This is a genomic window from Bradyrhizobium sp. UFLA06-24, from assembly GCF_054967145.1.
On sequence record NZ_JADFUE010000007.1, the window covers coordinates 1 to 114758 of the forward strand.

The following is a 114758-nucleotide window of genomic DNA, read 5'->3' on the forward strand; positions in this document are numbered from 1 at the left end:
ACGCGGTGGTGATCTCGCGCTTCCGCGACCGCGCCACACGCCTGGAATGGCGCCACCGCATCGAGGACCATGACGGCGATGTCGGCTCCGAAGGCGGCATCGAGCGCTGGATCAAGCTGACCGAAGGCCTCGGGCTCGACACGGCCTATGTGGAATCGACCGAAGGCATCCTGCCGGCGACGCGCTTCGCGGTCGAGGCCTACGTCCACTACTGCCGCGAGAAGAGCCCGCTGGAGGCGATCGCCTCCTCGCTCACCGAGCTGTTCGCGCCGAGCATCCACGAAGAGCGTATTGCCGGCATGTTGCAGCATTACGACTTCGTCAACCCCGACACCATGAGCTACTTCAAGCGCCGCCTGACCCAGGCGCCGCGCGATGCCAATTTCGCGCTCGACTATGTCAGGACGCATGCGCGCAATCCGGAGGAGCGCGCCGCGGTCTGCAACGCGCTGATCTTCAAGACTAACGTCTTGTGGGTGCAGCTGGATGCGCTGTATTACGCCTATGTCGAGGGCAACATTCCGCCGGGCGCGTTCGTGCCCAAAGCGGGTTAAGGGATAGCGCAATGGCCGGGCCGCGGAACATCAGCGTCAGCGAGGCAAGCCGCCCGGTGCTGCCGCGGCACGCCAAGCTGAAATATGACGAGACGCGCAAGGTCTGGGTGATCCTGGCGCCGGAGCGCGTGCTCGCGCCCGACGAGATCGCGGTCGAGGTCCTGCAGCTCTGCGACGGCAAGCGCAGCGTCGGCGACGTCTCCGATCAGCTGGCTGCGAAATACGCAGCGCCCCGCGAGGCGATCCTCACCGACGTCATCGCCATGCTGCAGGATCTCGCCGACAAGGGCTTTCTCACCGAAGCGCGGGAGAAGACGTCATGACCGACGTGCTCGGCAACCCGCCCCCGCCCAGCGACGGCCTCGCAGTGCTGGAGAAGAGCCGCTCGACGGCGGAGACGTTCGGCATTCCGCTCGCCGTACTGCTCGAGATCACCCATCGCTGCCCGCTGCAATGCCCCTATTGCTCCAACCCGGTCGAGCTCGACCGCTCGGGCAAGGAACTGACCACGGACGAATGGAAGAAGGTGCTGAGCGAGCTCGCCGAGATCGGCGTGCTCCAGGTGCATTTCTCCGGCGGCGAGCCGACCGCGCGGAAAGACCTCGTCGAGCTGGTCAAGCACGCCAGCGACGTCGGGCTCTACACCAACCTCATCACCTCGGCCGTGCTGCTGACGCGCGAGAAGCTGAGCGAGCTCGCCGACGCCGGGCTCTGCCACGTGCAGATCTCGTTCCAGGGCATCGAGGAAGGCCTCGCCGACCGCGTCGCCGGCTACAAGGGCGGCCACCGCAAGAAGCTCGAGGTCGCGAAATGGACGCGCGAGCTCGATCTGCCGCTCACGGTGAACGCGGTGATGCACCGGCAGAACCTGCACCAGCTTCCCGAGATCATCCAGATGTCGGTCGATCTCGACGCCGACCGGCTCGAAGTCGCCAATGTGCAATATTACGGCTGGGCGCTGAAGAACCGCGCCGCGCTGATGCCGACCGTGGCGCAACTCGACGAGTGCACGGCCATCGTCGAGGAAGCGCGCGAGCGGCTGAAGGGCCGGCTTACGATCGACTATGTCGTGCCTGACTATTACGCGCTGCGGCCGAAGAAATGCATGGGCGGCTGGGGCCGGCAGTTCTTCAACATCTCGCCCGCCGGCAAGGTGCTGCCCTGCCACGCCGCCGAGAGCATCACCGGGCTCGACTTTGAGTCGGTGCGCTCGAACCATTCGATCGCCTGGATCTGGCAGAACTCCGAGGCCTTCAACCGCTATCGCGGCACCGGCTGGATGAAGGAGCCGTGTAAATCCTGCGAATTCCGCGAGATCGATTTCGGCGGCTGCCGCTGCCAGGCCTTCGCGCTGACGGGCGATGCCGCCAACACCGATCCCGCCTGCGCGCTGTCGCCGCTGCACGAGACCATCTTCAAGCAGGCGGAAGCCGAGGCCGAGGGCGAGACCAACCGCTTCCTCTACCGCAATTTCGCCGGCGGCACCCTGGAATCCGAGAATGGGTCCTGACGCCGACGCAGGCACAGCGGCGAGGCGCGCCGATCCCTTTGCGCCGCTGACCTCGGACATGCTCGACGTCGGCGACGGTCACGAGCTCTACGTCGAGAGCGTCGGCCGCGAAGGCGGAATCCCTGCCATCTACCTGCATGGCGGGCCCGGCAGCGGCTGCCAGCCCGATCATCGCCGGCTGTTCGATCCCGAGCGGATGCACGCGGTGCTGTTCGACCAGCGTGGTTGCGGCCGCAGCCGTCCCAAGGGATCGCGCGAGCACAACACCACGGCGCATCTGATCGCGGACATGGAAAAGATCCGCGAGAAGTACGGCATCTCACGCTGGATGGTGGTCGGCGGCTCCTGGGGCGCGACGCTGGCGCTGGCCTATGCAGAGGCCCATCCCGCGCACGTCTCCGGCATCGCGCTACGCGCGACCTTTCTCGGCACGCAAGCCGAGGTCGAGACCGCCTTCACCTCGCGCCTCGCGCAATTCTACCCGGCGCTCTCAGAGGACTTTCTCACCGTGCTGCCGCCGGAGGAGCGCGCGCGGCCCGTCGAATCCTATTATCGCCGCATCCTCGATGCCGATCCCGCCGTCCACGGCCCCGCCTCGCGCGCCTGGCACGACACGGAGCGCGCCCTGTCGGAGCACAAGGCGGCCAAGACGCGCCTCGACCTCCCCTCCCTCGACGTCTGGCGCACGCTGCCGGCGACGCCGTTCATGGAGGCGCACTATTTCGCCAACAATTCCTTCCTGGGCGCGGATCAGTTGTTGCGGAATGCGGTCAGGCTCGAAGGCATTCCCGGCATTATCGTGCAAGGCCGCTACGATCTGTTGTGCCCGCCTGAGACATCCCACGCGCTCGCGAAAGTGTGGCCGGGTTCCGAGGTCAGGATCGTGGAAGAAGCCGGCCATTCGCTCTATGATGCCGGCGTACGGGATGCGGTGATGAAGTCGATCGCCGATCTCGCGTCGAAGATCGGGCGATAAGAGGTCACAAGGAAATGCCCCTCGCCGGGAAAGGCATGCTGCTGACGTCGATGAACGTCGACGCCGCCGATGAAGCGGATTTCAACCGCTGGTACGATCGCGAGCACCTGGAAGAGCGCGTTGCGATCGAGGGCTTTCTCGAAGCGCGGCGCTATATCGCGCACGCCGCCAATCCTAAATATCTCTGCCTGTATTCGACCGAGACGCTCGCTGTGCTCGACAGTCCCGCCTACCGGGCGCGGCTTGCCAATCCGACCGACTGGTCGCGGCAGACCATGGCGCGTTTCAAGGACATGCTGCGCGTCGTCGCGCGCATCACCATCAGCAAGGGCACCGGCCGCGGCGCCGCGCTCGGGCTCGTGCGGCTGCGCCCAACAGCCGACAACGCCGGCGCATGGCGCGACGCGTTGCATGAAAAGCTGGCGCCCGAAAAGCTCGAAGGCATCGTCTCCATGCACTTGCTCGAGGGCGAGCCGGAATTGTCGGGCGCAACGCCTGAAATTCCGGCCGTGCGCAACGCGGGCGCACGCGACTGGTACGTGCTGATCGACGGCACCCAGGTCAGCGCCGTCTCGACCGCGATCGCAGAACGCTTCACCGGCCCCGCAGCAGCGCCCTTCCCGCCGCCTGTCTCGGTCGGCACGTATTGCCTGATGTGGGACCTGGCGAAGAGCGATATTGCGAGCGACTGACTGCCGCCGTCATTGCGAGCGCAGCGAAGCAATCCAGACTGCGACCGCGGCAACACTCTGGATTGCTTCGTCGCACGGGCTCCTCGCAGTGGCGGGGATGGAGTATCGCATGATGCTGCACCGCCGCATGAACGCACATAGCCGTTAATGCTGTGCGCGCTTGGCTCCCATGAAAGCCGGTGATCACCCAAAATTGCCGTTGTACTTCGGACCGGTTCTAATAAGCTAACCCAATGACGTCATTCAGAAACCACATCGAGACGCATTAAGCGTTCGCCAAGCTCAAGAAGAGGCCGCCGGGTCTTTGGGCCTGCGCGGACAGGGTAGGAATGAAACCGACCGATATCGCGGCCCCCGACTACTTTCACAAAGTGGTCGATTGCCAATGGGCCTGTCCTGCGCACACCCCCGTTCCCGAATACATCCGACTGATCGCACAAGGCCGCTACAGCGACGCCTACATGATCAATTGGAAATCGAACGTGTTTCCCGGAATCCTGGGACGCACTTGCGATCGTCCGTGCGAGCCGGCCTGTCGCCGCGGACGCGTCGAGGAGACGCCGGTCGCGATCTGCCGCCTCAAGCGCGTCGCCGCCGACTTCAAGGACGACATCAAGCAGCGCCTGCCGAAGCCCACGCCGAAGAACGGCAAGCGCGTCGCATTCGTTGGCGGCGGCCCGGCGTCGCTGACCGTGGCGCGCGATCTGGCGCCGCTCGGCTATCACTGCACGGTGTTCGACGGCGATCCCGAAGCCGGCGGCATGATGCGGACGCAGATCCCGAAATTTCGCCTGCCCAATTCCGTCATCGACGAAGAGACCGGCTATATCCTGGGTCTCGGTGTCGAGTTCAAGGGCGGGCATCGCATCGAGAGCATGAAGGCGCTCCTCGCGGAGAAATACGACGCGATCTTCGTCGGCTCCGGCGCGCCCCGTGGCCGCGAGCTCGACATTCCCGGCCGGAAAGAAGCAGCTAGCAACATCCATATCGGCATCGACTGGCTCTCCTCCGTGTCGTTCGGGCACACCGACAAGATCGGCAAGCGCGTCATCGTGCTCGGCGGCGGCAACACCGCGATGGATTGCTGCCGCACCGCGCGCCGCCTCGGCGGCGAGGACGTCAAGGTGATCGTGCGCTCCGGCTTCGAGGAGATGAAGGCCTCGCCCTGGGAAAAGGAGGACGCGATCCACGAGGACATCCCGATCCTCAACTTCCTCGTCCCCACCGCCTTCATCCACGACAACGGCAAGCTCACCGGCATCACCTTCCAGAAGGTGAAGGCCGAATACGACGCCAAGGGCCGTCGCAACCTCGTGCCGTCAGGCGAGCCGGATCAGACCTTCGAATGCGACGACGTGCTGGTCGCGGTCGGCCAGGAGAACGCCTTCCCCTGGATCGAGCAGGACTGCGGCATCGAGTTCGACAAATGGCACATGCCCAAGGTCGATCCGAAGACCTTCGTCTCGACCAACCCGAAAGTGTTCTTCGGCGGTGACGCCGCGTTCGGCCCGAAGAACATCATCTGGGCGGTGGCGCAGGGGCACGACGCGGCGCTGTCGATCCACAAGATGCTCTCGGGCGAGGACATCACCGAACGGCCGCTGCCGGAGGTGCATGTCTCCTCGCAGAAGATGGGCATCCACGAATGGAGCTATGACAACGACATCTCCATCGACAAGCGCTTCAAGGTGCCGCATCGCGACAAGGTCGTCGCGCTGAAGGACATCCGCACCGAGGTCGAGCTCGGCTACGACGTCAAGCTGGCGCTCGGCGAAGCGCATCGCTGCCTGAACTGCGACGTCCAGACCGTGTTCTCGACGTCGCTCTGCATCGAGTGCGATGCCTGCGCCGACATCTGTCCGATGGATTGCATCACCTTCACCGCCAATGGCGAGGAAGACGATCTGCGCCATCGCCTGAAGGCGCCTTCGGCGCATCCGGACCAGGATCTCTACGTCTCCTCCGATCTCAAGACCGGCCGCGTCATGGTCAAGGACGAGGACGTCTGCCTGCATTGCGGGCTGTGCGCCGAGCGTTGTCCCACCGGCGCCTGGGACATGCAGAAATACTTCATCGAGATGACCCACGCAGGTTCGACATGCCCGACAAAAAGCCGATCAGCAGCGTAAACGACTTCGTCGTTCGCTTCGCCAACGTCAACGGCTCGGGCTCGGCCAGCGCCAACGAGATGTTCGCGCGCGCGATCCTCCGCCACGGCGTGCCGGTCTCTCCGCGCAACATCTTCCCCTCCAACATCCAGGGCCTGCCGACCTGGTACGAGGTGCGGGTCACCGAAGCCGGTCATCTCGGCGCCCGCGGTGGCATCGACATGATGGTGGCGATGAACCCGCAGACCTGGGACAAGGACGTCGCCGGCATCGAGCCGGGCGGCTACCTGTTCTACGATTCGACCAAGCCGATGCCGTCGACCAAATTCCGCGACGACATCACCGTGATCGGCGTGCCCCTAACCGCGATCACCAATTCGACCTATACCGATCCGCGGCAGCGCCAGCTGTTCAAGAACATCATCTATCTCGGCGCGCTCAGTGCGCTGCTCGAGATGGACCCGAAGGTGATCGAGCAGCTGATCGGCGAGCAGTACAGGGGCAAGGAGAAGCTGCTCTCCTCCAACGTCCACGCGCTGCATCTGGGGCGCGACTGGGCGCTGCAGAACCTGAAGTGCCCGATCGGGCTCAGGGTGAAGAAGTCCGACAAGGTCGGCGATCGCATCTTCATCGAGGGCAACAGCGCCGCCGCGCTCGGCGCGGTCTATGGCGGCGCCACCGTCTGCGCCTGGTATCCCATCACGCCGTCCTCGTCGGTGGCGGAAGCCTTCACCGCGCATTGCAAGAAGTACCGGCACGATCCGGAGACCGGCAAGGCAAAGTACGCCATTGTCCAGGGCGAGGACGAACTCGCCTCCATCGGCATCGTCATCGGAGCCTCCTGGAACGGTGCGCGCGCCTTTACCGCGACGTCGGGCCCCGGCATCTCCCTGATGACCGAGTTCATCGGCCTCTCCTACTTTGCCGAGATTCCGGCCGTGATCATGAACATCCAGCGCGCCGGCCCGTCCACGGGCATGCCGACCCGCACCCAGCAATGCGACATCATCGCTTGCGCCTATGCTTCGCATGGCGACACCAAGCATGTGCTGCTGTTTCCGGAAGATCCGGCCGAGGCGTTCGAGTTCGCTGCGGCCGCCTTCGATCTCGCCGAGCGGCTGCAGACCACGATCTTCCTGATGCTCGATCTCGACATCGGCATGAACCACCGGCTCTGCCGCCCCCTGAAATGGGACGATTCGCGGCAATACGACCGCGGCAAGGTGATGACCGCGGAGATGCTGGAAGAGGGGCGCGACTTCGGCCGCTATCTCGACGTCGATGGCGACGGCATCCCCTATCGCACCTATCCCGGCACGCATCCGACCAAGGGCTCCTATTTCACCCGCGGCACCTCGCGCGACCGTTATGCGCGTTACTCCGAGGAAGGCTCGGTTTATGCCGACAACATGCAGCGTCTGGTCCGCAAGTTCGAGACCGCGCAGGACCTCGTGCCGCGCCCGCTGCAGGCCAATGCGGAACGGCCGACCAAATATGGCGTGATCTATTTCGGCTCGACCTCGCCGGCGATGGACGAGGCCATCGGGCTCCTGGAGGCGCGCGGGCATCAGCTCGATCGCCTGCGCATCCGTGCCTTCCCGTTCCACTCCAGCGTCGCGAGCTTCCTCGCCGAGCACGATTTCGTCTACGTGGTCGAGCAGAACCGCGACAGCCAGCTGCGCCAGCTCATCGTCAACGAGAACGGCATCGATCCCGTCCGCCTCGTGCCGATCGTGCATTACGACGGCACGCCGATCACCGCCCGCTTCATCGCAAAAGCCATCGGCGACCACCAGGATCACCTCAAGGTGACCCCACTCCGCAAGGCCGTGTCATGACCTACATCGCCAAACCGAAATTCCATCATCCGGGCCTGAAGAAGAACGAGCTTGGCTATACGCATCGCGACTACGAGGGAAAAATCTCGACGTTGTGCGCCGGCTGCGGTCATGATTCGATCACAGCCTCGATCATCGAGGCCTGCTACGAGCTGTCGATCGAGCCGCATCGCGTGGCGAAGATCTCCGGCATCGGCTGCTCGTCGAAGACGCCGGACTATTTCCTCGGCAATTCGCACGGCTTCAACTCCGTACACGGCCGCATGCCCTCAGTGCTCACCGGGGCCAATCTCGCCAACCGCGACCTGATCTATCTCGGTGTCTCCGGCGACGGCGATTCCGCCTCGATCGGCTTCGGCCAGTTCGCGCATTCGATCCGACGCGGCGTCAACATGACCTATATCGTCGAGAACAACGGCGTCTACGGCCTGACCAAGGGCCAGTTCTCGGCGACGGCCGACCGCGGCTCGAAGAGCAAGAAGGGCGTGACCAACACCGACAACGCCATCGACCTCGTCGCGATTGCGCTTCAGCTTGGCGCCACCTTCGTCGCGCGCTCCTTTTCCGGCGACAAGACGCAGCTGGTGCCGCTGATCGCGGCCGCGATCCGCCACAAGGGCGCGTCCTTCATCGACGTCATCAGCCCCTGCATCGCCTTCAACAACCACGCCGGCTCGACCAAGAGCTTCGATTATGTCCGCGAGCACAACGATGCCGTGAACCGGCTCGACGTGCTGGTCGGCCGCGATCCCATTGCGGTGGACTACGCGCCTGGTACGGTGCACGTGGTCGAGCAGCACGACGGCAGCAAGATCGCGCTGCGCAAGATCGACGCCGACTACGATCCGCACGACCGGCTGGGGGCCCAGACCTTCCTCGCCAAGCACGCGGCCAAGGGCCAGATCGTCACGGGTCTGCTCTATGTCGATCCGGACGCTGAAGATCTGCACGCCCATCTCAACACGGTCGAGACGCCGCTCAACACGCTGGAAGCGGACACGCTCTGCCCGGGCTCGGCGGTGCTGGACAAGATCAACGCCAGTTTGCGATGATTGGCGGCTTCGATGAAGCCGTGGGGTGGCAAAGGCGCAGCGCGCCGTACCCACCATCTCTCCGCACAGTTGATAGACATGGGTGGGCACGCTTCGCTTTGCCCACCCTACGGCGCTGAGCGCCGAGCTCGCACCGCCTCCAGATTCAGCCGACAGGCTCGGGTTGGGCCTCAGCCTCCGCCGCGGCCTCGTCCGCCTGGGCAGGTCGTCCGGCGCCCCAATATTGCTGGCAGGTCTCGAGCAACGTTTCCATGTCCACGGTCAGGCCGCCGGCATTCACGATCACGCTGTCAGTGCCAAGCGCCTTGTTCAACAGCGTCAGGGCCTGCATCGCAATACTCCTCGAGAATCGCTGGGCGATCAGGGGATCGACCTTGAGCACCACGAATTTCTGCCCGCGCTGCTCCCATGAGAAAATCTTGCGTACGGCGCTCCAGGCGATGGTCTCGCCGGCGAGCCTGGTGTCGCGAATGCCGACACGGCTGATGAAGAGCACCGGCTGCCTGGCAGTGGCCAGCCGCCAGAGCATCCTGCAGGTGGCGAGGCCGAAAAACACCGCGCCGACATAACAGATGGCCACCAGGACCTTGGTGACGTCATTGCCCTCCTGCCAGCTGAAGGCGAGGACGGTGCAAAGCAGCGTCAACAGCAGGCTGCCGCCGAACAACGTCAGCAGCCGGGCTCGGGAATAGCCGATCGCGAGATTGGGCAAGGTCGGACTTTCGGACATTTCAACCGCCTCCAGCCATTTGCAACAACCTGGGCTCTATCCGCGCCCCTCCATGTCAGGGGTTAAGCCTGGAACCTTGCGCGAGGCTGCCCGCGGGAGTGCGAGGCATTCGCAGTTGAACGCACGGCGCCGGGCTTGCGACTAACCGACAATTGGCCCCATCGCGCGCGATGCGGGCCACCAAGACCTGACGATCCCGGTGCGATCATGAAGCTTGCCCTCATCCTTCCGCTTGCCCTCGCAGCCTTCATCGGCGTCGCCCGGGCTGAGGAGGCCGACGACTTTCGCGAGGCCACCACGTCCGAAACCGAGACTTTCAACGCCCGCCTCTATGCGGGCGCGCCCGGCAAGACCGCCTATGCCTGCTTCGTCCGCCGCTACGACGCCGACCATCTGGCGCGGCATCCCAAGCAGAAGGTCGCGTCGATGAAGCTGCTGGTCTCGGCGGAGACCTTTGAAGCGGACGAGCAGTTGCACAACTCCTTCCGGCTCGGCTTTCGCTATCGCCACCGCAGCGGCGATTTCGATTCCAGCGGCTCCTGCCACCACACCGTGCTCACCAAGCAGGGCAGCGAGGTCCGGCTCGGCTGCGGCGTCGATTGCGAGGGCGGCGGCGTCGGGATCGCGCTGTCGAAGGACGACAAATCGGCCATCGTGCGGCTCGACAGCATCAGGGTCTGGCTACACAACAAGCCTGACGATGAAGCCGAGCGATCACTGGTCGCAGGCAGCGACGACGGGATTTTCCGCCTCGACCGAGTCGACAACAGCGAATGCGCCGCGCTCGTGACCGACCGCAAGGAACTCGCCGCGCTCCGCCACAAGTGATATGTCTCCGGCTGCCGTTGTTGTTTGCGCATGATCTTTTCGGAAAACCGCTTCACACTTTGCGCGAACGCGGCCCGTCGGGTCCGGATCATGCGCTAGGGAGATCATCATGAACCGCCGGAACATCTTGTGGAGCACCGTCTCGGCGCTGGGCGCGGCCTTTGCCGCCTCGCGCGCCAAAGCCGCGACCGAGGCCGCACCGTCGAGCAAGCTGAAGGTCGTCTATCACCTTGCTGACGCCGACAAGGTCAATTTCGTGCTCGGCAACATCCAGAACCACATCGACGGCGTCGGCGGCCCCGACCATGTCACGCTCGCGCTCGTGATCCACGGGCCGGCGCTGAAGGCGTTTCACGCGGCGCAGGCCAATCCCGACGTCGGCAGGCGGATCAGCGACTTCTCCAAGGACGGCGTCGAGCTCGCCGCCTGCGGCAACACCATGAAGGCGCAAAACATCACGCTGAAGGATCTGCTGCCGGGGTTCGTCAGCGCGGAAAAAGGCGGCGTCGTGCGTTTGGCCGAGCTGCAGTCGCAGGGATATCTGTACTTGCGGCCGTAGGGCGCCGTTGCCCCTTCCGTCATTGCGAGCGAAGCGAAGCAATCCAGTCCGTCCGCGCAGACAGTCTGGATTGCTTCGTCGCTCGCAATGACGGGAGAGAGGTCGGCGCGAGCCATCACCGCTTCCCCTGCCGCACTTGACACACCCATAACCCTGCAGTTATGAGTCAATCCATAACTTCCGAGTTATGGATTTCGCATGTCCGCCGCGCACGATCTTCTGTTTCGGACGCTCGCCGACCCCACCCGGCGGGCGATCTTCGAACGGCTGTGCCGCGAGGGCGAGCAGACGGTCGGGGCACTGACGGCCCGATCAGGCGTTTCCCAGCCGGCGGTGTCAAAACATCTCGGCGCGCTCAAGCAGGCGGGCCTCGTGCGCGACCGCCACGAAGGACGCCAGACCCATTACAGCGCGCAGCCCGGTGCGCTCAATCCACTGATCGACTGGACCGGCCAGATGGCGGGCTTCTGGCAGAACCGGCTCGATGCGCTCGACGATCTCCTGAAGAGGATGGACCAATGACTGAGGCTGCGACAGAAACACGTTCCGTAGTCATCGAGCGCGAGTTCGCCTATCCGCCGGAGCGGCTGTGGCGCGCGCTGACCCAGCCGCATCTGATCGAGGAATGGCTGATGAAGAACGACTTCAAGCCTGACGTGGGTCACCGCTTCAATCTGCGCGGCGAGTGGGGCGGCGTGCTGGATTGCGAGGTGCTCGCCATCGAGCCGCAGCGTACCCTCGCCTACACCTGGAATTTCACGCATGAGGACGCGGCCTACGACCTCAAGAGCGTCGTAACCTTCACGCTCACCCCGCGAGGATCGGGCACGCATCTGCGCGTCGAACAGGCGGGCTTCCGGCCCAGTCAGAAGCAGGCTTATGGCGGCGCGCATGCCGGCTGGAAGCAGTTTTTCACCAAGCTGGACGAGCTGCTGGCGCGGACGGAATAGCCCGGCCGAGCCCGTCCATCCTGAATAGTTCCAGAGGAGATTGAGATGAGCTCGAACATGTGGATCAGGCAGATCCATCGCTGGTTGTCGATTGCCTTCACGCTTGCCGTCATCGCCAACATCGTGGCGCTGACGATGCAGATACACGCCACCTGGATCGGCCTGATGGCCTTCGTGCCGCTGCTTCCGCTGCTCGCGACCGGGCTCTATCTGTTCGCGCTGCCCTATCTCAACCGTCGCAGCGAGGCGCGGTCGTGAAGAAAGCCGTGGCCGCAAAAAAGAAAGAAATGGACGGGCCGTCGCCCTCGAAACTGATCGACGGCAGGATCAAGGAACTCGGCGACTGGCGCGGCGAGACGCTGAAGCGCGTCCGCGCGCTGATCAAGGAGGCCGATCCTGAAGTGGTCGAGGAATGGAAGTGGCGCGGCGTTCCCGTCTGGGAGCACGACGGCATCATCTGCACCGGCGAAACCTACAAGGAAGTGGTGAAGCTGACCTTTGCCAAGGGCGCGGCGCTGGACGATGCGGCCGGGCTGTTCAACTCCAGCCTCGACGGCAATGTGCGGCGCGCGATCGATATTCGCGAAGGCGAGAAAATCAACGAGAAAGCGTTGAAGGCGCTGATCCGTGCGGCGGTGGAGCTGAATGCGACGAAGAAGAAGCCGGCGAAGAAGCGCTCCGCCTAAGATAGCATGAATTGATTTTCATCGCATAAGCAGCCGCGGACTCGGTGCAACCTCTCCCGCTTGCGGGGGAGGGAGCACACCTCCTCCTGAGCGCTATCCTTACGCCACCGCCGCCGGGATCGGGCGCGGGCTGACGACGTATTCGCGCAGCACCTTGTCGTTGGCGTCGACCTCGATCAGGGCGACGTCATAGGTCCAGAGATCGGCGAGATGCTGGAGCACGCGCTTGGCATCGGTCTCGTTGAGCTGCGAGCCCTTGATGACGTGGTGGTGCAGGATCAGCCGGCGGTCGCCGGAGAGATCGACGTCGACCACTTCGATGTTGGCGTCGATGAAGCCGACGTCGTGCTGCCGCGCCAGCTCGCGCCGGACGCGGCGGAAGCCGCGCTCGTCGTGGATGGCATCGACCCGGATGCCGGCGCGCTCCTCGGGATCGTCGTGGAGGTGGAACATGCGGAAGTGCCGCATCAACTTCGGACTCAGGAACTGGCCGATGAAGCTCTCGTCGCGGTAATTTGCCCAGACGTCGCGCAGCACGCCCATCACGTCGCCCTTGCCGGCGATGTCGGGGAACCACTCGCGGTCCTCGTCTTCCGGATTGGTGACGATGCGCTCGATGTCCTGCATCACCGCGAAGCCGAGCGCATAGGGATTGAAGCCCGAGAAGCGCTGATCGTCGAATTCGGGCTGGAACACCACATTGGTGTGCGAGCCCAGGAATTCGAGGAAGTTGCCGTCGGTAATGCGGCCCTGCTGGTGCAGCCTGGTCATGATGCGATAGTGGACGTAGGTCGCCGTCCCCTCGTTCATCACCTTGGTCTGGCTCTGCGGATAGAAATATTGCGCGATGTGGCGAACGATGCGCAGCAGCTCGCGCTGCCAGGGCGCCAGCCGCGGCGCGCTCTTCTCGAGGAAATAGAGCAGGTTCTCCTGCGGCAGGCCGAGCAGCTTGCGCCGGCGCTCGACCGACAGCGCCGAGCGGCTCTTGCTCTTGCCTGTCGGAACGGTGCGCCAGAGGTCGTTGAAGACTTCCTCCTCGTGCTGGCGGCGGCGCCCTGCCCGCTTCTCTTCCGCGCGCAGGTCGAGCTTCTTCTTGCCGGGATAGCGGTCGATGCCGTGCGACATCAGCGCATGTGCCGCGTCCAGCGTGCGCTCGACCTCGATGCGGCCGTAGCGCTCCTCGCACTGCATGACGTAGTTCTTGGCGAAATCGAGATAATCGAGAATGCCTTCGGCATCGGTCCACTGCTTGAACAGATAATTGTTCTTGAAGAAGTGATTGTGGCCGAACGCGGCGTGCGCGATCACCAGCGTCTGCATCGTCGCCGTGTTCTCCTCCATGAGGTAGGAGATGCAGGGCGAGGAGTTGATCACGATCTCATAGGCAAGGCCCATCAGGCCCTTGCGATAGGAGGCCTCGTGAAACGCGAAGTGCTTGCCGAACGACCAGTGCTTGTAGAACAGCGGCATGCCGACCGACGAATAGGCGTCCAGCATCTGCTCGGCGGTGATGACCTCGATCTGGTTCGGGTAGACGTCGAGCCCGAGATCCTTCAATGCCACTTCCTCGCAGGCGTCGGTGATGCGCTGCAAGGTCTGGAAATCCCAATCGGCGCCTTCGAACAAGCGTTCCGTCATGGAGCGGCTTTCTCCTGGGCAGTTTCGCGGCGCTGGAACAGATCGTGGAACACCGGAAAGATCTCGCTGCGCTCGGAGACCTTGCGCATCGAGAGCGGTGCACCGCTGTTGCGCAGGCGCTCGTAGAGGGTCCAGAGCGAGGAATCGGAGAGATCGAAGGCGCTGCCGCCTGATTCCCCGACCTCGAGATAGGCGAAGAATTGGCAGACCGGCAGGATCTTTTCGGTCAGCAGCAGGCCGGTGAGTTCGCCGTCGGAATAGGAATTGTCGCCATCGGAGGCTTGCGCGGCGTAGATATTCCAGTCCGAGGGATTGAAGCGCTCGCGCACGATCTCGTGCATCGCCTGCAGCGCGCTGGAAACCAGCGTGCCGCCGGAGGCCGGACCGTAGAAGAAGGTCTGCTCGTCCACCTCCTCGGCGCGGTCGGTATGGCGGATGAAGACGATCTCGACATGCTTGTAGCGCCGCTTCAGGAAGACGTAGAGCAGCATGTAGAAGCGCTTGGCGAGATCCTTCATGTGCTCGGACATCGAGCCGGAGACGTCCATCAGACAGAACATCACGGCCTGCGCCACCGGCCGCGGCACCTTCTCGTAGCGGCGATAGCGGATGTCGAGCGGATCGATGAACGGAATGCGTTTGGTCTTGGCCTTCAGCTTTTCGAGCCGGGCGATGAGCTCGGCGCGCTCGTCCTCGTCGGTGCAGGCCGCGATCTCGGCTTCCAGCTCCTCGACTTCATCCTTGCGGGGACGCTTGAGCGCGATGCGGCGGGCCAGCGCCAGCTTCACGGTCCGGCTGACCGAGATGTTGGCGGGCGAACCTGAAGTGGTGTAGCCGGCGCGCTGGATGCCTTCGCTCTCGGTCTGCGCAATCTTGCGCTTGGCCAAATCGGGCAGCTCGAGATCATCGAGGAAGAGATCGACGAATTCGTCGCGGGAGAGCACGAAGCGGAAGGCGTCCTCGCTGTCGCCTTCGCCGGGGCCGGAATCCTTGGCGCTGCCCTGGCCTTGGCGTTGCAGATAGTCGCCCTCGATGAACTTCTTGTTGCCGGGCAGCACCATGTCGCGCGTTCCGCCTTCACGGCGGAAGCGCGGCTCGTGCATGCCGTCCAGCGGAATCGTGACCTCACCACCCTCCAGGACGTCCTTGATGTCGCGTTCCTGCGAGGTCTTCTTGACGGCGCCCTGCACCAGGGACTTGGCCCGACGCAAGAACCGCTGACGGTTCTCAAGACTCTTGCCGCCTGGATTCAGGCGCCTGTCAATAATGTGAATGGGCACTTTACCATCCGCCTCAACCGGCCTGCTTCACGCGCATGTACCATTCGACGAGCCGGCGAACCTGGCGCTCGGTGTAGCCGCGCTCCACCATGCGTGCGACGAACTCGCCGTGCTTCTTCTCCGTCTCACCGTCCTTCTTCGATCCGAACGAGATGACCGGAAGCAGGTCCTCGACCTGGGAGAATATCCGCTTTTCGATCACATCGCGAATCTTCTCGTAGGAGGTCCAGGTCGGATTCTTGCCGCCGTTCTGGGCTCGGGACCGTAACGAGAATTTGACGACCTCGTTGCGGAAGTCCTTGGGGTTGGCGATGCCCGCCGGCTTCTCGATCTTGGTCAGCTCCTGGTTCAAAAGCTCGCGATCCAGCAGCTGGCCCGTATCGGGATCCTTGAAGTCCTGATCCTCGATCCACGCATCGGCGTAGTCGACGTAACGGTCGAACAGGTTCTGGCCGTAATCCGAGTAGGATTCGAGATAGGCCTTCTGGATCTCGTTGCCGATGAACTCGGCATAGCGCGGCGCGAGCTCGGCCTTGATGAATTCGAGATAACGCTTCTCGGTTTCCTCGGGCAGTTGCTCCCTGCGGATCGACTGCTCCAGCGCGTACATCAGATGCACGGCGTCGGCGGCGACCTCCTGCGGATCGTGGTTGAAGGTCGCGGCCAGGATCTTGAAGGCAAAGCGCGTCGAGACGCCGTCCATGCCCTCGTCGACGCCGGCGGCATCGCGATATTCCTGGACGCTGCGCGCCTTCGGATCGGACTCCTTCAGGCTCTCGCCGTCGTAGACCCGCATCTTGGCGAACAGCGTCGAATTCTCGTGCTTGCGCAGCCGCGACATCACCGAGAACCGCGCCAGCGTCTCCAGCGTCGAGGGCGCGCACGGCGCGGCCGCGAGCTCGGAGCCCTGGATCAGCTTCTCGTAGATCTTCTGCTCTTCGGTGACCCGCAGGCAGTACGGCACCTTGATGACGCAGATGCGGTCGATGAAGGCTTCATTGTTCTTGTTCGACTTGAAGCTCGCCCATTCCGCTTCGTTGGAGTGCGCGAGGATGACGCCGGTGAACGGGATCGCGCCGATATTCTCGGTGCCGATGTAGTTGCCTTCCTGCGTCGCGGTCAGCAACGGATGCAGCATCTTGATCGGCGCCTTGAACATTTCGACGAACTCGAGCACGCCCTGATTGGCGCGGTTGAGGCCGCCGGAATAGCTGTAGGCGTCGGGATCGTTCTGGGCGTAAGTTTCGAGCTTGCGGATATCGACCTTGCCGACCAGCGAGGAGATGTCCTGGTTGTTCTCGTCACCCGGTTCGGTCTTGGCGATCGCGATCTGGCGCAGCCGCGACGGCTGGATCTTTGCGACCCGGAACTGGGAAATATCGCCCCCGAAGGCTTCCAGCCGCTTGTAGCACCACGGGCTCATCAACCCGGTGAGACGCCGGCGCGGAATGCCGTATTTTTCTTCCAGCATCGGCCCGAGCTGATCGGGATCGAACAGGCTGAGCGGGCTCTCGAACACCGGCGAGAGCTCGTCGCCGGCCTTGAGCACGTAGATCGGATGCACTTCCATCAGCGACTTCAGCCGTTCGGCGAGCGAGGACTTGCCGCCGCCGACCGGCCCGAGCAGATAGAGGATCTGTTTGCGCTCCTCCAGGCCCTGCGCCGCATGGCGGAAGAAACCGACGATGCGCTCGATGGTTTCTTCCATGCCGTAGAAGCCGGCGAAGGCCGGATAGGTGCGGATGGTACGGTTCAAAAAGATACGGCCAAGGCGTGGGTCCTTGGCCGTGTCAATCGTCTGGGGCTCGCCGATCGCCGCTAGTAGTCGTTCGGCCGCATTCGCGTATTTCATGGGATCGCTTCGACACGATTCCAGATATTCCGCCATCGACATGTCGTGCTGGCTTCGCGCCTCGAACGACCGGGCGAAGGCGTTGAATAGAGAATCGTTGTACATGATCCCTCTCCGCGTGAGTTCCGCTACAAGCTGAAACGAAAGCAGTTACTAGACCGTTCCTCAGGCCGTCTTTCGAATCAGCGTGAGCACATGACCATCATTGGACACCCGGCTGCCGACGCGACGCAACGCACAAGGTAGGCACTCCGTGAATTACGAACAGGCACTTGCCCTTAATTTGTGCGAATCTCTGTCCATCTTGGCTTATTTCCAGAAATTGTCACTGGCTCGCCACATCCGGGCAAATACCGGAGCGAGGCCCTCCGGCACTGCAACATGACAATCCGCGAGCGGCAAACTTATGACGCTTGCAGGGCGACGCCTTGCGTGCCGCGTTCATCTTCCTGCTGCAATGCGGTGGCTTGGGTGCTTGCAGCGGCTTGGGTGCTTGCAGCGGCTTGGGTGCTTGCAGCATGACAATCGCGGCAAGCACACAGCAATGTATCAAAATCGGTCGCCAGCCCCCCCGAACGGATAACAATCCGATCGCGCCGCGTGCCGCGCGCCACGCTTCGGATGCCGGCGAGCTGCTGCTGCAACGCGGGCGTCGGCGTCAGCACGATCACCTTCTGCCCCCGGCAGTCGTCCGCCGAAACATCGGCAATGGAGTCCCACGGCAGAAATTCGTTGCCGATCCGCAAGTCGCGGATGCCGTACGGGGTGATGATCACGACCGGCCCGCGTTCGGCTGGCAGCTTCCAGATCAGCCAGGCGGTAATGGGGCCGAACAGCGCGACACCGAGATAGCCCATCGTCGTGTCGTAGCTGCCGATGTCGTCCCACCATTCGAAAACAAGACTTGATTTAAAAACCAGACTTGCGCTGAGCAATGTCATGGCAAAGCCCGCCGCGACCAGCAGCCGCAGGCGCGTGGCGCATCGACCGATTTCGAAATCGCGCGAGGTATCGGTGCAGACGGACGGGACGACCGATTGCCGGCTGCCCCCAATGGGTACGCCATCAGGACGTGCGTGCATGCTTCCCCCCAAGCACAACCATTCGCGACCGAACCTATGACGATCAGAGAGATCGATGATCCCCTGATGACACTCCGACGCGATAGACGCACCTCACGCAACACGCTTCGGCCAATCCATTCCGGCCAAATTATATTACGCAAATCATCACTGCCGCCTGGATCGCCATGATCGCGGCGGAGTTAGACTAAGAGTATGACGCACGTACCCTTGATTGGTTCCCTCCCGGGAGCATGTCAGCTAAAGAATAGCGCGTCAGGACCGGGGCGGAAACCCCTCGCCCGAAGGCTTGGAGATAAATATTCATCATGAATCCCGTCAAAGAACTGGAAAAGCACGGACAAGCCGTCTGGCTGGACTTTCTGGCCCGTGGCTTCATCGCCAAGGGCGACCTGAAGCGGCTGATCGATACCGACGGCGTCAAGGGCGTCACCTCCAATCCATCGATCTTCGAGAAGGCGATCGGCAGCTCGGACGAATACGACGCTCCGATCGGGAAGGCGCTGAAGCGCGGCGACCGCACCGTGGCCGATCTGTTCGAGGCCGTGGCAGTCGAGGACATCCAGGCTGCCGCCGACGTGCTTCGTCCGGTCTATGATCGCCTGAAGGGCGGCGACGGCTATGTCAGCCTCGAGGTCTCGCCCTATCTGGCGATGGACACGTCAGGCACCGTCGCCGAAGCGCGCCGCCTGTGGAAGGACGTCGGTCGCAAGAACCTGATGGTGAAGGTGCCGGCGACGCCGGAGGGCCTGCCGGCGATCGAGACGCTGATCGGCGACGGCATCAGCATCAACATCACGCTGCTGTTCTCCAGGGCCGTCTACCTCCAGGTCGCCGAAGCCTATCTGGCGGGTCTCGAAAAATACGTCGCCGGTGGCGGCGATCCCTCGCATGTCGCGAGCGTGGCGAGCTTCTTCGTCAGCCGCATCGATAGCGTCGTCGACAAGCAGCTCGACGAGAAGATTGCCCGCGCCAACGATCCATCCGAGAAGGAGCGGCTCGCCGCGCTGAAGGGCAAGGTCGCGATCGCCAACGCCAAGGTCGCCTATCAAGACTACAAGCGGCTGTTCTCGGGCCCCCGCTGGGAGAAGCTCGCCGCCAAAGGCGCCAAGCCGCAGCGCATGTTGTGGGCCTCGACCGGTACCAAGAACAAGGATTACAGCGACGTCCTCTACGTCGAGGAGCTGATCGGCCCCAACACCATCAATACCGTGCCGCCGGCAACGCTGGACGCCTTCCGCGACCATGGCAAACTGCGCGACAGCCTGGAAGAGAACGTCGACGAGGCTAACCGCGTGCTGGAAGAGCTGGAGCGCTCCGGCATCTCGCTCGACGCCATCACCGAGGAGCTGGTCAAGGACGGCGTCAAGTTGTTCGCGGACGCCGCCGACAAGCTCTACGGCGCCGTCGCGCACAAGCGCGCGACCGTGCTCGGGGCGGCGATCGACCGCCAGCAGCTCTCGCTCGGCGACGGCCTCGGCAAGGCCGTGGCCAAGAGCACCGAGGAATGGCGCGCCTCGGCCAAGATCCGCAGGCTGTGGCAGCGCGATAAATCGGTCTGGACCGGGACGGACGAGGACAAATGGCTCGGCTGGCTCGACAGCGCTGCGAAAGCCGACGTCGCCGACTACGAGGACTATGCCAACCGCGTGAAGGGTCAGAAATTCTCCGACGCCGTCGTGCTCGGCATGGGGGGATCGAGCCTCGGACCGGAGGTGCTGGCCGAGACCTTTGCAAGGAAGCCGGGCTTCCCGAAGCTGCACGTGCTTGACTCCACCGACCCGGCCGAGGTGCGGGCGATGGAAGCCAAGATCGACATCGCCAACACCGTGTTCATCGTTTCCAGCAAGTCCGGCGGCACCACCGAGCCGAACGCGATGAAGGACTATTTCCACGAACGCGTCGCAAAGGCGCTCGGCCCGAAGGCGAGGACCGGCTTCCGCTTCATCGCCGTGACTGATCCCGGCTCTTCGCTGGAGAAGGCGGCCAAGAAGTTGAACTACGCCCGCATCTTCCACGGCGAGCCGTCGATCGGCGGACGCTATTCGGTGCTGTCGCCGTTCGGCCTGGTGCCGGCGGCGACAGCCGGCATCGATGTCAAGACCTTCATCAAGCATGCGCTCGCGATGGTCCGCTCCTGCGGACCGGACGTGCCGCCGAGCGAAAACCCCGGCGTGCAGCTCGGTCTCGCCATGGGCCATGCCGGTCTGGAAGGTCGCGACAAGGTGACGATCCTGGCGTCGAAGAAGATCGCCGATTTCGGCGCCTGGGCCGAACAGCTGATCGCGGAATCGACCGGCAAGGAAGGCAAGGGCCTGATCCCGATTGCCGGCGAGCCGCCGGGCGAGTCCGCGGTTTACGGCAACGACCGCTTCTTCATCGACATCCGCACCGAAGGCGAAACGGATGCCGCCCATGACTCGGCGCTTGCCGGGATCGAGGCGGCCGGACATCCCGTGGTGCGCATCGTGATGAAGTCGATCGAACATCTCGGCCAGGAATTCTTCCGCTTCGAGATGGCAACCGCAGTTGCAGGCTCGATCCTCGGCATCAACCCGTTCGACCAGCCGGACGTGGAAGCCGCCAAGATCAAGACCCGCGAGCTGACGTCGGCATACGAGAAGAGCGGCGCGCTCCCGCCCGAGAAGCCCGTGGTCAGCACCATCGAGGCCGATCTCTACACCGACGAGGCCAATGCCACTGCGCTGCGTGCGGCGGGCGCCAATGGCGACCTCACCTCATGGCTGAAGGCGCATCTGTCGCGCTCGGGTGAGGGCGACTACGTCGCCCTGCTCGGCTACATCGCGCGCGACAAGGCCAATATCGACGCGCTCCAGGCGATGCGGCTGGATGTGCGCGAGAAGCGGCATGTGGCGACCTGCGCCGAGTTCGGCCCGCGCTTCCTGCACTCGACCGGTCAGGCCTACAAGGGCGGACCCGACAGCGGCGTATTCCTCCAGATCACCGCCGACGATGCCAAGGACCTTCCGGTGCCAGGCCAGAAGGCGAGCTTCGGGGTGATCAAGGCGGCGCAGGCCCGCGGCGATTTCGACGTGCTCACCGAGCGCGGCCGGCGCGCGCTTCGGGTGCACCTCAAGGGCGGGCTCAAGAAAGGCCTCGCGGCACTCAATGCGGCGCTGAACGACGCGTTGAACTAAAGGGAATATCGCAATGCAACTCGGCATGATCGGCCTCGGCCGGATGGGCGGCAACATCGTTCGCCGGCTGATGCGCCATGGCCATTCGACCGTGGTTTATGACAAGGACGCCAAGGCCGTTGCCGGTCTCGCCGCGGACGGTGCGGTGGGCTCGGCGAGCCTCGAAGAGTTTATCTCGAAACTGGAGCGGCCGCGCACCGCCTGGGTGATGCTGCCGGCAGGCCACATCACCGAGACGACGATCGACACCATTGCGGGGGTGATGCAGGAAGGCGACGTCATCATCGACGGCGGCAACACCTTCTGGCAGGACGATGTTCGGCGCGGCAAGGCGCTGAAGGCGCGCGGTATCCACTATGTCGACGTCGGCACCTCAGGCGGCGTCTGGGGTCTCGACCGCGGCTATTGCATGATGATCGGCGGAGAAAAGCAGGTGGTCGACGGGCTCGATCCGATCTTCGCCGCGCTGGCGCCCGGCCCCGGCGAGATTCTGCGCACCGAAGGACGCGAGGGGCGCGATCCCCGCATCGAGCAGGGCTACATCCATGCCGGCCCCGTCGGCGCCGGGCATTTCGTCAAGATGATCCACAACGGCATCGAATACGGCCTGATGCAGGCCTATGCAGAAGGCTTCGACATCCTCAAGAATGCCAATATCGAAGCCTTGCCCGCCGATCACCGTTACGATTTCGACCTCGCCGACATCGCCGAAGTGTGGCGGCGTGGCAGCGTGATCCCGTCCTGGCTGCTCGACCTCACCTCGACAGCGCTCGCCGACAGCCCTCAACTGTCGGAATATTCCGGCTTCGTGGAGGATTCCGGCGAAGGACGCTGGACCGTGAATGCGGCGATCGACGAGGCCGTGCCGGCCGAGGTGCTGACCGCGGCGCTCTACGCACGTTTCCGTTCCCGCAAGGAACACACCTTCGCCGAAAAAATTCTCTCCGCGATGCGTGCGGGATTCGGCGGCCACAAGGAGCCGACGCAGCCCGACGCCGCGAAAATCAAATAAGAAATACCATCAAGCGAAGGCCCCTCGTTCGTGACAAAAGACCCGCAAGCCAAGCGTAAGCCGGAAAACTGCGCCTTCGTCATTTTCGGTGTCACCGGCGATCTCACCCATCGCCTCGTGATGCCATCGCTCTACAATCTCGCCGCCGAAAACCTGTTGCCGGAAAAGTTCTGCGTCGTCGGCGTGGCCCGCAAGCCGCAGACCGACGACGAGCTCCGCGACAGCCTGATGCAGGGCCTGCGCGAGTTCGCGACGCGCCCGGTGGACGACGATATCGCCAGGCAACTGCTGCAATGCGTGACCTTCGTCGAAGCCGACGCGAAAGACCCGCCGTCGTTCGACCGCCTGCGCGAGCATCTCGATGGCCTGGAGTGCTCGCAAGGTACCGGCGGCAACCGCCTCTTCTATCTCGCGACCCCGCCCGCTGCCTTCGCCCCGACCGCGCGCGAGCTCGGGCGTACCGGCATGATGAAGGAGAACGGCGCCTGGCGGCGGCTGGTGATCGAAAAGCCGTTCGGCACCGATCTCGCCTCGGCCAAGGCGCTGAACGCCGAGCTGCTCAAGATCATGCAGGAGCACCAGATCTATCGGATCGATCACTATCTCGGCAAGGAGACGGTGCAGAACATCCTGGTGCTGCGCTTTGCCAACGGCATGTTCGAGCCGATCTGGAATCGCAACCATATCGACCACGTCCAGATCACGGTCGAGGAGAAGCTCGGCGTCGGCCATCGCGGCGGCTTCTACGATGCCACCGGCGCGTTGCGCGACATGGTGCCGAACCACCTGTTCCAGTTGATGTCGCTGGTAGCGATGGAGCCACCCGCGCGGTTCGACGCCCATTCCGTCCGCTCGGAGAAGGCCGAGGTGCTCACCTCCATTCAGCAGCCGAGCCTGGAGGAAGCTCTGAGGAATTCGGTGCGCGCGCAATATCTCGCAGGCCGGGTCGGCGACGAGGACATTCCGGATTACCGCAAGACCGAGGACGTCAAGCCCGGCAGCACCACCGAGACCTTTGTCGCGTTGAAGCTGATGATCGACAATTGGCGTTGGGCCGGCGTGCCCTTCTATCTGCGCACGGGCAAAGCGCTGGGCCACAAGCGCACGGAGGTGGCAATCAAGTTCAAGCAGGCGCCGCTGTCGATGTTCTCTGGCACGACCGTCGACCGCCTCTCGCAGAACTTCCTCACCATCGGCATCGCGCCGACCGAGACCATCGAGCTGCAGTTCAACGCCAAGATCCCGGGGCCGAGCATCACCATCGACGGCGTCGAGATGAAATTCCGCTACGGCGATTATTTCCGGGCCGATCCCTCCACCGGATACGAGACGCTGATCTACGACTGCATGATCGGCGACAACATCCTGTTCCAGCGCGCCGACGGCATCGAGGCCGGCTGGCAGGCGGTGCAACCGTTCCTCGACGCCTGGAAGACGGCGGGCAGCAACGGCATCGAGACCTATGAAGCAGGCAGCGACGGCCCCAAATGCGCGGACGAACTGCTGCGGCGCGACGGCCGCAGCTGGCGGAAGTTCTCGTGATGGCGGCGGCCGCCCCGCCGGAGCTGATCGTCGTCGCCGACGCCGAGGCCCTGGCGCAAGCCGCAGCCGAACGGGTGCTCGCGCAGATGTCAGCCAATTCCGGCCGCATCGCTATCTGCCTCACCGGAGGCTCGAGCCCGAAGAAGCTCTACCAGCTGCTCGGCAGCGACGGCTGGCGCGGCAAAATCCCGTGGGAGCGCGTGCACTGGTTCATCGGTGACGAGCGCTTCGTGCCCGAGAGCGATCCTCTCAACAACATGGCGGTCGCTCGCAGCACCTTTCTCGATCGCAACGCGCCGCCAGACCATATTCATCCGATTCCGACCGCGGTCGAAAATCCGGACGAGAGCGCCGCGGCCTATGCGCGCGAGCTGCAAGCTTTCTACGGATCTGAAAAGCTCGATCCGGCGCGACCGCTGTTCGATCTCGTCCTGATGGGCGCAGGCCCGGACGGCCACACCGCCTCGCTGTTTCCCGGTTATCCCGCCGTCGAGGAGACCGCGCGCTGGGTCGTCGGCGTCCCCAAGGCCAATGTCGCGCCTTTCGTGCCGCGGGTCTCGCTCACCCTGCCCGCCTTGGCCTCCTGCCGCGAGATGCTGTTCGAGATATCAGGGCACGACAAGCAGCCGATCTTGACGCGCCTGCTCAATGGCGAGAATCTGCCGGCCTTACGCGCGCGCTCGAATGGTGAGACCGTCTGGCTGGTCGACAGGGCCGCGCTTCCGGAGGAAATTCGTGGCGGGCGTTAAAGCACCTTGTGCCTTGATCGTGATGGGCGTGTCGGGCTCGGGAAAGAGCACAGTTGCAGCGGCGCTTAGTGAGCGCCTCGGCTGGCGGTTCGAGGACGGCGACAGCTTTCACCCCGCGAGCAACGTCGAGAAGATGCGGGCCGGCCATCCGCTCACCGACGAGGACCGCTGGCCCTGGCTCAATGCCATCGCCGACGAGATCGCGCGGGTCTGCAACAGCGGCGAGCACGTCATCATCGCCTGTTCCGCGCTCAAGCACACCTATCGCGACGTACTGCTGCGCGGACGGGACGACGTCCGCTTCATCTTCCTGAAGGGCACGCAGGAGCTGATCGCCGATCGCCTCGCCCAACGCAAGGGCCACTTCATGCCGCCCGGCCTCCTCACCAGCCAGTTCAACACCCTGGAACCGCCGGAGGCGAGCGAGCATGTGATCACCGCGTCGATCGACGAAACCGTCGAGGCGATCGTGGACGGCATCGTGCGGCAGCTGAAGATCGACAGCGGGACAAGCAAGGCCATCACATGACGAAAATCTCACTCGTGGTCTCGGATGTCGACGGCACGCTGCTGACCAAGGACAAGACGCTGACGGACCGCGCGCGGAGCGCTGTGCAGCGGCTGCACCAGGCCGGCATCGGCTTCACCATCACCTCGAGCCGCCCCGCGATCGGCATGCGCTTCCTGATCGATCCGCTGGCGCTGTGGTTGCCGGTCGGTCCGTTCAACGGCTCCTCGATCATCGACCCCGAGATGAGGCCGGTCGAACAGCACCTCATTCCGGCCAACGCGGCGCAACGATCGCTGCAGATCCTGAGGGATTTCGGCGCCGATATCTGGCTGTTCACCGCGGACAAATGGCTGATCGACAATCCGCGGGGCAGCTATGTTGCCCACGAGCAGCACACGATCCGTGCCGATCCGACGATGGTGACGGATTTCTCCCCATATCTTTCGAGCGCCTGCAAGATCGTCGGCGCCAGCGCCGATGCGGCAGGTCTGGAACGTTGCGAGAAGGCGATGCAGGAGGCGCTGGGCAGCGAGGCCACCGCGGTGCGCTCGCAGACCTATTATCTCGACATCACCCCGCCCGGCTTCAACAAGGGCACGTTCGTGCAGGCCATGGCCAAGCGCCTCGGCATTTCGCTGGATGCGGTCGCCACCATCGGCGACATGCAGAACGACCTCGCGATGTTCAGCGTCAGCGGCACCTCGATCGCGATGGGCAATGCCACCGATAATGTCAAGGACCAGGCTACGCACGTCACGGCCAGCAACGAGCAGGATGGTTTTGCCGAGGCGATGGAGATGATCCTGAAGCGGAACGGGGCGGGTTAGTGCCCGAAGGCCCCAGTCCTCACCCCGATGATAGTGCGTTCCCTCCCCCCTTGTGGGGGAGGGCTAGGGAGAGGGGTAGCCCAGGAAAAGGTGTCGGTCGTTGAGACTGTATCGGGGCAGGCGCGCGACGGAAAGAATCCCCGTGTGGCACCCCCCTCCCTGCCCCTCCCCCACAAGGGGGCAGGGAACGGAGTGAGCGGCGCTCTCCTTACTTCGACCGCTGCATCGCCGGCTTCTCGCTCTTCTGCCGTGCCGCCGACAGATTATGCGCGGTGTTGATCAGGGCGATGTGCGTCAGCGCCTGCGGGAAATTACCGGTCTGGCGCCTGGCGCCTGAATCATACTCTTCGGCCAACAGCCCGACGTCGTTCGCGATCCCGACCACGCGGTCGAACAGGACTTGCGCCTTGTCGGGATCGCCCGACAACACATAGGCATCGGCGAGCCACAGGCTGCAGGCCAGGAACGCGCCTTCGAGCGGCGGCTGCCCCGAAGCCAGCTCGCGCGGATCATGCCGGAGCACGAAACCGTCGCGCATCATGTGCTTTTCGACGGCCGCGATGGTGCCGCGGATGCGCGGGTCTTCCGGCGGAAGAAAGCCGACACCGGGCAACAGCAGCAGGCTGGCATCGAGCCGTTTCGACCCATAGGATTCGACGAACGTATTCTCCTGCGCGTCAAATCCCCTGTCGCAGACGTCGCGATGGATCGCCTCGCGCAAAGCGCGCCAGTGCAGCAGCGGCGCCTTGAAGCCGAACGTCTCGGCGCTCTTGATGGCCCGGTCGAACGCAACCCAGGTCATCACCTTGGAGAAGACATAGTGCTTCGGCTCGCCGCGCCGCTCCCAGATGCCGTGGTCGGGATGGTCCCAGACCTCGGCGAGATGATCGAGCACGGCGCATTCCAGCGCCCAGCTCTCCTCATTCAGCTTGAGCTTGGCCATGCGCGACTGGTGGAAGGCGTCGATCAGTTCACCGTAGACGTCGAGCTGAAGCTGTGCATGCGCGGCGTTGCCGACACGCACCGGCTGCGCGCCCTCATAGCCGTCGAGCCAGCCCGCCTCCCATTCCAGAAGCCGCCGCTGCCCCCAGATGCCGTACATGATCTGCATATTGGCGGGCGAGCCGGCCGCGGCGCGCAGCAGCCAATTGTGCCAGGCCGAAGCTTCCTCGGTGTAGCCGGAGTTCATCAGCGCCAGCAGCGTGAAGGTGGCATCGCGCAGCCAGCAGAAGCGGTAATCCCAGTTCCTGCTGCCGCCGAGCTTCTCCGGCAGCGAGGTGGTGGGCGCGGCGACGATGCCGCCGGTGGGACCGAAGGTCAGCGCCTTCAGCGTGATCAGCGAGCGCACGATCAGGTCATGATACGGACCGTCGCGTGTGCAATGATTGCACCACTCCTCCCAGAACTTCTGCGTCTCCCCAAGCGCGGTCTCCGGGTCGATCGGCTCGGGCGGGTCGAGATGGGAGGGGCCGTAGGTCAGCACGAATGGTACGGTCTCGCCGGCTTTCACCTCGAACTCGGAGACCGTGGTCAGGTCCTCGCCGCGGGTCTCGACCGGCGTGCGCAGCACCGTCATGTCCTGGCCGGCGATCGCCAGCAGCGAATGGTCGATCCGGCGCACCCAGGGAATGTTGACCCCGAAGCCGAAGCGGAGCACGAGCTCCATCCGCATCTTCACGGCGCCCTCGAGGCCGCGCACCAGCCGCACGATATCGGACGCCTTGCCACGCAGCGGCATGAAATCGATCAGCGCAACGATGCCGCTCTTGGTTTCGAAGCGCGTTTCCAGGATGAGGGTGTCGCCGAGATAGCGGCGCGAGGTCGTGGTGACATCCTCGCCCGGCGCGATCAGCCAACGGCCGTTCTCGTGGGTGCCGAGGATTGCGGCGAAGCAGGCGTCGGAATCGAAGGCGGGCCAGCACAGCCAGTCGATCGAGCCGTTGCGCCCCACCAGCGCCGCGGTCTCGCAGTCGCCGATCAGTGCATAGTCTTCGATCCTCTGAGACAATGTCGTGCGAGTCCAGGAATTCCCCTGGCCTGTCAACTCCCGCCGTGCAGCGAACGTTCCCGCGTCGCGGCCTTCAAAGCCGCGAGATCGACCTTGGTCGCGATCTTGTCGAGCGCGACGGGAAGCCGCTGGCGCCAGTTCGGATGCTCGTCGATGGTGCCGGGAATGTTGGGCTGGTCGATCACCCCGAGCAGATCCTCCATCGAGACCGCGAGCAGCCGCGACGGCGTGCGCGACAGGAAGGTGAGCACCGAATAGAGATCATTGGCGCTGATGCCGTTCTGGCGCAGGATCCGGTCGAGCCCGCCGAGCGCATTCCAGCGGGCCTGATCGTCCTCGCCCGGATCGAGCCCGAGCGAACGCTTCATCCTGAGATCGCTGAACGAGCGCCAGCCCGCATAGGTGCAGAGATCATGCGTGTTCAAAGTGACAAGCGCGTTCGGCCGGTAATGATCGACATTGCGGAAATGGCCGGCATCGTCGCGCTCGAACATCATGACGAGATACGACCAGATGCCGAAATCCTGCATGGTCTCGCGAAAGCCTTCCGGAACCGTGCCGAGGTCCTCGCCGATCACGATGCATTTGTGCGCGACGCTCTCGCGGACGACCGCGGCGAGCAGCGCCTCGAGCGGCATCTGCACATAGGCGCCGTTATCGGGCTTGAAGCCGCGCGGCACCAGATAAAGCCGCTTCAAGCCGAGCACGTGATCGAGCCTGATGGCGCCGGCATGGCGCATCGAGGCGGCCAGCATGTTCGCGAAGGGCACGAAGGATTGCGCCTCCAGGCCGCCTGCGTTGAAGCCGGCAAGGCCCCAGTCCTGCCCGACGGTGTTGAGCACATCCGGCGGTGCGCCGACCGCGAGATGCCGCGAGATCGCCGCCTGCTCGTTCCAGGCATCGAAGCCGTTGGATTGCACGCCGACGGCGACGTCGAGATAAAGCCCGACGCGCATGCCGAGCTCGGCCGAGAGCTGCTTGGCCGCGTGCAACTGGCTATCCGCCGTCCATTGCACGAATTCGACGAACTCGACCTCGCGCTTCTCGGCGCCGTTGCGCAAGCTTGCGCATTTGGCATCGTCCGGCTGCTGCCACTCCGCTGGCCATTCCCACCATGGTCTGTTGAAACGATGCCGCAGCACCTCGAAACAGGCAAAGCGTGACAGCAGCGGTCCTCGGTCGGCGCGGAAAGCATCAAACTGGGTGCGGCGGACGCCGCTCGCGGTTTTCATGAAACTGTCGAAGGCCGCGCGCAAGGCGAGCCATTTCAGCGCGGCCATATCGGCATAGGGGACCCGATCGCCTTCACGCAGCCGCGCGGCAGTCGCGGCCGCGTCCGGGACGAGGTCCGCGGAAAATTCCGGAATGGCCTCCACGTCGATATAGAGCGGATTGAGAAACAGCCGGCTGTTCGGCGAATAAGGACTGCAATCGGCCGGCTGATCGTCGAACAGAACATGCAGCGGATTGAGCCCGACGCCATCGGCGCCCAGTTGTTTCGCCAGCCTGACGAGGCCGGCCAGATCGGTGAAATCGCCGATGCCCCAATTGCGGTTCGAGCGAACACTGTAGAGCTGCACGGCGAGCAGCCAGCCGCGGTCGAAATCGCCGCCGAAGGCCCGTTCGGGTGCCACGATCATCGGCACCTCTTCCGTCGCGCCCGCGCCATCAGTCAGCGTCAGCCGGTGATAACCGAGTGGCAGGCCGGCGGGCCAGGCGATCACGGGCTCGGGCGTCTCGCCCTGTGCAATCAGGTTGCCATTACCTGTGATTTTCCACTGCAACGGCGCGGTGCCGACGGCCGCAAGCTCGGTGCGCGGATTGCCCAGCGCGCGCACCACGACCGGCCCGCTGGCGAAGCGATAGACCCGCTTCTCCGGCAGGGCCTCGAGGATGGATTTGAGCGCTTCGGGCGCGGTGATCCGCAACTTTCCGAGCGCATCGACGAATTCGGATTGGACGCCCTTGATCCGGGCTTGAGCTAAAAGGTCCATTCGGCACGCAGCTTGCAGGCCCTTATCAGGCCGGTGGCATCGATTTTAACGTGGTCGCGGAAGAGGTTAGTCGGACTTAACTCACAAACTGCGCTTGCTGTTCCCAAGGGAACCAATGACACACAAGCGGCTTTCTATAGTGGTATCAAGCGTAGGTTCCCGGCAAGGGAAACGGGCCCCTGCTTTCTTGTCAATGGCATCACCGTGAACAAGACAATTCAAACTGTCGAGAGTGCCGCTGCCGGCAGCGCTTTCCTGATCGAAGACGTCTATCCCTCGATCGACGGCGGCCGCTTCGCCGTGAAGCGGATTGCGGGCGATCCGGTCGAAGTGTGGGCGGACATCTATCGCGACGGCGATGCCACCATCAGCGCCGCGCTGGTCTGGCGTGGCGAGCAGGAGCGGGAATGGCGACGCGAGACCATGATCCATCACGGCAACGACCGCTGGTCCGGTGCGTTCGTGCCGGCTGAAGCAGGCCAATATGTCTATGCCATCGAAGCCTGGACCGACGAATTCGCCACCTGGCGTCATGGGCTCGAACGCAAGCAGCTCGCCGGCGGCGATGTCACGCTCGATGCGATCGAGGGCGCGGGCCTGCTGACCAAGGCGCATGGCGCGCGACAGGACGCGGCGGCCGTGATCGCGAGGCAATGCGAGGACTATCTCGGCAGCGGCGATGTCGCCCCGCTGCTTGCGACTGAACTCAGCGAGGCCATGGCCGAGAGCCAGGCCCGCCCCGATCTGACGCGTTCTGCGAATTTCCCTGTTGTCATCGACCGCGACAGAGCGCGCTTCGGCGCCTGGTATCAGATGATGCCGCGCAGCCAGAGCGCGGTCGCGGGCCAGCACGGCACTCTCCGCGACTGCATCGCGCGCGTGCCCGATATCGCCGCGATGGGCTTTGACGTCTTGTATTTCACGCCGATCCACCCGATCGGCCGCACCAGGCGCAAGGGCCGCAACAATGCACCTGTTGCGACCGAAGGCGAGCCGGGCTCGCCTTACGCCATCGGCGCGGCCGAAGGCGGCCACGATGCGCTGCATCCCGAGCTCGGCACGATCGAGGATTTTCGGGCGCTGGTCGCGACCTGTCTCGAATACGGCCTCGAGCTCGCGCTGGACTTCGCCGTGCAATGCTCGCCGGATCATCCCTGGCTGTCGCAACATCCGGAATGGTTCAAATGGCGGCCGGACCGCTCGGTGCGGACGGCGGATGGCCCCTATTCGGATATCGTCATCCCCGATTTCGCCTCCGTCGACCGCATCGGGCTGTGGAACGCGTTTCGCGATGCCATGCTGTTCTGGATCGATCATGGCGTCACCATCTTCGCGATCGACAATCACGACACCGCGCCGCTGCCGTTCTGGGAGTGGCTGATCCGCGACATCCGCTCGCGGCATCCCGAGGTGATCCTGTTCTCCAAGACGTTTGCGCGGCCGAAGCTGATGAAGGGCCTCGCCAAGCTCGGCTTCTCGCAATCCTTCAGCTATTTCCCCTGGCGCACCGGCAAGTGGGAGCTTGAGCAGTATCTCGGCGAAATGACCCGCTATCCGGAGCGCGACTTCTATCGCCCGCACCTGTTCGTCAACACCGCGGACCTGCTGCCCTATCATCTCCAGAGCGGCAAAGCCTGGATGTTCAAGTCGCGCGTCGCGCTGGCCGCCATGCTATCAGGCAATTACGGCCTCTACAGCGGTTTCGAGCTGCTGGAACACGAGGCCGTCCCGGGCCACGAAGAATATCTGGATTCCGAGAAGTACCAGATCCGCCAGCGCGACTGGGACAAGCCCGGCAACATCAAGCCCTACATCGCGGCGCTCAACCGCATCCGCAATGACAACGCAGCCCTGCAGCAGACCGTCGATCTGCGGTTCCTCGGCATCGAGGACGGCGAGACCATCGCCTTCATGAAGGAGGCAGCCGAACCAGCCAACACGGTCGTCGCAGCCATTGCGCTCTCGCGCCATGTGCGCGAATTCTGGCTGCCGCTCGGTGATGTCATGGTTGACGTCGGTGGGCAGCGACGCCATGTGACGGCACTTGAGAATCTCTTCACCGGCGAACACTCCCGCATCGAATGGGGCGGGATCAGGTTGCGTATCGATCCCGACCGCGATCCGGCGCTCGTGTTCCGCTGCCTGGCGTAAAGGGTCACGCCATGAATGTTCTGTCTTCCGTCGACACCAAGAAGGTTGAGGCTGCCGAGATCGTGGATGAGCTCTGGTACAAGGACGCCATCATCTACCAGCTCCACGTCAAGGCCTTCGCCGACAGCAACAATGACGGCATCGGCGATTTTGCCGGGCTGACCGAGAAACTCCCCTATCTCCAGGATCTCGGCGTCACCGCCCTGTGGCTGCTGCCGTTCTATCCCTCGCCCGGCCGCGACGACGGCTACGACATCGCGGACTACGGTTCGATCAATCCCGATTTCGGGACGATGAAGGACTTCAAGCGCTTCATCCAGGAGGCGCAGAAGCGGGGCTTGCGGGTCATCACCGAGCTCGTGGTGAACCACACTTCGGACCAGCACAAATGGTTCAAACGCGCGCGCCGCAGCCATCCCGGCTCGAGCGCCCGCAACTGGTATGTCTGGAGCGACACCGACCAGAAATACCAGGGCACGCGCATCATCTTCACCGACACCGAGAAGTCGAACTGGACCTGGGATCCCGAGGCCGGCGCGTTCTACTGGCACCGCTTCTTCTCGCATCAGCCCGATCTCAATTTCGACAATCCGCGCGTCGTCAGCGCCATCATCCAGGTGATGAAGCGCTGGCTGGATGCCGGTGTCGACGGCTTCCGGCTGGATGCGATTCCCTATCTCTGCGAGCGCGAGGGCACCTCGAACGAGAATCTCCCCGAGACGCATGCGATCATCAAGCGCCTGCGCCAGGAATTGGACGCCTATTCCAAGGGCAAGCTATTGCTGGCCGAGGCCAATCAATGGCCCGAGGACGTGCAGGAATATTTCGGCCGCGGCGACGAGTGCCACATGGCCTATCATTTTCCGCTCATGCCGCGCATCTACATGGCAATCGCGCAGGAGGACCGCTTTCCGATCACCGACATCCTGCGCCAGACGCCTGATATCCCCGCAAGCTGCCAATGGGCGTTGTTCCTGCGCAACCATGACGAGCTGACGCTGGAGATGGTCACCGACGTCGAGCGCGACTATCTCTGGACCACTTACGCCAACGACCCGCGCGCCCGCATCAATGTCGGCATCCGCCGGCGGCTCGCGCCACTGATGGACAATGACCGGCGCAAGATCGAATTGATGAACTCGCTGCTGCTGTCATTCCCGGGCACGCCGATCATCTATTACGGCGACGAGATCGGGATGGGTGACAACATCTATCTCGGCGATCGCAACGGCGTACGCACGCCGATGCAATGGAGCCCGGACCGCAATGGCGGCTTCTCCCGCGCCGATCCCGCCCGCCTCTACGCGCCGCCGATCATGGATCCGGTCTACGGCTACGATTCCGTCAACGTGGAAGCGCAGTCGCGCAGCCTGTCGTCGCTGCTCAGCGCCACCAAGCGGCTGATCTCGGTGCGCAAGTCGACCCTGGCGTTCGGCCGCGGCACCATGACCTTCATTCGCCCAGCCAACCGCGCCGTCCTCGCCTATGTCCGGCAATATCGCGACGAAGTGATTCTCTGCGTCGCCAACCTGTCGCGCGCGGCGCAGGCGACCGAGCTCGATCTGTCGCCGTGGAAGGATCGCATCCCGCAGGAGATGCTGGGACGCACGCGGTTTCCGGCGATCGGCGAACTGCCCTACATGATTACGCTGGGCCCTTACGGCTTCTACTGGTTCCAGCTCCAGGAGCGCGACAAGTCCGAGCCGGTCGTGCCGCGCGCGGTGCCGGAATTCGAGACGCTGGTGGTGCCGGTGAATTCGAACTGGGTCTCGCTTGCTCGCGAGCGCGGCGTGTTCGAGCGCGACGTGCTGCCCGGATTCCTGTCACGGGCGCGCTGGTATCCCGAGCACAATCCCAAGCACATCAAGGCTACGCTGACGTCAGCGGTGCCCTTCAGCGACATCGGCGACAACAGGCCCTGGATCGCGTTTTTCGAGACGGGGCAGGACGACGCAACGCGCTACGTGCTGCCGATGCAGATCGAGTGGGTGCGTTTCGACCGCGAGCGCTTCAACCCGAAGGCACTCGCCGCCGTGCGCCAGGGCGCCCGCGAAGGCACGCTGCTCGACGTCGCGACCGACCAGATCTTCATCGGGCTTTTCCTGCGAGGCTTGTCGCAGAACCTGGTGGTGGAAGAGAACAATCTGCGGCTCGAGTTCAAGCCCACCAGCCGCTTCGCCGACTACACCGTGAAGGAGCCCGCGCGCATCCGGGCGGTCGAGCAGTCGAACAGCACCGCGCTGGTCGACAACCAATATGTCGCCAAGATCTATCGCCGGCTCGAAAGCGGTGCCAACCCTGAGATCGAGATCGGTCGCTATCTCACCGAGGTCGCGCGCTTCCCCAATACACCGGCGCTGCTCGGCAGCGTCGAGCTGGTCGAGGGCGACAGGAGCAGCGCGCTCGGCGTGCTGCATGCCTATGTCGAGAACCAGGGGGACGGCTGGACCGTCACCACGGGCTATCTCGACCGCTATATCGACGAGCAGCGGGTGCTCCCGGCCGGTGAAACCCATCGCGAGACCCAGGGGCAGGCGCCCTATCTGCACTTCATGGCCCAGATCGGCCGCCGGCTCGCCGAGTTGCACATGGCGCTCGCCGCCGCAACATCCGCCGACCTGGCCCCTGAACCGGTCGGCCCCGCCGACATCAAACGCTGGACGAGCGATCTCAAGGCGCGCGCGGAGCGTGTTCTCGGCCGGCTCGCCGATAGCAGGGACGGCCTGCGCGAAGCCGACCGTCCGCTGGTCGACCGACTCGTCGCGTTGCGCACGACCTTACCGGACCATGTCAACGCGCTCTTGCCATCGGAGATCGGCGGGTTGAACATCCGTCATCATGGCGACTTCCGTCTCGGGCAGACTCTGATCGTGAAGGATGACATCTTCATCATCGACTTCGACGGCGATCCACATCTGGCGCTGGCCGACAAGCGGCGCAGGCTGCCCGCCGCCCGCGACGTCGCCGGCCTGATCCGCTCGATTGATCTTTCGGTTAACGCGGCGCTCACCCGGGCGCTCGCGGGCGGGAATGACGAACAGGGCCGGCTCACTGCCGCGCTCGACGAATGGCGCGAGCATGCCACGGCGACGTTCCTGTCCGCCTACCGCGAGGCCATGACCGACCGGCGGCTCTGGCCGGAAGAGAACCATTTCGCGGAAAGCATGTTAAGGTTTTTCCTGCTTGATCAAGCGTTCGACGAGGTAGAGTACGAGCTGTCCCACCGGCCTGAGGGGCTCCACGCGCCGCTGACCGGCCTGCTTCGCATTCTGTCCAGTGCCGCGAGCGAAGCCCATGCCTAAATTGCCTGCCGAAGCCTATGCGATCATCGAGGGCCGCCACTCCGACCCGTTCCACTATCTCGGGCTGCATCCCGAGGGAGACAAGAGCGTGGTGCGCGCGTTCCTGCCCGACGCCACCAACGTCGAGGCGGTCGGCGAGCATGGCGAGATCGCCAGGCTCGACCGCGTCCACGATTCGGGCCTGTTCATCGGCGCGCTGCCGAATGGCTCGAAGCACTATCAGCTCCGCGCAAAGTTCGGCGACAACGTCGTCGAGTTCGAGGACGCCTACCGCTTTCCGACCATCCTGACCGATTTCGACCTCTATTTGCTCGGCGAAGGCACCCATCAGTGCATCTACGACAAGCTCGGTGCGCATCCGATGCGGCTCGAAGGCGTCGACGGCATCGGGTTCGTGGTGCTGGCGCCGAATGCGCGTCGCGTCTCGGTGGTCGGCGATTTCAATTTCTGGGACGGGCGGCGTCACCCTATGCGGGTGCGCGGCGCCGGTTATTGGGAATTGTTCATCCCGAACGCCAAGCCGGGCGATCACTACAAGTTCGAAATCATCGGGCCGCATGGCCATCTGCTGCCGCTGAAATCCGATCCCCTGGCGTTTGCGAGCGAGCTGCGGCCGAAGACAGCCTCCATCGTGTTCGACGAGGCGCACTTGCCGCGGCCACGGCCCGCGCCTGACGGCATCAATGCGCTGTCGGCGCCGATGTCGATCTACGAAGTCCATCTCGGCTCGTGGCGGCGCAAGGACGGCAACGAATGGCTGACCTATCGCGAGCTCGCCGAGCAGCTGCCGGCCTATGCGCGCGACATGGGCTTCACCCATCTCGAATTCCTGCCAGTCAGCGAGCATCCGTTCGACGGCTCCTGGGGGTATCAGCCGACCGGGCTCTATGCGCCGACCAGCCGCTTCGGCTCGCCGGAGGATTTCGCCGCACTGATCGATGCCTGCCATCGCGAAGGCATCGGCGTGCTGCTCGACTGGGTACCCGGCCATTTCCCCGACGACCCGCACGGGCTCGGCAGCTTCGACGGCACCTCGCTCTACGAGCACGCCAACCCGCTCCAGGGCCGCCACCTCGACTGGGGCACGCTGATCTACAATTACGGCCGCACCGAAGTGACCAATTTCCTGGTGTCGAACGCGCTGTTCTGGCTGGAGCGCTACGCCATCGACGGCCTGCGCGTCGATGCGGTCGCGTCAATGCTGTACCTCGACTACAGCCGCCCGCCCGGCGCCTGGATTCCGAACCAGTATGGCGGCCGCGAGAACATCGAAGCGATCAATTTCCTGCGCCGCTTCAACACCGAACTGTTCGCGCGTTTTCCGCAGGCGACCACGGCGGCTGAGGAATCAACTGCGTGGCCGCAGGTCTCGCGTCCGGTGGAGTTCGGCGGGCTCGGCTTCGGCTACAAGTGGAACATGGGCTGGATGCACGACACGTTGAACTACATCAGCAAGGATCCGATCCACCGCAAATACCACCACGGCGAGATCCTGTTCGGCCTGCACTATGCCTTCTCGGAGAATTTCATCCTGCCGCTGTCGCATGACGAGGTCGTGCACGGCAAGCGCTCGATCTTCGGCCGCATGCCCGGGGACGAATGGCAGCGCTTCGCCAATTTGCGCGCCTATTACAGCTTCATGTTCGGCCATCCCGGCAAGAAGCTGCTGTTCATGGGCGGCGAGATCGCACAGAGCCGCGAATGGAATCACGACCAGTCGCTCGATTGGCACCTGCTCGAATACAAGTACCATCAGGGCATCCAGGCGCTGGTCCGCGACCTCAACCGGATCTATCGCGCGGTGCCGGCGCTGCACCAGATGGATTGCGACCAGGCCGGCTTCGAATGGCTGATTACTGATGATGCCAACCGCAACGTGTTCGCCTGGCTGCGCAAGGGCTTTGACGAGCACGCGCGGTGTCTCGTGGTCGTCAACTTCTCGCCGAACGTCTATCGCAACTACCGCGTCCCCGTCCCCTTTGCCGGCAAGTGGAAAGAGGTGTTCAATTCGGACTCCGCCCATTATGGCGGCACCAATGTCGGGAACATCGGCGAGGTTCAGACCGTTGCCGGTAAGGCGCCCGAGCTTCGCCTCACGGTTCCACCGCTCGCCGCGATCTTCCTCGTTCCAGAAAGCTGACCAATGCGCCTGACTGCTGGATCGTCCGCACGCCTCGGTGCAAGCTGGGACGGCCGCGGCACCAACTTTGCGCTGTTCTCCGCCAATGCACAGAAGGTCGAGCTGTGCCTGTTCGACACCCAAGGACGCCGCGAGCTCGAACGCATCGAGCTGCCGGAGCGCACCGAGGACGTGTGGCATGGCTATCTCAACGACGTCTCGCCGGGCCAGCTCTACGGCTATCGCGTGCACGGCCCCTACGAGCCCGAGCACGGCCACCGCTTCAATGCCAACAAACTGCTGCTCGACCCCTACGCGAAGCGCCTCGCAGGCCGGCTGGTGTGGAGCGACGCGCATTTCGCCTACCGGACCGGGTCGGCGCGCGAAGATCTGTCGTTCGACCGGCGCGACAATGCGCGCGGCATGCCCAAGGCCGTCGTGGTCGACGAGACCTTCAACTGGGGCCGGCGCGAGATCCGCCCCAACATCCCCTGGGAAGACACCATCATCTACGAGGCCCACGTCAAGGGCCTGACGCAGAAGCGCGACGACGTGCCGCCGAATTTGCGCGGCACCTATGGCGGCCTGTCGTCGCCGGCGATGATCGAGCATTTGAAGAAGCTCGGCGTCACCACGATCGAGCTGCTGCCGATCCACAGCTTCGTCGACGACCGCATCCTGGTCGAGAAGAAGCTCGCCAATTACTGGGGCTACAACACCCTGTCATTTTTCGCGCCCGAGCCGCGCTACGCCCAGGACAATGCGCTCGATTCCTTTCGCACCACGGTCGCGCGCCTGCACGACGCGGGCATCGAAGTCATGCTCGACGTTGTCTACAACCACACCGCCGAGGGCAACCATCTCGGACCGACGCTGTGCTATCGCGGCATCGACAACGCCTCCTATTACTGGCTGAACCGCGAGAACCCGCGCTACTACGACGACTTCACCGGCTGCGGCTCCTCGGTGAACCTGACCCACCCGCGCGTGCTGCAGATGGTGATGGATTCGTTGCGCTACTGGGTAGAGGTCTGCCATGTCGACGGCTTCCGTTTCGACCTCGCCACCACGCTTGCGCGCGGCCCGAACGGCTTCGATCGCGGCATCTCCTTTCTCACCGCGATCCGGCAGGATCCGGTGCTGGCGACCGTCAAGCTGGTCGCGGAGCCCTGGGATCTCGGGCTCGGCGGCTATCAGGTCGGCGCCTTCCCCTCGCAATGGTCGGAGTGGAACGACCGCTACCGCAGCGCCATGCGCCGCTACTGGAGCGGCGAAGGCAGCCTGATCGGCGATATCTCCAGCCGCATGACGGCCTCCTCCGATCTGTTCAACCACGACGGACGGCGGCCGCGCGCCAGCATCAACCACATCACCGTGCATGATGGATTCACGCTCGCCGATCTCTTCAGCTACAACGAGAAGCACAACGAGGCGAACGGCGAGGACAATCGCGACGGCTCCAACGACAACCACAGCAACAATTGCGGCGTCGAGGGGCCGACCGACGATCCCAACATTCTCGGCCTGCGCCGCCAGCTGCGCAAGAACGTGCTGGCCTGTCTGATGCTGGCACAGGGCATTCCGCTGATCCTCGCCGGCGACGAAGTCGGCAATTCGCAATCCGGCAACAACAATGCCTATTGCCAGGACAATGAGATCGGCTGGGTCTCCTGGGACAATCTCGGCAAGAGCGGCGACGACATGGTCGAATTCGTCTCCGGTCTCGCCGACATTCGCCACCGCTTCGCGCAATTGCGCAGCCATCGCTGGCTCGACGGCCGGCCGAAGGATGGCATTTCGTATGGCGCGCTGTGGCTGACGCCCGAAGGCAACGAGATGACTGAGAGCGACTGGACATTTCCGGACGGGCGGTTCCTCTCTTATGTGATGGGACCGATGGAACCGGGCAGCGCGGCGATCTTTATCGTACTGAACGCCGCCCCCGAAGAGATCGCATTCAAATTGCCCAAAATGCCCGAATACAAGAGCTGGCAGCAGATCCTGAACACGACGGATGCCAAGCTGAACAGCGTCGATTTCCTGCCGGGAAGCGACAGCAAGGCGCCGCCGCGCTCCGTGCTCGCCTTTGCGGGGGCGCTATGAGGCCATCATTCGGGGCGAAGCCGACCAAGGACGGCGTGTCGTTCCGACTATGGGCGCCCGGTGCGCGTCGGGTCGATCTCCTGCTCGAACGACGACACGCGATGCAGCGCCGGCAGGATGGCTGGTATGTCGCCGAAATTGCCGGCCTACCGGTCGGCAGTCCCTACAAGTTCAGGATCGACGACGAAATCGACGTGCCTGATCCAGCCTCGGCGTTCCAGCCGGAGGACGTGTTCGGCCCGAGCGAGGTGATCGATCACGACGCCTTCGCATGGCGCGCGAAGGACTGGCGCGGCCGCCCCTGGGAAGAGACGGTGCTGATCGAGACCCATGTCGGCACCTTCACCGCGGAAGGAAGCTACCGCGCCATGATCGACAAGCTCGATCATCTCGTTGCGACGGGGATCACCGCGCTGGAGCTGATGCCGCTGGCCGATTTCGCCGGCCGCCGCGGCTGGGGCTATGACGGCGTGCTGTGGTACGCGCCCGACAGTGCCTATGGCCGGCCGGAAGAGCTGAAGACGCTGATCGACGAGGCCCATCTGCGCGGGCTGATGGTGTTCCTGGACGTCGTCTACAATCACTTCGGACCGGAAGGAAATTACCTCGGCCGCTACGCGCCAGGCTTCTTCACCGACGCGCACACTCCTTGGGGCAGCACGATCGATTATCGGGTGCCGCAGGTCCGCGCCTTCGCGGTCGAGAACGCGTTGTCCTGGCTCACCGACTATCGCTTCGACGGCTTGAGACTCGATGCCGCCAACCACATCATGGCGGTCCCCGGCGAGCAGTCGATGCTGCAGGACCTCAGCGTTGCCGCGGGCGAGCTCGCCAAGGCCACGGGACGGCACATCCATCTCGTGCTGGAGAACGGCGACAACTGCGCCAGCCTGCTCGACGCCGCGCAGGAGCCGCCGAACGGCAAATACCGCGCGCAGTGGAACGACGATTACCACCACGTCTGGCACGTCATGCTGACCGGCGAGCACGCCGGCTATTACGCGGATTATCAGACGCCGCGGATGGATCTGGCGCGCGCGCTCGCTTCCGGCTTCGTCTATCAGGGCGAGATCTCGGAGTTCTGGGGCAAGAAGCCGCGGGGCGAGCCGAGCGGCGAGCTGCCGCCGGCGACCTTCGTCAACTTCCTGCAGAACCACGACCAGATCGGCAATCGGCCGCTCGGCGAGCGGCTCGAGAGTCTGGCATCGCCGAAGCAGATCGAAGCCGCGCTCGCGGTGATGCTGCTCGCACCGATGGTGCCGATGCTGTTTCAGGGCGAGGAATGGGGTTCGAAAGTCCCCTTCCCGTTCTTCTGCGATTTCCAGGGCGAACTGGCCGACGCCGTGCGCAAGGGCCGTAAGCAGGAATATGCCTGGGCCTATGAGAAGTACGGCGACGAGGTGCCCGACCCGCTCGACCCGGCAACGCCGCAATCAGCCGTGCTCGATTGGGCGGGGCGTTCGCGGGAGCAAGATGCCCGGCTCGCGCTGGTGCGCGAATTGCTCGCAATTCGCCGCAACGAGATCATGCCGCGGCTGAAGGGCGCGCGGTTCGGCAATGCCGAGGCGGCGGACAACGGCGTCGTCACCGCGCATTGGCGCATGGGTGACGGCGCGACGCTGCGTCTCGTTGCCAACCTCTCGGACAAGGATGTTGCGTACTCCAACAGCATGACGGGCGCGCCGATCTGGGGCGCCGCGGCCGGCGAGCGGCTGCCACCCTGGTCGGTGATCTGGCATCTCGGAGGTTGATATGCCTTCGGCGGTTCCTCTTGCGAGTTACCGGCTTCAGCTGACTGCGGATTTCGGCTTCGACGAGGCCGCCGCAGTGGCGCCTTACCTCAAGGCGCTGGGAATCACCCATCTCTACGCCTCGCCGGTGATGAAGGCGCGCAAGGGCTCGACCCACGGCTACGACACGGTCGACCACAGCCAGTTCAATCCCGAGCTTGGCGGCGAAGCCGGCTTTGCGCGGCTGAGCGAAGCGCTGGCGCGTCACGACCTCGGCCTCATCATCGATTTCGTGCCCAACCATGTCGGCGTGCATTTTTCCGACAACCCCTGGTGGCTGGACGTGCTGGAATGGGGTCAGGCCTCTCCGCACGCGGTCTCCTTCGATATCGACTGGGACCAGTTGGCCTTTCGCGCCCGCGGCGGCGTGCTGCTGCCGATCCTCGGCGTCTCCTATGGCGAGGCGTTGGAGGGCGGCGATATCCAGTTGCGCTACGATGCCGACGAAGGCAGCTTTTCCGCCTGGTATTTCGAACATCGGCTGCCGATCGCGCCGGAGCGCTATGGCGAGATCCTGCGGATGATCGTGAAGGAGGCAGACGCCGCCGAGACCGAAGCCGGCAGGCGCCTGCTCTCGCTCGCCGCGCGCTACACCGGCTTGCGGCGCCCCAACCGCAAGGAAGCTCCCGCCTTCAAGACCGAGTTGAAGGACATCGCTGAAGCGGCCGACGTCATCAGCCACGGCCTCGCCGCTTACCGCGCCGGCAGGGATCGCCCGGCGCAGACGCTGGCGCTGCATCATCTGCTGGAGCGACAGAACTACAAGCTCGGCCATTGGCGGCTTGCCTCGAGCGACATCAATTATCGCCGCTTCTTCGACGTCAATGGCCTTGCCGGCCTGCGCGTCGAGGACGCGAGCACCTTTGCCGCCACGCACCGGCTGGTAAAGCAGCTCATTGCCGAGGGTAAGCTGCAAGGCATCCGCCTCGATCATATCGACGGCCTGCGCGATCCCGCCCAATATTGCCAGCGGCTGCGCCGGCTGGTGCGCGACACGCAGGGCAACGCAAAGCCGTTCTACACCGTGATCGAAAAGATCCTGTGCGAGCACGAACGGCTGCCGCACTTCGCCGGCGTTCAAGGCACCACCGGCTATGAATGGATGAATGCCATCACCCAGGTGCTGGTCGATGCCAAGGGGCTGGAAGCGCTGGACGAAACCTGGCGGCAGATCAGCAACCGGCCGCCGCGGCTCGCCCCCTACGTCAAGGAAGCCAAAAGGCGCGTGCTGGAGACGCTCTTGACCAGCGAATTCACCGTGCTGACGCGCCTGCTCGCACGCATCGCCAACGGGCATTACTCGACCCGCGACTTCTCCGCCGACAGCCTGCGGCAAGCGCTGGAACTGTACGTGCTGCACTTCCCGGTCTACCGCACCTATCTGACCCACAGCGGCCCGACGGCACTCGACCGCAAGCTGATCGACGACACCATCGCGCGCGCCCGCGCCGAATGGTTCGCGGCCGACGAAGGCATTTTCGATTTCCTGCGCGATGCCCTGACCATGGACCTGCTCAAGCCCGGCCGGCCGCCGCACAGCGCCCCGCGCGTGCGCCGCTTCGCGCTGAAGGTGCAGCAGTTCACCGGGCCTGTCATGGCGAAGTCGCTGGAGGACACTGCGTTCTATCAATTCCACCGGCTGCTGGCGCTCAACGAGGTCGGCGGCGATCCCGCGAGCAAGGGCCTCACCATTCCCGCCTTCCACGAGGCGATGCGTGCCCGCGCCAGGGAATGGCCGCTGGGGATGACGGCGACCGCGACCCACGACACCAAGCGCGGCGAGGACGCCCGCGCGCGCATCGCGGCGCTCGGCGAGATCCCCGGCGAATGGACCAGCGCGGTGGCACGCTGGAAGGTGCTGAACGCGCCGCACCTCGCGCTTCACGGCCATCTGCGCGCGCCATCAGCAACCTTCGAATACATGCTCTACCAGACCCTGCTCGGTGCCTGGCCGCCCGAGGGGCCGGATGCCGCTTTCGTCGAGCGCATCCAGGCCTATGCGCTGAAAGCCGCCCGGGAAGGCAAGGAGGAGACGAGCTGGCTCAATCCGCACGAAGCTTATGAGAGCGGCATCAAGGACTTCATCGCGAAGATCCTCGATCCCACGCTATCGGGCGAATTCCTGGACGCGCTGCAGACCCTTGCCCGTCGCGTCGCGCTGCTCGGTGCGCTGAATTCGCTGAGCCAGCTCACGCTGAAGGCGACCTTGCCGGGCGTCCCCGATTTCTACCAGGGCACCGAATTCTGGGATTTGTCGCTGGTCGATCCCGACAACCGCCGCCCGGTGGATTTTGCCGCGCGAGAGGCGGCGCTGCGCGTGCTGGACGATCCGGATTGGCATGACCTGGTCAAGTCCCGTCCCGACGGCCGGCTCAAGCTGGCCTGGACGCGACACCTGCTCAAGCTGCGTAACGCACTCCCCGACATCTTTGCGCAGGGCGACTACCAGCCGCTCGACGTCCAAGGTGCGCACGCGGATCATGTCATCGCCTTCGCTCGCCGCCGCGGCCGCGCTGCGGCGATCGTCGTGGTCGCACGCCAGTTCGCTGCCTTCACCCAAGCGGGCCGCGAATGGCCCACGTTCGAAGGGTTTGACGCAACCGTCGACATCAGCGGCTATACCGCACCTGGTCTTGCGCGCAATCAGCTCCCCGTCGCGCAGGCCTTCCGTGATTTTCCCGCCGCGATCATCGAAGCCCGTACGGCAAGCGCCGCCAAACCCTCTCGGCAGCGCCTCAGCGCCTGAAAGCTACTTTCCCTCGTCCTTGGTCAGCAGCAATTGCCCGCGCTTCTTGATTGCTGCCTGCGCCATCTCGGCAAAGCGCTGTAGCAGCCACGGCAGCACCACCTGCACCTTGACATGATCATCGGCGACATCGACCTGACCGCTCGCGATCTGGCCGAGCGCGCGGACGCGGAAGGCCAGAGAGTCGCCGTTCCAGCGCTCCTCCTCGACCTGCATTACCGGAATGCTCGCGGCGGCGCGGCCGAGGCCGGTCTTGAGCCGGCGAACCGCCTCCTCTCGGCCGAGGCGATGCGGAATGGAAACGACAAGCGGTGCTGACATGGCGGTGCCCTGTGGTGACTGATCTCACATAGTCATGCCGGGCGAACGGAGAAAGGTTCCATGCACGTTGGAGCCCGCCGTACTGTTTCAAACCCGGAACTAACAAACGTGCGGCAAGTTGCCCCCGCACCACGGGACAGGTTGCAACGACCCTTTCACAAAGGGCTGGAGGAGATTCGCATGTCTATCGGTACGATCATTCTGATCATTCTGGTCATCGCCCTGCTCGGCGGCTTCAGCGGCATCGGCGGCGGGCCGTTCTACGGCACCGGCTATTATGGCGGCGGCGGCCTCGGGCTCGTCATCATCATTCTGCTGATCCTGCTGTTGATGGGACGAATCTAACGACACTGCGACGATCTCGTAAGGTGGGCAAAGGCGCGTCAGCGCCGTGCCCACCTTTTCGTTGGAACAAAAGCTGGTGGGCACGCTCCGCTTTGCCCACCCTTACGGTAGCTATGCCTGAGCGCAGATCTACTTCACTTTCCCCGCGAGCTTCTTCACCGCCGCCTTGATCGAGGCGGCCGCGTCGTCATAGCCCTCCCAGGCCTTCGACCGTGGCAACAGGCCGGGCACCGTGCGCAGCGTATATTTCTTCGGATCGAGATCGCTCTTCACCTGCGCCCAGGTCAGCGGCATCGAGACCGTGGCGCCGGCGCGCGCGCGCGGCGACAGCGGGGCCACCGCCGTCGACATCCGGTCATTGCGCAGATAATCGAGGAAGATCTTTCCCTTGCGCAGCTTCTTGGACATGTTGAGCAGATAGCGCTCGGGATCGTCGTCGGCCATCCACTGGCAGACGTCTTGCGCGAACGCCTTGGCCTCCTTCCAGGTCACCTTGTCGCGCGCGCCGTGAAGCAGCGGCACCACGACGTGAAGGCCCTTGCCGCCCGTGGTCTTGCAGAAGCTCTCCATGCCGAGATCGGTCAGACGCTGCCGCATCTCCTTGGCCGCCTGCACGACCTCGGCGAAGTCGACATCCGGCGCCGGGTCCAGATCGAACACCAGCCGCCCCGGCGTGTCATAGGCATAAGGTGCGCAATTCCAAGGGTGCAGCTCGACCCCGCCGATCTGCGCGACGGCCGCGAGCCCTTCGATCCGGTCGATCTGCAGGTAGGGCTTGCGATCGCCGGAGACTCTTGCGAGCTCGAGCAGGTTCGAGGTGCCCTGCATGGCGTGGCGCTGGAAGAAGCACTCGCCCTTGATGCCGTCAGGCGCACGGATCAACGAGCACGGCCGGCCCTTGAGGTGGACGATCATCCAGTCGCCGACGGCCTCGAGATAACGCGCAAGATCGAGCTTGGTGACCGGAGAACCTTCTCCATCGTCAGGCCACAGCTCCTTGTCCGGCTTGGAGATGACGACGCCCATCACCTCCGCGGTTCCACCTGGCTGTTTCGCCGAGCGAGCGGATTTGGCTTTTGCGGCGGGCTTCGCCCGCCCCGTCGAAGGTTCGGCGAGCTCGGTATCGACGGGCGTCTCGGCTTCGACCTCCTCGGCCGGCTTGTCCTGGCGCAGGCCCTTGAACGCGGCCTGGCGGATGTTACCGTCGGCGGTAAAGCCGGCGAATTCGATCTCGGCGACGAGCTCGGGCTTCAGCCAATGCACCTCGCGGGCTTTCTTCGGCGCATTCTTGCCGCCGAAGGGACTCTCCTTGGCTTCCATCGCCTTCAGCGACGGCATGATCCGCTTGACCTTGTCGGCACCAAAGCCGGTGCCGACCATGCCGACGAAAGCGAGATGGTCGCCGCGATGCACGCCGGCCATCAAGGAGCGGAATTTGCCATTGGTGGTCTTGTAGCCGCCGATCACGACCTCATGACCGGCGCGGCATTTCGCTTTGGTCCAGCTTTCGGTGCGCCCCGATCGGTAGGGAGCATCCAGCTTCTTCGACACCACGCCTTCGAGCTCGAGCTTGCAGGCCGATTGCAGCACCGCGTCGCCGCCGCTCTCGAAATGCTCGACATAGCGGATCTGCACCGACTTGCGCTTGCGCGCTTCCAGCAATTCCTTCAGTCGTGCCTTGCGCTCGCCGAGCGGCAGACGGCGGCAGTCCTGTCCCTCGGCAAACAGCAGATCGAACGCAAAGAAGATGAGGTCCTCGGTCTTGCCGTCCGACAGCGCGGCCTGAAGCGAGGAGAAATTCGGCGCGCCGTTGTGATCGAGCGCGACGATCTCGCCGTCGATCATCGCGTCCGGCAGTGCGCCGGCCTCCTTCGCGATGCTCGCAAACTTGTCGGTCCAATCGAGGCCCTTGCGCGTCTTCAGCGTCGCCTCGCCATCCTCGACCCGGAGCTGCACGCGATAGCCGTCGAACTTGATCTCGTGGCACCAGCCTTCACCGGCCGGCGGCCGCTCGACCGAGGTGCAAAGCTGCGGCGCGACGAAATCCGGCATCTCCGAGACCTTCTTGGCACTCGTGGCCGTCGTCGTTTTCTTTCCCGACTTTCGGGCCTTCAAAGCCGCGCGCGGCGCGGGCTTGACCGTGCGGCCCTTCGTCTCCTCGGCGCGATTGGACTGCCAGACCGCGTCAGCCTTGCCCGTGCCCTTCGCCAGCATGAACGGCTTGGGCGCACGCCCCTTGCCTTCGGCGATCTGCTCCATCGCACGGCCGGAGGCGACCGACTTGTCCTCGCCGAGGATGTCTTGGTCCTCGCTGGCATATTCGTCGCGGTGCTTGATCAAGAGCCAATTGGTTCGCTTCTCGCCGCCGCGGTTGCGCATGCGCACCAGCACCCAGCTGCCATGCAGCTTGTCGCCGTGCAGCGTGAACTTGAGATCGCCTTTCCTGAAGCCGGCTTCCGGATCCTCCGCCTCCCAGGTGCCGCGGTCCCACAGCATCACGGTGCCGCCGCCATATTGGCCTTCCGGAATCGTGCCTTCGAAATCGCCATAGTCGAGCGGGTGATCCTCGACCTCGACCGCCAGCCGCTTGTCGTGCGGATCGAGCGAGGGCCCTTTCGTCACGGCCCACGACTTGAACACGCCGTCGAATTCGAGACGGAGATCGTAATGCAGCCGGGTCGCATCATGCTTCTGGATCACGAAGCGCCGCTGCTTCGACGGCGCCACAGCGGTCTTGCCCGACGGCTCGGGCGTTTTCTCGAAGTCACGCTTCTTTCGATAAGTGGAGAGTTTCTGCAGCACGACCGGTCCCGCTTCTCTTTCAGCTTTCAGCCTATCACGCCCAAAGTCCCACCCGGAACCAAAACCCCGGAGCCCGGTTGGAGTTCCTGAAAGGCCTTGGAATCACTGGAGAATGGAATGGCTCCGCGCGCCTATTGGAAGGGAACGTTGAAGCTGTCGCTGGTGAGCTGCCCGGTCGTGCTCTATCCCGCGACCACCGCGGCCGAGAAGACGCGGTTTCACCTGATCAACCGCGAGACCGGGAACCGGCTCAAGCAGCAGATGATCGATTCGGAGACCGGCGAGGTGGTCGAGAGCGATCAGAAAGGCCGCGGCTACGAGCTGCGCAAGGGCAAATATGTCGAGATCGAGCCCGAGGAGCTCGAGGCGGTCCAGATCGAGAGCAACCACACCATCGACATCGAGAGCTTCGTGCCGAGCGAAGAGATCGACCAGCGCTATCTCAACCACCCCTATTACATCGCGCCCGACGGCAAGGCGGCCGTCGACGCCTTCGCGGTGATCCGCGACGCCATGAAGGATCAGGACCGCGTGGCGCTCGCCAAGATCGTGCTCACCAATCGCGAGCACATCATCGCCATCGAGCCGCTCGGCAAGGGTCTGCTCGGCACCACCTTGCGCTTTCCGTATGAGCTGCGCGACGAGGACCAGTTCTTCGACGACATCAAGAGCCCGAAGATCACCAGGGACATGGTCGATCTCGCCGGCCACATCCTGCACACCAAGGCAGCGCATTTCGATCCGAGCAAGTTCAAGGACGAGTACGAGACCGCGCTGAAGGCGCTGGTGAAACGCAAGGCGAGCGGCAAGACCATCGAGCTGCCCGAGCCGGAAGAGCGGCCGAGCAACGTGGTCAGCCTGATGGATGCACTGAAGCAGAGCCTGAAGGGCCGCGGCGGAAAGAAGACGGCGACGAGGTCCCATGCCAGACGTGCGACGGGGCGGCGGCAAGCTGCGAAGAAGGCGCACCGCTCGACGGCTCGGCATCGCAAGGCAGGGTAGTCGTCATTCCGGGGCGATGCGAAGCATCGAGCCCGGAATCCATCATGCCACGCATGCTGAGCGGAGAAATGGATTCCGGGCTCGCGCTGGCGCGCGCCCCGGAATGACCATTGAAACTAATCCGCCGCCTTCAACCGGTACCCGATTCCCGTCTCGGTCAGCACATATTGCGGCCGTTCCGGGTCGGCCTCGATCTTCTGGCGCAGCTGGCGAACATAGACGCGCAAGTATTGTGCGTCGGTCAGCTCGTCCCACAGCTCCTTGAGCAGGAATCTGTGGGTCAGCACCTTGCCGGCGTGCTGAACCAGCACGCGCAGCAGATCATATTCCTTCGGCGACAGCCTGATCTCGCGCTCGCCGAGCTTGACGATGCGGCGCACGAGATCGACCGAGAGATCGCCGGTGCGGAACACCGGGCGCTCGCCCTGCACCTGAAGCTGATGGCGCAGCGCGGCGCGCAGGCGTGCCAGCAGTTCGTCCATGCCGAATGGCTTGGTCAGATAATCGTCGGCACCGAGATCGAGCGCCTGCACCTTTCCGGCCTCGTCGCCGCGGCTCGACAGCACCACGATGGGCACGCTCTCGTTGCGCGCGCGGATGGTCCGCAGCAGTTCGTGGCCCTGGATATCCGGCAGGCCGAGATCCAGGATGATCAGCGCCGGCTGTTCCGTGAGCTTCTCCAGCGCGCCTCTGCCGTTCGAGGCCTCCAATATCTCGTAGCCCTGCGTCGACAGCCCCATCCGCAGCAATTTGCGGATCGGCGGCTCGTCGTCGATCACCAGGACCTTGATCGGGGCGGCGCTCATGCGGCGGTATCCAATGCGTGGGTCTGCGCCGGCACAGGCAGACGGATGGTGAGGATCGCGCCGCTGCGGTCACTGCGATTGGCGGCTGAGATCGTGCCCCCCATCGCCTCGACGAAGCCGCGGGAAATGGCGAGTCCAAGTCCGGTGCCAGGACGGACGTGATCGCCCTTTTGGACTCGGTAGAACTTGTCGAACACGCTCTCGAGCTCGTCGGGTGGGATGCCGGCGCCTTCGTCGACGACATCAAGCACCACCTGGTCGCGCTCGCGCCGGCTCCTGATCGCGACAGTCGTGTCGAGCGGCGAATATTTCGCGGCATTGTCCAGCAGGTTGAACAACACCTGCTCGAACAGCACGGCGTCGAGCTCGAGCATCGGCAGATCGGCTGCCAGCACCAGCTCTACCTTGTGAGCGGTGAGGATTTTCGAAGCGCGCCGCAGCGCGCTGCCGACGATCTCGCCGAGATCGTGCAGCGCCGTATTGGGCACGATGGCGCCGGACTCGAGCTTGGTCATGTCGAGGAGATTGGCGATGAAGCGGTTGAGCCGCTCGGACTCGTCGATGACGGTGCCGAGCAGGTCGCGCTTCTCGGTGTCGGACAGCGCGCCGGCAAGATCGCGCATGGTCGAGGCCGCGCCCAGCACCGAAGCGAGCGGCGTCTTCAGATCATGCGAGATCGAGGTCAGGAGCGCAGAACGCAGCCGCTCGGATTCGACGGTGCGCTTGACGCGGTCCATGTCCTCGACCAGCAGCACGCGCTCGATCGCAAGTGCGCCCTGATCCACCAGGGCGTCCAGCAGCCGGCGCTGATCCGGCGTCAGCAACGGGCCGGTGCGATCGTTGTCGATGCCGATCACGCCGATCGGACCACGCCCGGTGCGCATCGGCAGGAACAGCCGCTTTGCGCCCGGCAGCGTATCTGCGCCGCGACCGGCGGAACGATCATTGCTCCAGGCCCAGTTGGCGGCGGCAAGGTCGGCCTGATCGAGCTGGTCCTCCGGCGGATAGCCTGACTTCACCGTCAAAAGTCCGTCCTCCGGCAGCAGCAGCACCACGCGGACCTTCAGCATCAACGCGATCTGATAGGCCGTCGCCCACAGCACGTCGTCGAGCGTCGCGGTACCGGCAAGCTTGCGGCTGAAGGCATAGAGCTGCTCGGTCATCCTGATCCGGCCGATCGCGGTGTCGGCCTGCGTGCGCACGCGCGCTGCGACATTGGAGACCAGCATGGCGACCACCGTGAACAGGACGAAGGCGGCGACGTTGGTCGGATCGGTGATCGTGAAGGTGTAGATCGGCGGGATGAAGAAAAAATTGTAACAGAGCGACGCCGCCACGGTCGCCAGCAACGACGGCCACAGGCCGTACCGGACCGCAACCGCCACGACGGACGTCAGCAGCACGAGATCGACATTCTCGATGCCGAAATGCGGCTGGATCAATTCGGCGGCGCCGAGACCGATCAACACGATCCCGAGCGCCTTCAAGTAAGGCAGCAGATCGAACGGCTCGGCCCGCACTGCGGTTTGCACCGCGCTCCCGGCCGCGGCCTCGTCGGGCAGCTCGTTACCGGCGATGACATGGACAGTGATGTTGCCGGCGCGGCGCACCAGGTCGTGCACGACCGAGCCGCGGGTCATCTCGAACCAGCGTGAGCGGCTCGACTTGCCGATCACGATCTGGGTGACGTTGTTGCCTTGCGCGAAGTTGATGACGTCGTCGGCGATGCGGCGGCCGACCGCCGGAATGGTCAGCGCCTCGCCTCCGAGCGATTCGGCGAGCCGCAGCGTATCGGCGAGCCGGTCGCGCTCCTTGTCCGAGAGCTGCAGCGAGCGCCGCGTCTCGATCGAGAGCGCGGTGAACGGCGCGTGGAGCCGGTCGGCCAGCCGCTTCGTATACCGCACCAGCCCGGCCGCGCGCGGATCCTCGCTGACACAGACGAGGATGCGCTCGCCCGCAGCCCAGGGACCGGCGATGGCGTTGGCCTGCATGTGGTTGAGCAGCTGCTCGTCGACCCGCTCGGCCGTGCGCCGCAGCGCCAGCTCGCGCAGCGCAGTGAGGTTGCCGGGCGAGAAGTAGTGCTCCAGCGCCCGCTCTGCCTGTTTGGGGACGTAGACCTTGCCTTCACGGAGGCGCTGAATCAGATCGTCCGGCGTGAGGTCGATCAGCTCGATGGCATCGGCGCGGTCGAAGATCGAGTCAGGCACAGTCTCGCGCACGCGGACATGCGTGATCTGGGCGACCACGTCATTCAGGCTCTCGATGTGCTGGATGTTGACGGCGGTGTAGACGTCGATGCCGTGAGACAGTAGCTCTTCGACGTCGAGATAGCGCTTGGGATGACGACTGCCGGCAGCGTTGGTGTGGGCGAGCTCGTCGACCAGAGCGAGCTTCGGCCGTCGCGCGATCACGGCATCGAGGTCCATCTCCTCGACGATTTGGCCGCGGTAATCGAGCCGCTTGCGCGGGACGACCTCGAGCCCTCGCACCAGCGCTTCGGTTTCCGCGCGGCCATGGGTCTCGACGAAACCGACCACGACGTCAACGCCGGCCTTGCGCTTGGCGTGGGCGCTCTGCAGCATCTCGTAGGTCTTGCCGACGCCGGGAGCGGCGCCGACGAAGATCTTCAGCTTGCCGCTCGCGCTCTCCTCCCGGCGCGCAGCTTCCAGCAGCGCCTCCGGCGACGGACGTTGTTCGGGATCGCGGCGCTGCTGAACCATCAGCCCAATATAATCGTCCTGATATTCCGAGCCTAGAGCGCTACTTCGCGGATGCACGATCCAGTGCGAGGTTCAGCGCAAGAACGTTAACCCTGGGTTCGCCGAGCAGGCCGAACAGACGACCCTCGGTGTTGGAGGCGACGAGCTGCTTCAGCGAATCCTCCGACATATTCCGCGCTTTGGCCACACGGGGCACCTGGAATTGCGCCGCTTCCGGCGAAATGTCGGGATCGAGACCGCTGGCCGAGGTCGTGACCAGATCGACCGGGACCGTTGCGTTCGGGTTCTCGGTTTTCAGCCTGTCCACATCCTCCTTCAGCCGATCGGCCAGTGCCTTGCTGGTCGGACCGAGATTGGAGCCGCCCGAATTGGCGGCGTTGTAGGGCGCGGGGACCGTCTTTGTGGAATCATTGGGGTCCGGCGCCAGCGTCGCCGAGGGGCGGCCGTGGAAATATTTGTCGTCCTTGAACTCCTGCCCGATCAGGGCGGAGCCGACCACCTTGCCATCCTTCTCGATCAGGCTGCCTTGCGCCTTGGCGGGGAAGATCGCGCCGGCGATGCCGGTCATGGCGAGCGGATAGGCCAGGCCCGTGATGGCGGTGAGCACGAGCAACAGGACGATAGCGGAGCGGATTTCTCTGAGCATGTTGGGTCTCCAGTTACGTCGTCATTGCGAGCGAAGCGAAGCAATCCAGGATCTTTCCTTGGAGACGTTCTGGATTGCTTCGTCGCTTCGCTTCGCTCACCATGACGGAGGTTAGGCCAGGTGCAAGGCAACGACCGCGAGGTCGATCGCCTTGATGCCGATGAAGGGAATGACGATGCCGCCAAGGCCGTAGATCAGGAGGTTGCGCCGAAGCAGCGCGCCGGCACCGACCGCACGGTAGGCGACGCCCTTGAGCGCCAGCGGGATCAAGCCGATGATGATCAGGGCGTTGAAGATGATCGCCGACAGGATGGCGCTCTGGGGGCTCGACAGGTTCATGACGTTGAGCACGCCGAGCTGCGGGTAGAACGCCAGGAACATCGCCGGGATGATCGCGAAATACTTGGCGACGTCGTTGGCGATCGAGAACGTCGTGAGCGCACCGCGCGTCATCAAGAGCTGCTTGCCGATCTCCACCACCTCGATCAGCTTGGTCGGGTTGGAGTCGAGGTCGACCATGTTGCCGGCCTCGCGCGCGGCCTGGGTGCCGGTGTTCATGGCAACACCGACATCGGCCTGGGCGAGCGCCGGCGCGTCGTTGGTGCCGTCGCCGCACATCGCCACCAGCTTGCCCTTGGCCTGCTCGTCCCGGATCAGCTTGAGCTTGTCCTCCGGGGTTGCCTGCGCCAGGAAGTCGTCGACGCCGGCTTCCGCGGCGATCGCGGCCGCCGTCATCGGGTTGTCGCCGGTGATCATGACGGTACGGATGCCCATGCGACGCAGCTCGGCGAAGCGCTCGCGGATGCCGCCCTTGACGATGTCCTTGAGCTGGACGATGCCGAGCAGCCTGCCGTCCTTGGCGACGGCCAGCGGCGTGCCGCCGGACTTCGACACGTCGTCGGCAATGGCCTGGATCTCGCGGCCGAGCTCGGACAGGGCAGCAGGCTGTATCGCCCGCGCCGTGTTGCCGGACGCGACTGCGGTCGGAGCGCCTCCGCCGATGTAGTTGAGCATGGCATCGACCGCGCCCTTGCGCACCGACGAGCCGCCGGCATCGACACCGCTCATGCGGGTCTGCGCCGTGAACGGAATGAAGGTTGCGCCAAGCTCCGCCATCTCACGGCCGCGAATGCCGTATTTTTCCTTGGCGAGCACGACGATGGAACGACCCTCCGGCGTCTCGTCGGCGAGCGAGGCCAGCTGGGCGGCGTCCGCCAGCTCCTGCTCGGTCACGCCGCGCACCGGGCGGAAAGCGGTCGCCTGCCGGTTGCCGAGCGTGATGGTGCCGGTCTTGTCGAGCAGCAGCGTGTCGACGTCACCGGCGGCCTCGACGGCGCGGCCGGACATCGCCAGCACATTGAAGCGCACCAGGCGGTCCATGCCGGCAATGCCGATTGCCGACAGCAGCGCGCCGATCGTGGTCGGGATCAGCGTCACGAACAGCGCGACCAGCACGATCACCGAGATCGAGCCGCCGGCGTAGGCGGCGTAGCTCGGAATGGTGACGGTGGCGAACACGAAGATAATGGTGAGGCCGGCGAGCAGGATGTTGAGCGCGATCTCGTTCGGCGTCTTGGCCCGCTCGGCGCCCTCGACCAGCTTGATCATGCGGTCGATGAAGGTCGAGCCTTGCGCCGCGGTGATGCGGACTCGGATCCAGTCGGACAGCACCTGGGTGCCGCCTGTCACCGCCGAGCGATCGCCGCCGGACTCGCGGATCACGGGCGCGGATTCGCCGGTGATGGCGGCCTCGTTGACGGACGCGACGCCCTCGATCACCTCGCCGTCGGAGGGGATGGTGTCGCCCGCCTCGACCAGCACGACATCGCCGACCTTCAGGCTCGTGCCCGGCACCAGCTTGAAATCCTGCCCCGTGCGGGTCAGGAGCTTGGCCTGGCTCTCGGTGCGGGTCTTGCGCAGCGAGTCGGCCTGGGCCTTGCCGCGCCCTTCGGCCACCGCTTCGGCGAAGTTGGCGAACAGCACAGTGAACCAGAGCCAGACGATGATCTGGAAGGTGAAGCCGAGATTTGCCCCGCCGGTGACGAGGTCGCGCAGGAAGATCACGGTGGTCAGGGCGGCCACGATCTCGACGACGAACATCACGGAGTTCTTGATCATCAAGCGCGGATCGAGCTTGGTGACGGATGCGCGGATCGCGGGCACGACGATCTTGGGATCGAGCATCGCCGAGACGGACGCACGCTTTTGCTGTTTCATGGCTTCCATGGAGGTCACTCCAGACAATCAGAAGAGGTTGCCGGCGTTCATCGCCAGATGTTCGACGATCGGGCCCAGCGCGAGCGCCGGGAAGAAGGTCAGGCCCCCCATGATCAGGATGACGCCGACGACGAGGCCGACGAACAGGCCGCCGGTGGTCGGGAACGTGCCCATCGACGGCGGGATCGACTTCTTCTCGGCGAGCGAGCCCGCGATCGCCATGGCCGGGACGATCATGAAGAAGCGGCCGACGAACATCGCGCTTGCCAGCGTCAGGTTGTAGAAGAACGTGTTGCCGCTGAGGCCGGCGAAGGCCGAGCCGTTGTTGCCGGTGCCCGATGTGTAGGCGTAGAGCACTTCGGTGAAGCCGTGCGGGCCGGCATTCGCCATGGAGGCGACGGCCGCCGGATAGACCACGCCGACCGCGGTCCAGCCGAGGATCATCAGCGGCAGCACCAGGATCGCCAGCATCGCCATCTTGACCTCGCGCGCCTCGATCTTCTTGCCGACATATTCCGGGGTGCGGCCGACCATCAGGCCTGCGACGAAGATCGCGAGAATGACGAACAGCAGCATGCCGTACATGCCGGCGCCGACGCCGCCGACGATGATTTCGCCGAGCTCGATGTTGATCAGCGGGATCATGCCGCCGAGCGCGGTAAAGCTGTCATGCATGGCATTGACCGCGCCGCAGGAGGCTGCCGTGGTGATGACGGCGAACAACGAGGAGGCAACGATGCCGAAGCGGACTTCCTTGCCCTCCATGTTGCCGCCGGCAAGCCCGAGCGCCTGAAGCATCGAGGTGCCACCGGCTTCCGCCCAATAGGTGATGGCGACACCGGTGACGAACAACACGCCCATCACGGCGAGAAGCGCCCAGCCCTGGCGCTGGTTGCCGACCATGCGGCCGAACACGTTGGTCAGTGCGGCGCCGAGCGCGAAGATCGAGATCATCTGCACGAAGTTCGACAGCGCGGTCGGGTTCTCGAAGGGGTGGGCGGCATTGGCGTTGAAGAAACCGCCGCCATTGGTGCCCAGCATCTTGATCGCGACCTGCGAGGCCACCGGGCCGACCGCGATGGTCTGCTTGGCGCCTTCGAGCGTCGTGGCCTCGACGTAATCTCCGAGCGTCTGCGGCATACCCTGCCAGACCAGGAACAGCGTGTAGACGATGCAGATCGGCAGCAGCACGTAGAGCGTACAACGTGTCACATCGACCCAGAAATTGCCGACCGTGCGCATCGATGCACGCGAGAAGCCGCGTATCAGGGCGACCGCGAGGGCAATGCCTGTCGCCGCCGACAGGAAATTCTGGTGCGTCAGGCCGAGCATCTGCACGAGATAGGACAGCGTGCTCTCGCCGCCGTAGTTCTGCCAGTTGGTGTTGGTGATGAAGGAGACCGCGGTATTGAAGGACAGATCCTCGGCCACCGCCCCCTGCCCGGCCGGATTGAACGGCAGCACGGCCTGCAGGCGCATCACGCCGTAGATGATCAGCAAGCCGCCGACATGGAACAGCAGCATGGCGACCGTGTAGGTCAGCCAGTGCTGCTCGCGCTTCTCGTCGACGCCGGAAACCCAATAGATGCCGGCCTCGATCGGGCGCAGCACCGGCGAAAGGAATGTCTTTTCGCCGTTGAACACGCGCGTCATGTACCAGCCGAGCGGCTTTGTGAGCGCGACGATGACGACGCAAAACAGAATGATCTGGAGCCAACCGGTCACGGTCATGGAATCAACCCTTCAGGCTTGGTGCCCGGCGGAGCAGCGGCAGCAGCACCACAAACAGGCAGCCGACCAGCGCAACATCCGCCAGCAGCAATTCGACAAGCAGCAGCACGGCTCAGAACCGCTCCGGCCGCAACAGTGCATAGGTGAGGTAGATCAGGAGGCCGAACGAGACGCTGCCGGCGAGCACATAATCGAAGATCATGGTCCGCTCCGTTACAGTCGTTCGCAGACGTAAGTGTAGCCGATTGCAAGCGCGAAGAAGCCGAAGCCCAGCGCCAGCATCAGAATGTCCATCATGGAGATGCTCCTCGTTGCACCCTCTATCGGGAGCAACACTTTTCACCGACCCGGCGGAGCTCGTAGAAAGAAGCCGGGACTTTTGACCGTGCTGAAATGCCATCACGGCCATAGGTTTTCGAGACGGGGACTGTGGCGAAGTTATAGGAATTTCATAAAGGCCGGACGGCCTGCGATGCATCGCGCCCCTCGGCCTTTATAAGATTCCTATATCTGCCATCCCCTTCCCCTCTCGTTTTCAAATGGCGTCCCCGCCACCCTGAAGACGCCGGCCGACTGCCGACGCCCCTTCCAGGAGGCTGCATGACCGCCACTCTCCCCCACTACGAGCCACCCTCCCTCAGCGAGCGCCTGCGTCACGTGCAAGGCATGACCCGACCGTTGATGCTCGAAATCATCGAAAAGGCCTGCCGCCGCTTTCCCTCGCTTGGACAGTCCGAGCGCACCGCGCGCGTCATGCGCCTGATCGACGTGGAGGCGTGGGCCGACGCGGCGCTGGCATTGCTCGAGCTCGAACTGCCGCTGTGGCACATCCGCCGCATCGCCTATGACGAAGGCGAATGGCACTGTGCGATCTCCCGTGAACGCGAGCTCCCGGATTGGCTCGACACGGCCGTCGAGGGATGCCACGGCGACCTCGCAATCGCCCTGCTGTCGGCTTTCGTGGAAGTCCAGGCCATAGCCGTAGAAGCCTCGCGGCCGAGCGTTCCCAGCGTGCGCCCTGCGGCAGATCCACTCTATGAGCCGGCGTCTTGCGAGAATTTCAGCTGAGCGAACCCCGAAACCCCATGGTCATCCGACAGTCCCGCCTGGCATGAAACTCTTCAGAGGACATTTCGAGCACGCGGTCACGATGACCATCCTGGCCATGACATTGAGCTTGGTCTGGGGCAGCATCCTGGCCATCGTGATCATGCTCGCAGCGTGCGGTCTTGGCGTCTAGACCCCACGCTTCCGCGCGATCGACCGCGAATTGACCATGGCTGCCTACGCGGCGAGCAACCGGCCAGCCACCCCGCCGCTTGCGGAAAACGCCTAGCCGATCTGGCGCATTTTCGCGGAACCGTGTTAGATCGCTTGCATGAGCACAAGCCGCGTCAACGTCGTCGCCCACCCCCTGGTCCAGCACAAGCTTTCCCTGATGCGGGAGAAGGATCGCTCGACCAAGAGCTTCCGCGAGATCCTGAACGAGGTCGGGATGCTGCTCGGCTACGAGGTGACGCGCGACCTGCCGCTTGAGCTGGTGGAGATCGAGACGCCGATCTCCCCGATGCAGGCGCCGAAGATCGCCGGCAAGAAGCTCACGCTGGCGCCGATCCTGCGCGCCGGCGTCGGCTTCCTCGACGGCATGCTGGCGCTGATGCCCTCGGCCCGCATCGCCCATATCGGGCTTTACCGCGACCCCGAGACATTGCAGGCCGTGGAATATTACTTCAAGGCGCCGCAGGACCTGTCCGACCGCACCGTGATCCTGATGGACCCGATGCTGGCGACCGGCAATTCGGCCTGCGCCGGCGCCTCGCTGCTCAAGGACCGCGGCGCCCGCGACATCCGCTTCGTCTGCCTGCTGGCGGCGCCGGAGGGGATCGCGCAATTCCAGAGCGAGCATCCCGACGTGCCGATCTGGACCGCCGCGATCGACGAGCGGCTCAACGATCACGGCTACATCGTGCCGGGCCTTGGCGATGCCGGCGACCGGATGTTCGGCACCAAGTAGACAGGCTGGCGCGATCGGGCTACTCCGGTTGCCATGCATGCCGACGAGGTTTCACTTCATTCGCTGATCGGATCGGACACCGCTGCCGAGCCGGCCTTCGTGTTCGACGACACGCCTGTCTCGCGCGCGGAATTCTCAGGAAAGATCGGGCAGACCGCGGCCTGGCTGGCGGCGCAGGGAATCGGCAAGGGCGACGTCGTCGCAGTCTGGCTGGTCAACCGGATCGAATGGATCGCGCTGCTGTTCGCCGCCGCCCGGCTCGGCGCGATCGTCGCCGCCGTGAATACACGCTACCGCAGCGCGGAGGTCGCGCATCTCCTCAAATTGTCCGGCGCCAAGCTGCTGGTGATCGAGGCGGCGTTCCGCGCGATCGAGTTCGCGGCGATCCTCGCCGACATCTCCAAAGACGAGGTGCCCGCGCTGCAGAAGCTCGCAGTGATCGGCCCGCACGCGGTATCCGCGCAATGGCCTTTCGTACGCTTCGATGCGTTCGAGAAGCCCTACCCGTCGGCACGTGCCCAAGGCGATATCGACCTGCCGGTTCTGCTCTACACCACATCGGGCACGACCAAGGGGCCCAAGCTGGTGGCGCATTCGCAGCGGACGCTGACGAGCCACGCCAACGCTGTGGCCCGCGCGCTTCGGCTCTCTCCGCAGCGCCATTCGCTGCTGGCAATGCTGCCTTTCTGCGGCACCTTCGGCATGACGAGCCTGCTCGGCTTCATCGCGGCTGGCGCGACAATCCACGTGCTCGATGCCTTCGAGGCGGCGCCGGCGTCGAAGATCCTCAGCGAACACAGGATCACGCACGCCTTCGGCTCCGACGAGATGTTCCGCCGCATTCTCGCTCTCAGCGACGCGCCGCGGCCATACCCGCATCTCGAAGTCTGCGGCTTTGCCGCCTTCCAGCCCGGCTGGCGCGAGCTGGCTGCGCAGGCCGAAGCGCGCGGCCTGTCGCTGTTCGGCCTCTACGGTTCGAGCGAAGTGCAGGCGCTGTTCTCGATCGGCCGTGGCACCGACGCCTTTGCCGATCGCATCGAGGGCGGCGGCTGGCCGATGTCATCGGAGGCGAAGGTGCGCGTGCGCAACACCGAGACCGGCCAACTCGCCGCTCCCGGTGTCTCCGGCGAAATCGAGATCAGCGCGCCGTCGCGCTTACTCGGCTATTTCAACAATCCCGATGCGACGCGCGAGGCGATCGCTGCGGATGGCTTCTTCCGCACCGGCGATATCGGCCGGCTCCGCGGCGACGGCTCATTCGTTTATGAAACCCGCGCCGGCGATGCCATGCGCCTCGGCGGCTTCCTGGTCGCGCCCGGCGAGGTCGAGGATGAGCTCAAATCCTGCGCGGGCGTTGCGGATGCGCAGGTCGTCGCCGTCGATCTGAACGGCCAGGCGCGCTGCGTGGCCTTCGTCATCCCGGCCGGCGCGCCCCCGCAGCAGGAAACGTTGCTCGCCCGCCTGCGCGAGCGGCTCGCCGGTTACAAGGTGCCGGCACGGATCTATCTCGTGGACGCCTTCCCGGTCACCGACAGCGCCAACGGCGTCAAGATCCAGCGCGCAAAGCTCCGCGTCATGGCGATGGAACGGATCGCGGCCGAATAGGCCTACTTCAGATAGCTCGCCAGATTCATGCCCAGGATCTTGGACATCGCCGAATAGGACGCGGTGAGCTGGGTCTGGTCGGTCGAGAGCTGGGCGGTGATGGCGGCGACATCGACCCCGGTGAGGTCGTTCGACAGGCTCTCGGCATAGCTCTTGTAATCGGTCTGGCGTGTGCTCGCCGCCTCGATCGAGGACGCTGAGCTGGAGAGCTTGGCCTGTACCGCGGCGGTGTCGTCGAGCGCGGTGCTCGCCAGATCGAGCGCGCTCGAAATGTCCGAGGACGATAGCGAGCTGCTGTTGGCCACGAACTTCAGCACGCGCATCACCTCCTCGAACGCCGAATTGTCGGCGTTGACCCCGTACGACACGGTGTTGTCGGTGGCGACACGCACCGAGGCGATCTCGTTACCGCCCTTGTAGTAGCTGGCATCCACCGTGGTGGTGGAGCCTGTCCCCGACGAAAAGCTGGTGAGGTCGACCGGCGCCGTGTCGGTCTTACCGCCGGCAAAGACATACTGGCCGTCATATTGGGTGTTCATCAGCGAGCCCATCTCTTGCAGCATCTGCTGTGCCGAGGAGATCACGGATGTAGTTTCAGTCGAGCTTCCGGTCGAGGCGGCGCTGAGCTGGGTGCGGAGCTGGGTGATGATGTCGGTCATCGATCCGACCGCCGAATACATCACCTGCACCTTGCTGTCGGCGAGCGTCGCCGCATCGATATAGGACTGCGCGCGCGTCACCGACACCTGGAGATTGACGACATGCTGCGCGTTCGAGCCGTAGCCGCCGAAATCGGTGGAGACGACGCCCGAGGATTCCTGGACCTGCTCGCTGGCCATCACCGATTCCACGCGCATCGCGTCGGCGATCATCTGGCTCGACTGGGCGAAGGTGGCGATCCGCATCGCGACCATGGGCCTGCTCCCCGCGTTACGACGACTGCACGGCGGTGATCAGCGCCGAGTACATCGTGTTGATCGCCGAGATCAGCGCGGACGCCGCCGAGTACTGGTTCTGTAGCGTGCTCAGATTGGCCGATTCCTCGTCGAGGTTGACGCCCGACTGCGACGACAGCGAGCTTGCATAGGTCGATTGCGCGGTCTCCTTGGCGGTGTAATTGGTCGAGGCCTGCGAGGACTTGCTCGCAACGTCGGCGACGATAGTCGAGGCGTAGTCGGCGAACGACCCGGTGGTGGCAGCGAGACCTCCGGTGGAGGAAAACGTCCGGGACGCAGTCAATGCGCTGTAGAGCGCATTGACTGTGGTCGCCGACCCCGATGTCAGCACGCTGTTGCCGGCGGTGAGGCTCGATGAGGAATTCAGCGTGGCGAGCTGCAGCCCCTTGGTGCCGGTCAGAATACTGCTGTCGACCGCGATATCCGATGCACTGGTTCCGGTCATGAGGTCGTTGAGGCCGAAATAGCTCGAAAACCCCTCGTTCGAGCTTCCCACCGAGCTCGTCATCTCGTTGATGGCGATGCCATTGCCCGAAGCGGTCGCCGAGATCGAGAGATGGCCGTTCGCATCGATTGAGGCCGACATCCCGGAGATGCCATTGATGGCCGTCACGAGATCGCCGACGGTCGAATAGGACGACAAATCGAGATCGCCGTATGAGACCAGATTTCCGCTCTGGTCGGTGACAGCAAGGCGCACCGTACCGGTGGCGGACAGCGCCGTGCCGCTGGTAACGCTGGTCGTTCCGGTTAGGCTCGTCGGCGCCGGCACCGAGGAGGCGCTGTTCGAGACGGTGTTGACCGCCGAGGCAAGCTGGCTCGCGAGCTGATCGAGCTGCGATTGCGCCGCCGGCAGGGTCTTGTCGCGGAGAGTGACGAGCGCGCCAATGTCGCCGCCAGTGATCTGCGACGTGATGTCGACACCGTTCACCGAGATCGCGCTGAAGCCGCTCGACGAGGAGCCCGCCGTGTAGGTCGTCGACGGCGACACGTTGGCCGCAGCCGCATAGCTGATCTTGTGCGCGGACGAGTCGACCAGCGCCTGCCCGGTCGTGGTGTAGACCTGGAGATCGCCGTTCGAGGCGGTGTAGTAGCTGACGTTCATCTTGGAGGCGACGTCCTGGAGCGCGGTGTTGCGCTGGTCCTCCAGGTCGGCCGTCGACTGGCCGGCCGCGGCCGTCTGCTTGATCTCGGCGTTCAGATCCGAAATGTTCTGCAGGTCCGTGTTGACGTCGTCGATCGAGGACGCGATGTCCTGGTCGGCATTGGAGCGGAGCTTCTGGATCCCGCTCGAGGTCTCCCGCAACTGGCTGGTGACGTCGTCGAGCGCGCTGACGACGTTGGATTGCAGCGAGGCGCTGCTCGGCGTGCTCGCCAGCGACGACAGAGCCGATTCCAGCGAAGCGATGCTGTTGGCGAGCGACGTTCCGGTTGACGAGCTGCTGGTGCTGCTGGTCGAGCCGTAGAGCTTTTCCAGCGACGTCAGATAGGTATTGGTCGTGTCGGCCGCACCGAGATCGGAATCCGCACTGACCAGCGACTTCAGCAGCAGCTTGTCGACCGTCGAGGTGATGCCCGTCACGGTGACGCCGGTACCGACGCCGTTGGTGACGCTGCTCGACTGGTTCGCGGTTTTTTTGGTGTAGCCCGTCGTGTCGGCGTTCGAGATGTTCGACGACGTGACGCTGATCTGCACCGACGTGGACGACAGGCCGCTGAAAGCGATCGATCGTGCGATATCGAGCGACACGGAGGCCTCCCCTGCTCTTCAGGCGCTGCGGCTGGTGCCGCTGGAGACGGCGCGCGCGGAAACGCGGCCCGAGGCGCCATAGGGCGTCACGGCGGCGATCTGCTCACGGATCGCCTGCATGACCGCCTCGATCCGTCGGTTGCTGGCCTCGATCGCGGCCCGCAGACGCACCAGGTTCTCGTCCATGGCGGCGCGCAGCTTCAGGATCCGGTCCAGCAGCTGCTCGCGCAGGATCCGGTCCCGCACGTTCAGCGTGGTCGTGCCGGCCGCGCACTCGGCGACCGTACGCTCGAAAATCTCTGCCAGGCGGTTCTTCTCATCGACCTGCTTCAGCCGCGAGGCCGGCAGGCCCTTGGCGAGCTCGGCGTTCTCTTCCGCGATCAGCGCGATCAGGACGTCGATCAGCGCGATCAGCGACTTGATCCGCGCATCGCCGGTTGCGGCGCCGGCTTTGGTGGCTTGGCTATTGGCTTGGGCTACACTCATGATCATCGCCTTCTTCTAATTGTGCCGCTTGCCGCGACGGGCTTGCGCGTTGCGCAAGTATGTGCCGATCGCGGTCGTCCTGACGGTCGCCTGTCTCATTTCGCTGTCGACATCAGCGCATTCCTTCAGCAGACCGCGCCGCGTCGTCTCGAGATCGTCGAGCAGCGCAACGATTTGCTTGCGATCGCTCTCCGCGACGGTTGCGGCCCGCGCGACCAGTCGTTGCAGCCGGCGCAGCAGCGCTTCTCCGGCGGCGCTCGCCTTGTCGCGACGCATCGCTCACCTCATCGCCGAGATCAGGGTGTCGTACATCTTGTTGACGGTGGAGATGACCTGAGACGCAGCCGAATAGGCTTGCTGCGCGGAGATCATGCTCGAGAACTGGCTGGAGGTGTCGGTGGTCGAGGATTCCAGCTCGCTGCCGTAGATCGTGCCCGCACCGTTCTCGCCGGAGGCCTGCAGCGCGGCGCTCCCCGAGGTGACCGTCGCGGAATAGAGACCGTCGCTGGCGGCGGATAGTCCGGTGGGGTCGGCAAAGGTCGCCACCGCGATCTTGTAGATCGCGATGGTCTGGCCGTTGGAATAGGTGGCGTCGACGACGCCGTTCTTGCCGATCGAAATACTGGAGAGCTTGCCGTAGGACAGGCCGTCCGAGGAGATGCTGGTGACGTTGACCGTCGGCGTCGTCTCGCCCGAGGCGTATTGCGTCAGACCGTCGGTCTTGCCGGCGGTGCCGAGATTCATCGTAATCGTGCTGTCAGCCGCGCCATCGGTCCAGCCCGTGATTTTGACGGTCGCGGGACTTGGGCTGGTGCTGGCAAGCGAGCCGTCGCTGTTGAAGGTGATGGCGACCGAGCCCGAGGCCGTGCCGGTCGCGGTGGTGGTATCCGAGGTCGAGGTCGGATTGGCGAAGCTCGCGCTCCAGGTGTTGGTCCCGGTCTTGGTCCAGGTCACCTGCATCGAGTTCGCGGCGCCGAGCGAATCGTAAACGGTCATCGAGCTGGTGTAGGTGTCGCCGGTGGCGGCATCCGACGGCAGGTTGGCCGCAATCGTGGTCTTGGTGGTGGCGCTGCCACTGGTCGAGGCGATCTCTGTGTTGATGGCCTGGAGATTGCTCGCCGATTCATTGCCGACGACGTTGCCGTCCGCATCGGTGCGCCAGCCCTCGAGATAGCTGCCGTTGTTTTCGAGATAGCCCGCATTGTCGGTCGAGAAGGCGCCATTGCGGGTGTAGGAGGTGGTGCCGCCCGACGTCGCGCTGGTCACGACGAAGAAGCCCGAGCCCTGGATCGCAACGTCGGTGGCGTTGGAGGTCGAGGCCAGCAGGCCCTGCTGGGTGATGTTGGCGCGGCCCGAGACGGTGACGCCGCCCGAGGCATAAGACGTCGCGTTGCTCGAGGCGGTGACGAGGTCGTCGAACATCGCCGACGTCGTCTTGTAGCCGGTCGTAGAGGAATTGGCGATGTTGTCGCTGATCATGGACAGCGACTGGCTCTGCGCGCTGAGCGCGGAGATCGCCGAAGAAAGGGCACCGGTGAGACTCATGATGAAACTCCGAGGAGATCTGGACGCGGGATCAGGACGTGACGCCGATGATGTTGGAAGCGCTGACGGAGACGCCGTTCACCGTGAGCGAGGGCGTGGACGTCGAGGTGTCGATGCCGGTCACGGTACCGGTGACGGTCGTGTAATTGAGGACCGAGTTGCCGGCGCTGTCCGTCGCGGTGACCGAGATGGTGTACCGGCCGCCGTCAGCGAGCTGGGTGCCGCTCGAATTCTTGCCGTCCCAGGTGAAGGTGTTGGAACCGGAATTGCCGGTCCCCGTGCCGGTGTAGACCGTGTTGCCCGAAGAATCCTTGACGGTGATCGAAACGTCCGAGGCCGCCGATGACAGCGAGTAGCCGAACGTCGCCGAGCCGTTGCTCAGCGTCGACGTGTCGGTCTTCGCCTCGACGGTGTGGCCGATATAGTTGACCGAGTTCAGCGTCACGAGGCTCGAGAACGAGCTCGCGAGCGAGGTCAGGCTGGAGTTGATCGACTGCTGGGAGCTGAAATTGGCGTAGGAGGTGAGCTGATTGACGAGGTCGGTCGTCGAGGTCGCATTCAGCGGATCCTGATTCTGGAGCTCGCTGACGAGCAGGCTCAGGAAATCGCTGGACGTCAGCGTTGAGCTGGAGGAGGTGCTCGACGATGACGACGTCGCCGTGGTCGCGGTCGTTGCAGAACTCACTGCGGAAACTGTCATCAGGAACTCCGACCTTCCCGCGCGGCCGGCGACACGGATGCCGGTCAGCGCGCTTGAAATCTGTGTGCTGATGAAACGCGGGGGCGCGCGGATTCAGGCGCGGATTCGCCGCTGCGATAATCGCTTTCGATTCGGCAAAATCTGCCGCGTGCGCAGTGAGAGGCTATCTCGAGCCGATTTGCAGCGGCGATGGAGGCGTGCCCTCTCGCCCTGCTTGCGGGAGGGGTGAAGAGGCGCACATCAAAGTACAGAAGAAGAGCCGTTCAGCTCTCCGCCGTCTCGCCTTCGGTGCGCGGCTCTGCGGTGTCGCTCTTCATTTTCGCTGCCGCCGCCGCAATGCGATCAGTGAGGCCTTCGGGCGCTCGCACCGGGGGAGCGGCGAGGGCCTGGCGCAGAGCGCGCATCTCCTCCAGCAGGGCCTGGGCGGCGGAGGAATGCTTCAGCAGCTCTTCGGCGGGCAAGCGCCGGTCGTCGGGCCAGAGGGAAAGATCCTCGCCCAGCCGATCGATCAGTTGCTCAAACTCGGTGACGTCCATCGCCCGCCGATCCCGCCTCGGTCAGGCCGTCATAAAGCATTGCAAGTGGGGCGGAAACCGGTTTCCGACGGCCGCGTGCGCCAAAACCACCCGGAGCACTACGGAAACAGGCCCAAACGGCGGGACAGGCGATCGCGCGGAGGGTTCGCGGGCCCCGATGCCCCTCGCACTTCAGCCCATGCGGGCCGAATCAGCCGGCGCGGGCTTGCCGGCCCGCACTGTTGCGTCCACGTACTCCCAAGCCTCCCGCAGCTCGGTGAGGGCCGCAATGATCCGCCGAAAACTCTCGCGGACGTGCGGCCGTCCGAACGCCCTGTGGCTCGCCACGATCAGGCTGTTGTAGGTCTGGAACAGCCTCTCGGCGACCGCCCCGCCCCTGGTGAAGTCGAGATTGTGGCTGAGCCCGCGCAGGATCGCGGTCGCCTTCAGCAGATAGTCGTGCCCCTCCTCGAAGCGCCGCGCTTCCTGCGCCGCCAGCGATTTCTGGAGGAAGGTGATCGCGCCGCCGAGCAGCATCGAAACCGCCTTCAGCGGCGGCACGCTGGTAGCCGCGCCCCGATAGGCCTGATTGGCCATGTACGCCATCGGATTATGCATCATCAACCACTCGAGCTGGAGTTAAGCAGGGCCTTGAGATAGGTGAGCGTGTTGTTCGCGCTCGTGATCGCGGCCTGGTAATTCGCGTATTGGGTCTGGAGCTGCGACTGGTAGGCGGACGCCGCGCTGTCGATGTCGTCGACCTTCTGCTGAAGCTCGGTGTCGCGATCGGTCAGGTTCGTGATCAGCGTCTGCAGCGAGCCGGAGCTCGACGAATAGGTCTTGGACAGCTGATAGAGCTGCGTGGCGATGCCTGATGTCGAAGTCACGGTGATCGATTGCGACGTCGATCCCGAATAGCTGAAGGCCATGCCGGCATAGGCGGTTCCGGCGGCACCGATGATCGTGGTGCCGCTGACCGTAAACAGCGAGGAATCGCCCCCGACCGAGGCGGAGGTGAGATTCCCGGACGAATCCACTGTCAACTCCAGCGTGAAGGATTGTGGAGAGGTGCCGGTGTTGACGACGCTGAGCTGGCTCGACGAGGTCTTGGTCTGCGCCGACAACAGCGTGGTGACGCCGCTCAGATTGGTGCTGAGAACGTTTGACAGCGTCGAGGTGTCGAGCTCGAGCTCGTTCTTCTCGTTGAAGGACAGACCGAGGTCGGCCATGGTGAGCCCGCCCACGGTGCTGTTGAGCGCGTTCTGGAGCGAATCCATGATATCGCGCATGGTGCCGTCGCCGAATAGCACCGCGCTCGTATCCGCCGTGCCGTCCGAGGCCGTCGCCTGTTGCGCGATCACCGCGTCGCGGAACGTGTTGTAGTTGGTGACGAGGTTCTGGACCGCCGTCGAGATCTGGCTGGTGTCTGGCTCGATGCTGATGCTGAGCGATGCTCCGCTGGGCGTTGCCTGCAGCAGGTTGAAGGTCACGCCGGTCAACACGTCGGTGATGTCATTGGTATCCCGCGTCATCGAGATGCCATCGAGTGAGAATTTCGCCGCCTGCGATGTCTGCAGCACGTCGGCGAACGCACCGGTGCTGTCGGTCACGCCCAGCTTGTTCAGGATGTCGTCGCCTGATGTGCTGGAATAGCTGATGTCGGCGGCATCCTCGGTGCCCGACAGCACCATCTCGTACGACCCGCTCGACACCTGGACGATCGAGGCCTGCACGTTCGTGGTCGAGGTCTGGGCATTGATGGCGTCGACGACGTCCTGAAGCGACATCGTGCTTGTGACCGTGATATCTGCGGTGCTGCCGCTGCCGAGACCCAGCGAGAACGTGCCGGAATAGCCGAGCGCGCTGGTCTGGCTCGACTGCGAGGTTCCGACCACCTTCTGCGCCGTCGCGACCTGGCTGATCGTCAGCGTGTGGTCGCCGGTCGCCGCGCCGTTGCTGACTGACATCGAGAGCGCGGAGGACGCGCTGACGTCGCCGGTCGAGCTGATGGTCGCCGAGCGCGTGGCGAAGACGTTTGTGGCGAGCGAATTGACGACAGCCGTCGCGAGCGAGGATAGTCCGCTCGACAGCGTCGAGAGGTCCGTCTGGAGCGTCTGGTAGGCCGAGATCTTGGCCTCGTTGTTGGTAATGGTGGTCGAGATCGTCGTCGCCTGGGTGAGCTTGGCGTTCACCGCTGCGGTGATCAGCGCGCTCCAATCGACGCTGGACGACGTCGTGGTGCCGGTCGTGGTCACGGTGGCGGCGCTCGACGTGCTCGAGCTGGTCGACGCGGTGCTGGTGCTCGAACTGACTGACGTCACTGTGCTGCTGGATCCATCGCGAGGAGGACCGGACCGGCGTCACGCCGGCCCGGAAATCGTCAAGCCGGGCGCTTAGCCGAGCAGCTTGAGCAGATATTGCGGCATCTGGTTCGCCGCGGATTCGGCCGAGACCGCAGCCTGGGTCTTCACCTCGGCCGAGGACAGCGTGGCCTGCTCCGACGCGATATCGACGTCCTTGATCGCCGAATTCGCCGATTGCAGGTTCTGGGTCTGGGTCGAGATGGAATCGGACGAGAAGTTGAACCGCGATTCCTGCGCGCCGATGCTGGCGCGGGCGGCGGAAACCGTATCGATCGCGGTGTCCAGCACACTGAGCGCCGAGGTCGCGTCGGACAGCGAGCTGACGTCGAGCGAGGACACGCCGAGCGAAGACGACGTCAGGCTGGCGAGCTTGATCGTGATCGTGTCGGAGCCGGAGGAGCCGACCAGCACCGAGACACCCGAGGAGAACACGCTCGAGCCGTCCAGCAGGCTCTGGCTGGAATAGCGCGTGCCGGTCGAGATCGAATCGATTTCGCTCGTAAGCTGCGAGAATTCCGAGTTGATGTAGGCGCGGCTGGAGTCGGTCGTGGTGCCCGACGCGGACTCCGAAGCCAGCGACTTCATGCGGGCCAGGATGTCCGAGATGTTGGAGGCGCCGCCGTCGGCCGTCTGCAGGATCGCGGTCGCTTGCGAGGAGTTGGTTGCGGCCTGCTGCAGCGTGGTGACGTCCGACGAGATGCGGGTCGAGATCGCGAGGCCCGCCGCGTCGTCCGAGGCCGAGGTGATGCGCGAGCCGCTCGACAGCTTGGCGAGCGCGCTGCTCTCCTGCGCGGAATTGATGTTGAGGTAGCGGACCGCGGAGTTGGCCGCGGTATTGGTGGAGATTGCAGGCATTGGAAACTCCTGTGCTGATGGGCATTGCGTGCCGCATCGAAGACGATTGACGACGCGGACCGCAGCCCCGTCCGTTCGCTCAAACGGTGGAGCGCAAGGAGATCAGGCGCGAAAATTCTCGCGAGCGGGATTTTATGGTTAGCAATCGGTAAAGGCGGTGCGAATGTCGCGCTCGTGCTTGCGCAGCAGCTGACGCAGCTGCTGGCGCCCACGTTTGAGCAGGGACTCCACCGCCGCCACCGTGGTGTCCATCACCTGGGCGATCTCGCCGTTGCTCATGTTCTCGTGGTAAGAGAAGATCACTGCGATGCGTTGCTGCTCGGGCAGCCGCTGCATCGCGAGCTCGAGCATATGATTCATCTCGTTGCGCTCGATGATCTCGACGGCGCCGGGCTGGCCATCGGCAACCTCAGGCACCGTCTCGACATTCTCGTTGCGCGGCTTGCGGCGCAGATCGATGCAGCGGTTGGAGATGACGCGATAGAGCCAGGTCGAGAATTTGGCGCGGCCGTGCTGCCAGCGGCCGCGATGGCTCCAGACCTTGAGCATGGTGTCCTGCACCACGTCCTCGGCATCCGCGGCATTGCCGACGATGCGCAGCGCGATTGCGTAGGCACGATCGATGTGACGCTCGACCAGCATGCGGAAAGCGGCTTCGTCGCCGAGCGCAAGCTTGTCCAGAAGCTCGCTGTCCTCGTCGTAGACCACATCGGCAGCATCGGGCGTGCTGTCCGGCGCCAGCGGCACCGACGGTGTCACGGACACGATCCCGTCAGCCGGTAGCGCCGTCGTGATCTCGGCCTCCGCGGGAGTCCAGACATCGGCCGCGTAACTCATCCCGCAATCTCCAACCCGCAATGCCGGCGCACATGCCACACGGCTTCCAGGCGTTGAACGCGGCTCCAAAACAATCCAGGCGAAGAATTTTTGTTATTTTTCAAAATGTTAGCCGGTATGTTTTGCCGAGTATCGGGCAATAATTGCCGGGCGCGCGATCCCCTCGCGCATCGCACCGGCAATCATCACATCGTCTCGCGCCATGGCGGATCAATCATCCTGAGCAGATGTCGTTGAGAGAAAACGCTGACATTACGCGGCACTAGGTGATCAAACGCGATGCGCGCGAAGCGCACCAGGAAGCGATTGTTTCCGAGTGTGAATGAACGCGAGACGTTTCACGCACTCGGCAATTTTTTCCGAATCACCTTTTTCGAACCTAGCGATTTTTTTGAATCTGTCAGTCGCGACGAGCGCGTTTTTGAATCGCGCGCGAGTTTTTTTCGCGTGCATGCCGCCTGACTTGGTGAGGATGCACGTTAATTGATCTGATTGGCGGGGACTGTGCACATGACGATCGCAACGGCCGGCGCGCAGCGGCGCGCGCAAATTGTTTCTGCCTGGTCGTTCGATGTTTTCGATACATTTCTGCTGCGCGCCTGCACGACGCCGGATGGCGTATTTGAAAGGACTTACGAGCTCTCCGGCATTTCACGGACATGTCCTGATGTTTCCGCAAGTTTCGTTCAGCATCGTATCCAGGCCGAAGCACGCGCGCGAAGAACCGCGAAGCAGACGCGCGGCACGGGCGAAGTTCGCATCGATGAAATCTATTCCGGCTTTCCGTTCAGGCTGTTCGGCCTTGCGCGGCATCATCTGACCGATCTCATCGAATCGGAATTTGCAGCCGAGCTCGAGCTCTGTCGCGCTAATCCGGACATGGTCGGGAAATATCTGGACATGAAACGTGCCGGGCATCCCGTCGGGTTCATCTCCGACACCTATTGGGATTCTGATCGGCTGGCGCGGCTGCTGCGCGCGTGCTGCCCCGGACTGAGCTGGGACTTCCTCTACGCCTCCTGCGACCACGGCAGCGGCAAGGGCGAAGCGCTGTTCGCAAAATATCTGTCAGAGCAGGCGATCGATGCCGGCGCCTCCTTCCACGTCGGCGACAACGACAGGGTGGATGTCAGGGGCGCGAAGCGCCACGGCATTCGTCCGCGTTATTATCCGCAGGCGACGCCGCAGCTGGCTTCCAAGTTCCAGCGCGAGACGGCGCTGTTCGAATTGCTGTGCGGCGGTGCGCCGTCCAGGCTCGATCACGGCGCGCGGACCTTGCGGCGCGTGGTCGCCGCGCGCAGCGCCGAGAAGTCTCCGGCCTCTCATCTCGGCATGACCGTGCTCGGCCCTGTCATGACGGCCTTCGACGCCTTCATCGCCCGGCGGTGCCAGGAGGTCGCGGGCCCCGGCCGAAAAGTCGCCCTCGCCTTCCTCGGTCGCGACGGCTTCTTGCCGCACCGGATCTGGCAGGAATTGCACGGCGCCATATCGGCCTACCTCGAGATCAACCGGCGCGTCAGCCTGATCGCCTCGGCCGACACCATGCAGCCGCTCATCGACCTTCTCAGCAAGGTGTTGAAGATCGACGCGCCGACATTCGGCGACATGATGAAGTTCCTGCCGCGGAAAGTCGCTTTGTTCTTCGCGGGGTATCCCAATGGAATAGCGCCGGGCGAGGATCTCGCCAAAGCGCTGCCGGAACTGATGGATGCCAACGAGATTGTCGGCCTCGCTGCGGATTTACGCACACGGCTGCTGGCTTATCTGCGTCACACCGTCCCTGAGTTCGACTCTTGTACCGACCTCGTGCTCGCGGACCTCGGTTATTCCGGCAGCGTGCAGAAGGCGCTGCGCCGCGTCTTCGAGATGGAGGGCATCAGGATCCGCCTCCATGGCACCTATCTGCTCTCGCTCGACGATGCTTTCGACGATATTGCCGAAGAAGACAGCGCGGAAGGCTTCATCTCCGATCTCGTGGTGACGCCGCATATCAAGCGCATGCTGATCCGCAATGTCGCACTGCTGGAGCAGATCTGCTGCTCCGCCGATGGCTCGGTCCGGGACTATGACAATGGCCGGGTGCTGCGCGAGATCAATCCGCGCCCCGCCAGCCAGGTCGCGCTTGCCGCGGAAATTCAGGCAGGCAGCATCGCCTTTGCGAAGAGTGCCGGCGATGCCGCGCTCGACTTGCGTCTCGATCCCTACACGGCGCCCGACGTGGCGGCGCGCTGGTGCGCGGCGACGTTGGCACGTTTGCTGTTGCTGCCTGACGAGGACGAACTGGCGCTGCTCGGCGGATTGAAGCACGACGTCAATCTCGGCACGCATGCGCTGGCTCCGATGATCGACAGCGACTTCGTCCGCCGGCAGATAACCGCCCGGGGCGTCTCCGCCGCCTGCACGTCGGCGGCACCGCCGATGTGGCTTGCCGGCAGCTTTGCAAGCCTGTCGCCATCGAACGCCTATCTCTACGCGCTGTTCGGCGCCAACCGTCTGCCCGCTGATGTCTTCGAGGAGAGCCCCTGCGGCCAGGTCCAGGTCGGGTTGTTCCGCACCGACGCCGAAGCGACGCTGGAAACCGCAACCCTCTACCGCACCGGCCTCGGCGAGCTGCGCTTGCGTATTCCGGTCTCGCGCGCCATGGGCATCACCATGATCGCGCTGCCGCTGCCGAAATTTGCTCCCGAAGGCCTGCTTCTTGGCGTAACCATCCAATCCGCCGACGACGTCAGCGACGCAGCCGAGAGCCAGGAGGTGGTCGGCATCCCCACTGAGAGCCTCGTCTATGCCGGCATGCAGCGGACCGGCTCGCATTATCGTGTCGAGACCGAAGATGCCTGCCTGCTGATTCCGACGGTTCCGATGACGCAGGATATCGCGATCTATTCGGTCGCGATCAACCCGCTCGGCTCCTGCCTCAAATAGTGCGCCTGATCGCACCGTCCCGGCCGTTCAAATCCAAGGGCTGGCCCGAGGGCCGGGCGGTGACGCGAGGGGACACGGAATTGACTGAGGGGACGCACGCAAACCTTGATGACCTCCTGCAATCCGGCGGCATCCGGCTTGGCCGCGCCCAACGCCAACGCCTCGACTGGCTGACCGGGCAGTATGGCGCGCCGACGCTCGACGACAGCGGCGGTATCAGGCATAACGGCGTGGTTATTCTGAAGGAGCCGCCCAGCGGCGCGGCCGCCGAGCTCTTCTACCGCTCGCTCAATCCCGCCTCTGCCGTCGTCATTGCCTCGAGCGAAAACCCCGGCTTCGACTTCCTCAAATCCAAGCTGACCGAGTTCGGCACCGTCGGCCCCTGCGGGGTGGATGGCCCGCACGAGATGTGGTGGGGCGGCATCGGCTGGTCGAAATTCCACGCCGCCGCTGCTGCCTGCACCCTCCGCCCACGGGTCGTCTCTTGCTACCCGCGCGGCAGCGACGCGGCGGCGGCCTTCGCGCTCCGGCATTCGCTCGAGCGGTTTGGTCTCGCCAGTCACATCGAGCCGATCGACGCCCAGCTCGGCGATCGCCTGCTCTGCTTCGAGAAAGCGGAGTTCATGCTGCGCATGTGGAATAGGTATCGCGAGCCGCTGCTGTTCGTCGAGGCCGGCGCCGTGCTCCGCGAGGCCCCGCTGCTGCCGTGCTTTCTCGGCTGCGACGTCGCGCTCCACAAATGGAACCGCTGGGAGATGTCGGCGCGGACGCTCTATATCGGCCGCACCAGTGCTGCGGAGATGCTGCTGCGGACGTGGCAGCATCTCGCCGCATCCTACCCTGCGATCTGGGAAGGCTATCTGCTCGATCAGGCCTGGAGCCTGACCTCCTCGCAGGTGCCGCTCGACACGGTATGGCTGCCGCGCTCCTATCATGCCCTCGCGGGCGATCTCGGCGCGATGCGCGCCACGGTGCTGCACGGCGAGCAGACCACGACGCTCGATCTCGGGCCCGATCCTGCCTTTGCGGGCCTGGTGCGCACCGCCCGCCGCGCCGGCCGCACCGGCGCGCGCGATGCCTTTCTGGTGATGACGTCGAAAGCCGAAGCGGACAAGGGCATCGCCGTCATCCTGCGCGACATCTCGGCCACCAACGCCGGCGCGGTTGCCGCCACTGTGGAGGCCGTGACCGGCGCCTATGCCGCCGATTGCGGCGGCTACGGCCGCCTCGAGCTGTCGCTCTGCGCCTGGCAGGACGACGTGGGCGCGGCGCGCGAGGCGGCGACTCAGGCCCGCTACCGCATCCTGGAGATCGCGCCGGGACAGCACATCGCCAACGACTTCTTTGCCCACCACGCGGCCGACGATTCCGTCATGACCGCCCGCCATCTCTTCCCCTGAGGACCATCGCGCGATGCTCAAGACCATCATCCTGCTCACCGACACCGTGCAACAGCAGCAGCCGCTGGCCAATCTGCTTCGCGAGCACAATCGCGAACTCGCCTTCTGCTCCGCGCTGCGCGCCCAGGACCTCAGCGCCATCGAACCGGAGATTCTGGGCGAGGCACGTTTGGTGTCCTTTGCCGCCGATGTCGCGGTCCCCGAGAAATTCCTGCTGCAGCTCGGCTACGGCGCCTACAAGTTCTACGCCGCGCCGACGCAATATCCGGGGCTGCCGTCGCCACCGGACGAGAACGATGAGGCCCCGAGCTGCTACTCCGTGATCGCGCAATCGATGATGATCTGGCCGGATTTCAAGAAGGTGGTGGGCCTCGAAACCGTGACGATTCCTGATGGAACGGTTGCCGCCGAGCGCGAGCGGCTGGTGTTCAGCCGCCTCGCCCATTTGTTCTGGCGGATATCCGACATGATTGCCGGCGGCGCTGAGGAGCTTCCGGGCATCATCGGGGCCAACGACAGTCAACGCCCGTCACTCTCAATGATGAACTGAGCTGGCGCGGGGCGTCGTCACCGTCTCCATATGGGCGACGGTCCGGCTGGTGCCATCAGATCTAGTAAGATTTCGCCAGCCCCAGCACCTTTTCCGCGATGAAGCTGAGCGCAAGCTGCGGGCTGACCGGCGCGATGCGCGGGATCAGGACTTCGCGCAAATAGCGCTCGACGTGGAATTCCTTGGCATAGCCGAAGCCGCCATGGGTCATCACGGCCTGCTCGCAGGCCGAGAAGCCGGCTTCGCCCGCGAGATATTTCGCGGCATTGGCCGCAGCACCGCAAGGCATGCCCTTGTCGTATTGCCACGCCGCCGACATCACCATCAGCCAGGCCGCCTCGAGCTCGACCCAGTTCACCGCCAGCGGATGCTGGATGCCTTGATTCTTGCCGATCGGCCGGTTGAACACGGTGCGCGTCTTGGCGTATTCGGTCGCGCGCGACAACGCGAGCTTGCCGAGACCGACGGCTTCGGCCGCGATCAGGATGCGCTCGGGGTTCATGCCCTCGAGGATGTACTGGAAGCCTTTGCCTTCTTCGCCGATGCGGTCCTCCATCGGGATCTCGAAATCCTCGAAGAACAGCTCGTTGGAATCCACGATCTTGCGCCCCATCTTCTCGATCTCGTGGACCTTGATCCTGTTGCGGTCGAAATCGGTGTAGAACAGGCTGAGGCCGTGGGTCGGCGAGCGCACCTCCTCCAGCGGCGTGGTGCGCGCCAGGAGCAGGATCTTGTGCGCGACCTGTGCGGTGGAGATCCAGACCTTCTGGCCGTTGACGATGTAGCGGTCGTTCTTGGCGACCGCGCGGGTCTTGAGCTGGGTGGTATTGAGGCCGGTATTGGGCTCGGTGACGGCGAAGCAGGCCTTCTCACGGCCTTCGACCATCGGCGGCAGCATGCGCCTGCGCTGCTCCTCGGTGCCGAACACGACGACCGGATTGAGTCCGAACACGTTGATGTGCACCGCGGAGGCGCCGGACATGCCGGCACCTGATTCCGCGATGGTCCGCATCATGATCGCAGCTTCGGTGATGCCGAGACCGGAGCCGCCGTACTCCTCCGGCACGCAGATGCCGAGCCAGCCGGCATCGGCCAATGCCTTGTGGAAATCGTGCGGGAAGCCGCCGTCGTGGTCCTTCTTCAGCCAATAGGCATCGGGAAAGCCTTCGCAGATCTTGGCGATGGCGTCGCGAATGGCTTCCTGTTGATCGGTGAGCGCGAAATCCATGTTCTTGTCCCACCCTCCCGAGCATTCCCTGGGTTCGAAGACTGAGTAGATAGACGTGAATTTGTCTGTCAAGTGCGTGTATGATGCAAAGCGTCATGCGGCGCGAAGCAACGGGCGCGCCGTTATTTCGCAGGGAGGAAAGCGCGATGGCAGGGCCTTGTTTCGAGGATTTTTCAAATGCCGCCGCATGGCGATGATGCACGAGAGGCCGGTCTGATGCGCTCCATGCTGTTCGTGCCGGGCGATTCCCCGCGCAAATTCGCGAAGGCGAGCGAAGGCAAGGCCGACGCGCTGATCATCGATCTCGAGGATTCCGTCGTCACCGACAAGAAGCCGGAGGCGCGCAGCCTGACGCTGGAGATGTTGAAGAGCCGCCCGGGCCCGCACCAGTTCTATGTCCGCGTCAACGCGCTCGACACCGGCATGACGCTGACCGATCTCGCCGCGGTAATGCCGGGCCGGCCGGACGGCATCGTGCTGCCGAAATCGCAAGGCGGCGACGACGTGCGAAAGGTCGCGGCCTGGCTCGAAGCGCTCGAGGCGGCATCAGGCATCGCGGTGGGCACAACGCGGATCGTCTGCGTCGCCACCGAAACCGCGAGTTCGATCTTCGGTCTCGGCAGCTACAAGAACTGCTCCCCTCGCCTCGCCGGCCTGATGTGGGGCGCGGAAGATCTCTCGGCCTCACTCGGCGCCACCGAAAAGGCCACCGGCGGCGTATTCCATAGCCCCTATCGGCTGGCGCGCGATCTCTGCTTGATGGCGGCGGCCGCGGCGGAGGTCGCAGCGATCGACACCGTCTATACCGACATCGACAATCTCGCAGGCCTCGAGCAGGAAACGCGCGCGGCGCGGCGCGATGGGTTTTCGGCGAAAGCGCTGATCCACCCCAAGCACGTCGACATCGTCAACGCGGCATTCGAGCCGACCGAGGCCGAGCGCATCTGGGCGGAGAAGGTGATCGCGGCGTTCGCGAGTAGTCCGAACTCCGGCACGCTGCGGCTCGACGGCCAGATGATCGACAAGCCACACCTTCGTGCCGCGCAGAAGATCCTCAGCCGGAGCTAGGGCCTCGCTCTACTCGAATCCCTGAACGGGCGGCATCGTGGTCTCCGCGGGCGCCGCTTGAGCCGGCTGCGCCGCGGGGGCGGCCTGCACCGGCGGATTGCTTGCAGCTCTCATCTGACCGTTGGCTTCCATCGCCTGGCGCGTGCGCGGCGGAGCGCTGGCCGCGGCAACGGGGGACGCCTCGCGACGCGAGGGCTGCCGATGTCTTGCCGACCGCGACGAGCCTCTCAAGCCCCATGATCTCGCGATCGAAGGTCCGGCGGTATAGCCGATCACCGCGCCCGCGACGGCACCGACCGGACCGAGCACGACAGCACCGGACACGGCGCCCAACGCCGCAGAACCGGCGCGCTCTTGCGCAATTGCGCTAGCCGGCTCGCCAGCCAGCAGCAGGATGGCAATGATCAGAGCCCTGTTCATCGAAGCATCTCCCTCATGGGAGATCACTCTTATTCAAATATGGCCACAGCGGGTTTGTTTATGGCCCAAGACGGGGCAATCGCCGATGGAACCCGAGCCTGCGCTCCCGGTTCCCGGCGGCGGCCCGCGCGCGCTAGACGATCTTGATCGACATGTCAGGCAGGCCTTCGAGCTTGCACAGAAGCACGTCGCCCTTCACCACCGGGCCGACATTCTCCGGCGTGCCGGAATAGATGATGTCGCCGGCCTTGAGCTCGAACGCTTCCGACAGCTTTGCGATCTGCTCGGCGACGCTCCAGATCATCTTGCTGAGGTCCGAGTTCTGCCGCACCGTGCCGTTGACGGCGAGCGAGATCGCGCCCTTCTCGAAATGGCCGGTCTTGGTCGCGGGATGGATCGGGCCGAGCACCGCGGCGTGATCGAAGCTCTTGCCGATCTCCCACGGCTTCTTCTCCGCGGCCATGCCGTTCTGGAGATCGCGCCGGGTCATGTCGAGGCCCAGCGCGTAGCCATAGACATGGTCGAGCGCCTTGTCGGCCGGGATGTTGGTGCCGCCTGACTTCAGCGCGGCGACCAGCTCGACCTCGTGATGATAGTTCTTGGTCAGCGACGGATAGGGATGATCGGCGACCTCCCCGATTGCCACGTTCTGGATCGCGTCGGTCGGCTTCTGGAAGAAGAACGGGGGCTCGCGGTTCGGATCCGAGCCGCGCTCGATCGCGTGCGCGGCATAGTTGCGGCCGATGCAGTAGATGCGGCGGACCTGAAACACCTGGCTCTCGCCGACGATCGGGATCGTCACCATGGGCACCGGAAAGATCGGCTTGGGTGCGGCCTGTGCTGCGGCCGGCGTTGCTTCGGCGATACCCGCCGCGGTCATCGCGGCTGCGGCGGTCAGCACGCTACGGCGGCTGGTTCTTGTCATGGCGTCACTCCCTGCATTTCGCCGATCGTTGTCGGCGACAGTCATAGAGCCAATCGAGGGCCGCGCCAATGCTCGCACACGGCACCATGGCACGCGCGCTAACCTCTTGACACGCAATTCCGGCCGCCTATTTTTTTCGCCGAGAAAGCTCGCTTTCTCGCTCTCAAAAATCAAGGAATCAAACGCGACCGTCTGGAGAGACGACGATGCTCGATGAGAATCTGGCCCGCATTCGTGCGCACCGCAACAACATCCACCGCTACCGGCGGCTGCTCAAGACCAGGCTGTCGGAGCTGGAGCGTCATTTCATCGAGAGACGGCTTGCAGAGGAGCGGTCGGCGCTCGAGGGCTTGAGCGCGACGACCTTCCCCGTGGCTTTCGCTGCGACCCATGCGCCGATCGATGTGCGGGGAGCGGTGCAATGATCAGCCAGCGAGAGCTGCTCATCCGCGGCAGCGAGAAAGTCATCGGCCATTACGAGCTTCTGCTTGCAAGCGCGAAAAGCGAGCACGAGCGCGAGCTCTTCCGGCAACGCATAGAACGCGAGCGCCGGTTGATCCGGGACCTGCAGGACGGGCTGGATCACCGCGCGGCCTGAGCGGCTGATGAAATTGGGCTGGATCGGGCTCACCTCTCCCCGGAGGGGAGAGGTCGGATTGCTCCCCCGGCGATGCAAAGCATCGTCCAGAGCAATCCGGGTGAGGGGCCGCAGCAATCGCTGAGACTGTAACCCCTCACCCGGATCGCATCTTACGATGCGATCCGACCTCTCCCTTCGGGAGAGGTGCCTCGGGGCGCCGATCGAACTTGATCTCATCGCGCTTTTAGCGGACGAGGCGACCGGGGCCTGCGAGCGCACTGCTCGATTCCGTCGCAGGCGCCACCCTGACGACAACCGCGAACGGCACACCGTTGCGCAGCCCGGCGAGCTTCACATCCTCGCCGATGCGCGCGAGGCCGATCGTATTGCGGAGCTGGGCGGCGGTGCGGATCGGACGATCATCCGCTCTGGTGATGATATCGCCTTTCCGCAAGCCCGCTTTGTCGGCGGGCGAATCCGCCGCGATCTCGGCGATGACGGCGCCTTCGGTCAGCCCTCTGTTGACCGATGGATGTGGCTCCCTCAGCGAGACGCCGATACGGCCGCGCTCCACCCGGCCATTGGCAATGATCTGCTCCATCACCTTGCGCGCCATGTTGACGGGAATCGCAAAGCCGATGCCGACATTGCCGCCGGCGGGCGAGATGATCGCGGAATTGATGCCGACGAGTTCGCCGCGCAGGCTGACCAGCGCCCCGCCGGAATTGCCGGGATTGATCGCGGCATCGGTCTGGATGAAATCCTCATAACCCTGCTTGCCGAGCCCGGTCCGGCCGAGCGCGCTGACGAGACCGGACGTAACCGTCTGACCGAGGCCGAAGGGATTGCCGATCGCGAGCACGAAGTCGCCGACCTCCAGCGCGTCGCTGTCGCCGAAGGCGAGCGCCTTGAGCCCGGCCGGGCTCTGGAGCTGGAGCACCGCGATATCAGTGGGCGGATCGCGCCCGATAACCCTCGCGGAAAACTGCCTGCCGTTCTTGGTCGTGACCTGCACGGCGGAGGTGCCTTCGACCACGTGATTGTTGGTCAGCACGTAGCCGCGCTGGGCATCGACAATCACGCCGGAGCCGGTCGCGCTGACCTCCTTCTCGATCTGGCGGGGTACGTCGAAGAATTCACGAAACACCGGGTCGCGATAGAGCGGATTGTCCTCGCGCACCCGGCCGTGGACCGAGATGTTGACGACGGCCGGCGTCACCTGACGCACCAGCGGCGCCAAGGTCGGCACCGAGCCGCCGGTCTTGAAATCGGGGATTTGGCCGGCGGCAGGCTGCGACGCCGTGAGCGTCAGCACCAGCATCGCCAGCAAGAACGGACGCACAGCACGCATCGTCATCACCTGCCACCTTGCCTCGGATCGAATGGAAGACTTTGGCCTCAGCTCTCGCCACGTGGCGTGGCGACAAGGCCCTGCAGAGCCAGAAACGGAACAGCCCAGGCCGCCGAGACCTGGCCGAGCAGCACGAGTCCGAGAACGGTCTGCGTGAGCATCATGCACTTCGCCCCTCTACGGCGGCCCATGGCCGCCGCAGCCGCATCGGGACGCCGCCGCCGCGCGGCGGGTCGTCATTGTCGTTGTCCCCGTCGAGCTTGCGCAAGGCAGCCAGGATCTCGACGAGCCGGACCGTATGGCTCATGCCGGGAATCTCGCGCAGGCCAGGACAGGATTCCACCGCATACATGTCGGACGCCCAGGACGACAGGATGATGCGCTTCTCCGGCGTCGAGAGCTCCTGCGCATTCAGGACCTCGGCAGGCGAGTCGTAATGGGCGGCGGGATGAAACAGCGGATTGAGAGTGCCGGCATTGGCATTCACGTTGGTCATTGGCAGTGCCTCCCTCATGCTCCTTTCAAAGGGACGGGTTTGTTGACGAGGACGGCGGCGCCAGTCGCCGCCGCCCGGGTTTCACGTTAATGCGTGTTGATCGCGATGCGCTTGACGCCCTCGCGCGCCTTCTCGGATTTCGGCAGCGACACGGTCAGGACGCCATCCTTGAACGACGCCTCGGCCTTGTCCTCATCGACACCCTCCAGCGGGATCTGCCGCTCGAAGGCGCCGTAGTAGCGCTCGGTGAAGTACCGGCCTTCGCCGTTGCGCTCCGCCTTCTTCTCGCCGCGCACGGTCAGGACGCCGTTGGCAATCTCGACCTGGACGTCCTTCTCGTTGAGGCCGGGAAGCTCGGCCGAGACGGTCACCGTCTTGTCGGTCTCGCCGAGTTCGACCTTCGGCCAGCCGAAGCGGCCTTCCATCAGCGGCGACAGGCCGGTCCCGCCGAATCCGCGAAAGACGTCGTCGAACAGACGGTTCATTTCGCGATGCAGCATCAGGAAGGGATCGAAATTGTCGCGCGCAGGCGCAAGCTCCTGTTTTCCAGACCAGGGAATGAGGTCACGAAAAGCCATGGTTCTCTCCTTGATGCATCGGGGAGCGCGGCGCGCTTCGCACGCCGCGTTCCGCCACTGGACCGATTGAGCGCTCAGGCTGCTTTCTTCTGCTCGATCTGCGATGCCGCAGGAGTGCCACCCGCGATCGGAATCCGTCGCGGCTTCATGGCTTCCGGAACCTCGCGGACGAGGTCGATGATCAAAAGACCATCCTGGAAGGAGGCCTGCTTGACCTGGACATAGTCGGCGAGATTGAACACGCGCCGGAACGGACGCGCGGCGATGCCTTGGTACAGGTATTCACGCGCAGCAGTCTCGGGCTTCCGGCCCTCGATGGTGAGCGCGTTCTGCTCGGCCGTCACCGTGATGTCGCTGGCGCCGAAACCCGCCACGGCAAGGCTGATCCGGTAGTGATCTTCGCCGGAACGTTCGATGTTGTAGGGGGGATAGTTGTCCTCGGTCGCCTGGCGCAGCGTGCTGTCGACGAGGTCGGCCAGGTGGTCGAAGCCGATGGTGGAACGCCACAGGGGCGCAAAGTCGAAACTGGTCCTCATAACCAAGTCCTCCTGAGAGCAAGATGGATACGAAGGAGCGCAGGACAGGGTATCAGACAGGGTCCGAAGACCGGCCCGGCGCCCGCGCCGGACCCGATCTGGCGCCCGGCACACCGCTCTCGCGGCGAAAAACGACTTAGAAAAACCGCCGGCGATTTCAAGGGACCCCTCCAAAAAAATTTTGGGGCCGCGGAGGGACGACGGAGCAATGGTTTTCAGGATCTTAATCCCTCGCGGGCGGTCTCCGGCGCCAGCAAAGTCGCGACGATGGTGACGATCGAGAGCGCGACGATGTAGAGCGACACCGGCCAGTAGGTGCCGGCCCAGGCCAGCAGCGCGGCCGCGATCAGCGGGGAGAAGCCGCCGCTCAAGGCGGCTGCGACATTTGCGCCGAGCGAGGCGCCGCTGTAGCGCACCTGGGTGCGGAACAGCTCCGGCATGAAGGCGGCCTTGGGCCCGAACAGCAGCGCATGCGTCAGCGTCATGGTGACGACCAGCGCCAGCGTGATCAGCACCGGCTCCCTGGTGTCGAGGAACCAGAACAGCGGAAACGCCAGCGCCACCGAGAACACGCCGCCGGCGAGATAGAGCGCCTTGCGGCCGAAGATGTCGGAGAGCCAGCCGGCCAGCGGCAGCGTCGCGAACTCGACGAGCGCGGCATAGACCACCGCATTCAGGATCACCTGGCGCGGCAGGCCGAGTTTCGTCGTGGCATAGACCACGGTGAAGACGGTGAGGAGATAAGCGAGCCCGACTTCCGACACCGTGATGCCGATCGCGAGCAGAAAGCTGCGCCAGTCGCGCCGCAGAACGTCCCAGACCGGCTGCGCCAAGACTTCCTTGCGCTCGACCACGGCCTTGAAGTGCGGCGTCTCGGCGAGCCTCATGCGCACGATGAAACCGACGCCGACCAGCAGAATGCTGATCCAGAACGGCACGCGCCAACCCCAGCTGAGGAAGTCGGCCTCGGGCAGTTGCGTCATCAGTCCGAAGATGCCGGTGGAAGCCGCGACGCCGACGGGAAAGCCAATCTGCACCAAGCTGCCGTAGAAGCCGCGCCTCGAGCCCGTATGCTCGACCACCATGACCACTGCGCCGCTCCATTCGCCGCCAAGGCCGATGCCCTGCACGAAGCGCAGGATCACCAGCAGGATCGGCGCCCACACGCCGATCTGGCTGTAGGTCGGCAGGCAGCCGATCAGGAAAGTGCCGAGCCCCATCGCGATCATGGTCGCGACCAGCATGGTCTTGCGGCCGAGCCGGTCGCCATAATGCCCGATGATCGCGCCGCCGATCGGCCGCGCGACGAAGCCGACCGCATAGGTCGAGAACGCCGCCAGCGTGCCGACAAAGGGATCGAAGCTCGGGAAGAACAGCTTGTTGAGCACGAGTGCGGCCGCGGTGCCGTAGATCAGGAAGTCGTACCACTCGATCGCAGTGCCGAGCGCGCTCGCCCACACCACATGCGCCGTCGTCGACCTCTCCGCCGCAGCGGAGACCCCCGTTGCTGCCGCCATGCCATCCGCCCCTTATTCCAGCGGGCATCATGGCCAATCGCAATAAAGGTTGCAACTTGCGAGGGTGTTGCACGCCGCCGAGATCACCGTGCGGGATTTTCCCGTCGCTTCTCTCACAACGCCCGTCATTGCCAGGAGCTCTTGCGACGAAGCAATCCAGGATGTCTCCGCGAAAACAGTCTGGATTGCTTCGCTTCGCTCGCAATGACGGCTGTTGAGACAACAGTGCACCCCTCTCCGCAAGTCCTCGCGGCAGCCATGGAGGCCCAGCTAGCCACTCTTCGTTATTGACAAACTAATTTGCTAATATCTAACTTAGCCTCAGAACAACCGGCCGCATCCAAGCGGCCCAAAGAAGAGGGAACGACGATGAGAGGGCTTTTGGCCTGCGCCATGCTCGCGGCCATGACTTCAGCTGCCGTGACCACGGCCGCCACCGCGCAAGTCTCCGACGACGTGGTGCGAATCGGCGTGCTGACGGATCTGTCGAGCTGGGGTCGCGACAATTCCGGGCCGGGCTCGGTCGAGGCGGCCAAGATGGCGGTGGAAGAGTTCGGGCCGACCGTGCTCGGCAAGCCGATCGAGATCATCAGCGCCGACCATCAGATGAAGACCGACGTCGGCGTGAATATCGTGCGCGGCTGGTTCGACAACGGCAAGGTCGACGCCGTCGTCGACATCCCCAATTCCGGCATTGCGATCGCCGTGCACAACATGGTGCGCGAGCGCAACAAGATCGCCCTGCTCTCCGGCCCCGGCGCCAGCTCGCTGACCGACGAGTTGTGCAGCCCGAACACCGTGCACTTCACCTACGACACCTACGCGCTGTCGAAGGTGACGGCCTCGGCCGTGATCAAGGAAGGCGGCAAGTCCTGGTACTTCATCACGGCGGATTACGCCTTCGGCCAGCAGCTCGAGAAGGATGCCACGCGCTTCATCAACGAGATGGGCGGCAAGGTGCTCGGCGGCGTCAAGCATCCGACCAACACTGCCGACTTCTCCTCTTTCGCGCTGCAGGCACAGAGCTCGAAAGCCGACGTCGTCGCCTTCGCCAATGCCGGCCAGGACACCGACAACGCCATCAAGCAGTCCGGCGAGTTCGGCCTGGTCCAGGGCGGCCAGAAGCTCGTCGGCCTCCTGATGTTCGATACTGACGTGCACGCCATCGGCCTGAAGGCCGCGCAGGGCACCTACATGACCACGGCCTCCTACTGGAACATGGACGAGGCAACCCGTGCCTGGTCGAAGAAATTCTTTGCACGCACCAACGTGATGCCGACCATGATCCACACCGGTGTCTACGGCTCGGTGCTGCATTATCTCAAGGCCATCAAGGCCGCAGGCACCGACGATCCGGCCAAGGTGATGGCGAAGATGCGCGAGCTGCCGATCGAGGATACATTCGTCCATGGCGGCAAGTTGCGCGAGGACGGCCGCGTCATCCGCGACATGTACCTGGCCAAGGTCAAGACGCCCGAGCAGTCCAAGGAGCCCTGGGACTATCTGGAGATCATCAAGACCGTGAAGGGCGAGGACGCCTTCCGCCCGGTCTCCGAATCCAAATGCCCACTCCTGAAGAAGTGAGGTGAGACATGACCGGCAGCGAGCAGAGCGCAATTGAAACTTACGAATGCGACGTGCTCGTCGCCGGATCTGGCTGCTCCGGCATGTCGGCCGCGATCACTGCGAGATATCGCGGCCTCGACGTGCTTGTTGTCGAGAAGGAGCCGCGGTTCGGCGGCACCACCGCCCGTTCCGGCGGCTGGCTGTGGATTCCCGGCACCTCGCTGGCGAAGGCCTATGGCATCCAGGAAACACCGGAGCAGGCCCGCACCTATCTGCGGCACGAGGCCGGCAACAATTTCGACGCCGCGCGCGTCGATGCGTTTTTGTCCGCAGGCCCCGAAGCGGTCGACTTCTTCACCACCAAGACCGCGCTCCGCTTCGACATGCCGCTGGTGTTTCCGGATTACCATGCCGAAGCGCCCGGCGGCGCGCAGGGCGGCCGCTCCATGGTGACGCGCCCGTTCGACGGTCGCGAGCTCGGCGATCAGATCAAGGTGCTCGGCATGCCGCTGCCCGAGCTCACCGTGTTCGGCATGATGCTGGGCTCCGGCAAGGAGATCATCCACTTCATGCGGGTGACGAAGTCGCTGACGTCGGCGGTGTACGTCGCCAAGCGCTTGTCGCGGCATTTGATGGACGTGCTGCGCTACGGCCGCGGCATGACGCTCACCAACGGCAATGCGCTGGCCGGGCGCCTCGCCAAGTCTGCCCAGGATCTGAAGATCCCGATGTGGCTGTCCTCGCCGGTGCGCGAGCTCACGGTCGAGAACGGCGCGGTCACCGGCGCGATCGTCTCGCGCGAGGGGCGCGACGTCCGTGTCCGGGCACGGCAAGGCGTCGTGCTCGCCTGCGGCGGCTTCCCGCATGATGTCGAACGGCGCAAGAAGATGTTCCCGCACGCGCCGACCGGCCAGGAGCATTATTCGCCTGGGCCGACCGGCAATACCGGCGACGGTTTGCGCCTCGCCGAGAACGCGGGCGGACATGTCGAGGATCGGCTGCCGAACGCAGCAGCCTGGGTGCCGGTCTCGCTGACCACGCGCAAGGACGGCTCGAAGGGCGCGATGCCGCATTTCATCGACCGCGCCAAACCGGGCGTGATCGCTGTGATGCGCGACGGCAAGCGTTTTGCCAACGAAGGCAATTCCTATCACGACTTCGTCCAAGCCATGATCAAAGCGGCCAAGCCGGGCGAGGAGATCGCGGCCTACCTCGTTTGCGATCACAAGACGCTCCGGAAATACGGTCTCGGCTGCGTGCCGCCCTTCCCGATGCCGCTGGGTCATCACCTCAATACCGGTTATCTCATGCGCGGCGACACGCTGGAGGCGCTGGCGGCAAAGGCCGGCATCGACGCGAAAGCGTTCACCGAAACCGTCAGGCAATTCAATGCGACCGCACCGCTGGGCCAAGACGCGGCCTTCGGCAAGGGCTCCAAAGCCTATAATCGCTATCAAGGCGACGCGCTGCACGGCCCCAACCCCTGCGTTGCGCCGATCGAGCGTGGTCCATTCTACGCCATCAAGATGATGATCGGCGATCTCGGCACCTATGCCGGCATCGTCACCGACGAGAACGCCCGGGCGCTCGACGCCGAGGGCCGGGTGATTCCCGGGCTCTATGCCGCCGGTAACGACATGGCGAGCATCATGGGCGGCAATTATCCGGGCGCCGGCATCACGCTTGGGCCGGCGCTGACCTTCGGCTACATTGCCGGCCGTCATCTCGCCGACAGCGCCGCCAAGCGCGACGCGGCGTAAAGCATGATCCGGACCCGAAGGGCCGCGTTAGCGCAAAGTGCGCAGCGGTTTTCCGAAAAGAGCATGCTCAAACGAGAACTCAGGCGCATCGGAGGCGCATGAAGCGAGAAAGCCGCGGCATTCAGTCGATCGAGGTCGGCGGAGAATTGCTCCGCGCGCTCGCCAGATGCGGCGAGCCGATGATGCTGCGCGATCTCGCCCGCGAGGCCGGCATGACGCCGGCCAAGGCCCATCCTTATCTCGCCAGCTTCTCCCGCATCGGCCTGATCGAGCAGGACGAGACCACCGGCCGCTACGAAATCGGCGCGCTGGCGCTCGAGCTCGGCCTGATCAGCCTGCGTCGTCTCTCGGGCGTCCGCATCGCGCGGCCGAAGATCGCCGCGCTCGCGAGCCAGATCGGGCATGCGGTCTCGCTTGCGGTGTGGGGCACGCATGGCCCGACCGTGGTGCAGATCGAAGAGCCGGCCCAGCCTGTCCACATCGTGATGCGACCGGGCTCGGTGATGGCGTTGCTGGAGACCGCGACGGGACGCGCCTTCGCGGCGTTCCTGCCGGAGCAGACCATCAGTGCCGCGCTCGAGAGCGGGCTCGATCGCCAGGGCGTCGGCTACAATCCGAAGCGCGCGGTGAAAGGCGCCAAGGTCGCCGAGATGCTCACCGAGGTCCGCAAGCATGGCCTCGCCCGCGCCCTCGGCGATCCCCTGCCCGGCGTCAACGCATTCTCCGCCCCCGTGTTCGACCATTCCGGCCATGTCGCGCTGGTCATCACCGCGATGGGACCGGAAGGCACTTTCGACGCGCACTGGGACAGCCCGATCGCTCATGCCTTGCGGGAATGTGCGGGCGGCATTTCGAAGCGGCTGGGTTACGGGATGACGGCGGCGGCGGAGTAAGGGGCAAACCGGCCGCCTCACAACATGACGCCCTGCCGGACGTCAATTCGCCGCCGTTCGCGCCGCGGCCGGCATGTAGATCTGCGCGTAGCCTTCCTTGATCGCGGACGTGATCCGGTCGAGGCGGCGGTCGATGTGCTTCTCGAGCACCGACACGCAAGCCTCTTCGTCCCGCGCCTTCAGGCCTTCGATGACGGCCCGGTGCTCGGCTTGCGTCTTGGAGCGGTTGGTGCTGTCCATGTCGATCCAGCGTACGAAGCGGATGCGGGCGTTGACGTTGCGCAGGACGCGCAGCATCTCGGCATTGTCTGACATCGCCATCAGCCGCTCGTGGAACGTCTCGTCCAGCTCGACCAGCTCGATCGAGGAACGCTCGCCGGGATCGGGACCGGTGGCTTCGAGGAATTTCAAGAGCGCATCGATGTCCTCGTCCCTGGCGCGCTTGACGGCGAGGCGGACCGAGGCGACCTCGATCGATTTGCGCAGCTCGTAGAGATCGAAGATCTCGTGCGCGTCGAGCTCGCGGCAGAAGAAGCCCTTGCCCGGCGCGAAGCGCAGGAAACCTTCGGTGTTGAGACGGTTGAGCGCCTCGCGCAGCGGCGTACGGCTGACGCCGAGGCGCTTTGCCAGCTCGCCCTCGTTGAGCCGCTCACCCGGCTTGAATTCGTAGCTCACGGCCATCGCCTTGAGCTGCTCATAGACGCGATCGACGATACTATCGGAAGCCAGTTCCACGTTGCTCATCATCAGCTGCATTCATGCCCGAACACGGCGCAAATATACCGGGCCCGCGGCAACGATTGCAATTCAGACGAAAGCAGAGGTTGTAAAGCGCTGCGCGACAGCCGCAAATCAGGCGAACACGCGCGGGCGCAGTCCGGCATGAAACCAGGTGATCATGGAATAGATGTCGTAGACCGGCAGGCCGACCTCGGCCTGCAGCGCCGCCGCGTAGGGCGGCATGTTGGTGCATTCGAGCACGATAGCGCCGACGTCGGGGTTTTTGGCGACGAGCTCCTTGCCCGCCTCGACCACGTCGCGCTCCGCCTGCGCGATGTCCATGTCCTCCTTCTCGGCCTTGATCAGGACGCGGAAGAATTCCTTGCCGTGCTCGGTGCCGACCACAGGTGTATCGAGCGGCACGCCGGCGCCTTCGAGATGGGCCGGCGTCAGGGTCGAGCCTGATACGGTGACGAGACCGACGCGCTTGCCTGGCGGCAAAGTCGCCTGCACCCACGGCACCTGCATCAGCGAGGAGGTCGCAACGGGAACGCCGACGGCGGAGGCGATCTCCTTCTGGAACAGCGAGAGAAAGCCGCAATTGGTGGTGATCGCTTCGGCCCCGAGCCGCACCAGATCCCTCGCCGCGTCGATGAAGTCGGGCAGCAGCCCGGCCGCGCCCTTCAGCACCACCTTCTCCGGCGAGGCGCCGCTCACCACGCGATAGAGCACGGGGAATGGCCAGGTCGTGCCGTTGCCCATGTCGCCTTGGATGCGGGGAAAGCGCGCTTCCAGCATCAGGATGCCGAGCGGCGCGCCGTAAATGGCCTTGCCGCCGCGGGCGATGCGGGAGGTCGGATTGGCTGCGTTGCTCATGGTGCGATCTCAGAGGAAGCGATTGGGCGAAAACGGCGCGAGCGGAATCTCCGGCGGCTTGCCGCTCAACAGCTGCGCGACGAGGCGGCCGGTGCGGGCCGAGCCGACCAGGCCGACATGGCCGTGACCGAAAGCATAGACGATGTCGCGCGAGGCGCGCGCATAGCCGATGCAGGGACGACCGTCCGGCATGCTCGGCCGATGCCCGAACCATGTCTTGACGCGCGAGGCCGGAATGTCCTTCGGCAATTTCGGGAACATGCCGAGCAGATGGTTGCGCAGGATCTCGGCGCGCTTCCAGTTCGGCGCGGCCTCGAGGCCCGCGATCTCCACCGTGCCGGCGGCGCGCAGGCCCTTGTCGGTCCAGTTCACCACCATCTTGGCGTCCGAGGCCATCATCGAGCTACGCGGACCTGTTTCAGGGTTCTCGATCATGACGTGATAGCCGCGCTCGGTCTCGAGCGGCAGCGGATCGCCGACCGAAGACGTGAGCTGCTTCGAATGCGCGCCGGCGGCGATCACCGCGGCGTCGCAAGCGATCTCGCCGGTCTCGGTGAGGACGGCGACGAGCTTGTCGCCGGAGAGCTTGAGGCCCGTCGCCCTGGCACGCACCAGCTCGGCGCCGTTCGCCAGCGCGTGCCGGGCGAGCGCTGTGACATAAGCGCCGGGATCGCGGCAGCGTCCGGCCTCCTCCACCACCACGCCGAAAGTGTAGCGCGGATGCAGCTCCGGCTCGCGCTGGCGCATTTCGTCGGCGGAAAGCTCCAGCCATTCGACGCCGACCTTCCTGCGCAGGCGCCAGCCGAGATCGTTGTCGAAATTGCCGCGCGAGGTGAACACGTGCATCACGCCGTTGCGCTCGATCAGCTCGGGCACGCCGGCCTCTTCCGCGAGCCTGCGATGCAACAGCGGCGCGTCCTTGAGCAGATCGCGCAGCGCGAACGCGGTCTTCTCGACCCGCGCCGCGGTCCAGCCCGAGCGCAGGTACTTGATCAGCCAGGGCAGCGCTTTCGGCAAATACGACCAGCGGATCGCGAGCGGGCCGAGCGGATCCATCAGATAGCCCGGCACCTTCTTCCAGACGCCCGGCTCCGCCGGCGGGATCACCGAATGCGACGACAGCCAGCCGGCATTGCCGTAGCTCGCCGCCTGCTCGCCGCCGGGCTCGCCTGCATCGATCAGCGTGACGCGATGCCCCTCGCGCAGCGCCTCGATGGCGCTGATCACGCCGACCGCGCCGGCTCCGATGATCGCGACGTGGCGGCCCGTAGGCATCGCTTACGCCTTCGCCGCCGGCGTAAAATCCTTGCCGACCGAGATCGCCCTGGGATCGATGATGCAGTGGAGGATCGACGGCTTGCCGGAGGCGAGCGCGCGCTCGAATGCGGGGGCGAATTCCTCGGTGCGCTCGACGCGCTCGCCATGGCCGCCGAACGCCTTAGCGTACATCGCAAAATCAGGATTCTTCAGCTGCGTGCCGACCACGCGGCCGGGATAGTCGCGCTCCTGATGCATGCGGATGGTGCCGTATTGCGAATTGTCGACGACGATGACGATCAGCGGCGCGTCGTATTGCACGGCGGTCGCGAACTCCTGGCCATTCATCAGGAAGCAGCCGTCGCCGGCGAAGGCGACGACGACACGGTCGGGATATTGCCGCTTCGCCAGCACGCCTGCCGGCACACCATAGCCCATCGAGCCCGAGGTCGGAGCGAGCTGCGACGCAAAGCTGTGGAAGCGGTGGTGGCGATGAATCCAGCCGGCATAATTGCCGGCGCCGTTGCAGACGATCGCATCCTTCGGCAGCCGATCGCGCAGCCAGGTCATGACCTGGCCGTACTGGAACGAGCCCGGCAGCTCGCGCGCCTTCTCGGTCCAGGCGAGGTAATCGGCATGCGCCTTGGCGGCCTCGCCTTTCCAGGCCACGGCGCCCGAAGGCTTCAGCGTCTCGACCGCGGCGGCGAACGCGGCCGGCGTCGCCTGGATCGCAAGCTCCGGCTGGTAGACGCGGCCGAGCTCTTCCGAGCCGGGATGCACGTGGATCAGCTTCTGCTTCGGCGAGGGAATGTCGAACAGCGTGTAGGACGAGGACGGCATCTCCGACATGCGGCCACCGATGAGCAGGATCACATCGGCGCCCTCGATCCGCGCCTTCAGGCCAGGGCTCGGCCCGATGCCGAGATCGCCGGCATAATGCGAATGATCGGCGTCGATCAGCGAGGCCCGGCGGAACGAGGTCGCGACCGGCAGGTCGAAGCGCTCGGCAAAACGCGCGATGCTCCTGGTGGCATCGTCGGTCCAGCGCGAGCCGCCGAGGATGACGAGCGGCGCCTTGGCGCTGGCCAGCATCGCACCGACGCGCTCGATATCGGCAGGCGCCGGCCAGCTCGCAGCCGGCTCGATGCGCATGGCGTCGGCCACAGCTGCGGTCTCGGTCAGCATGTTCTCCGGCAACGCGATCACCACGGGACCGGGGCGACCCTGCATGGCGACGCGGAAGGCGCGCGCGACCAGCTCGGGAATGCGATCGGGACGATCGATCTCGACCGCCCATTTCGCCATCGAGCCGAACACGGCCTTGTAGTCGAGCTCCTGGAACGCCTCGCGCTCGCGCATGCCGGTGTCGACCTGGCCGACGAACAGGATCATCGGCGTCGAATCCTGCATCGCGATGTGGACGCCATGGCTGGCATTGGTGGCGCCGGGGCCACGGGTGACGAAGCAGATTCCAGGCCGTCCCGTGAGCTTTCCATAAGCCTCTGCCATCATCGCGGCGCCGCCCTCGGCGCGGCAGATCACGACGTCGATCGGGCTGTCATGCAGCGCGTCCAGCGCCGCCAGATAGCTCTCGCCCGGCACGCAGGTGACACGCTCGACGCCTTGGGCAACGAGCTGATCGATCAGGATCTGGCCCCCGGTGCGGGTGTTTCGGATGGTCATGACAGCTCCCTGCAGGCTCCGGCGATGCGTTTGAAGGCCTCGCGCAAATTTGTTCCGAGGTGGCGTAAGACAAGCGGAAATAAGGTGCAAGCCGAAACACTGCACAGCAGCCCGGCATCGTTCTGCGTTTCGGATGCTCTGAGCAAACCGGGACGCTGATATGCGCACCGCCCGACGTCGAGCTTCCGGTGTTGACGCAGACACATGCGCGTTTAAGTAGGTGAGAGAAATAATGCAGGGGTGGCGACGTTCGCTGGGCTGGCTTCCCTTGCCCCATGCAGGCCCCATGACGCCCTCGCCCCCCGCGACTTCGCCAAGCACGACATCGAAACCGGCTTCAGCGCCTCCTCATCTCGCCATCGTCCTGTTCTCGCTCGCGATGGGCGGCTTTGCGATCGGAACCACCGAGTTCGCATCGATGAGCTTGCTGCCGTTCTTCGCGGCGGATCTTCATATCGACGAGCCGACCGCCGGGCACGCGATCAGCGCCTACGCGCTCGGCGTGGTGCTGGGCGCGCCGCTGATTGCCGTGCTCGGCGCAAAGTTCGCGCGGCGCACGCAGCTGCTGGCGCTGATGGCCGTGTTCGCACTCGGCAACGCCCTCACCGCGCTGGCACCCGGCTTCGGCTCGATGGTCGCGGCCCGCTTCCTCTCGGGCCTGCCTCACGGCGCCTATTTCGGCATCGCCGCGCTGGTTGCGGCCTCGCTCGTTCCGCAACATCGCCGCTCGCAGGCGGTCGGCCAGGTCATGCTGGGCCTGACCGTCGCCACCATCATCGGCGTGCCGCTGGCCAATCTGATCGGCCAAATGGTCGGCTGGCGCGCGAGCTTTGGCCTCGTGTCGCTGCTCGCCTTGCTCACCGTCCTGCTCTGTGCGCTGTTCGCCCCGCGCGACCAGGCCGGCCGGTCGGATCCGCTGCGCGAGCTCGGCGCACTCAGGAGCCGCCGCGTCTGGACGACGCTCGCGATCAGCGCCATCGGCTTCGGCGGCATGTTCGCCGTCTACACTTATCTGGCGACGACATTGATCGAGGTCACCAAGGTCAGCACCGAGGTCATCCCGTTTTTCCTCGCGATCTTCGGCATCGGCGCCACGCTCGGTAATCTCTTCGTGCCGCGCTTCGCCGACCGCGCGCTGATGCCGACGGCGGGCGGCATCCTGATCTTCGCCGCCGTGGCCCTCGCGGTCTTTCCGCTCGTCGCCGGCAATCCCTGGCTGCTCGCGATCGACATCTTCGCCATCGGCGCCAGTGTCGCGCTCGGGGCCATCCTACAAACCCGGCTGATGGACGTGGCTGGAGATGCACAGGCGCTCGCCGCCGCGCTCAACCATTCGGCCTTCAACACCGCCAATGCGCTCGGCCCCTTCCTCGGCGGCCTCGCCATCCGCCAGGGGCTGGGCTGGACCTCCACCGGCCCGGTCGGCGCCGGCCTGGCAGTTCTGGGCTTTCTGATCTGGATTTTCGCCTATCGCGACACCGGCCCCGCGCCGGTCGAGCACGCATCGAGCGGCGAAGCGTCACGCCAGGCAGGTCCCCTGAAGCAGGCCCCGCCGCTGGCGCCACGTGAGCGCAGCCGTTCCGAAGATCCCGTCGCCTGACCGACCGAACGGGCTCAGAACAGAGCGGCGTTGATGGCCTGTCCGTAGATCATCGCGGCGACGAGCGAGACCAGGAGGCCCGCGCCCGAGAAGATCACCAGGATCTTCAGAGTTTCGATATCGACGTTGGTTCCCGTCGCGCGGGATATTGCTCTTGCCAATGCAGCAATCATCGCCAGCTCCGAAGCCGGCCGCGCGGTGGCGGGGCCTGATCTCATCTAGCGCAGATCGGCGCATCCGCCTGTGAAACAGATTACAGGTGCGGCTGGCGGGCGGTCTTAGGCCAAGGCGAAAACGCCGGCCACATCTTCGGTCATGTCAGCAGCAACCCCGAGATGATGGCCAAGGTGCCCGCCTTCTTCGACCGCAGGCTGACAGGCAAGCGTTGGGCCCTCGCGCTAGACAGATGGCAGCAGCGCCATACACTCGCTGTCATGCCCCGGCTTGACCGGGGCATCCAGTACGCCGCGGCCGATCGAGGACTCGCAACTGTCCCGGAGTACTGGATCGCCCGATCAAGTCGGGCGATGACACGGAGAATGGAGCACCAGCAGCGGCGATGGGGAAACTGCCAATCACCGATGCCCGATCGCGCGGATCGCGCCGCGCAGCTCGGCGAGCCCGCGCAGGCGGCCGATGGCGGTGTAGCCGGGATTGGTTCGCTTGGTGGCGGCGAGATCGTCGAGCATTCGGTGGCCGTGATCCGGGCGAAACACGATCTGCTTGTCTGGGGCCCGCCGCGCGTTCTCCTTCAGCAGCGCCTTGAGCACCGCGACCATGTCAACGTCGCCATCGAGATGATCGGACTCGTAGAACGACAGACCGTCGGCCTCGCGCTTGGTGGCGCGCAGATGGGCAAAAGCGATGCGCGGGCCGAACCGTTCGGCCATCTCAGGCAGATTGTTCTCGGGCCGCACGCCGAGCGAGCCGGTGCACAGGCAGATGCCGTTCGCCTTCGACGGCACGGCATCGAACAGCGCCTGATAATCCTCTGCGGACGAGGCAATGCGCGGCAGGCCGAACAGCGGCCGCGGCGGATCGTCCGGATGCAGGGTCAGCGACACGCCGAGCTGCTCGGCGACCGGCGTCACGCGCGCGAGGAACTCGGCCAGATGCTGCCGCAGGATCTTCGGCGTGATGTCGCGATAGGTCTCCAGCCGGTCGCGGAATTGCGGGATCGTCATCGGCTCGGTGGTCGAGCCGGGCAGCGCGCTGGCGATGACCATGACAAGATAATCGATGTCGGCCTGGCTCATCTGCTCGAAAAGCGCCTTCGCGCGCGCCTGTGCTTGCGGCGAATACTCCTGCAGGGCCGCAGGCCGCTTCAGGATGTGCAGCTCGAACGCGGCAAAACGGTCCTGGTCGAAGCGCATGGCGCGGGCGCCGTTCGGCAGCTCCCATTCCAGATCCGTGCGGCACCAGTCCACCACGGGCATGAAGTTGTAGCAGATGATCTTGATGCCTGAGGCGGCCACCGCCTCCAGGCTCGCGATCCAGGCGTCGATGGACTTCGTGGCCTTGGCCCCGAGACGCTTGACGTCGTCGGGGATCGGAATCGATTCCACCACCGACCAGGTGAGCTGCGAGCGGCCCGGCTGGCCGTTCTCGATGAAATTCTTGCGCTCCTCCACCGCCTTGCGCGTCCAGACTTCGCCAATCGGCACCTGATGCAGCGCCGAGACGATATCGCTCGCCCCGGCCTGCCTGACATCGTCGAGCGAGACCGGATCATCCGGCCCGTACCAGCGCCATCCCTCGAGCATGGGTCTTCTCCGATCAGTTCGCGGTCAGCACGACCTTGACGCTCTGCGAGCGATCGAGGGCCAAGCGCAACGCATCGGGCGCGGTCGAGAGCGGCCGCTCCGCAGTGACCAGCGACAGCACGTCGACGCTGCCGTCCCCGATCAGTTCCACCGCTGTCATGAATTCGAGCCCGAAGCGGAACGAGCCGCGCAGGTCGATCTCCTTGGCCATCACCGCATTCGACGGCGTCGGGATCTGGCCACCAGGCAGATTGCCGATCTGCACCACCACGCCGCCGCGCCTGACGATGCCGATCGCGCTGGCAAGCCCCGCGGCCGTACCTGAGACTTCGAACGCGACGTCATAGGGACGCGACGCCGCCTGCGCCTTCAGGCCCTCTTCCCCTCCGGAGACGTTCTCGACATGGGACGCGCCGAGCTTGGTCGCAAAGGCCAGCGGCGCCGGTGCGATATCGGCCACCGTGATATCAGCCATGCCGGCGCGGTGCGCGGCCAGCATGGTCAGAAGCCCGATCGGGCCCGCGCCGAAGATGACGCCGCGCTTGCCCTTGATGTTGCCGGCGCGCGCGACCGCGTGCAGGCAGACCGCCAGAGGCTCGGCCAGCGCCGCAGCCTGGTAGGAGACATGATCCGGGATGTTCACGCACTGCGCGGGGACGGCGTCGAAGTAATTGGCAAAGCCGCCCTGCATGTGCGGCGTCTTCGACGCCGAGCCCATGAAGTAGATGTTCTCGCAGAGGTTCTGCCGGCCCTCGCGGCAGGCGCCACAATGGCCGCACCAGCGCGAGGGGTTGACGGCGACGCGGTCGCCGACCTTCAGATTCGCTGCCGAACCTGCGATCTCGACAACCTGCCCCGAGATCTCGTGGCCCAGCACCAACGGCGACTTCACCACGAAATCGCCGGTCCGGGCGTGACGGAAGTAATGCATGTCCGAGCCGCAGATGCCGCCGGCGCCGAAGCGCATGCGCACCATGCCATCAGCGAGCTTGCCGAGCGGATGCTCGACCATACGCAGGTCTTCGGGGCCAAACAGCGTTGCGGCGAGAGAGGTCGAGGTCATTTGGAGAGTCCTATGTATTTCGGCAGCCAGAGGGTCAGTTCAGGAATGTAGGTGATCGCGATCAGCGCGAGCAGCAGCGGCACCAGCCAGGGCAGGATCGCGACCGTGGTGCGCTCGACCGAGAGCTTGGCGACGCGGGCGAGCACGAACAGCACCATGCCGAGCGGCGGATGCAACAGGCCGATCATCAGGTTCAGCGTCATGATCAGGCCGAAATGAATCGGGTCGATGCCGAGCTTGAGCACGATCGGCAGCAGGATCGGCACCAGGATGGTGATCGCCGCCGTGGTGTCGATGAAGCAACCGACGAACAGGATCAGCACATTGGCCAGCGCCAGGAACGCCCATTTGTTGTGGGTGATGCTGAGCATCCAGTCCGAGAGCAGCTGGGCGGCCTGCGACACCGTCAGCAGCCAGGCGAAGATCGAGGCTGCGGTGACGATGAACAGCACCGAGGCCGTGGTCTCGATGGTGTCGAAGGTCGCCTTCGCCACCGTCTTCAGGGTCATGGTTCGGTAGCGCACGAGGCCGAGGAACAGCGACCAGATCACCGCGGCGACGGCGGCTTCGGTCGGCGTGAACCAGCCGAGCGTCATGCCGCCGATCAGGATGACGGGCGCCATCAGCGCCATCACCGCCGAGAAGTCGAAGTACCAGTCGATCGCGAGCAGCGCGCCGAGGCCGATGACGACCGCAAGATTGGTCGACAGGCCGGCCATCACCATCAGCCAGATCGCGAGCGGGAACGCGAGCACCACGACGATCTCGAGCCCGGCGGAGCCGAGCTGCGGCCAGGAGAACGGCGTGTCGCTGCCCCATTTATTGCGGTGCGCGAAATAGGTCACGGTCGCCATCATCAGCAGCGTCAGGACGACGCCCGGAATGACGCCGCCCAGGAACAGGGCGCCGATCGAGACGTTCGCCATCATGCCGTAGATCACGAACGGCAGCGACGGCGGAATGATGGGTCCGAGCGTCGCGGAGGCCGCGGTGACGCCGACCGAGAACTCGGTGGTATAGCCGTGGTCCTTCATCGCCTTGATCTCGATGGTGCCGAGACCGGCGGCATCGGCGATCGCGGTGCCGGACATGCCGGAGAAGATCACCGAGCCGATGATGTTGACGTGGCCGAGGCCGCCCCGCATCCAGCCCACCAGCGCGACCGCGAATTTGTAGATGCGCCCGGTGACGCCGGCGATGTTCATGAGATTGCCGGCCAGGATGAAGAACGGCACCGCGAGCAGCGGAAAGCTCTCGACGCCGGCGATCATGCGCTGCGCCAGCGTGACGTCGGGCGTCACGCCGCTGACGAGGATGTAGAGCAGCGACGAGGCGGCCATGGCAATCGCCACGGGAACGCCGAGCAGCATCAAAACGAGAAAACCGCCAAGCAACAGCAGCATGAGACTACCCTTCAAAACCGTCGTAGGCACCGGGACGTTCGAGGATCGAATAGCCCTGCCGCAGATGCTGCAGAGCGACCTGCAGCGAGCGCGCAAACATCAGCACGAAGCCGGCGAGCACCGCGTAATAGACGTAGTTCTTGGGAAAGTTGATCGTGGTCATGGATTCGTCGCCGATGATCTGGATGTAGACCCAGACCAGCTTGATGGCGTAGCCGAAGAAGACGATGCGGATCAGGTCGATCAATGTAGACAGCGTCCGCGCGACGGCACCAGGCAGATAGCGGTAGATCAGGTCGACCTGGATGTGCCGCGACAGCCGCACGCACATCGAGGCGCCGATGAACACCACGCCGATCAGGCAGTAGGTCGCGATCTCCTCGGTCCAGGCATAGCTGTCGTTGAGCACGTAGCGGGTGAAGAACTGCAGGAAGACGGCGAGCGCCATCACCCAGAAGATCGCCAGCGCCACCCAGTCCTCGAAAGCGTAGACGCCGAGATCGATCTTCGGCGTCCCCTCCTCCTCGAAGGTATGGGCGATCTCGTCGCCGGTGATCTGCCGGTGTATTTCGGCGGTGGACATGGGTTACTCTCCAAACATCTCAATCGTCATTCCGGGGCGGCTCGAAGAGCCGAACCCGGAATCTCGAGGTTCTCAGGTGCGCAATTGCGCACCATAGTTCTCGCTTCGCGGGCCCCGGAACGACGGCGCGCCTTACTTCACCGCCTGGATCCGTTCCCAATCCGCCTTGCGATAGCCGAAGGTCTCGAACGGAACGTTCTTCAGCACGGTGTCGCGGAACTCGTTCTTGTCGACCTCGGTCACGGTCAAGCCCTTCTCCTTGAAGAAGGCGACGAGCTTGGCCTCCTTCTCCTTGATCTCCTCGGTCGCCTTGGCGGCGGCCTCCTGCGCGACGTCGGTGAAGATCTTCTTGTCCTCGTCGCTAAGCTTCTTCCAGAGCGCGCCCGCGATCACCGTATTGAGGTGGTCGACGATATGGCCCGTGAGCACGATGTGCTTCTGCACCTCGTAGAACTTCTTCGCCTCGATCGTGGTCAGCGGATTTTCCTGAGCCTCGACCGTGCCGTTCTGGAGCGCGAGATAGACTTCGGCGAATGCGATCGGTGCGGTGTTGGCGCCGCAGGCGCGCGGCATCGCAAGGTAGGCCGGCACGTCGGGCACGCGCATCTTCAAGCCCTTCATGTCGGCGCAGGTCTTGATCGGCTTGTTCGACGAGGTCTGGCGCACGCCGTAATAGGTCACTGCGACGATGTGATGGCCGCTCTTGTCCTCATAGCCCTTGGCGAGCTCCTTGAAGATGTCGCTCTTGGTGTAGGCGAGCAGGTGATCGGCATCGCGGAAGGTGTAGGGATAATAGGTCACGCCGATCGGCGGAAAGCTCTTGGCCGCGAAGCTCGAGCCGGAGATGATGATGTCGACCGAGCCGAGCGAAAGGCCCTGGTTGATGTCGGCTTCCTTGCCGAGCTGCGAGGCCGGATAGACGTCGATCTGGTAGCGCCCGTTGGTGCGCTTGCCGATCTCCTGCGCGGCCCAGACCGACGCGGTGTGGAACGGCTCCGAGGTCTCGTAAACATGGGCCCATTTCAGCTTGGTTTGCGCCAGGCTGGCTTCGGTGGTCGCAAATGTGGCGGCGACCGACATCGCCAGCACCGTCGTCATTGTCTTCAACACTGATCTTCCTCCACTAACTTAAGTCTGCTTCTTGTTCGCCCGCCCTCAAATAAAGAGGCGGACCGCCCAATCTCATCGTCGTCGTTCGCTGCCGCTCTTGGCCTGTTTGTTCGACGGCCGCTTTGGTTTGCCGGGCTGAGCCCCGGATCGCGCTGCCGGCGCCCCCGCTGATGTCTCGGCGCCGAAGTTCTGCGCGAAGCGCTCCTGCGAGTGCGCGAGGTGGTCGCGCATGGCGTCGTGAGCCGCCAGCGGCCGGCGCGCCGCAATCGCGTCGCGCACGGCCCGGTGCTCGCTAAGCGCGGTGCGCCACGTGGAGGGGTTCTCGAAATAATGCGCCAGCTGCGCGAAATAGGGATTGAGGCGCTGATCGAACAGCTCGCCGACCACCCGCACCAGCACGGCATTGCCGAGGCACCCGGCGATGGCGATGTGGAAGGCGCGGTCATGGATCATCGAGGCTTCGCCGGGATGCTCGACATTCTCCATCGCGACGAGCGCCGCGTCGATGCGCGCGACATCGTCCTTGGTCGCCACCCGTGCGGCCTGCTCGGCAATGGCGCTTTCCAGGAATTCGCGGGCGCGCAGCAGCTCGAACGGCCCCTCGATGACGGCTGTTGGAGCCGGCGTGGCCTCGGCGGGTTCGGTCACATAGATGCCGGAGCCGACGCGAATGCGGACGCGCCCTTCCACCTCGAGCGCGATCAGCGCCTCGCGCACCGTCGGCCGCGATACCTTGAGCTGATCGGCGAGTTCACGCTCGGTCGGCAAGCGGCTGCCGACCGCGTATTCGCCGCTGTCGATCAGGCTTCGCAATTGATCGGCGACCTGGCGATAGAGCCGTCTCGCCTCCACAGCTTCCAGCGGCACGCTGGTCCTCCCGAAAGGGTCTCGCCGGGAAGGCTTCCAGCCCGGCGGCCCGCCAATTTTGGATAATTGGCCTTACCAATTGACCGAAGCATTGACCTGATATGGCCGCCATGTCAAGCAGCCGCCAAAGCAAAGGGGAGACGTCGATGCGCCTTGGTCGCGCCAATCTCGATCGGCTGCCAGCTGGCATTCGCCGCCCGGCCTATGACCGCTCGCGCATCACGCCTGGGATCGTGCATCTCGGCTTGGGCGCGTTTCATCGCGCCCATCAAGCCGTCATCATCGACGATTGTCTTGCCGCGGGCAGCTCGTCCTGGGGCATCATCGGGGCGAGCCTGCGCAGCCCTGACACGCGCGATTCTCTCGCCCCGCAGGATCATCTCTATACGGTCGCCGTACGCGCTGCCGAAGGCACCGAGCACCGCATCATCGGCGCGCTGCTGGACAGCGTCGTCGCGCGCGAGAAGCCGGCAGCACTCGTCGAGCGGATGGCCGATCCCGCCATTCGCATCGTCTCGCTCACGGTCACCGAGAAAGGCTATTGCCACACGCCGCAGACCGGTGATCTCGACGAGCGCCATCCTGACGTCGTGCACGACCTGAACAATGTCGATGCGCCGCGCTCGGCGCCCGGCTTCATCGTGGCCGCGCTGGCGCGGCGGCGGGCGCTGGGCATTCCGCCCTTCACCGTGCTGTGCTGCGACAACCTCGCCGCCAACGGCCACACCGTGCAGCGGATCGTGACCCAATTCGCTGCGCTCCGCTCGAGAGATCTCGGCAAGTGGATCGCCGATACGGTCGCATTCCCCTGCACCATGGTCGATCGCATCGTGCCGGAGACGACCAATGCGGATCGTGACGCGGTCGCCGCGGCACTCGGGATGCGCGACGCCTGGCCTGTCATGACGGAACCGTTCACACAATGGGTCGTCGAGGACCGGTTCTGCGCGGGCCGTCCCGATCTCGCCGCTGCAGGCGTCGAGCTCGTCACCGACGTCAAGCCGTTCGAACTGATGAAGCTGCGGCTGCTCAATGCCAGCCATTCGGCGCTGGCCTATCTCGGCTATCTCGCCGGCTACGAGACCATCGCCGATACCATGCAGGATCCGCGTTTCGCGCGGCTCGCCGCGCGGGTGATGGAAGATGCCGCGGTGACGCTGACGATGCCATCTGGCACCGACCTCGCCGCCTATCGCGCCTCGCTGCTCGAGCGCTTTGCCAATCCGGCACTGCATCACCGCACTTGGCAGATCGCGATGGACGGCTCGCAAAAGCTGCCACAGCGCCTGCTCGGCGCGATGCAGGATCGCCTCGCCAGGAACCTGCCGATCGCAACCCATGCGCTCGCGGTGGCCGGCTGGATGCGCTACGTCAGCGCGATCGACGAGCAGGGCCGCGCCATCGACGTGCGCGATCCCCTCGCCGCCGAGCTTGCAAGTCTGGCGCGCGAGGCCGGCCCGGTTGCCGAGCGGCTCGCACCCGCGTTGCTCGGCGTCGCCAGAGTGTTCGGGCCGCTCGGCGCCGAGCCGCGCCTGCGCGAGGCCGTCACTGCGGCGCTCGGCCGTCTCTATAAGGAAGGCGCGCGGCGCGCAGTGGAGACGCTGGTTTCGGCGTGACCACGAACAGGGCAGCGATGCTGCACTGCGTTCAAAGTGCGCCTGAAGTCGCGCTTGATTTTTGCCTGCCATTGGCCCACCCGAGAAGGATGGCAAAGGACAGCAAGGTCATCGCCGCCAACGCGGCTTTTTACGCCGCCTTTTCGACCGGCGATTTTGACGAGATGAAGCGGATGTGGGCGGATGACGACGGCATTTCCTGCATTCATCCCGGCTGGCCTGCGATTGTCGGCCACGCCACGGTGATCGGAAGCTGGCGCGACATCCTGCAGAACCCGGAGCGGCCGCAGATCGTCTGCGCCGAGCCGCAGGCCATCGTCGATGGCGACAGCGCCCGCGTGCTCTGCATCGAGATCGTCGACGGCACCGCGCTCGCCGCCGCCAACCATTTTCGCCGCGTCGGAGATGACTGGAGGCTGGTGCACCACCAGTCGAGCCCGATCGCGCAGATTGTCGAGCAGGCCGAGGACGATAGAGCGAGCCACCGGGTGCACTGACGATCGCCCTCACGCCGGCGTGATCTACTGTGCATGGGGTTGTTTTGCGTTTTGTTGTTTGGTGGCGAGTTCCGACAACTCGTCCAGCACGAACCGGGCGTCGCGAAAGTCGTCTTCCCGGAAGTACATGCTGCGGGTGATGAGCACGGGAATGCCGGCCCGCGTCGCCGCCACCAGCCCGTTGGCGGAATCCTCGATCGCGACGCAATCCGATGGCTCCAGCTTCAGCCGCGTCAGGATCTCCAGATAGACATCCGGCGCAGGCTTCTTGTGCCTGACGTCGTCGCCGGCAACGATCGCCTCGAAGTCATTCGCCCACCGCCGCCCCAGCGCGCGCGACAGCAGCGCCTCGATATTGCCGTGCGAGGTGGTGGTCGCGATCGCAAGCCGCTGGCCGCGCGCCTTTGCGCTCGCGAGCAGCTCCGCCACGCCAGGCCGCAGCCGGCAGCAGCCGGTGTCGACCAGCTCGGCATAATGTACGGTCTTGGTGCGGTGAAGCTCGGCGATGTCGGCGTCCGATAGCGGCGGCGCGATCGACAGCATGGTGTGGTAGGCGCGGATGCGCTCCTTGCCGCCGGTCACCCGCAGCAAATCCCGGTAGACGGCTTGGTCCCAATGCCAGTCGAGACCGTGACCGGCGAAGGCGAGGTTGAAGGCCCGCCGATGCAGCTCTTCGGTCTCGGCCAGAGTGCCGTCGACATCGAAGACCAGGGCGGCGGCCTTTCGGATCAGCTCTGCCGCGCCCGAAGGCGTGATGGTGGCCGCTTCCGCCTGCATGATCGACGCCTCCCTGGATGGCGCGACCATCGCCTGCACGGGCGGACGAGTAAAATCGCAATATCTTTGGCCGAACCCAAAAATCTCTTATGAGCAAGCACGCGCTGACAGCGCGAACGGGAACTCGGATCTAGCACGGCAAACGCATGCGGCTCTTCATCCTCGGTCTTGGCTATACCGCCCGGCATTTCGTCCGCAGGTTCGGCGGCAGCTTCTCGCATGTCGCCGGCACGGTGCGCGATCCGGCCAAGCGGGACGACCTGGCCGGCCTGGAACTGCATGGCTTCTCCGGCAATCGCCCGGCTGAGTCGACGGTCAACCGGATCCGTGATGCCGACGTCCTCCTGGTATCGAGCCCGCCGGGCAACACCGGCGATCCCGCGCTGGCGGCGCTCGGCGACGTCGTGGCGAAGGGTCACCGCAAGGTGGTCTATCTCTCCACCATCGGCGTCTATGGCGATCACGCCGGCCGTTGGGTCGACGAAAGCACGCCGCCACAGTCTTCGCTCGACCGCGCACGGATGCGGGTCGCGGCGGAGCAGGCCTGGACTGAAACCGCCCAAGGCAATATCGCCATCCTGCGGCTTGCCGGTATCTACGGTCCCGGCCGCAACGCGCTGACGAGCCTGCGCAGCGGCACCGCCCGGCGCATCATCAAGCCCGGTCAGGTCTTCAACCGCATCCATGTCGACGACATCGCGGGCGCGATCATGGCCGCCATCAACCACCCTAGCGGCGGCATTTGGAACATCTGCGACGACGAGCCGGCTCCGCCGCAGGACGTGATCGCCTATGCCGCGCAGCTCATGGGCATTGCACCGCCGCCCGAAGAGGCGTTCGAGACCGCCGAGATGTCGGCGATGGCGCGCAGCTTCTATGCCAGCAGCGCCCGCGTCTCCAACGCGAGACTGAAGCGCGAGCTTGGCGTCACGCTGGCCTATCCGACCTACCGGCACGGCCTCGATGCGCTGTGGCGTGATGGGGAGGCGAAGCTTGCGCCGTGAGACAAGAAGGGGGGCCTCTCGCGCTGCCCTTCTTGAGCTCGACGTCAGCTCAACACGCCGTACTTTTTAAACCAGGCCTGCGCCTGCTTCCAGGCATCTTCCGCCGCATCCTTGCGGTAGCTGCTGCGATAATCGGCGTGGAAGCCGTGCGGCGCATCCGGATAGATCTTGAATTCGGCCGTCTTCTTGTTCTGTTCGAGCGCCGCCTTGAGCTGCTCGACCTGGGCAACGGGAATGCCGGTATCCGCGCCGCCATAGAGGCCGAGCACCGGAGCCTTCATCTCGGGCGCGAGCTGGAGCGGGCTCTTGGGCCAGAGCGGATTGGGTGCATCCACTGGCGGACCGTAGAAGGCGACGCCGGCCTTGAGCGCACCGCTATGCGCGGCATATTCCCAGACGGTGCGTCCACCGCGGCAGAAGCCGATAATGCCGAGCTTCGTGGTGTCGCCGCCCTGCGATCCCGCCCACGCCACCGTCGCGTCGAGATCGGACAGCAGCTCGGCATCCGGCTTGGCGTTGACGATCGGCAGCAGATCCTTGATGTCGGTGATCTTGGTGAGATCAGTGCCCTTGCGGAAATAATAATCGGGCGCGACCGCAAAGGCGCCGAGCTTGGCGAGGCGCCGCGTCACGTCCTTGATGTATTCATGCAGGCCGAAGATCTCCATTGCGACGATGATCACCGGCGCCTTGGTGTCGCCCGCGGGCCGCGCAAAATAGGCCGGCATCTCCTCGGAGCCGACCTTGACCCTAGCGTCGCCGGCCTGAAGGCCATTGGTATCCGTGGTGATGACCTCAGCGCGGACGGGACCTGCCGCAAGCGTGTAGCCGGCGGCGACGGCCGCGGTGGCGCTCATGAATCCGCGACGCGAGACCGGGGCGACTTTCGTCAGCCCGACGACATCGGCCGTCATGGTGGTTTCAATACTCATGGGTTGATCCTTGCTGATGCCTTGCCCTGATGTCTTGCCCTCGTTTCTTGCCCTGATCCTGCAGGCGACGCATTCGCCAATAATTGCCGGCGAAACGCAAATCACCAGCCTGCGAGCGCGGGACCTTTCAGACCCGACGATCGCGCTGCTTCACCGGTGCAGTTTCCGGCATCAGACTCATCGCAACCAGTCCGACGATCGCCGCAAGCAGCAGGTACCAAGCCGGCGCCAGCGGATCGCCGGTGACATGGAGCAGCCAGGTCACCACGAGCTGTGCGGTGCCACCGAAGCTCGCGATCGCGACCGCGTAGACGGTGGCGAACACGCCGCCGCGGATACTTTGTGGCAGCGCCTCGGTGAAAGTGGCGTAGAACGCGGTGAACGGCAGCGAGCCGATGATGGACAGCAAGCCGAAGCCAACCAGCAGCGACAGCATGCCCGGCGCATGGACGATCCAGAGGAAGACAGGATAGGTCAGCAGCAGGGTCGCAAGCTGCGGCCAGATCATCACAGGCTTGCGGCCGAGACGATCGGCGAGCCAACCGCCAACCAGCGCGCCGACGAACTGAATGCCGTTACTGACGAGCGATACGGCAAACGCCAGAGTCGACGAGACATGCAGCGTATTCTGCGCATAGGTCGTCATGTATTGCGTGACATAGGTCGAGATCGTGCCGCTGGCCAGCACCATCAACGCTAGCACGATCAGGCCGGTGTGGGAGCGAGCCTGCGACAGATGACCCGTGCTTTCCTTTGCCGCGACACCGACGTCAGCCGGTGAGATCGTCTCGGGAAGGGTCCGGCGCATCCAGACTCCGAACGGCAGGCAGACCGCCCCGATCAGAAACGCCACGCGCCAACCATAGAGATCCAACATCTCCGGCGACATCGTCCTGCTCAGGATGACGCCGACGAGCGCTCCGGCCGTTGCTGCGATCTCCTGACTCGCCGGCTGCCAGGCCACCACCAGCGCCCGATGCTCCGGCGGCGCGATCTCAATCAGATAAGCGGTGGTCGGCCCCACCTCGCCGCCGAGCGCAAAGCCTTGCACCATGCGGGCCGCAATGACGATGATCGGCGCCGCAAGCCCGATCGAATTATAGGACGGCGTGAACGTGATGGTCAGGATCGCCGCCCCCATCAGCGCGAAACTCAACAGCATCGCGGGCCGCCGGCCGATCCGGTCGGAATAGATGCCGAGCACGATACCGCCGATCGGACGCGTCACGAAGCCGGCACCGAATGTCGCCAACGACAGCATCAGGCTGCCGTACTCGCTTCCGGTCGGAAAGAAGGCATGCCCGATCTGGATCGCGAAGAAGCTGTAGGTGATGAAATCGTAGAACTCGAGCATATTGCCAACGGTGGCGGCCAGTGCCGCGCGTTTGACGCTGAACGGCGCGGCTTGCTCTTTTGCTGACGACACGCCTGACCTCTCCGATCTGATGATGTGCCCGATTTAACCGCGTCCCCGCGTTGCGCCGCAACATCCATTAACCGAAAGAAAGGGTTCTCCCGTGACCTGCCGCACCAACGCGTGCCGCAGATTGTGTGCGGCTTCGCGCGATTGGGAATGCATTGCCGCAACAAATGAGCCCGATCGGGCCATATCGCCACATCATGTTGCTTAGGCGCAGCACAGCACCCAATGATCGACGCAGGACCGCGCCATTTGACTGAAATTTTCAGATCAGTCGAGCTGTCATATTTACTCGAACTTTCTTCGTGGCGCTCTAGTTCCACTCGCGAATGCTCCATCTCCAGAACGGAGAAGCGTCTTTCAAAGCGCGGCAATTGTTCTCGCTTCGGGCGAAGCAACGCTCGACAGCTTCATTGCGTCCCGCAGCGATCGCGCACCAAAGGCTCAATTGAATAAAGCTTTATCCGATCTGGCACCCATATGATTTTGGCCCGCGAAGCGATTGAATTACTGGGACAAGTGGCACGAATCCTGTGGTTCGAAGGCACCAAGCACGGCATGCGCGATCGCGAGTGGATGGCACTGCGGTTCCTCTCCCGTGCCAACCGCTTCTCCAGGACGCCATCGGCGCTGGCGAGCTATGTCGGCACCACACGTGGCACCGCCTCGTTCATCATCGGCGAGCTCGAGAGGCTCGGCTATCTGGAACGCAAGCGCTCCGCCAAGGACAAGCGCTCTGTGATGCTGAGTGTGACGTTGCAGGGAAAGAAGTTTCTGGCGCGCGATCCTGTCAATGGCCTGATCGAGGCTATCGCCGTCCTCGAGGAGGACAGCAAGATCCGCTTTCGCGACACCTTGCGACAGGTGCTCGATCAGGCGGATGCCGCCGAACAGCGGCACCACACCGACGTCTGCAAGCGCTGCATCTTCCTCCGCGAGGATCGCATCAGCTCCGAGAACAAGACGACGGTCGAGTTCACCTGCCGGTTGTTTCGCGCGCCGATCGCGGAGAGCGAGGTGGATTTGCTATGCACCAGCTACGAACATCACCGCCAATAGAATTATCGGCCTCTCACTTCCGCGCGGAATAGACGACGCCGCCGCTGGTTTCCACCACCAGACGGCCGTTCTCGTTCCTGATCTCCTCGATACGGCCGAGGTTCGGAACCTGTTGGCCGAGCACGGCCTCGACGACACCGTTCGGCCCCTGAAGGATCGCGATGCCTTCATAGGCCTGGCGGACTGACCACCCCTTGACCACTCTTCGTGGTGCCGAGCTTCGTTCGACCGGGGACACTGATCCCGTGGTCTCCGGCGCGGTGACCGAGGCCATCATAGGCATCGCCGGTGCCGGCGACAGCGGCTGCGCGGCGACGGGAGTCGGCGGCTGGACCTGGGCCTGAGCCAGCCTGTCGAGCTTCGCCGTCGAGGACGAGCTCACCCGCTCGATGCGATCAAGGTTCTCGGCAAACCGGCCGAACCGATCGCTGGTCGCCTTGCTTGACTGATCAACCGCCGTGCGCAGGCCATCGAGATTCTCGGAGACACCCGATAATTGCTTGCGCAGCTGGGCGACCGTGTCGCGCAAATTCCTGATCTCCGCGTTGGCCGCGACATTGGGCTGGCTCGGCTGCATCGTGAGATAGGCGATGACACCGGTGCAGGCGCTGACGACGAGGATGGCGGCAACTGCCAACGTCGCGAGCGGCGCGACCCAGGTCGGACGCGGCGGCGGCGGTTTGGCGACGATCACGGCCGGCTTGATCACCGTCGGCACGGGCTTTGGTATCGCCATCTTGTCCAGGCGCGCCTTGGCGCGAATACGCTTCAATCCCTCGAGCGCTTCTTTGGCTGCGACCTCATCGCTCGACGCCGCTGCAGGCTTCGCGACGGTCGCGGGCCTGGCGCCGCGCGCATTCGTATTGAGCTTCGCATCGCGCGCGTCCGGAGCGGGCTTCGCCGTCGCGGACAGATCCGCAGCTTCGACGGGACGCGTTTTTCCATCGGACAACATTTGAAAATGCTCCGTTCATTTCGATCTTCGAGCGAAGCTAGTTGGTGAAGCTTGCCTGAAACGTGCGCATCGAAAAACTGTTGGTCGCGGATGATCGTTGGCGTGTCCGACGCAACTGCATAAGGCAAAAGTGCGACTCGAAAGCCACACCCTCGCCAAGATTTCGCCAAGCTGAAGCCGCGTCGCTACAAATCAGTCGAGTTGTCGCACGCGGCTGCGCGGCAAGGAGAGTCAATCCGGGGTTGAAAACCCTTCACTGCGGCGATCCGGCAGTACCACCCAAAATAGCTGGATTTTTACGGGTATATGGAACTTTATGACCACCACGGTGCAAAACTAGTTCGGATTTGAAATCAACTGATGCGAGGCGACACATAAAGAAACAACCGGAAACGAATCAACAGCATCAAGCACACGTAGCAAACGCTTTGTTTCGCACGCTTGATCGGAAATCGGCAATTGTTACGGTCTACATCAAGTGATTCGCGCCCGTTGGCGAGGAGATCGACTGAGTTCGGTAGTGTTCGGACGCAATGCGTAACGTGACGCCACTGTACCAGGTCGTTTTCTCAATCCGCTCCGCAAGGTGATCGTAAGACACCCGCCGGGCTTCACGCAGTAGCGTTCAGTATCGAGTCGAAGTAGCAGGCCTGCTCGCGCAGGCACTGAATGCGTAGGGCTGCCCGCGAATATCGAAACGATAATAACGGTTCGCGGGAGGGAAATATCGTCAAACAGCATGGCTGCCGAGCCGGGGCATCACAATAAACCTCCCGGCCGCGGCAAGTGCGAAACAGGGGCGACTGACTGATGTATATTATCGTTGATGATCGCGAGAGCGTCGCGAACAGCTACGTAGGAGGACTCGTTCGCGAGGGTGTATCGTCGATCGGCTTCTCCTCCGGAGAATTCTGGGACTGGCTGCAATCCGCGAACGAATCGGACCTCGCAGCCGTCGATGCCTTCCTTCTGGGGGAGTGCGATGCCCGCGGAAGCCTGCCACGGGCGATGCGCAAGCGGTCTGCGGCTCCGATCATCGCGATGAGCGGCCAGAAGATGCTCAAGAACACGCTGGAGCTGTTCGAATCGGGTGTCGACGACGTCGTGCACGTGCCGATTCACCTGCGCGAGATCCTCGCTCGAACGGCCGCGATCGCACGCCGCCGGGTGGGCGAGTTGCCGCGGCCCTGCGAGACCAGGATCCAGGTCTTCTTCAACGGACGTGATCCCGAAATCGCGGGCCACGCCCTCACCCTGCCCCGCCGCGAGCTGCGCATCCTGGAATATATGGTCAGCAACCACGGCAAGTGGATTACCAAGACGCAGATCTTCAACGCCGTCTACGGCATCTTCGAATCCACTTTCGACGAGAGCGTGATCGAGAGCCACGTCAGCAAGCTGCGCAAGAAGCTTCGCGACCGCCTCGGCTTCGACGCCATCGTGGCACGGCGCTATGTCGGATACCGGCTCAACATCCCCGCCAACGAGGCCATTGACGAGCCGATGCAGGATCTCGACGACGTCGGCATCCTGCTGAACCGGGCCCATGCCGCCCCGGCGGCGTACCCGGCCGGCAACTGACGCGCTGGAGCAAGGCTCGCAAACGACGACCGGCCTCTGCGGGAGATCCCGCAGAGGCCGGCTTGCTTTTGAGGCCAGAAACGTCGTTGCGCAGGCGCGGCTTCGCGGCCCGGCAGGCTACGGCTTCTGCTGGAATTCTTCCTTGGAGACGTAGTTGAAGTCCTCGACCAGCACGTCCTGAACGATATCGGCTTGCATCCGCTCGTTGACGCGCTGCTTGATCGCTGCGGTGAGGAGGGAGAGGTCGTAGCGGGCGAGCTTCCTGAAATCGAGGCGCTCGTCCGCATAGATCCTGCGGAAGGCCTCATCCACGACGAACGGCTCGGGTGGAACGGTGAGCTGGTGCATGGTCTTGGCGTCCACCGTGTAGACGAATCGCGCGACGATGTAGCCCTGCACGGCGCCGCCCTCGACCATGGGCACGCTCAAAGCACGCGTTTTCTGGTATTGCAGCCCATCCAGATATTCGTCCTTGGCGGGCAGCAAGCTGCCGTTTTCCTTCCAATAGGCCACGCCGTAGCTCGTGCCCGCGGTGAGGATGCATACCCAGAGCCCGGCCAGCACCAGTTTGATCATTTCGCATCCCGCACTGAACGACCGGTATAGGTGCCGTCCGACTCGGCATCCTTGATCGCCTTGACGATGATGCCCGCGACCTCGCGCACGGCCTCGTAATGCATCTCGAGGAGGGAGCGATTTCGCTCCAGCTTCTCGCGCAGCCGCTGGATCTCCTCGGTGATCTCGGTTTCGCCGCCGAGATGCATCCGCGCCCGCATCAGGCGGACGAACTCCAGCATGCTCCGGCTTTTCCGGGCGCTGAAGTCGTCGAAGTCGACCTTCTGTCCTGTCGCGAGCGCGGTGGTCTCTTCCACGACGATGGTTTCGAGCCGGCGAATCGCGGCCAATAGGCCGCGGATCTCCTCGGAGCGCGTCGCCTCCGCTCCTGGCGATTCAGCATCGTCGGATGTCATCTCGCCGCCGGAACTGAGCAGGAGGGCGGGCAGCAGAACGTCGCCCCGTGCAGCCTCCGTCGCAACGGCCTCGATGTCGACGACCGGCCGTTCCATTACCGGCGCCGTCGCGCCCTGTTCTACCTGCATAGCAAATTCACCCCTCAACGTTCGTCATCCCTGTCTGGCTTCATCATCCGGCCTTGCCCGTCACGTCCGGCCCCGCCGGATGCGCAGCTGCGAGCTGTTTGGCAATTCCGATCCCTTTGCCCTTCGCAAGTTGGGCGCCAAGCTGCTCGGCCAACATCGATTTCCAAATGCCGCCGGCTGTGCCCTTGCCGAAGACCTCCTCCGACTCCTTCGGCAGCATCGTCTCGACGAAGGTCTGGAGGATGAAGGCTTCGAACTTGCGATAGACCTCGTCCGGGCCGGGCTTCTTGATCACATGCACCGGCGGCCCGTTCACTACGCCCGATTGCGCCTCGGCGACGCTTGCGGCGGATTGATCCGCCGCCTTGCCCGCGGCGTCCATCGTTGCGGCAAAATCGGCGTCGGACGATTTCAGCGCATGGAGCTTGGCAGTCGCCGCGTGTTGCGCCACAGGATCGGCGGCGTCGAGAACATCGAGAACGAGGTCGGATGTCGGTGTCACGATCATGGCTTGTTCCGGCTGGCTGGCCGCGTCGTCAAATCGCGGACAGCGGCGTGTGTCCCCGCGATGTCTTCGAGCGAGCGCTTCTCTGCATCGCGCAGCTTGTCGGCGAGCGCCACCCTGGCGACCTCCTCGAGCTGCTTCACGCGCCGGGTCTCCGAACGGACCTTGTCGAGCTGCATCGAAGCGCGCTCCTGCACGGCGCGTGCACCGACACTGGTCCTGTTGAGGCGCCGCGCGATCGAGTCGCTGGACGAGCCCGCCGGCGCCTTGCCATCGTTCAAGGTTCCGACCAGCCATGCCTGCTCGTCCTGCATGGCTCTTTCCTGCTGCCGCAATTGCGCGAGCTGCCATTCAGACAGCCGCAGTTGGAGCTTCACCAGCGAGACGATGCGACCGAGCTTGTCCGCGCGCGATTCCATGGCCGGTCACCCCGCCAGCCAGGACGAGAGGCCGAGCATGAACTGCGTCAGCAACTCGTCGCTGGTGAGATAAAGCAGCAGGAAGCCGCCGAACAGGACGAACGGCACCGAGACGAAATAGACCGGAATCGCCGGCGTCAACTTGTTGATGAGACCGACCGAAAAATTGACGACGATGGAGTAGACGATGAAGGGGCTGGTGATCCGCAGCGTCAGCACGAACGCGTCCGTGAGCCGGTTCACGAGCTGGTTCAGCGCCATTTCGCCGCTCAGCTTCTCTCCGGGGTGCCAGACGTCGTACGAGTTCATCAACCCGCGCAGCACCTGCCAGTGCTGGTCGGTCAGGAAGAACAGCGTGGTGACCGCGGCCATGATGAGCGGGACCACGGGCGGGGCCGGATCGGTGTCACCCACCGGCGTGCCCGGGATGCTGCTCAGGCCGATCGCGCTCGCCATAACGGCCAGCATGGTCTGGAGCGCGAGGAAGAACACACGTCCGCCGAGACCGATGACGCTGCCGACCAGCAACTCGGTGCCGATCAGCAGCGCCAGCGTCAGTGGCGAAGCGTCGTCCACGAGCGGCTTCAGGATTGAGACCAGGATCGGCGTCAGCGCGAACGTCGTAACCAGCGCGACGAACAGCCGGATCTGCGGCGGAACGTTCACGCTAGAATAGCCTGGCACCAGCATCAGGCAGGCACCGATGCGGCAGAACACGATGAACGTGGCGAGCACGTTGTCGGTGAGACCGCTGATCACGAAATGGCTCCGAGCGCCCTGATCTCGGCGCTGCGGGCGACCTCGACATGCGAGAGGATCGGCAATGTCGGGAACACACGCTCGAGGATCATGCGGACATAGGGCCGTGCTTCCGGTGTTACCGCCAGCACCACGCTGGTGCCGTCCTCGGTGAATTTCCGGATCGCGGCGCTCGCCTCGGTCGCGAACTGCTCGATCAGCCGCGGGTCGGCGTCGAACTCGACGACATCGCCCTTGCCGTCGCGCTTGAGGCTCTGGTGGAAGGCGAGATCCCAGCGGTTGCCGAGACGAAGGACATTAAGCACGCCATTGTCGGAGAGGTCGCCGCAGATCTGCTGAGCCAGGCGCATCCGCACATGCTCGGCGACCTGCTCGGAGCGCCGCACATGGGGTGCAATCTCGGCGATCGCTTCGAGGATCAGATGAAGATTGCGGATCGACACACGCTCGCCAAGCAGGATCTTCAGGATCGCCAGCAAGCCGGAATAGGATATCTGCGATGGGCAGAGGTCGTCGACCAGGCGCTTGTACTCGGGCTCGAGCCGGTCAAGCAGTCCTCGCATGTCCTTGTAGGACAGCAGCTGCGAGAGGTTTGCCCTGAGCACTTCGCTCAGATGCGTGAGCAGCACCGACAGATTGTCGACCGGCTTGCAGCCCTGCCGCTTGACCTCCTCGGTGAAGGCTTCCGTCACCCACAGCGCTTTCATGCCGAACGCGGGTTCGATCACCTCATCGCCGGGCACGTCGGGCTTGCCGTCCTTGTCCACGAGCACCAGCACCTCGCCGATCCTGAGCTCGCCGTGGGCGACGCGGGTATCGTGGATCCGGATCTGGTAGCCCTTGGGGTCGATCG

At 64.4% G+C, this 114758-nt stretch carries 104 protein-coding genes (1 of these 104 running past the window's edge); 48 read left to right on the forward strand and 56 right to left on the reverse strand.

The window, feature by feature from the left end:
- From pqqC to IF809_RS08300, 8 genes are all read left to right on the forward strand, one after another.
- A partial coding sequence (gene pqqC / locus IF809_RS08265) for a pyrroloquinoline-quinone synthase PqqC (RefSeq protein WP_462837323.1) occupies positions 1 to 554 on the forward strand: 554 nt, incomplete at its 5' end.
- Between the two features lie 11 nt (positions 555 to 565).
- Positions 566 to 877: a pyrroloquinoline quinone biosynthesis peptide chaperone PqqD gene (gene pqqD, locus IF809_RS08270; protein ID WP_462837324.1), complete on the forward strand. Its 312-nt coding sequence runs from the start codon at positions 566 to 568 to the stop codon at positions 875 to 877.
- Positions 874 to 2064, forward strand: coding sequence for a pyrroloquinoline quinone biosynthesis protein PqqE (pqqE, locus tag IF809_RS08275; RefSeq protein ID WP_462837325.1), 1191 nt, complete (start codon positions 874 to 876; stop codon positions 2062 to 2064). Before pqqD ends, pqqE begins: the two co-directional genes overlap by 4 nt.
- The gene (gene pip / locus IF809_RS08280; RefSeq protein WP_462837326.1) at positions 2054 to 3040 is read left to right on the forward strand and encodes a prolyl aminopeptidase; all 987 of its coding nucleotides are present in this window, start codon (positions 2054 to 2056) and stop codon (positions 3038 to 3040) included. The genes pqqE and pip overlap by 11 nt, the downstream gene beginning before the upstream one ends.
- A gap of 14 nt (positions 3041 to 3054) precedes the next feature.
- A complete protein-coding gene (locus IF809_RS08285) occupies positions 3055 to 3732 on the forward strand; it encodes a hypothetical protein (RefSeq protein ID WP_462837327.1) in 678 nt (225 codons plus the stop codon).
- 329 nt (positions 3733 to 4061) lie between these two features.
- On the forward strand, positions 4062 to 5861 hold the full coding sequence (locus IF809_RS08290) for an FAD-dependent oxidoreductase (protein WP_462837328.1): 1800 nt from the start codon (positions 4062 to 4064) through the stop codon (positions 5859 to 5861).
- Complete coding sequence (locus IF809_RS08295; protein WP_164938490.1) at positions 5831 to 7678, forward strand: 2-oxoacid:acceptor oxidoreductase subunit alpha; 1848 nt, start codon at positions 5831 to 5833, stop codon at positions 7676 to 7678. Before IF809_RS08290 ends, IF809_RS08295 begins: the two co-directional genes overlap by 31 nt.
- Positions 7675 to 8730, forward strand: a complete 1056-nt coding sequence (locus tag IF809_RS08300; protein ID WP_462837329.1) for a 2-oxoacid:ferredoxin oxidoreductase subunit beta — start codon at positions 7675 to 7677, stop codon at positions 8728 to 8730. Before IF809_RS08295 ends, IF809_RS08300 begins: the two co-directional genes overlap by 4 nt.
- A gap of 145 nt (positions 8731 to 8875) precedes the next feature.
- On the opposite strand, the gene IF809_RS08305 is transcribed toward IF809_RS08300, so the two are convergent.
- Entirely contained in the window at positions 8876 to 9460 is a 585-nt protein-coding gene (locus IF809_RS08305; protein ID WP_128964570.1) for an STM3941 family protein, read from the reverse strand.
- 207 nt (positions 9461 to 9667) lie between these two features.
- Between IF809_RS08305 and IF809_RS08310 the strand changes: the two genes are divergently transcribed.
- From IF809_RS08310 to IF809_RS08335, 6 genes are all read left to right on the forward strand, one after another.
- On the forward strand, positions 9668 to 10288 hold the full coding sequence (locus tag IF809_RS08310; RefSeq protein WP_462837330.1) for a hypothetical protein: 621 nt from the start codon (positions 9668 to 9670) through the stop codon (positions 10286 to 10288).
- A gap of 109 nt (positions 10289 to 10397) precedes the next feature.
- The gene (locus IF809_RS08315) at positions 10398 to 10847 is read left to right on the forward strand and encodes a DsrE family protein (protein ID WP_462837331.1); all 450 of its coding nucleotides are present in this window, start codon (positions 10398 to 10400) and stop codon (positions 10845 to 10847) included.
- 198 nt (positions 10848 to 11045) lie between these two features.
- Positions 11046 to 11369 carry an ArsR/SmtB family transcription factor gene (locus IF809_RS08320; RefSeq protein ID WP_128964567.1) on the forward strand — a complete coding sequence of 108 codons (324 nt, stop codon included), beginning with the start codon at positions 11046 to 11048 and terminating at the stop codon, positions 11367 to 11369.
- The gene (locus IF809_RS08325; RefSeq protein WP_128964566.1) at positions 11366 to 11797 is read left to right on the forward strand and encodes an SRPBCC family protein; all 432 of its coding nucleotides are present in this window, start codon (positions 11366 to 11368) and stop codon (positions 11795 to 11797) included. The genes IF809_RS08320 and IF809_RS08325 overlap by 4 nt, the downstream gene beginning before the upstream one ends.
- Positions 11798 to 11842: 45 nt before the next feature.
- On the forward strand, positions 11843 to 12055 hold the full coding sequence (locus IF809_RS08330; RefSeq protein ID WP_462837332.1) for a hypothetical protein: 213 nt from the start codon (positions 11843 to 11845) through the stop codon (positions 12053 to 12055).
- On the forward strand, positions 12052 to 12483 hold the full coding sequence (locus IF809_RS08335; RefSeq protein ID WP_462837333.1) for a DUF1801 domain-containing protein: 432 nt from the start codon (positions 12052 to 12054) through the stop codon (positions 12481 to 12483). The genes IF809_RS08330 and IF809_RS08335 overlap by 4 nt, the downstream gene beginning before the upstream one ends.
- Positions 12484 to 12582: 99 nt before the next feature.
- Here IF809_RS08335 and IF809_RS08340 read toward each other — a convergent pair whose 3' ends face one another.
- From IF809_RS08340 to IF809_RS08355, 4 genes are all read right to left on the reverse strand, one after another.
- Positions 12583 to 14121 (reverse strand): SpoVR family protein, encoded by a 1539-nt coding sequence (locus IF809_RS08340; RefSeq protein WP_128964564.1) that lies wholly within the window; start codon positions 14119 to 14121, stop codon positions 12583 to 12585.
- A complete protein-coding gene (locus tag IF809_RS08345; protein ID WP_188637359.1) occupies positions 14118 to 15395 on the reverse strand; it encodes a YeaH/YhbH family protein in 1278 nt (425 codons plus the stop codon). The genes IF809_RS08340 and IF809_RS08345 overlap by 4 nt, the downstream gene beginning before the upstream one ends.
- Before the next feature lie 19 nt (positions 15396 to 15414).
- Positions 15415 to 17358, reverse strand: a complete 1944-nt coding sequence (locus IF809_RS08350; RefSeq protein ID WP_128964562.1) for a PrkA family serine protein kinase — start codon at positions 17356 to 17358, stop codon at positions 15415 to 15417.
- Between the two features lie 299 nt (positions 17359 to 17657).
- On the reverse strand, positions 17658 to 18335 hold the full coding sequence (locus tag IF809_RS08355; RefSeq protein WP_462837334.1) for an STM3941 family protein: 678 nt from the start codon (positions 18333 to 18335) through the stop codon (positions 17658 to 17660).
- A 308-nt stretch (positions 18336 to 18643) separates the two neighbouring features.
- Between IF809_RS08355 and IF809_RS08360 the strand changes: the two genes are divergently transcribed.
- From IF809_RS08360 to IF809_RS08385, 6 genes are read left to right on the forward strand one after another with little or no spacing between them, the layout of a single operon-like run.
- Positions 18644 to 21493, forward strand: coding sequence for a bifunctional transaldolase/phosoglucose isomerase (locus IF809_RS08360; protein WP_462837335.1), 2850 nt, complete (start codon positions 18644 to 18646; stop codon positions 21491 to 21493).
- Between the two features lie 13 nt (positions 21494 to 21506).
- Positions 21507 to 22505, forward strand: coding sequence for a phosphogluconate dehydrogenase (NAD(+)-dependent, decarboxylating) (gnd, locus tag IF809_RS08365; protein ID WP_462837336.1), 999 nt, complete (start codon positions 21507 to 21509; stop codon positions 22503 to 22505).
- Between the two features lie 30 nt (positions 22506 to 22535).
- Entirely contained in the window at positions 22536 to 24047 is a 1512-nt protein-coding gene (gene zwf / locus IF809_RS08370; protein WP_462837337.1) for a glucose-6-phosphate dehydrogenase, read from the forward strand.
- The gene (pgl, locus tag IF809_RS08375) at positions 24047 to 24796 is read left to right on the forward strand and encodes a 6-phosphogluconolactonase (protein ID WP_462837338.1); all 750 of its coding nucleotides are present in this window, start codon (positions 24047 to 24049) and stop codon (positions 24794 to 24796) included. The genes zwf and pgl overlap by 1 nt, the downstream gene beginning before the upstream one ends.
- A complete protein-coding gene (locus tag IF809_RS08380) occupies positions 24783 to 25325 on the forward strand; it encodes a gluconokinase (protein ID WP_128964556.1) in 543 nt (180 codons plus the stop codon). The genes pgl and IF809_RS08380 overlap by 14 nt, the downstream gene beginning before the upstream one ends.
- A complete protein-coding gene (locus IF809_RS08385) occupies positions 25322 to 26134 on the forward strand; it encodes an HAD family hydrolase (protein WP_453995786.1) in 813 nt (270 codons plus the stop codon). Before IF809_RS08380 ends, IF809_RS08385 begins: the two co-directional genes overlap by 4 nt.
- A gap of 208 nt (positions 26135 to 26342) precedes the next feature.
- On the opposite strand, the gene IF809_RS08390 is transcribed toward IF809_RS08385, so the two are convergent.
- Both IF809_RS08390 and malQ read right to left on the reverse strand, forming a co-directional pair.
- Entirely contained in the window at positions 26343 to 28178 is a 1836-nt protein-coding gene (locus IF809_RS08390; protein WP_462837339.1) for a glycoside hydrolase family 15 protein, read from the reverse strand.
- Complete coding sequence (gene malQ, locus IF809_RS08395; protein ID WP_462837340.1) at positions 28175 to 30136, reverse strand: 4-alpha-glucanotransferase; 1962 nt, start codon at positions 30134 to 30136, stop codon at positions 28175 to 28177. The genes IF809_RS08390 and malQ overlap by 4 nt, the downstream gene beginning before the upstream one ends.
- 204 nt (positions 30137 to 30340) lie before the next feature.
- On the opposite strand from malQ, the gene IF809_RS08400 reads away from it, so the two are divergent.
- From IF809_RS08400 to treY, 6 genes are read left to right on the forward strand one after another with little or no spacing between them, the layout of a single operon-like run.
- Positions 30341 to 32287 (forward strand): maltotransferase domain-containing protein, encoded by a 1947-nt coding sequence (locus tag IF809_RS08400; RefSeq protein WP_462837341.1) that lies wholly within the window; start codon positions 30341 to 30343, stop codon positions 32285 to 32287.
- A gap of 11 nt (positions 32288 to 32298) precedes the next feature.
- The gene (gene treS, locus IF809_RS08405; RefSeq protein WP_462837342.1) at positions 32299 to 35589 is read left to right on the forward strand and encodes a maltose alpha-D-glucosyltransferase; all 3291 of its coding nucleotides are present in this window, start codon (positions 32299 to 32301) and stop codon (positions 35587 to 35589) included.
- Complete coding sequence (gene glgB, locus IF809_RS08410; protein WP_462837343.1) at positions 35582 to 37729, forward strand: 1,4-alpha-glucan branching protein GlgB; 2148 nt, start codon at positions 35582 to 35584, stop codon at positions 37727 to 37729. The genes treS and glgB overlap by 8 nt, the downstream gene beginning before the upstream one ends.
- Before the next feature lie 3 nt (positions 37730 to 37732).
- Positions 37733 to 39811, forward strand: coding sequence for a glycogen debranching protein GlgX (gene glgX / locus IF809_RS08415; protein WP_462837344.1), 2079 nt, complete (start codon positions 37733 to 37735; stop codon positions 39809 to 39811).
- Positions 39808 to 41562 carry a malto-oligosyltrehalose trehalohydrolase gene (gene treZ / locus IF809_RS08420; protein ID WP_462837345.1) on the forward strand — a complete coding sequence of 585 codons (1755 nt, stop codon included), beginning with the start codon at positions 39808 to 39810 and terminating at the stop codon, positions 41560 to 41562. Before glgX ends, treZ begins: the two co-directional genes overlap by 4 nt.
- A gap of 1 nt (position 41563) precedes the next feature.
- Positions 41564 to 44347 (forward strand): malto-oligosyltrehalose synthase, encoded by a 2784-nt coding sequence (gene treY / locus IF809_RS08425; RefSeq protein WP_462837346.1) that lies wholly within the window; start codon positions 41564 to 41566, stop codon positions 44345 to 44347.
- A 3-nt stretch (positions 44348 to 44350) separates the two neighbouring features.
- On the opposite strand, the gene IF809_RS08430 is transcribed toward treY, so the two are convergent.
- A complete protein-coding gene (locus tag IF809_RS08430) occupies positions 44351 to 44668 on the reverse strand; it encodes a polyhydroxyalkanoic acid system family protein (protein ID WP_453982286.1) in 318 nt (105 codons plus the stop codon).
- Positions 44669 to 44848: 180 nt separating this feature from the next.
- Here IF809_RS08430 and IF809_RS08435 point away from each other — a divergent pair, with 180 nt between their 5' ends.
- On the forward strand, positions 44849 to 45013 hold the full coding sequence (locus tag IF809_RS08435) for a DUF3309 family protein (RefSeq protein WP_084298933.1): 165 nt from the start codon (positions 44849 to 44851) through the stop codon (positions 45011 to 45013).
- Between the two features lie 129 nt (positions 45014 to 45142).
- Here the strand turns inward: IF809_RS08435 and ligD are convergent, their stop codons facing one another.
- Positions 45143 to 47815, reverse strand: coding sequence for a DNA ligase D (gene ligD, locus IF809_RS08440; RefSeq protein WP_462837347.1), 2673 nt, complete (start codon positions 47813 to 47815; stop codon positions 45143 to 45145).
- Between the two features lie 117 nt (positions 47816 to 47932).
- Here ligD and ku point away from each other — a divergent pair, with 117 nt between their 5' ends.
- Positions 47933 to 48817, forward strand: coding sequence for a non-homologous end joining protein Ku (ku, locus tag IF809_RS08445; protein WP_128964545.1), 885 nt, complete (start codon positions 47933 to 47935; stop codon positions 48815 to 48817).
- Positions 48818 to 48933: 116 nt separating this feature from the next.
- Here the strand turns inward: ku and IF809_RS08450 are convergent, their stop codons facing one another.
- The 7 genes from IF809_RS08450 to IF809_RS08480 form a co-directional block, all read right to left on the reverse strand.
- Entirely contained in the window at positions 48934 to 49623 is a 690-nt protein-coding gene (locus IF809_RS08450) for a response regulator (RefSeq protein ID WP_128964544.1), read from the reverse strand.
- A complete protein-coding gene (locus IF809_RS08455; protein ID WP_462837348.1) occupies positions 49620 to 52343 on the reverse strand; it encodes a DUF4118 domain-containing protein in 2724 nt (907 codons plus the stop codon). Before IF809_RS08455 ends, IF809_RS08450 begins: the two co-directional genes overlap by 4 nt.
- Before the next feature lie 40 nt (positions 52344 to 52383).
- Positions 52384 to 52989, reverse strand: a complete 606-nt coding sequence (locus tag IF809_RS08460) for a K(+)-transporting ATPase subunit C (protein ID WP_462837349.1) — start codon at positions 52987 to 52989, stop codon at positions 52384 to 52386.
- Positions 52990 to 53100: 111 nt separating this feature from the next.
- Positions 53101 to 55215, reverse strand: coding sequence for a potassium-transporting ATPase subunit KdpB (gene kdpB, locus IF809_RS08465; RefSeq protein WP_462837350.1), 2115 nt, complete (start codon positions 55213 to 55215; stop codon positions 53101 to 53103).
- A gap of 18 nt (positions 55216 to 55233) precedes the next feature.
- On the reverse strand, positions 55234 to 56937 hold the full coding sequence (gene kdpA / locus IF809_RS08470; protein WP_462837351.1) for a potassium-transporting ATPase subunit KdpA: 1704 nt from the start codon (positions 56935 to 56937) through the stop codon (positions 55234 to 55236).
- 112 nt (positions 56938 to 57049) lie between these two features.
- On the reverse strand, positions 57050 to 57139 hold the full coding sequence (locus IF809_RS08475; protein ID WP_453982278.1) for a K(+)-transporting ATPase subunit F: 90 nt from the start codon (positions 57137 to 57139) through the stop codon (positions 57050 to 57052).
- 11 nt (positions 57140 to 57150) lie between these two features.
- Positions 57151 to 57273, reverse strand: a complete 123-nt coding sequence (locus tag IF809_RS08480; RefSeq protein ID WP_283814956.1) for a hypothetical protein — start codon at positions 57271 to 57273, stop codon at positions 57151 to 57153.
- 264 nt (positions 57274 to 57537) lie between these two features.
- Here IF809_RS08480 and IF809_RS08485 point away from each other — a divergent pair, with 264 nt between their 5' ends.
- The 4 genes from IF809_RS08485 to IF809_RS08500 all read left to right on the forward strand — a co-directional run bounded on the left by IF809_RS08485 (position 57538) and on the right by IF809_RS08500 (position 60556).
- Positions 57538 to 58005, forward strand: a complete 468-nt coding sequence (locus tag IF809_RS08485) for a hypothetical protein (RefSeq protein WP_453982277.1) — start codon at positions 57538 to 57540, stop codon at positions 58003 to 58005.
- 43 nt (positions 58006 to 58048) lie between these two features.
- Positions 58049 to 58177: a hypothetical protein gene (locus IF809_RS08490; protein WP_462837352.1), complete on the forward strand. Its 129-nt coding sequence runs from the start codon at positions 58049 to 58051 to the stop codon at positions 58175 to 58177.
- 138 nt (positions 58178 to 58315) lie between these two features.
- The gene (gene upp, locus IF809_RS08495; protein ID WP_092297480.1) at positions 58316 to 58951 is read left to right on the forward strand and encodes a uracil phosphoribosyltransferase; all 636 of its coding nucleotides are present in this window, start codon (positions 58316 to 58318) and stop codon (positions 58949 to 58951) included.
- 33 nt (positions 58952 to 58984) lie between these two features.
- A complete protein-coding gene (locus IF809_RS08500; protein WP_462837353.1) occupies positions 58985 to 60556 on the forward strand; it encodes an AMP-binding protein in 1572 nt (523 codons plus the stop codon).
- Between the two features lie 2 nt (positions 60557 to 60558).
- Here IF809_RS08500 and IF809_RS08505 read toward each other — a convergent pair whose 3' ends face one another.
- From IF809_RS08505 to fliD, 9 genes are all read right to left on the reverse strand, one after another.
- Positions 60559 to 61470 (reverse strand): flagellin, encoded by a 912-nt coding sequence (locus tag IF809_RS08505; RefSeq protein ID WP_462837354.1) that lies wholly within the window; start codon positions 61468 to 61470, stop codon positions 60559 to 60561.
- Positions 61471 to 61486: 16 nt separating this feature from the next.
- Positions 61487 to 63262, reverse strand: coding sequence for a flagellar hook-associated protein FlgK (gene flgK / locus IF809_RS08510; protein WP_128964534.1), 1776 nt, complete (start codon positions 63260 to 63262; stop codon positions 61487 to 61489).
- Positions 63263 to 63280: 18 nt separating this feature from the next.
- Positions 63281 to 63754 carry a flagellar protein FlgN gene (locus IF809_RS08515; RefSeq protein ID WP_164938486.1) on the reverse strand — a complete coding sequence of 158 codons (474 nt, stop codon included), beginning with the start codon at positions 63752 to 63754 and terminating at the stop codon, positions 63281 to 63283.
- A gap of 9 nt (positions 63755 to 63763) precedes the next feature.
- A complete protein-coding gene (locus IF809_RS08520; protein WP_462837355.1) occupies positions 63764 to 64024 on the reverse strand; it encodes a hypothetical protein in 261 nt (86 codons plus the stop codon).
- Positions 64025 to 64027: 3 nt separating this feature from the next.
- The gene (gene flgE, locus IF809_RS08525; protein WP_462837356.1) at positions 64028 to 65293 is read right to left on the reverse strand and encodes a flagellar hook protein FlgE; all 1266 of its coding nucleotides are present in this window, start codon (positions 65291 to 65293) and stop codon (positions 64028 to 64030) included.
- A gap of 31 nt (positions 65294 to 65324) precedes the next feature.
- On the reverse strand, positions 65325 to 65993 hold the full coding sequence (locus IF809_RS08530) for a flagellar hook assembly protein FlgD (RefSeq protein WP_462837357.1): 669 nt from the start codon (positions 65991 to 65993) through the stop codon (positions 65325 to 65327).
- A gap of 263 nt (positions 65994 to 66256) precedes the next feature.
- Positions 66257 to 66529: a hypothetical protein gene (locus tag IF809_RS08535; RefSeq protein ID WP_128964529.1), complete on the reverse strand. Its 273-nt coding sequence runs from the start codon at positions 66527 to 66529 to the stop codon at positions 66257 to 66259.
- A 171-nt stretch (positions 66530 to 66700) separates the two neighbouring features.
- Positions 66701 to 67129, reverse strand: a complete 429-nt coding sequence (locus tag IF809_RS08540) for a flagellar export chaperone FliS (protein WP_462837358.1) — start codon at positions 67127 to 67129, stop codon at positions 66701 to 66703.
- Entirely contained in the window at positions 67129 to 68763 is a 1635-nt protein-coding gene (gene fliD, locus IF809_RS08545) for a flagellar filament capping protein FliD (protein ID WP_462837359.1), read from the reverse strand. The genes IF809_RS08540 and fliD overlap by 1 nt, the downstream gene beginning before the upstream one ends.
- On the opposite strand from fliD, the gene IF809_RS08550 reads away from it, so the two are divergent.
- A complete protein-coding gene (locus IF809_RS08550; RefSeq protein WP_244659270.1) occupies positions 68684 to 68905 on the forward strand; it encodes a hypothetical protein in 222 nt (73 codons plus the stop codon). The two genes, fliD and IF809_RS08550, sit on opposite strands and share 80 nt — an antisense overlap.
- On the opposite strand, the gene IF809_RS08555 is transcribed toward IF809_RS08550, so the two are convergent.
- Both IF809_RS08555 and IF809_RS08560 read right to left on the reverse strand, forming a co-directional pair.
- Entirely contained in the window at positions 68902 to 69726 is an 825-nt protein-coding gene (locus IF809_RS08555; protein ID WP_128964526.1) for a flagellin, read from the reverse strand. The genes IF809_RS08550 and IF809_RS08555 overlap by 4 nt on opposite strands.
- A 138-nt stretch (positions 69727 to 69864) precedes the next feature.
- Positions 69865 to 70563 (reverse strand): RNA polymerase sigma factor, encoded by a 699-nt coding sequence (locus IF809_RS08560; RefSeq protein WP_128964525.1) that lies wholly within the window; start codon positions 70561 to 70563, stop codon positions 69865 to 69867.
- Between the two features lie 510 nt (positions 70564 to 71073).
- Here IF809_RS08560 and IF809_RS08565 point away from each other — a divergent pair.
- The 3 genes from IF809_RS08565 to IF809_RS08575 all read left to right on the forward strand — a co-directional run bounded on the left by IF809_RS08565 (position 71074) and on the right by IF809_RS08575 (position 75438).
- Entirely contained in the window at positions 71074 to 73488 is a 2415-nt protein-coding gene (locus IF809_RS08565; RefSeq protein ID WP_462837360.1) for a hypothetical protein, read from the forward strand.
- An 80-nt stretch (positions 73489 to 73568) separates the two neighbouring features.
- Positions 73569 to 74888: a hypothetical protein gene (locus IF809_RS08570; protein ID WP_462837361.1), complete on the forward strand. Its 1320-nt coding sequence runs from the start codon at positions 73569 to 73571 to the stop codon at positions 74886 to 74888.
- Positions 74889 to 74901: 13 nt separating this feature from the next.
- Positions 74902 to 75438 (forward strand): hypothetical protein, encoded by a 537-nt coding sequence (locus tag IF809_RS08575; protein ID WP_462837362.1) that lies wholly within the window; start codon positions 74902 to 74904, stop codon positions 75436 to 75438.
- A 61-nt stretch (positions 75439 to 75499) separates the two neighbouring features.
- Here IF809_RS08575 and IF809_RS08580 read toward each other — a convergent pair whose 3' ends face one another.
- Entirely contained in the window at positions 75500 to 76666 is a 1167-nt protein-coding gene (locus IF809_RS08580; protein ID WP_092297474.1) for an acyl-CoA dehydrogenase family protein, read from the reverse strand.
- Positions 76667 to 76882: 216 nt separating this feature from the next.
- Between IF809_RS08580 and IF809_RS08585 the strand changes: the two genes are divergently transcribed.
- Entirely contained in the window at positions 76883 to 77734 is an 852-nt protein-coding gene (locus IF809_RS08585; RefSeq protein ID WP_462837416.1) for an HpcH/HpaI aldolase/citrate lyase family protein, read from the forward strand.
- Between the two features lie 9 nt (positions 77735 to 77743).
- Here the strand turns inward: IF809_RS08585 and IF809_RS08590 are convergent, their stop codons facing one another.
- Both IF809_RS08590 and IF809_RS08595 read right to left on the reverse strand, forming a co-directional pair.
- Positions 77744 to 78154, reverse strand: a complete 411-nt coding sequence (locus tag IF809_RS08590; protein ID WP_462837363.1) for a hypothetical protein — start codon at positions 78152 to 78154, stop codon at positions 77744 to 77746.
- A gap of 133 nt (positions 78155 to 78287) precedes the next feature.
- Positions 78288 to 79079, reverse strand: a complete 792-nt coding sequence (locus IF809_RS08595) for a fumarylacetoacetate hydrolase family protein (RefSeq protein ID WP_128964519.1) — start codon at positions 79077 to 79079, stop codon at positions 78288 to 78290.
- A gap of 206 nt (positions 79080 to 79285) precedes the next feature.
- On the opposite strand from IF809_RS08595, the gene IF809_RS08600 reads away from it, so the two are divergent.
- Positions 79286 to 79504, forward strand: a complete 219-nt coding sequence (locus IF809_RS08600; RefSeq protein ID WP_462837364.1) for a hypothetical protein — start codon at positions 79286 to 79288, stop codon at positions 79502 to 79504.
- On the forward strand, positions 79501 to 79677 hold the full coding sequence (locus IF809_RS08605) for a hypothetical protein (protein WP_462837365.1): 177 nt from the start codon (positions 79501 to 79503) through the stop codon (positions 79675 to 79677). Before IF809_RS08600 ends, IF809_RS08605 begins: the two co-directional genes overlap by 4 nt.
- A gap of 226 nt (positions 79678 to 79903) precedes the next feature.
- On the opposite strand, the gene IF809_RS08610 is transcribed toward IF809_RS08605, so the two are convergent.
- The 5 genes from IF809_RS08610 to IF809_RS08630 form a co-directional block, all read right to left on the reverse strand.
- The gene (locus IF809_RS08610; protein ID WP_462837366.1) at positions 79904 to 81019 is read right to left on the reverse strand and encodes a trypsin-like peptidase domain-containing protein; all 1116 of its coding nucleotides are present in this window, start codon (positions 81017 to 81019) and stop codon (positions 79904 to 79906) included.
- 151 nt (positions 81020 to 81170) lie between these two features.
- Positions 81171 to 81506, reverse strand: coding sequence for a hypothetical protein (locus IF809_RS08615; RefSeq protein WP_128964516.1), 336 nt, complete (start codon positions 81504 to 81506; stop codon positions 81171 to 81173).
- A gap of 86 nt (positions 81507 to 81592) precedes the next feature.
- On the reverse strand, positions 81593 to 82084 hold the full coding sequence (locus IF809_RS08620) for an Hsp20/alpha crystallin family protein (RefSeq protein WP_462837367.1): 492 nt from the start codon (positions 82082 to 82084) through the stop codon (positions 81593 to 81595).
- Positions 82085 to 82158: 74 nt separating this feature from the next.
- A complete protein-coding gene (locus IF809_RS08625) occupies positions 82159 to 82620 on the reverse strand; it encodes an Hsp20 family protein (RefSeq protein ID WP_128964514.1) in 462 nt (153 codons plus the stop codon).
- 215 nt (positions 82621 to 82835) lie between these two features.
- Entirely contained in the window at positions 82836 to 84137 is a 1302-nt protein-coding gene (locus IF809_RS08630) for an MFS transporter (protein ID WP_462837368.1), read from the reverse strand.
- 369 nt (positions 84138 to 84506) lie between these two features.
- On the opposite strand from IF809_RS08630, the gene IF809_RS08635 reads away from it, so the two are divergent.
- The 3 genes from IF809_RS08635 (at position 84507) to IF809_RS08645 (ending at position 88356) form a co-directional block, all read left to right on the forward strand.
- A complete protein-coding gene (locus IF809_RS08635; protein ID WP_128964511.1) occupies positions 84507 to 85721 on the forward strand; it encodes an ABC transporter substrate-binding protein in 1215 nt (404 codons plus the stop codon).
- An 8-nt stretch (positions 85722 to 85729) separates the two neighbouring features.
- On the forward strand, positions 85730 to 87463 hold the full coding sequence (locus IF809_RS08640) for an FAD-dependent oxidoreductase (RefSeq protein ID WP_462837369.1): 1734 nt from the start codon (positions 85730 to 85732) through the stop codon (positions 87461 to 87463).
- A 98-nt stretch (positions 87464 to 87561) separates the two neighbouring features.
- Positions 87562 to 88356, forward strand: a complete 795-nt coding sequence (locus IF809_RS08645; protein WP_128964509.1) for an IclR family transcriptional regulator — start codon at positions 87562 to 87564, stop codon at positions 88354 to 88356.
- Between the two features lie 42 nt (positions 88357 to 88398).
- Here IF809_RS08645 and IF809_RS08650 read toward each other — a convergent pair whose 3' ends face one another.
- From IF809_RS08650 to IF809_RS08665, 4 genes are all read right to left on the reverse strand, one after another.
- Entirely contained in the window at positions 88399 to 89103 is a 705-nt protein-coding gene (locus IF809_RS08650; protein ID WP_462837370.1) for a GntR family transcriptional regulator, read from the reverse strand.
- 105 nt (positions 89104 to 89208) lie between these two features.
- Positions 89209 to 89952 carry an aspartate/glutamate racemase family protein gene (locus IF809_RS08655; protein ID WP_462837371.1) on the reverse strand — a complete coding sequence of 248 codons (744 nt, stop codon included), beginning with the start codon at positions 89950 to 89952 and terminating at the stop codon, positions 89209 to 89211.
- A 9-nt stretch (positions 89953 to 89961) separates the two neighbouring features.
- Positions 89962 to 91227, reverse strand: coding sequence for an NAD(P)/FAD-dependent oxidoreductase (locus tag IF809_RS08660; RefSeq protein WP_462837372.1), 1266 nt, complete (start codon positions 91225 to 91227; stop codon positions 89962 to 89964).
- A 3-nt stretch (positions 91228 to 91230) separates the two neighbouring features.
- A complete protein-coding gene (locus tag IF809_RS08665) occupies positions 91231 to 92892 on the reverse strand; it encodes a thiamine pyrophosphate-binding protein (RefSeq protein WP_462837373.1) in 1662 nt (553 codons plus the stop codon).
- Between the two features lie 286 nt (positions 92893 to 93178).
- On the opposite strand from IF809_RS08665, the gene IF809_RS08670 reads away from it, so the two are divergent.
- Positions 93179 to 94492, forward strand: coding sequence for an MFS transporter (locus IF809_RS08670; protein ID WP_462837374.1), 1314 nt, complete (start codon positions 93179 to 93181; stop codon positions 94490 to 94492).
- 14 nt (positions 94493 to 94506) lie between these two features.
- Here the strand turns inward: IF809_RS08670 and IF809_RS08675 are convergent, their stop codons facing one another.
- The 7 genes from IF809_RS08675 to IF809_RS08705 all read right to left on the reverse strand — a co-directional run bounded on the left by IF809_RS08675 (position 94507) and on the right by IF809_RS08705 (position 101281).
- Positions 94507 to 94665: a hypothetical protein gene (locus IF809_RS08675; RefSeq protein ID WP_453982250.1), complete on the reverse strand. Its 159-nt coding sequence runs from the start codon at positions 94663 to 94665 to the stop codon at positions 94507 to 94509.
- Between the two features lie 402 nt (positions 94666 to 95067).
- Positions 95068 to 96255 (reverse strand): mannonate dehydratase, encoded by a 1188-nt coding sequence (gene uxuA / locus IF809_RS08680; protein WP_462837375.1) that lies wholly within the window; start codon positions 96253 to 96255, stop codon positions 95068 to 95070.
- Positions 96256 to 96268: 13 nt separating this feature from the next.
- On the reverse strand, positions 96269 to 97318 hold the full coding sequence (locus IF809_RS08685; protein ID WP_462837376.1) for an L-idonate 5-dehydrogenase: 1050 nt from the start codon (positions 97316 to 97318) through the stop codon (positions 96269 to 96271).
- Positions 97315 to 98721, reverse strand: coding sequence for a TRAP transporter large permease (locus IF809_RS08690; protein ID WP_462837377.1), 1407 nt, complete (start codon positions 98719 to 98721; stop codon positions 97315 to 97317). The genes IF809_RS08685 and IF809_RS08690 overlap by 4 nt, the downstream gene beginning before the upstream one ends.
- 4 nt (positions 98722 to 98725) lie before the next feature.
- The gene (locus IF809_RS08695; RefSeq protein WP_128964500.1) at positions 98726 to 99304 is read right to left on the reverse strand and encodes a TRAP transporter small permease; all 579 of its coding nucleotides are present in this window, start codon (positions 99302 to 99304) and stop codon (positions 98726 to 98728) included.
- Positions 99305 to 99436: 132 nt separating this feature from the next.
- Positions 99437 to 100402, reverse strand: a complete 966-nt coding sequence (locus IF809_RS08700) for a sialic acid TRAP transporter substrate-binding protein SiaP (protein WP_453983585.1) — start codon at positions 100400 to 100402, stop codon at positions 99437 to 99439.
- Between the two features lie 84 nt (positions 100403 to 100486).
- Complete coding sequence (locus tag IF809_RS08705) at positions 100487 to 101281, reverse strand: FadR/GntR family transcriptional regulator (protein ID WP_462837378.1); 795 nt, start codon at positions 101279 to 101281, stop codon at positions 100487 to 100489.
- Positions 101282 to 101427: 146 nt separating this feature from the next.
- On the opposite strand from IF809_RS08705, the gene IF809_RS08710 reads away from it, so the two are divergent.
- Positions 101428 to 102897: a mannitol dehydrogenase family protein gene (locus tag IF809_RS08710; protein WP_462837379.1), complete on the forward strand. Its 1470-nt coding sequence runs from the start codon at positions 101428 to 101430 to the stop codon at positions 102895 to 102897.
- Between the two features lie 89 nt (positions 102898 to 102986).
- Complete coding sequence (locus IF809_RS08715) at positions 102987 to 103394, forward strand: nuclear transport factor 2 family protein (protein ID WP_128964497.1); 408 nt, start codon at positions 102987 to 102989, stop codon at positions 103392 to 103394.
- Positions 103395 to 103418: 24 nt separating this feature from the next.
- On the opposite strand, the gene IF809_RS08720 is transcribed toward IF809_RS08715, so the two are convergent.
- A complete protein-coding gene (locus IF809_RS08720; protein WP_462837380.1) occupies positions 103419 to 104171 on the reverse strand; it encodes an HAD family hydrolase in 753 nt (250 codons plus the stop codon).
- Positions 104172 to 104317: 146 nt separating this feature from the next.
- Here IF809_RS08720 and IF809_RS08725 point away from each other — a divergent pair, with 146 nt between their 5' ends.
- On the forward strand, positions 104318 to 105175 hold the full coding sequence (locus IF809_RS08725; RefSeq protein WP_462837381.1) for an SDR family oxidoreductase: 858 nt from the start codon (positions 104318 to 104320) through the stop codon (positions 105173 to 105175).
- A gap of 44 nt (positions 105176 to 105219) precedes the next feature.
- Here the strand turns inward: IF809_RS08725 and IF809_RS08730 are convergent, their stop codons facing one another.
- Complete coding sequence (locus IF809_RS08730; RefSeq protein ID WP_128964494.1) at positions 105220 to 106107, reverse strand: dienelactone hydrolase family protein; 888 nt, start codon at positions 106105 to 106107, stop codon at positions 105220 to 105222.
- A 127-nt stretch (positions 106108 to 106234) separates the two neighbouring features.
- Entirely contained in the window at positions 106235 to 107461 is a 1227-nt protein-coding gene (locus IF809_RS08735; protein WP_462837417.1) for an MFS transporter, read from the reverse strand.
- A 546-nt stretch (positions 107462 to 108007) separates the two neighbouring features.
- On the opposite strand from IF809_RS08735, the gene IF809_RS08740 reads away from it, so the two are divergent.
- Positions 108008 to 108586, forward strand: a complete 579-nt coding sequence (locus IF809_RS08740) for a MarR family winged helix-turn-helix transcriptional regulator (RefSeq protein ID WP_128964492.1) — start codon at positions 108008 to 108010, stop codon at positions 108584 to 108586.
- Between the two features lie 13 nt (positions 108587 to 108599).
- Here the strand turns inward: IF809_RS08740 and IF809_RS08745 are convergent, their stop codons facing one another.
- On the reverse strand, positions 108600 to 109541 hold the full coding sequence (locus tag IF809_RS08745; RefSeq protein ID WP_462837382.1) for a hypothetical protein: 942 nt from the start codon (positions 109539 to 109541) through the stop codon (positions 108600 to 108602).
- Between the two features lie 810 nt (positions 109542 to 110351).
- Here IF809_RS08745 and IF809_RS08750 point away from each other — a divergent pair.
- On the forward strand, positions 110352 to 111122 hold the full coding sequence (locus IF809_RS08750) for a response regulator transcription factor (RefSeq protein WP_128964490.1): 771 nt from the start codon (positions 110352 to 110354) through the stop codon (positions 111120 to 111122).
- A gap of 117 nt (positions 111123 to 111239) precedes the next feature.
- Here the strand turns inward: IF809_RS08750 and IF809_RS08755 are convergent, their stop codons facing one another.
- The 6 genes in view from IF809_RS08755 to flhA are tightly spaced (at most 43 nt apart) and all read right to left on the reverse strand, a layout consistent with a single transcriptional unit that may run on beyond the window.
- The gene (locus IF809_RS08755; RefSeq protein ID WP_453982242.1) at positions 111240 to 111698 is read right to left on the reverse strand and encodes a hypothetical protein; all 459 of its coding nucleotides are present in this window, start codon (positions 111696 to 111698) and stop codon (positions 111240 to 111242) included.
- Positions 111695 to 112222 carry a flagellar biosynthesis protein FlgN gene (locus IF809_RS08760; RefSeq protein WP_462837383.1) on the reverse strand — a complete coding sequence of 176 codons (528 nt, stop codon included), beginning with the start codon at positions 112220 to 112222 and terminating at the stop codon, positions 111695 to 111697. The genes IF809_RS08755 and IF809_RS08760 overlap by 4 nt, the downstream gene beginning before the upstream one ends.
- Before the next feature lie 43 nt (positions 112223 to 112265).
- Positions 112266 to 112730 (reverse strand): rod-binding protein, encoded by a 465-nt coding sequence (locus IF809_RS08765; RefSeq protein WP_453995674.1) that lies wholly within the window; start codon positions 112728 to 112730, stop codon positions 112266 to 112268.
- Positions 112727 to 113146: a hypothetical protein gene (locus IF809_RS08770; RefSeq protein WP_462837384.1), complete on the reverse strand. Its 420-nt coding sequence runs from the start codon at positions 113144 to 113146 to the stop codon at positions 112727 to 112729. The genes IF809_RS08765 and IF809_RS08770 overlap by 4 nt, the downstream gene beginning before the upstream one ends.
- A gap of 6 nt (positions 113147 to 113152) precedes the next feature.
- Entirely contained in the window at positions 113153 to 113905 is a 753-nt protein-coding gene (gene fliR, locus IF809_RS08775; RefSeq protein WP_462837385.1) for a flagellar biosynthesis protein FliR, read from the reverse strand.
- Positions 113902 to 114758: the final stretch of a flagellar biosynthesis protein FlhA gene (gene flhA / locus IF809_RS08780; protein WP_462837386.1), read on the reverse strand. 1225 nt of this gene lie beyond the right edge of the window; only the last 857 of its 2082 coding nucleotides appear in the window; its start codon lies off the right edge, out of view; its stop codon occupies positions 113902 to 113904. Before flhA ends, fliR begins: the two co-directional genes overlap by 4 nt.

Excerpts from the sequence above, each read along its gene's own strand:
- IF809_RS08665 (WP_462837373.1), bottom strand. The coding sequence starts at position 92,892 with ATGACCATCCGAAACACCCGCACCGGGGGCCAGATCCTGATCGATCAG.
- uxuA (WP_462837375.1), bottom strand. The coding sequence starts at position 96,255 with ATGCTCGAGGGATGGCGCTGGTACGGGCCGGATGATCCGGTCTCGCTC.
- pqqD (WP_462837324.1), top strand. The coding sequence starts at position 566 with ATGGCCGGGCCGCGGAACATCAGCGTCAGCGAGGCAAGCCGCCCGGTG.
- pqqE (WP_462837325.1), top strand. The coding sequence starts at position 874 with ATGACCGACGTGCTCGGCAACCCGCCCCCGCCCAGCGACGGCCTCGCA.
- IF809_RS08675 (WP_453982250.1), bottom strand. The coding sequence starts at position 94,665 with ATGATTGCTGCATTGGCAAGAGCAATATCCCGCGCGACGGGAACCAAC.
- IF809_RS08520 (WP_462837355.1), bottom strand. The coding sequence starts at position 64,024 with ATGCGTCGCGACAAGGCGAGCGCCGCCGGAGAAGCGCTGCTGCGCCGG.
- IF809_RS08685 (WP_462837376.1), bottom strand. The coding sequence starts at position 97,318 with ATGACCTCGACCTCTCTCGCCGCAACGCTGTTTGGCCCCGAAGACCTG.
- pgl (WP_462837338.1), top strand. The coding sequence starts at position 24,047 with ATGGCGGCGGCCGCCCCGCCGGAGCTGATCGTCGTCGCCGACGCCGAG.
- IF809_RS08715 (WP_128964497.1), top strand. The coding sequence starts at position 102,987 with ATGGCAAAGGACAGCAAGGTCATCGCCGCCAACGCGGCTTTTTACGCC.
- kdpA (WP_462837351.1), bottom strand. The coding sequence starts at position 56,937 with ATGACCGTGACCGGTTGGCTCCAGATCATTCTGTTTTGCGTCGTCATC.
- IF809_RS08600 (WP_462837364.1), top strand. The coding sequence starts at position 79,286 with ATGCTCGATGAGAATCTGGCCCGCATTCGTGCGCACCGCAACAACATC.
- IF809_RS08355 (WP_462837334.1), bottom strand. The coding sequence starts at position 18,335 with ATGCACGCACGTCCTGATGGCGTACCCATTGGGGGCAGCCGGCAATCG.
- IF809_RS08725 (WP_462837381.1), top strand. The coding sequence starts at position 104,318 with ATGCGGCTCTTCATCCTCGGTCTTGGCTATACCGCCCGGCATTTCGTC.
- IF809_RS08560 (WP_128964525.1), bottom strand. The coding sequence starts at position 70,563 with ATGAGTTACGCGGCCGATGTCTGGACTCCCGCGGAGGCCGAGATCACG.
- IF809_RS08660 (WP_462837372.1), bottom strand. The coding sequence starts at position 91,227 with ATGCCTACGGGCCGCCACGTCGCGATCATCGGAGCCGGCGCGGTCGGC.
- IF809_RS08615 (WP_128964516.1), bottom strand. The coding sequence starts at position 81,506 with ATGACCAACGTGAATGCCAATGCCGGCACTCTCAATCCGCTGTTTCAT.
- IF809_RS08755 (WP_453982242.1), bottom strand. The coding sequence starts at position 111,698 with ATGATCAAACTGGTGCTGGCCGGGCTCTGGGTATGCATCCTCACCGCG.
- IF809_RS08695 (WP_128964500.1), bottom strand. The coding sequence starts at position 99,304 with ATGTCCACCGCCGAAATACACCGGCAGATCACCGGCGACGAGATCGCC.
- IF809_RS08505 (WP_462837354.1), bottom strand. The coding sequence starts at position 61,470 with ATGGTCGCGATGCGGATCGCCACCTTCGCCCAGTCGAGCCAGATGATC.
- IF809_RS08625 (WP_128964514.1), bottom strand. The coding sequence starts at position 82,620 with ATGAGGACCAGTTTCGACTTTGCGCCCCTGTGGCGTTCCACCATCGGC.
- kdpB (WP_462837350.1), bottom strand. The coding sequence starts at position 55,215 with ATGGAAGCCATGAAACAGCAAAAGCGTGCGTCCGTCTCGGCGATGCTC.
- pip (WP_462837326.1), top strand. The coding sequence starts at position 2,054 with ATGGGTCCTGACGCCGACGCAGGCACAGCGGCGAGGCGCGCCGATCCC.
- IF809_RS08690 (WP_462837377.1), bottom strand. The coding sequence starts at position 98,721 with ATGCTGCTGTTGCTTGGCGGTTTTCTCGTTTTGATGCTGCTCGGCGTT.
- IF809_RS08650 (WP_462837370.1), bottom strand. The coding sequence starts at position 89,103 with ATGATGAGCAACGTGGAACTGGCTTCCGATAGTATCGTCGATCGCGTC.
- IF809_RS08305 (WP_128964570.1), bottom strand. The coding sequence starts at position 9,460 with ATGTCCGAAAGTCCGACCTTGCCCAATCTCGCGATCGGCTATTCCCGA.
- IF809_RS08290 (WP_462837328.1), top strand. The coding sequence starts at position 4,062 with ATGAAACCGACCGATATCGCGGCCCCCGACTACTTTCACAAAGTGGTC.
- IF809_RS08745 (WP_462837382.1), bottom strand. The coding sequence starts at position 109,541 with ATGTTGTCCGATGGAAAAACGCGTCCCGTCGAAGCTGCGGATCTGTCC.
- IF809_RS08320 (WP_128964567.1), top strand. The coding sequence starts at position 11,046 with ATGTCCGCCGCGCACGATCTTCTGTTTCGGACGCTCGCCGACCCCACC.
- upp (WP_092297480.1), top strand. The coding sequence starts at position 58,316 with ATGAGCACAAGCCGCGTCAACGTCGTCGCCCACCCCCTGGTCCAGCAC.
- IF809_RS08735 (WP_462837417.1), bottom strand. The coding sequence starts at position 107,461 with ATGCTCGAGTTCTACGATTTCATCACCTACAGCTTCTTCGCGATCCAG.
- IF809_RS08490 (WP_462837352.1), top strand. The coding sequence starts at position 58,049 with ATGAAACTCTTCAGAGGACATTTCGAGCACGCGGTCACGATGACCATC.
- IF809_RS08300 (WP_462837329.1), top strand. The coding sequence starts at position 7,675 with ATGACCTACATCGCCAAACCGAAATTCCATCATCCGGGCCTGAAGAAG.
- IF809_RS08585 (WP_462837416.1), top strand. The coding sequence starts at position 76,883 with ATGCGCTCCATGCTGTTCGTGCCGGGCGATTCCCCGCGCAAATTCGCG.
- IF809_RS08360 (WP_462837335.1), top strand. The coding sequence starts at position 18,644 with ATGAATCCCGTCAAAGAACTGGAAAAGCACGGACAAGCCGTCTGGCTG.
- IF809_RS08460 (WP_462837349.1), bottom strand. The coding sequence starts at position 52,989 with ATGCTCAGAGAAATCCGCTCCGCTATCGTCCTGTTGCTCGTGCTCACC.
- IF809_RS08515 (WP_164938486.1), bottom strand. The coding sequence starts at position 63,754 with ATGATCATGAGTGTAGCCCAAGCCAATAGCCAAGCCACCAAAGCCGGC.
- IF809_RS08455 (WP_462837348.1), bottom strand. The coding sequence starts at position 52,343 with ATGGTTCAGCAGCGCCGCGATCCCGAACAACGTCCGTCGCCGGAGGCG.
- IF809_RS08530 (WP_462837357.1), bottom strand. The coding sequence starts at position 65,993 with ATGACAGTTTCCGCAGTGAGTTCTGCAACGACCGCGACCACGGCGACG.
- IF809_RS08740 (WP_128964492.1), top strand. The coding sequence starts at position 108,008 with ATGATTTTGGCCCGCGAAGCGATTGAATTACTGGGACAAGTGGCACGA.
- glgB (WP_462837343.1), top strand. The coding sequence starts at position 35,582 with ATGCCTAAATTGCCTGCCGAAGCCTATGCGATCATCGAGGGCCGCCAC.
- IF809_RS08485 (WP_453982277.1), top strand. The coding sequence starts at position 57,538 with ATGACCGCCACTCTCCCCCACTACGAGCCACCCTCCCTCAGCGAGCGC.
- glgX (WP_462837344.1), top strand. The coding sequence starts at position 37,733 with ATGCGCCTGACTGCTGGATCGTCCGCACGCCTCGGTGCAAGCTGGGAC.
- IF809_RS08450 (WP_128964544.1), bottom strand. The coding sequence starts at position 49,623 with ATGAGCGCCGCCCCGATCAAGGTCCTGGTGATCGACGACGAGCCGCCG.
- IF809_RS08670 (WP_462837374.1), top strand. The coding sequence starts at position 93,179 with ATGACGCCCTCGCCCCCCGCGACTTCGCCAAGCACGACATCGAAACCG.
- IF809_RS08565 (WP_462837360.1), top strand. The coding sequence starts at position 71,074 with ATGACGATCGCAACGGCCGGCGCGCAGCGGCGCGCGCAAATTGTTTCT.
- ku (WP_128964545.1), top strand. The coding sequence starts at position 47,933 with ATGGCTCCGCGCGCCTATTGGAAGGGAACGTTGAAGCTGTCGCTGGTG.
- IF809_RS08645 (WP_128964509.1), top strand. The coding sequence starts at position 87,562 with ATGAAGCGAGAAAGCCGCGGCATTCAGTCGATCGAGGTCGGCGGAGAA.
- IF809_RS08540 (WP_462837358.1), bottom strand. The coding sequence starts at position 67,129 with ATGATGCATAATCCGATGGCGTACATGGCCAATCAGGCCTATCGGGGC.
- IF809_RS08700 (WP_453983585.1), bottom strand. The coding sequence starts at position 100,402 with ATGACGACGGTGCTGGCGATGTCGGTCGCCGCCACATTTGCGACCACC.
- IF809_RS08295 (WP_164938490.1), top strand. The coding sequence starts at position 5,831 with ATGCCCGACAAAAAGCCGATCAGCAGCGTAAACGACTTCGTCGTTCGC.
- treS (WP_462837342.1), top strand. The coding sequence starts at position 32,299 with ATGAATGTTCTGTCTTCCGTCGACACCAAGAAGGTTGAGGCTGCCGAG.
- IF809_RS08635 (WP_128964511.1), top strand. The coding sequence starts at position 84,507 with ATGAGAGGGCTTTTGGCCTGCGCCATGCTCGCGGCCATGACTTCAGCT.
- IF809_RS08430 (WP_453982286.1), bottom strand. The coding sequence starts at position 44,668 with ATGTCAGCACCGCTTGTCGTTTCCATTCCGCATCGCCTCGGCCGAGAG.
- IF809_RS08630 (WP_462837368.1), bottom strand. The coding sequence starts at position 84,137 with ATGGCGGCAGCAACGGGGGTCTCCGCTGCGGCGGAGAGGTCGACGACG.
- IF809_RS08575 (WP_462837362.1), top strand. The coding sequence starts at position 74,902 with ATGCTCAAGACCATCATCCTGCTCACCGACACCGTGCAACAGCAGCAG.
- IF809_RS08605 (WP_462837365.1), top strand. The coding sequence starts at position 79,501 with ATGATCAGCCAGCGAGAGCTGCTCATCCGCGGCAGCGAGAAAGTCATC.
- IF809_RS08500 (WP_462837353.1), top strand. The coding sequence starts at position 58,985 with ATGCATGCCGACGAGGTTTCACTTCATTCGCTGATCGGATCGGACACC.
- IF809_RS08310 (WP_462837330.1), top strand. The coding sequence starts at position 9,668 with ATGAAGCTTGCCCTCATCCTTCCGCTTGCCCTCGCAGCCTTCATCGGC.
- IF809_RS08640 (WP_462837369.1), top strand. The coding sequence starts at position 85,730 with ATGACCGGCAGCGAGCAGAGCGCAATTGAAACTTACGAATGCGACGTG.
- IF809_RS08620 (WP_462837367.1), bottom strand. The coding sequence starts at position 82,084 with ATGGCTTTTCGTGACCTCATTCCCTGGTCTGGAAAACAGGAGCTTGCG.
- IF809_RS08315 (WP_462837331.1), top strand. The coding sequence starts at position 10,398 with ATGAACCGCCGGAACATCTTGTGGAGCACCGTCTCGGCGCTGGGCGCG.
- IF809_RS08580 (WP_092297474.1), bottom strand. The coding sequence starts at position 76,666 with ATGGATTTCGCGCTCACCGATCAACAGGAAGCCATTCGCGACGCCATC.
- flgE (WP_462837356.1), bottom strand. The coding sequence starts at position 65,293 with ATGAGTCTCACCGGTGCCCTTTCTTCGGCGATCTCCGCGCTCAGCGCG.
- IF809_RS08710 (WP_462837379.1), top strand. The coding sequence starts at position 101,428 with ATGCGCCTTGGTCGCGCCAATCTCGATCGGCTGCCAGCTGGCATTCGC.
- malQ (WP_462837340.1), bottom strand. The coding sequence starts at position 30,136 with ATGGACCTTTTAGCTCAAGCCCGGATCAAGGGCGTCCAATCCGAATTC.
- IF809_RS08475 (WP_453982278.1), bottom strand. The coding sequence starts at position 57,139 with ATGATCTTCGATTATGTGCTCGCCGGCAGCGTCTCGTTCGGCCTCCTG.
- IF809_RS08340 (WP_128964564.1), bottom strand. The coding sequence starts at position 14,121 with ATGACGGAACGCTTGTTCGAAGGCGCCGATTGGGATTTCCAGACCTTG.
- IF809_RS08750 (WP_128964490.1), top strand. The coding sequence starts at position 110,352 with ATGTATATTATCGTTGATGATCGCGAGAGCGTCGCGAACAGCTACGTA.
- IF809_RS08285 (WP_462837327.1), top strand. The coding sequence starts at position 3,055 with ATGCCCCTCGCCGGGAAAGGCATGCTGCTGACGTCGATGAACGTCGAC.
- gnd (WP_462837336.1), top strand. The coding sequence starts at position 21,507 with ATGCAACTCGGCATGATCGGCCTCGGCCGGATGGGCGGCAACATCGTT.
- IF809_RS08770 (WP_462837384.1), bottom strand. The coding sequence starts at position 113,146 with ATGGAATCGCGCGCGGACAAGCTCGGTCGCATCGTCTCGCTGGTGAAG.
- IF809_RS08555 (WP_128964526.1), bottom strand. The coding sequence starts at position 69,726 with ATGCCTGCAATCTCCACCAATACCGCGGCCAACTCCGCGGTCCGCTAC.
- IF809_RS08655 (WP_462837371.1), bottom strand. The coding sequence starts at position 89,952 with ATGAGCAACGCAGCCAATCCGACCTCCCGCATCGCCCGCGGCGGCAAG.
- IF809_RS08435 (WP_084298933.1), top strand. The coding sequence starts at position 44,849 with ATGTCTATCGGTACGATCATTCTGATCATTCTGGTCATCGCCCTGCTC.
- IF809_RS08595 (WP_128964519.1), bottom strand. The coding sequence starts at position 79,079 with ATGACAAGAACCAGCCGCCGTAGCGTGCTGACCGCCGCAGCCGCGATG.
- IF809_RS08535 (WP_128964529.1), bottom strand. The coding sequence starts at position 66,529 with ATGGACGTCACCGAGTTTGAGCAACTGATCGATCGGCTGGGCGAGGAT.
- treZ (WP_462837345.1), top strand. The coding sequence starts at position 39,808 with ATGAGGCCATCATTCGGGGCGAAGCCGACCAAGGACGGCGTGTCGTTC.
- IF809_RS08325 (WP_128964566.1), top strand. The coding sequence starts at position 11,366 with ATGACTGAGGCTGCGACAGAAACACGTTCCGTAGTCATCGAGCGCGAG.
- treY (WP_462837346.1), top strand. The coding sequence starts at position 41,564 with ATGCCTTCGGCGGTTCCTCTTGCGAGTTACCGGCTTCAGCTGACTGCG.
- IF809_RS08385 (WP_453995786.1), top strand. The coding sequence starts at position 25,322 with ATGACGAAAATCTCACTCGTGGTCTCGGATGTCGACGGCACGCTGCTG.
- IF809_RS08760 (WP_462837383.1), bottom strand. The coding sequence starts at position 112,222 with ATGCAGGTAGAACAGGGCGCGACGGCGCCGGTAATGGAACGGCCGGTC.
- IF809_RS08330 (WP_462837332.1), top strand. The coding sequence starts at position 11,843 with ATGAGCTCGAACATGTGGATCAGGCAGATCCATCGCTGGTTGTCGATT.
- IF809_RS08350 (WP_128964562.1), bottom strand. The coding sequence starts at position 17,358 with ATGTACAACGATTCTCTATTCAACGCCTTCGCCCGGTCGTTCGAGGCG.
- IF809_RS08720 (WP_462837380.1), bottom strand. The coding sequence starts at position 104,171 with ATGCAGGCGGAAGCGGCCACCATCACGCCTTCGGGCGCGGCAGAGCTG.
- IF809_RS08730 (WP_128964494.1), bottom strand. The coding sequence starts at position 106,107 with ATGAGTATTGAAACCACCATGACGGCCGATGTCGTCGGGCTGACGAAA.
- IF809_RS08765 (WP_453995674.1), bottom strand. The coding sequence starts at position 112,730 with ATGATCGTGACACCGACATCCGACCTCGTTCTCGATGTTCTCGACGCC.
- IF809_RS08590 (WP_462837363.1), bottom strand. The coding sequence starts at position 78,154 with ATGAACAGGGCTCTGATCATTGCCATCCTGCTGCTGGCTGGCGAGCCG.